The sequence below is a fragment of the Armatimonadota bacterium genome (assembly GCA_029907255.1).
In the GTDB taxonomy this organism is placed as follows: domain Bacteria; phylum Armatimonadota; class UBA5829; order DTJY01; family DTJY01; genus JAIMAU01.
In genome coordinates this window covers 1-82,587 of the sequence record JARYMF010000013.1, presented here as the reverse complement: position 1 = coordinate 82,587, position 82,587 = coordinate 1, and the positions used below count along the sequence as shown (strand labels likewise).

Sequence of the window (82,587 nt, the reverse complement as noted above, 5' to 3'; positions counted from 1 at the left end):
GCCCAGGACAGTCTACATGCGCATAATGCCGCTTCTCTGTCTCATACTCAGCATGAAATGTCGCAATCGTTATGCCCCTCGCCTTCTCCTCAGGCGCTGAGTCAATCTCATCAAAACTCTTGAACTGCGCTAGCCCCTTCGACGCTAATACCTGCGTGATCGCTGATGTTAACGTCGTCTTCCCATGGTCAACATGACCAATAGTCCCTACGTTTACATGCGGCTTCGTCCTCTCAAACCGCTGCTTCCCCATCTTTTATGCCTCCTTAAAGCACGTCTGATTTCTAATTGGACACGAACTTTGCAATAATACCAGATTAATCCAGAAAATGGAAGACTTTTGCGCTAATTATTCTAGCACACGCTTCCATCAATTATTGCTTATCCCTCTCCAGTTTAAGGAGAAGGAAAGATTTTATCAAACTCGTTTTAATCTAACTTTTGACTAATGTTTAGTGTCAGTAAGACACGCCGATGGGTCGTCCTCCGACCTTTAAAATCAATTCTTCTTCGACGTCTTTCGGCACTTCTTCGTATCGCGCAGGTTCCATTGTATAGGATGCCCTGCCTTGGGTTATTGAGCGAAGACTTGTAGCATACCCGAACATTTCGGCGAGTGGAACTTCTGCCCTAATTATCTGTGTTCCACCTGGCCCTGGCTCCATGCCTAGAATCTGTCCACGCCTTGAGTTCAAATCGCTGATTACGTCCCCCATAAAGCCTTCGGGAGTCACAACCTCAACGGCCATAATTGGTTCCTTTAGGGCAGGCTCTGCATTTTTTAGAGCAGCTTTTACTGCCATCGAGCCTGCTATCTTGAATGCTACTTCCGAAGAATCCACTTCATGGTATGAGCCACCGATTAGTGTTACCCCAACGTCAATAACTGGGTAGCCGGCTAATACACCTGATTCAAGTGCTTCTCGAACTCCTGCTTCTATTGCAGGGAAGAATTCTTTGGGTATTTCGCCACCCTTGATTTTTGTATTAAACTTTATGCCCTCGCCAGGACCTAGCGGCTCAACTCTCAATATGCAGTGTCCGTATTGGCCACGTCCTCCCGTTTGTCTTACATAGCGACCTTCGCCTTCTCCAGCATGCCTTATTGTTTCCTTGTATGCTACTTGTGGCCTGCCGTGGTTTGCCTGGACGCCAAATTCCCGAAATAGTCTATCCAATATAATTTCTAGGTGAAGTTCACCCATGCCTGATATTATGCTTTGCCCTGTTTCCTCGTCTATATGAACACGGAATGTCGGATCTTCGATGGCCAGTCTGGCAAGGGCGGTTGCCATTTTTTCTTGCTCGGCGGCTGTCTTTGGCTCAACAGCCACTGAGATTACCGGCACCGGAAATTGGATTGCCTCCAAAACGATAGGGTGATTCTGCTCGCAGAGCGTGTCACCCGTCACGGTGCTCTGCAACCCAACAACTGCCACTATATCGCCCGCACGAACTTGCTCTATATCTTCCCTATGGTTTGCGTGCATTCGCAAAATTCGCCCAATACGTTCCCTAACACCGCGAGTCGAGTTAAAGACATGAGCACCCTTCGATAAGCGTCCCGAGTACGCCCGAATGAAAGTCAGTCTTCCAACATAGGGGTCGGACATTATCTTAAACGCCAATGCGCTGAACGGCTGGCTTTCATCTGGGCTTCGGGTTTCTATTTCGCCTGTCTTTGGGTTCGTGCCTATTACTGCGTCTATATCAAGCGGCGAAGGGAGGTAATCCACAATTGCGTCCATCAAGGGTTGGATTCCCTTGTTTTTGAACGCCGCACCACAAAGCACAGGGACTATTTGCCCAGAAAGCGTGCCTTTTCGGATTGCAGCTTTGAGAGCTTCAACTGTAATCCTGCCGCCTTCTAGGTATATGTCCATAAGATTTTCGTCTACCTCAGCCAGAGCCTCAATCATAGCCTCGCGATGTTCAAGGGCATTGTTTAGCATATCGGCGGGCACGTCGGTCTCCCTTATTTGAGTTCCTAGCTCATCAAGGTAATGGATAGCCCTCATTTGTAGCAAATCAACAATGCCCTCAAATGCGGATTCGGCTCCTATGGGGAGCTGAATAGGGATTGCATTTGCTCCAAGGCGCTCGCGAATTCGAGCAACTACCCTATAGAAATCCGCCCCAAGTCTATCCATTTTGTTTACGAAGGCTATCCTCGGGACGCGATACTTATTAGCCTGCCTCCAGACTGTTTCAGACTGAGGCTGAACGCCACCCACGGCGCAGAATATTGCAATAACACCATCAAGGACCCTGAGGGACCTTTCAACTTCTACAGTGAAGTCTACATGCCCTGGTGTGTCGATTATATTAATCCTATGGTCCCGCCAGAAGCAGGTTGTTGCCGCAGATGTGATTGTGATTCCGCGCTCCTGTTCCTGCTCCATCCAGTCCATAGTGGCTGCCCCGTCATCCACTTCGCCCATTCTATGGATTCGGCCTGAGTAGAACAGGATGCGTTCTGTGGTGGTAGTCTTGCCCGCATCAATGTGCGCGGCTATTCCTATATTTCTTGTTTTCTCTAAATCGTAATCTTTCCTCAATTACTCCACCCCCAATTTGGCTGCTACCCTGGGCGATGTTGCCCAGGGAGCACCCAATGGGCAACTACCACCTGTAGTGGGCAAACGCTTTATTAGCTTCCGCCATCCTATGGGTATCTTCTTTCTTTTTAACGGATGCCCCGGTATTAGCCGCAGCATCCATAATTTCCCCTGCCAACTTTTCAATCATTGTATATCCGGGTCGCTTGCGTGCGAACGTTATAATCCACCGTATCGCAAGAGATAGACGGCGGTCGGACCTGACCTCCACAGGAACTTGATACGTGGCACCACCAACGCGCCTAGGTCTTACTTCAACCACAGGCATTACGTTCTTGACGGCTTGCTCAAGCACTTCTAGCCCACTCTTACCTGTTTTCTGTTGAATGAGATCAAGTGCTTTATACAGTATTTTTTCGCCCACGCTTTTCTTGCCCCTTGTAAAGAGCCTGTTAATAAAGCGTTGGACAAGGGTGCTGTTGTACACCGGGTCTGGTGGTATCTCACGTTTTCGTACAGGTCCTTTTCTTGGCATTAGCGTACCTCCAATTTACTTGGGCTTCTTAGTTCCGTATTTGGATCTACTACTCTTCCGATCTTTGGTGCCCGCAGCATCCAATGCACCCCGCACAACGTGGTAGCGGACACCCGGAAGGTCTTTAACACGGCCACCGCGCACAAGGACAACCGAGTGCTCCTGAAGGTTATGGCCAATCCCGGGGATGTAGGCTTTTACCTCCATCCCGTTTGTAAGCCTAACTTTTGCAATCTTACGGAGTGCTGAGTTAGGCTTTTTTGGTGTTTCAGTACGCACGCTCAAACATACCCCGCGCTTCTGAGGTGTGCCTCTTAGTGCCGGAGCCGCACTCTTCTTTTTAACTTTTTTGCGTCCTTTTCGAATAAGCTGACTGATTGTTGGCATAGGATCTCTTCCTTCTTTATTGTTTCTTTCAAAAATTGCTTACTTTTATAGGCTATTAGCCTGTGCAAAATCTCTCTACAAACAACATTGCCCCTCGCATGCGATTTGAGGGGCAATGAGACATAGACGTCCGCAGTGAACTTTATAGCTATCTATGTGAGGAGATGTTTTCCTCGCATCGCCCCCCTTATATTAATGCGGAACGACAATACAAGCACCTTAATGGAACTTGTCAACTGCCTCGCCGAGAAAGTTAGGCAAAGCAATCAATTCGTCACCGCGACTATTCTAACAAACCGATATAGTATACTAAATGGCCCGCAGTTTGTCAACAATCCGTACTGAAGTTTTCTGTGATATTTTTGTCACATTCTCGCCAAGAGCCAAGTCTGTCATTAGCAGCAGCGCCGATTATGCATTTATATAGCTGCCCCAGCCGCCTCCGCTTCACCTTCGGCTTCTCCACTAGATGACTCTCCCGATTTGGACTCTGCCGTAGCCGATTCGCCTGCAGGGAGAAACGCCTGTGCCGACAGTACCTCGCGGGCAGTGATTGCTTCTTTGCTCTCGGCTGGCTCTACTTCAATAGCACGATAGTCCGGCAAACCAGTGCCTGCTGGGATCAAACGACCGATTATTACATTCTCCTTGAGACCTACCAGGTTATCGCGCTTGCCCTTCACCGCGGCTTCTGTAAGAACTCTTGTGGTCTTTTGGAACGATGCCGCGGATAGGAAGCTATCGGTTGCAAGTGATGCTTCCGTAATGCCAAGCAACACCCAATCGGCTGTTGCCTCGGTTCCAGGCGGGTCAAGCTGTCTGACTCTAGCATTTTCGTCCTCGAATTCGAACTTGTCCACTATCTGTCCAGGCAGGAACTTTGTATCCCCAGCATCTCTGATTTTCCTCTTCCTGAGCATCTGGCGAACGATTACCTCGATATGCTTGTCATTGATGGACACACCTTGGGATTTGTAGACGTTTTGAATTTCTCTGACAAGGTAGTCCATAACACCACGTACACCTCGAAGCTCCAGGACCTTGTGTGGGTCTAGCGGGCCTTCCGTGAGTCTGTCTCCTGGTTGGAGTTCGTCGCCAATGTTGACTTCCAAATTGCCACGATATGGAACTAGGTGAGTTTTCCGTAGTGTGACTGTTTCAAACCCAAGTTCTTTGAGTCTTTTTGCAATCTTCTCGGTGATTTCGGTACCAGCGGCATATAATACTTCGCCGTCCTCACCTATAATGTCTTCCGCAAGCACTTCGCCAACAATTGCTGACAAGTTCTCAGTAGGTTGCTTTGTATGGATGACCACTCGTTTGAGACCTTTGGTCTCGATGTCGACAACCTTGCCACCTACTTCGGTAATGATTGCCTGCCCTTTTGGCTTCCGTGCTTCGAACAGCTCAACTACACGAAGCAGGCCTCGAACCTGGTCTTCGAGAACCTTCAGAACTGCTTGCACAGCACGCACACGCTCGGTCTCCATTCCCTCGATACCTTCTTCGAGTGAGATAAGACCGCGCTGAATATCGTCATGAAGCTCTCGGAGGGATTCCTGTTTCTTCTTTTTGACTTCTGCAACGCCTGTGAGGTATTTCCCAGCAACGCCGCCCGTATGGAATGTTCTCATTGTAAGCTGAGTTCCAGGTTCGCCTATGGACTGGGCTGCAATTATTCCGACGGCTACGCCAACCTCAACTGGCTTGCCGATTGCCATATCGCGCCCGTAGCATTTCGCGCAAATTCCCTGGCGAAGCTCACAGGTTAGAGGTGACCGAATACCCACTTTTTTGATGCCTAGCTTTTCGATTCTGTCGGCCATGTCATCGCTGATTTCTTCATTTACATCAACGAGCACTTCCCCTGTGTTTGGATCTATAATTGGCTCAATTGCACATCGCCCGCGAATTCGCTCTGCTAGGGTTTCGACAACATCGCCTTCTTCGATTATCTCGCTGACCCATATGCCTTGGGTTGTACCGCAGTCTTCGGCTCGGACAATCACGTCTTGCGCAACATCCACCAACCGTCTTGTCAGATAGCCGGCGTCTGCGGTTCGAAGAGCTGTGTCTGCCAAGCCTTTGCGTGCTCCGTGGGTCGAGATGAAGTACTCAAGGATTGAGAGACCCTCGTGGAAGTTCGACTTGATTGGAAGGTCTTCAATTAAGTTGCCAAATGGGTCGGACATCAATCCGCGCATACCAGAAAGCTGCGTTATCTGCCTTTGGCTACCTCGAGCACCGGAATCTGTAATCATGTATATCGGGTTAAATCGGTCGATATTTTCCAGAATAGCCTCTGCAACTTCTTCAGAAGCTTTTGTCCACAACTCCAAGACCTTCTGTTTGCGTTCTCCTTGGCTAATTAGACCCCTATGGTATTGCTGATTTGTTTTTTCGACAGCTTCTTCCGTGCGTCGTATGATTTCATCGCGTTTTGCAGGAATGTCCATATCCGTCATGGAAATTGTCACTCCTGCACGCGTAGCATATTCGAAGCCGATTGCCTTTAGATCATCAAGTAGCTGAATAGTTCTATCGGAACCATAGTGCTTGTGGCATTCGGCTACTAGGTTCTCAACAGCTTTCTTATTTAGCACCTTATCAAAGTTGTGCAGTTTTTCGGGCAGAATTTTGTTTAAAATAAGCCTGCCAGCTGTTGTTACGCGAATGCTTGAATTGCCATTCTCATCCTTGACTCGTACTTTGATTGGCGCATGCAAATCAAGGTGACCCAACTCATAAGCCAAAATGGCTTCATCTACGTTAAATACCTCTTCAGGTGGCTCTCCATCCGCCATTTGGGTTAGGTAGTAGCACCCAAGTACTATATCCTGAATTGGCGCAACGACTGGATGCCCATCAGCCGGCAGGAAAAGGTTATGACTTGAAAGCATAAGTACCCGCGCCTCAGCTTGCGCAGTAGCTGAAAGCGGTACATGCACTGCCATTTGGTCGCCGTCAAAGTCTGCGTTGAATCCATGGCAAACTAATGGATGTATCTGAATAGCCTTTCCATCCACCAACACGGGCTCGAATGCTTGTATTCCAAGCCTATGGAGTGTTGGAGCTCGGTTAAGAAGAACTGGATGTTCGCGAATGACCTCTTCAAGGGCATCCCATACCTCGGGTTTCATTCTGTCTATCATTCGCTTTGCTGTTTTGATGTTCGAAGTATATTGCTTCTCAACCAGCGTCTTCATGACGAAGGGCTTAAATAGCTCCAACGCCATTTCCTTTGGAAGACCGCATTGGTGCAGCTTTAGATGCGGACCAACTACGATGACTGACCTACCGGAATAGTCAACGCGTTTGCCAAGCAAGTTTTTGCGGAACCGCCCTTCCTTGCCTTTCAGCATATCCGAGAGCGACTTTAGAGGCCTATTGTTCGATCCCACAACCGGCCGTGCACGCCGACCGTTGTCTATCAAAGCATCCACCGCTTCTTGAAGCAGACGCTTCTCATGATTGATAATTGATTCCGGAGCGCGAATTTCGATGATTTTCTTTAGCCTATTATTTCTATTGATTATTCTCCGATAAAGGTCATTCAAGTCGGACGTAGCAAACCGCCCGCCGTCGAGCTGAACCATCGGACGTAGCTCCGGCGATATAACAGGAATCACCTCAAGGATCATCCATTCTGGCCTAGTCTTTGAGCTAATAAAAGCCTCCACAACCTCGAGCCTTTTAATTGCACGAGCCCGTTTCGGGCCTTGTGTATTCTTTATCTCTTGTCTTAACTCTCGCGCCAGCTGCTCCAAATCAATCTCTTGAAGGAGTTCCTTAATCGCCGCAGCGCCCAAGCCAGCCTTTACGACACCCGTCAAATCTTTTCCCGTTCTAGCGCTGACCATTGATAGCAATCGCTCAAGAGAACGGTATTGATCTTCGGTTATGAGTTGCCGCTTTTCAATCGTCTCGAGGAGTTTCAAAGATTGCATGAGCTCGTCAATCCGAGCGGCAGCATCTTCTTCTTCGATCCTAATTTGACTTGCGATTTCCTTCTGGCTAAGTTCGCTGTCGCCCTCTTCCTCCTCGCCTGCTGCTTTCATTTCTTTTGCGGCAGACCGGCGAATAGAAGCTATGGCTTCATCCTTAGCCTCTTTAATAGCTTCGATTTCCGCACTCACAGCCGCTCTAATCTCATCTAGCTCGCTATTGATTAGTGCTCGGTCTACATGCGTGACAATGTAAGATGCGAAATAAATGACCTTTTCAAGCGGCTTAGTCGAAATATCGAGGATTAAGCTTAGGGGACTTGGCACTCCCTTGAGGTACCAAATATGGCAAACAGGCGCCGCCAGTTCAATATGACCCATGCGTTCGCGCCTTACTTTTGACCTGGTGACCTCTACGCCACACCGGTCACAAACTATACCCTTGAATTTAACCTTTTTATAGCGACCGCAATGGCATTCCCAGTCTTTTACTGGGCCAAATATTCGCTCGCAAAACAAGCCGTCTCGCTCTGGCTTAAAAGTGCGGTAGTTTATCGTCTCTGGTTTCTTAACTTCGCCGCACGACCAGGCACGTATTTCGTCTGGTGAAGCGATTGCTATCCTTATCTTATCGAATGTGCTTACATCCGTCATTATTTGCCCTCCTCGAACTCGCTGCTAGGAGTCATTAAAGGCGCTCGGGGCCGGATTAACCCGCGGCGCGTTTCGGTAGATTCTTCTTCGCGGTCTTTGAGGTCTATCTCCCTAGACCTATCATCCTCTACAGTAACCTTGAGGCCAAGGCTCTGAAGCTCGTTGATTAGTATCTTAAATGACTCAGGAACGCCGGGCTCTAGAATGCTTTCGCCCTTTACAATGGATTCGTAGGTTTTAACGCGCCCTAGAACGTCATCCGATTTGATAGTAAGAATCTCTTGAAGCGTGTAAGCCGCACCATAAGCCTCAAGAGCCCATACTTCCATCTCACCAAATCGCTGGCCGCCGAACTGAGCTTTTCCGCCGAGCGGCTGTTGTGTTACTAGCGAGTATGGTCCAGTCGAACGCGCATGAATCTTATCGTCAACTAGGTGCGCCAGCTTCATCATATGCATATACCCCACAGTTACTGGCTGTTTGTAGCGCTCACCGCTCAAACCATCAATAAGCCATGTCTTTCCTGTGTTCTCGTCGAAGCCTTTTCGCTCCCATACTATTTTCTTAATCCGCTCAACAATTTGATTCAGATCATAATCCTCAGGAGCTGGCATCAATGTTGCTTCTCCACCGGTTTCTGCGGCCTTTTCTATCTTTGCCTTTTCAGCCTCATATATTTCGTTATCGATAACAGGAGGCGCGCATACGTAACGAGCGATGTCTTCCAACTCCTTAGCCGAAAGCTCGGCAAGACGGTCACGAATCTTCGCAAGCACCGTGTCCATGGTATCCTCAGGGGTTACCTCGACATCAAGGCGAAGTTCGGTTTTTACATAATCCGCCAGGATGGTTTGTCGAGCTTTTTCTGCATATTTCTTTAGCTCTGCAAGAATCTCGGCCTCGCTGGCACCCTGGAAAATAGGATTGATGTACGAGCCATTTGTGTTAGCCGCCACCAATCCAAGGTGAGTTTCGAGAATCTGACCGATATTCATACGCGACGGTACACCCAATGGATTTAGGACCATGTCAACTGGGGTACCATCGGGCAAGAATGGCATGTCTTCCTCTGGGACTATTTTAGATATAACTCCTTTATTTCCATGGCGCCCGGCAAGCTTGTCTCCTTCCATTATTTTTCTCTTTTGAGCAACATAGACGCGAACCAGCTGGTTGACGCCTGGCATCAACTCATCTCCGGGGAGTCTTTCCAGCTCACCGTCGCACCTGTCGCACACTGTGCGGTCCGCGCGCTTACTGAAATTGAAGACCGTCTGGCACCTTGTACATCTGTACTTGAATCGGGAGAAAACTTTGGTGTCAATAACTTTTCCCTTTTCCCCATGTGGCACGCGGAGTGATACATCTCTTGTTTCTTCAGCCTTTTTGCCAAAGATTGCGATTATCAGCCGCTCCTCTGCTGTCAGCTCTCCCTGGCCTTTGGGCGCTACTTTGCCTACAAGGATATCCTCGGCCCTGACTTCAGCGCCGATTCGTACGATGCCGTTTTCATCCAGGTCTTTGAGCATGTCTTCGCCCACGTTTGGGATATCGCGGGTGATTTCCTCAGGGCCCAGCTTGGTATCTCTAGCCTCGATTTCATATTTCTCAATATGAATAGAGGTATACGTGTCATCCTTCACAAGGCGTGAACTTACTAAGATTGCATCCTCATAGTTGTAACCGCCCCACGGAAGGAATGCGACTAAGACATTCTGGCCTAACGCTAGTTCACCGTTATCAGTACAAGGCCCATCAGCTATAACGTCGCCCTCACGCACTCGCTGACCTGGCTTTACAATTGGCTTCTGGGTAATGCAGGTGGCCTGGTTAGACCGAAGCATATTGATTAGATTATAATCGTCAATGCTTCCGTCGCGCAGTTGAATGCTTATTTGCTCTGCTGTCACTCGCTTTACGATACCAGGCCGCTTGGCGACCACAACCGCGCCGGAGTCCAGTGCTGCTCGGCGCTCAACACCAGTCTTTACAAGTGGCGCGTTGCTCCTAAGCAAAGGCACGGCCTGTCTCTGCATGTTTGAACCCATCAGCGCCCGGTTCGCATCGTCATTTTCGAGGAATGGAATCATGGCGGTAGCAACGCTGAACACTTGCATCGCTGATACGTCCATGTAATCTACCGCCTTAGCCGGCACCGTAGGATAACTGCTTTCATACCGTACAGTCAGGTGCGGCACGCTTATCCTGCCTTCCTCGTCTACCGGGGTATTTGCAGGAGCGATATGATAGTGGCTTTCCTCGTCTGCTGTAAGGTAGTGTATTTCGTCGGTAACTCTGCCATCCACAACTTTCCGATATGGCGTGCGGATGAAACCGAACTCATTTATTTTTGCGTGAATTGCAAGAGAGCCAATTAGACCAATATTCGGACCTTCTGGCGTCTCGATAGGGCAAATTCGGCCATAGTGCGAGTGATGAACGTCTCTGACTTCAAGTTTTGCACTTTGTCTACTCAACCCGCCAGGCCCAAGAGCACTAAGGCGCCGCTTGTGAGTAAGTTCGGCCAGCGGGTTTGTTTGGTCCATGAATTGTGAAAGTTGGCTACTTCCAAAGAAGCTTTTTATGCTTGCAGAGATTGGCTTCACAGATAGCACGACTTGCGGGATAATATTTTCCGCTTCCAAGCTTGTCATGCGTTCCTTTGCAACTTTCTCCATCCTGAGAAAACCCATTCGTAGCTGGGTCTGCAAGAGCTCGCCGACAGAACGAACACGTTTATTCTCTAGATGGTCAATGTCGTCTGTTGAACCTACACCTTGACTTAAACCGATTATGTACTGGATTATGCTTATTAGATCATCTTTCGTGATAGTGCGGCAGCTTAGCGGTAATCTTAGTCCTAGCTTGCGATTTAGCTTATATCGCCCCACTTTGGCTAGGTCGTACCGCCTGGTGTCAAAGAATATGGAATTGAGAAGACTTCTTGCGCTCTCAATTGTTGCTGGGTCACCAGGCCTAATCTTCTTATATATATCTAGCAACGCCTCTTCTTTGTTTCGCGTTGGGTCCTGGCTAAGCGTGCTCTCTATATAGCGATTGACCCTAAGCACAGCGATTTCTGGCAGTTTCAAATTTTCAATCTTTCGAGCAACTTCCTTCTCTATCTTCCCATATGCTTCAAGAATCAGTTTTCCGGTTTTGGGATCTACCACTTCCTCTGCAACACGCAGACCAACAAGTTGGTCCCTCGTTGGATTTTGTATTACTTCTCGTTCTGAGAAGAGGTCCACAATATCGCGTGTGGTATCGCATGGCACCGACTGCTTCTCCACCGCTATTCCTTCCGAGGGCAGTGTGGCCGACTTTATTTTTTGCATGATCTCGGCATCTATAATCGTGCCTTCGTCAGCCAACACCTCACCAGTGGCTACGTCAACAAGTTGTTTAACAAGTTTGCGTCCCTCAGCTTCCTCCGGCGGAACCATTTCCGTTGTCGGGCATGCCGCTGGGAACATATTCAATGCACGAAGGAGAGTGGTAATTGGGAACTTGCGAGTTTGAGTAATGCGCACGGTAATTACATCATTCGGATCGGTCTCAATGTCAACCCATGCGCCTTCGTTTGGGATTATTGAAGCGAAATAGAGGACGCGGCCGCTGAAATCCAACGTGTCTCTAAAGTAGACCCCAGCCGACCTCGCAAGCTGACTGACTACAACTCGCTCGGCTCCGTTGATTACAAATGTTCCCTTCTCAGTCATTAGAGGGAGGTCGCCAAGGTATACTTCAGATTCGATGACTTCCTTTGCTGCACCAGTAAGCCGAACTTTTGCCTTTATTGGTGCTTCGTAAGTCATGTCGCGGTCGCGACATTCTTCGATACTGTACTTTGGCTCCCCCAGTGTATAATCTAGGAGTTCGAGCGAAATATTACCGGTAAAGTCGTAAATTGGAGAGAAGCTCTCGAAAAGCTCCCTCAAGCCTTCTCGTAGAAACCATTCATATGAATTTCGTTGGACTTCTACGAGGTCTGGGATATCGATTTCTTTGAGGATTGCAGGAGTGCGATTGAATGAATATTGGTTCGATCTCATTTGGCCCTCCACCTTAAGACACGAACTGTTATTATAGCAGCTGAGAAATCAATTGTCAATAATTTTGGGAGATGACAAGAAAAATTTTTCAAAATAATTTTGAAAAAAATTAAATAATCGACAAAAGCCGGGAGTGTTACTTTCCTCAAAAAGGATTCTCACTCCCGGCTCAAATGAATTTTGTCTAGCTAGATTTACTTCAGCTCTACAGTTGCACCCTGTTCCTCTAGTTTGGCTTTAATCTTAAGGGCCTCTTCTTTCGGTACGCCTGTTCTAACTGTTTGTGGCGCGGACTCAACAAGGTCTTTTGCTTCCTTAAGACCTAGGTCTGTAACCTCACGTACGGCTTTGATGACCTGGATCTTCTTTTCTCCTGCGGAAGCTAAGACTACGTCAAATGTGCTCTTCTCTTCTTCAGCTGGGGCAGCCTCTGCAGCTGCTGGCGCAACTCCGGCGGCTGGCATTGCAACTGCCGCCACAGGTGCCGCTGCCGAAACTCCATACTTCTCTTGTAGGGCTTTCACTAGCTCGTTAAGCTCTAGTACGGTTAGATTGTCTATAGATTCAATGATTTCTTCAACTTTATTAGCCACTGTGCTTACCTCCTGTTGTTTTCACATTTTTTTCTTTTAAAGTTTTGCCTATGGGCAAATTGAGCGAAAATTACTACCTCTTTAAGCTTGGATTATGCTGCCTTCTTGTCGGCGACTGCCTGCAGAGTATAGACTAGGTTCGAAACGACACCTTGTAGCGTGCCAACCAAGTTTACTATAGGCGACTGCATACTTCCCAGCAATTGGGCATATAGTACGGGCTTTGCTGGTATCTTTGACAATTGCTCAATTTGGGCAGCACCATACACCTGGCCCTCAATATACCCACCTTTAATGGCAAGTGTTTTGTGCTCTTTCATGAAGTCGGTTAGGACTTTCGCCGCAGTGATTGGGTCATTGTGAATGAACGCCACTGCCGTCGGGCCTTCAAGTAATTCGTCCAAATTAATTCCTGAGGTCTGAGCCACTGCCCGCTTAAAAAGGGTGTTCTTAACTACCTTGTACTCTGCGCCCGCCTCGCGTAGCTTTCGGCGAAGGTCGGTAATCTCGCTGACATTAAGCCCGCGATAATCTGTAAGTAACAGACCGCTGGAGCTACGAATATCTTCCTCGAGCCTGCTTACCGCTTCAACCTTCTCTTGTTTTGGCAATACATATCACCTCCCTCTTGAAAAACCTCGTTTAAAAAATTAAAGGGATCGCCGTAGACTGCGGGATCCCTTAAATATCCTTATGGGCAACTTAACCTTAAAAACCCTTTGCCCTTCCCCAGCCTCGGTAGGCAGGCATATCATTGCCCTTTAAGTCATCAGACACCTACTGTCTACGGCGGTTGCCAGATTCAGCTGTCGATGTATGTTATCACAACATAACTCTTCATGTCAACATAAGATTTTAACTGCTCATGAAAATTATAGTGGGCGGCAGGATTCCACCGCCCAGTACTTTCTAGCAAGTGCATTTAATTTTAAGGAGTAACAGACCTTCTCTCAGGTTGCGCCACGCCAATCTCCGTGCTCGCCACAGGCCGCTCTGGAACAATACTTGGTGTGAGGAAAATTAGAAGCTCGACGTCGGTGTTGTTTTTAGTAACATTTCGGAATAGCGGGCCAATTATCGGAATGTCGCCAAGAAGTGGAATCTTGGTGACGTTAGTTGAATCAGATTTGCGAATAATTCCGCCGATGACTATTGTCTCACCATTTGCAACTCGCCGCGTTGTGGAGAGCGATTGCTGATTTGTAATAGGGATTTCCGTGCCGTCAGGACCTTTTACTGGGTCTCCTTGGTCTGCTACAACCGGCTGAATCCAAACCGTAATGGAATTATCACCGCGGTTTATCGTAGGCCTCACCAGAAGTTGACTGCTGATTGAAAGGAATAAAGGAACCTGCTGTGTAACAAGCTGCCCTTGACCTGGTGAGGTTATTATTGTTGTCCAATATGGTACCTGCCTGCCAACTTGGATGGTGGCGGGAACATTGTTTAAAGTAGAGATAATCGGAGCGTTTATTATTTTTGCCTTGTTTTGGAGAAGCTTAGTCCGCAACGTCGCCATTACATTGCCATTAGCATAGCCAAAGATAACATTGCCACCAGGACCAAATTGGGTTTGGAATGACGAGTTAGCCCTTTCAAGGCTCCAATCAATACCGAGGGAAGATGCTTCGGTTGTGCTTATTTCGACGAATTCTGCCTTTATGCTTACCTGCTTCGGCGGCAAATCTAACTGTCTTATCGTTGACTCTAATTCTTCTATGCCTTCATCGGTTCCCTTTACGATAAGAGAGTTGTCTAACTCATACGGCATTATAAAATCAACACCTTCAGGCCAAAGACCTGTCTGCTGAGTTGTAGTAGTTTGGCCTGGCGCCTGTCCGGGTTGCGTTTGAGTCTGCCCTGGCCTAGTGTAGGTTGGCCGACCCGGAGGTGATGGTGGTACACCTTGCGCAGCTTCCAAGCTTACACCAGGAGCTCGCCCTGCGTAATCTAAATCAGCCCTCAGCGATTCAGTTAAAGGCGGAGTCGCATCAACTGGAGGGAACGTTTTGCCGCCAGGAATGTGAACCCCAGGGACTATTTTTTCTTCGCTCTTTGGCTCTTCTGGCGGATGCTGGTATAGCCCCAACAACCACATCATGTCAACCGGCCGGACATAGTAAAGCGGAATCTTTTCTACCTTTACATTCCGCCGTTGCGGGAGAGCAGTTTCCCACGCAGCTGAACCTAAGGACTCGTTGAGTGATGGAGTGCTCGTTTGGGAGGTAGCCTGAACTGTAGCCGACGCTGGGCCACCAATAATATATGTGCCATCGGCTTCCCTCCGGTATGTACATCCAACACTTTCCACGATTCGCTTGAGTGCTGTCTCTAAGGGCATATCTTTTAGGGTTGCTGTTACCTTTGCAGTAGCCTTTTCCTGGTCGGCTATGATAATGCTCTGTTTGCTGTCCCTTGCGAGAAGCATCACCACCTTGCTAAGGTCAGCATCAATAACATCAAGGGTAATTCGTGGTCCTGTGCTCGAATCAACGATACCTTGTGCGAATAAAATGCTGTTTATCCCGAGCAACAAAACTGTTGTGACTACCAGAAGCATCCCGACGCTTTTTCTTGCTTCGGGCAGTCCGCGATTGCAATTCATAGAATTTCCTCCCCCGGTTAGTAGATAACTTGGTTTGAATTTCATTTATTTAGCGTATGCAGGTTTATAGATTTTATTGCTATAATACTCGCTCTTAAAAGGCATTGGCTCTGACAAGCAAATAATTTTAACGATAATAGCCGCCGCCGTAGCCGCCAGTGCCATAGCCACCATAGCCGTAGCCGCCATAGCCACTCATGCCATAGCTACCCATTCCGTAGCCGCCATAACCGTAGCCGCCCATGCCGTAGCTACCCATTCCCATTCCGTAGCCACCATAGCCGAAGCCGCCCATGCCGTAGCTACCCATTCCCATTCCGTAGCCGCCATAACCGTAACCACCACCATAACCGCCATATCCACCATAGCCGCCATAAGCAGCTCTAGTACCATAACTTTGAACCCCAAAGATATCGGCAAGGTCGCCGACATCTATAAAACCAATCTGCAGTTTTCTAATGTCTTTTGAAGTCGTCTGGTCGGTCTCAACTTCTGGAATCCATTCCGTCGGAGCAGTTACTTCGGTGGTTTGTTCTTTTTTGGGACCAATCATATAGATGCCATTCTCCTGGCGCATAGTCATGCCAGCGGCTCTTAGCATGGTGTTTAGCGCATTTGTGAACGGAACATCTACCAGATTTACGGTAATCAGCGTATTTTGATCCGCGCCTGCTTCGAAACCGTAGTTTTTCCCACTTCCCTGGAACAACATGTCAATTGCACTGCGAATTGGCGTATCCTGAACCCTTATAGTTACAAGCCTTTCTGTTTCGGGTTGTGCTTGCGCAAATGATGGTGCAGCCGCAATTACGGTCAAAATGGACGCTAAAATCAATAGAACTAAAATAGCTTTCATTGCTATTCACTCCTTTACTCTTTTCAAACTTGTCTTCATATTGTTGGACGACATTATTTGCTAATAAGTTCAGGACCAATAAGCACTAAAATCCAGGCGGCGGACCTTCATAGAAAGCTCCACCTCCCGGAGGCGGAGCTTCACGGTATGTTGTAGGTGGCGCACCTCCTCCAGATTGCCCGGTTCCTCCGCTTTGTCTGGCTGCTATTGATCCCGCGAGCTGCACCTTGATGGCCATTGGCACACGTGTATCCAAAGTTTTGAGTACCACGCCATCGGGTTCGATGCTCTCCACACGAACTTTCGAGCCACCTTTGGTTACAATATCTCCTGGCTGAACGATTTGCACTTCGCCTTCGGTTTCGAGAATGGCTTTCACCTTGCCATTCCATAATATACCAGCTACACGACGGAAGGGCTGAGGTGGCAATACTTCCTCTGCTTCTTCTTCCACCTTCTTAGGTTGTATGGGCCTCACTTCTGCTGGTGCAATGCGTATGCGCTGCACAGTCGGCACAAGCGCCATAAGAGCCTGAGTTTTTGTAGGTGGCCCTGTAAACGGCATAAATGGGTCTTTCCGATAAGGCAGCATTGGGGGCTGTTTTGCCTCTGCTACTGTTGCCGCCGTAGTTTCCGAAGGCGTAGGAGAAGGTTGTGGAGCACCTGGCGTTGCCTGCGTTGGTTCGGATGGCCCTCCCATTCCAGGAGGTAATGGCTCAGGAGAACCCATCTGCTGTGGGCCACTCTGCTGCGCCATTTCCATATCAGTTTCTGCAGGTGGCGCCCCTCCTATAACTCCGTATAATTTCAAGAACATGAGGGCAACAACTATTAGTAGAATTCCTGTACCTGCGGCTACTATCGGCAAATTCTTGCTATCTTGTAACCAAGCTCTTACTTTATCCATAAATAATACCTCTATCCGCCCGTCGATGTTCCTCCAGCACCAGCCATTTGAACAGGCGGTCCTGGCTCACCGTATGGGAAGATATAGACTGTCAAGCCATATTGGGCGGTCATATTTGGGCTAGGACCAGTTAACGATGCTGGGTCCACCTGCACCAATCTTCCAAAGTTCTTCCAAGACCGAATGTGGTTCATCAAAGTTTTAAAATCCCCTCGCACCTGCAAAGTACCGATTGGAATTCGTATTAGGGTTGTATTTATTGCATTTGGATCGACGGGGGCTGCTGGCACTTGAACACCGCTTACTAGTCTAACCTTGGTTTTCCTAGGCCATGATTCAATCATTGGTCCAAGAATCTCGGCTTGTTCCTTCCACAAGGCAATCATTCCTTGTGCTCGGTCCTGGAATGTAATCGGAGGCATTTTTGTTCGCAGATAGTAGTTATAGCGGGCCAATGCTATTTGGTATTTCGCTTGAGCAGCTGCGAGCTTTCGCTCTACTTGCGGACGAGTATCGGCGACAGCTTTTGCCTCATCATATCTCGTTTGCAAAGCCGCAATTTCTTGGCGCAACTTTGATATTACCAAAAAGTATATCCCTGCAGCGACCGCTATGCATGCAACTACGCCTATTATTATGACATGTATCCTTTTTAGCTTTCCTTGACCCATTTATTTTCCTCGACGACTTGAAATCCTAACTACTCTTCACCTTGAAAACCAGGAGGTGGCGCAGATTCTGCGCGTTGCAATTCTTCCGTGGTCGGTGCTCCTGGCATGGGACCCGAAGGTTGCGCAGAAGGTGGAGGTGGAGCAAAGGTTCCAGGTGCACCACCAGTAACCGGCGCACCTCCTGCTTGCGCCTCGGTAGATACTCCGGCATATTGGGGCGGTACTATGGGATTTACTAGCCTGCAAGTAACTGTAAAATCAAAGCCCTGGCCACCTCTAGTTACCCCAGACGGATATCCCGGAACTGATGATATGGTTACAGAACTGAAGATATGGCTTGCTCTGTACATATTAAGCAGATATCTTCCACAGTCACCAAGACTTCGCGCATGGGCTTCGATAGAAAGACTATCTGATGACGGTGTAATTGACCTGTAAAGGATGCGCCCATATGTATACCGTGCCAATTCCTCGTATAGATTCGGTATTGCGTCTATATATTTAAGAAGCCCATCTATGAAATCGAGTTTTTGCTGAATTGGCGGGATTTTGGCTTCTTCGGCCTCAACACGCTTTTGAAGAGCAACAACTTCGTCGCGCTTGGCTTCCATTTCCTGAACTTGCAATTGCAAGTCGGCTTTTGCTTTATTGAGGGTAAACCACCATCCAAGCATGCCGCCCAGGACCATTACAAAAGCCAAACCTGCAACGAAGGCAGCCTGACGTACTTTTCGTCTTTCGAATATATAAGGAGGTAGAAGATTAATCTTTAACACTTTACTTACTATTCTCCTATCAAATCCCTAATTGCAAGACCAACGCTTACTGGAAGAACTGCTGACACTTCCTCTAGGTAATCTTCAGACATACCTTTGGGAAAGAACGCAACATTCCTGAGAGGATTGGCTACGATTACTGGAATTGCAAGTTCATTTTCGAGAAATTTATCAATATCTTGCAGCTTTGCAGTTCCGCCACATAGCAAAATCTTTTCAGGTTGTTTTTGGAAGCGGCTAACGTAGTACTCCAACGACCGTCTGATTTCCGCCGCTAGATCTACGAGTACCGGCGCTATTGCGTCAAAAATCATTTCGTCAGAGATTGCGTCCTCTGATACTTGTAAGCTTTGTTCGCCGGCAGGAACAGGCATGGATGACTCAGGTTCAGTCGGTTGAGCCATTCCAGTCCCGGACTGTAGATCCGCAGAGAAATCGAAATTCTGCCCGGCGGGCGTAGATGACCCAGGCTCCTCTTCCGACAGGTCAAATGCCATAGACGGCGGTTTTGGCGCTGCCGGCTCCCCGAAATCAACGTCGAAATCTGGAACCGTTCCTGTTTGCTGAGCAGGTTGTTGAGTTTCCGGCTCCGATGGGCCATATCCCAATCCAGGAATGAATCCTAATGTGCTTAAATCTTCTTCCTCAGCGGTTGGAGCGCCTATGTCAACGGTAGCGTTGGTACCTCCCATGCCAGTAATGCCAAATCCCCCTGCTTCGGCGCCGGTAGCATGGATTTCTATTCTATCCATCATTACTTTGGCACGCTGCCGCTTTATACGTTCAGCCTCTTCCAGTGGTATATTCAACGTATCGCTAAGTGCCCTGGTAATAGCATCGCCTGCAATCGGAATTGTTCTTGGGAATGCAAGGATACCATCTTGGAAAACGGCCATCTCCGTGGTTTCTGCGCCCATATTGATAATAGCTACTGCACCGGCAGCCTCTCCATTTCTGGAAAGGTCCACCAACGACCTACATACAGCAAGAGGCTCAACATCTATGGCAACAGGTTCAAGTCCGGCTGCAAAAATGGCTTCCACATGGGTATTCACGACTTCCTGTTGGGCAACCGCAAGCAAGACTTCCATGTTCTGGTCGTCAGGAGGCGCTTCGGGTCTTTCAATAGGCTGAAAGTCCATAACTACCTCGCTGGCTGAAAAAGGAACATGGCGCTCTATTTCCCACTTCATTGTCTCAGCCAGCTCTTGCCTTGTCATCTTTGGCACTTCAATAATTCTAACGATTACAGAGGACTGACCTGAAACAGATGACACACATCGCTTGCATTTTATGCCGCTTTCCGATAGCAAGCGCCGAATTGCCTGCCCAAGCGTCTGAGGATCTATAACAATGTCGTTTTCTATTGTCCCAGGTGGAGTTGGGCTTATCCCTAGGGCGGTTATTTGTATACCACTTTTTCCAGGCCTTGCCTCCACCACCTTTATCAAGCTAGAACCAATATCAATCCCAACGGTGGGAGCACCACTAGACCGCTTTCCCATTCATTAACTCCATTGAAAACTAACCTGCCATTCAGTAGCTTTTGCGACGGTTTTAATCACCAAGCGTTTGAAGCCCGGCAACTGCCGTTGCGCAAACACAATGATGTTATCACTTCCTGGCAACGTTGTCAATAATTTGGACAGATGCAGTTTTAATGCTTGCATCAGTTTTCTGCAGGCATTAAAATCCACCCTTATGTCTTTAGTACTTAGCTCCATAGAATCGTGGACAAATAGTCTCGAAATATAGGTCGGTATTCCCTGAACGAGTGCTCGTCCAGAAAACCCAGATTTCGCTCGACAATGCGTTTGAATAGGTATTCTTTATCGCATAAATCTGTCCTTCGTTTACTATTTGGTCTGTTAGGTAACCGAAGGCGTTCCCTTTTGCGTCAGGTTCCTCTTGGAATGTTACTGTATGCTGCTCCGTAATATATTCCGACGACCCGGCAGGTTTGTATCTGACTTCAACTCTCTTGCCTTCTTCAATAGAAGTAAAGTAGAGACGGTTCTTTACCCAATCGGTTTCTACAGGAGTCTCGAGCGGCGGGTATGCGCCTACCACGGTCACCGATTCAACATCGGCGACGCCCTCTGGAGTTACAGCAACCTGCCTATTCAACTTAACGCTGTTCCTGAAAGCCTTGTAATACAAACCTGTTCCTTTGCCACCAGGAGCCGGACGCCTCCAGAATAGCCATAGGCGGTCCACTGGCGGACCGATATCTTCAGGATAATCAGCTTTTGGCAGAACGAACGGATTTCCTGGCCCGGGGCGATAGCGAGGGTTCGGATCGCTATCCAGAAGAACAAATGGCGAAACATCCGAAACATCATCGGTCGTTAGCCTATAACCCTTAGGCTTATAGGTGGCTAAAATTCTAGCTCCGGCCTCCGGAGTGCGCAGGAATTTAACTGTGCCTTCTTCTGGATTGATTATTACAGCACGATATAATCCTTTCAGCTTTACTTGTAAAGGATCAGAGTTATCCGAATAATCGAATATCAAAGCGTGCGTTTGTGAGTCCTGGATATACTTACCTACGTTTAGCTTCAGTTTGCCTTCTACAGGGTCAACTACCTGCACGGTAAAGCTCGTAGCGGTACTTGGAGGATCATCAGAGTCCAAGCTAGGTTTGCTCGCATCCCAGTCCACATGCCTTGAGTACCAAATCGAGGTCTTTGCGTCTCGGGTCAATTCTTCGTCCCTAATCTCAGGCAAGGTTACAATATCCATGTTCAAACTTCCGTCTCGATTAACTCTCTGCGGAACTTTATATCGGCTCAAGTAAATGTCCGAATTTTTGTGGAATGCCGAGAACCCCGAATAAACAACATCTATGACGTTTGTCGTTCGACCAGCAGTAGGCCTAAACAAGGGAACTGGCTCAGCTACAGATGTAAGCCCGCGAGGCACCGAGAGCTGGGCATCATTAGACCAATTGCTCTCAGCATTGGGACCATCGGGGTTTGGGTTTGCGTTGAAATATAATCGCCATTTGTTGTTATTTCCACCATACCAGAACGACCAGAGCCATAGTTTTGAATTTGACGGGTCGCTGCCAATTCTAGTTGCTAGCCCTCTAATACCGTACTTAGGCATTGTCCAGTCGTGCGTTGTGGTATAAATTGTTGAACTCGGACTTCCACCTACCAGCTCGGTATAGAACACCCTATGTTCAGCAACCTTTCGGTCTACACCAGCAATAGCTGTTTGATCTTTATAAGCCTGTCCTCCAAAAAAGAGCCAAGCCCTGCCGCTCATTTTGTCAACGGCAACAGACGGATTGCTAAACCTCACGCTTCCCGGCAAAAGACTGCCGCTAGCACCTTCAGGTGGCTGTGGGAAGAAATCAGCAACACCGCTGGGATTTGGGAAAGCTGCATTTGCGCTTGTTGGTGACCACCACTGCCCAGCTGCTGGCGCTGCAAAGCCCCATCTATCTCCTAGCCATGGCAGTGTAGATTGGTATAAATACCATGGGTCGGAAGCAACTGGCGTAGAAGAAGAACCTCCAGTATCCCCACCATATCTACTGCTAGACCAAAATATATGCAGGTTGCCGCTTTGCGGATCTATATATGCTGCGGGAGACATATCACCCGTGTTTATTGAGGCACCCGCGTCTATTTGCGGAAGCGTTCCAGGAGTTGTACCATCCGTTAGCCTAGCCTCGGTAACCGTCACTTTTACCTCAATTATCGGATTACCAAGTGACTCTCCCACTCTGTAGATTTCTTCTGCTTGCGGCCAGTCATGATATAAAGTAAACTTTTGCGAATATGTGCCGACTGGCTGGCCAATGGGAACCGCCACACTAAGTACCGGCAGCGTTGGAGTCAACCCCGGTCGTAATGCAAGCCAACGATCAGGAACATCGGGAATCCTCAGCACTGTTGGTGACTCGCCTACCCTCGCTTTGTGGAAGGTTCTGGTTAACGGAGGCAAATTAGGCAAAGGTGTAAACCCTGGACTTGACTGGAACCTTGGGTCTAGCGAAGAAACCACACAATCCGCCGGCAGCACATTTCCTGACCCTCCCGTAACTGGGTCTTGGACTGTATCGCTATATAAATCAAGCGAATACAGACGACTGCCAGGTGGCTCTACCTTGCGAGCCAAGCGAATGTTCATCAAATTGACATTGCCAAGATTATATACAGTAAAAGGTTTGAACCATTCGCCGAAGCCACGCTTTGGCCCATTCCAACTCAACAAACAATCACCAAGATTCTCAAGGAATGTCATCGGCAGGCCAGTATTTGGATTCACGGTAAATCCGAATCCCTGCGGCACCTTGCCAATGTCAATGGTCTTTTCTACAACTTCAACGCGCTGGTCCACAGGAACATGCACTTGTGCTTCAACTTCGCGGTATGCCTCAGCCCTTGCTCCACTAACTTGTCGCTGAATTAGTACCGATTGACCCAGTTCAGCAGGCTTATTTAGTCTGCCATCCCTGTTCGAATCAACATAGAAGTAGACTTTTCCAGTGTAACCTGAATTCCGCCACTCCAAAGCAGTAGGCGAAACACCATTTGGTACGTTCGCCGGCTGGAATCGTGGAATGGTGTATTGTATCAATACCGGATTGACCCCCACAGCCCATTCATCTGAACTGTTTTGGATAGGCAATGATGGCCAGAGGCTCACGGTTCCCTGCGTAGGATCTTCACGCGTGCTTGCCATTACGCAAGAAAGATTGCGTGAGCGGATATCAGGATAATCTAGGCTTGAGTTTATGCCAACATAAGGCGGCAGTGTATCCCACGGCAAAGGATTTACTACCCTATCTGGTCCTCCCGTCCAGGCGAGGTCCTGGCGTTCAACTCTGAACTTGTCTATTCTTTGGTTTATTCTGAAAAGCAGGCTTCTATCGCAAACATTAACGATTCTTTCCTCAGAACTCGTGCCATGGCTTACGACACCGCCTTCAACCCAAGGCATATAGCCAATAAGGTCATTGCCATTCATTGAGGTACAGGCTAGGTTTCTCCTTGTCTTGAACAAATTTGCCTGTGCCTCTACACCCACGCTTGCCGAGACACCTATGCCTGTGGTGTCATTGTACACAAGCCCTAGGGGGTTATTGATTGCCAAAATCTGCGGCACGTATTTCTTTCTATCACTCATGTCCTTGCTATGGTCCGGCACCACGGAATCGCCTGGAACGGCTTTCTTGTCATTTCCACCAGGTCTTTCCTGAACGGATACTGTTATTCGGCTGCCTGGCGACTGTGGCTTGCTGTGGGAAGAACTGTCCAATACATAGCAGTACTTAGCCCAATGTATGTATTTGCCGGTATCTTTGCTTTTAAAGCATCCTTTTGAGGACATAGTAAATGATTGCGACTGATCGCTTTCCTCCCCAGGCCCCCTGCTCTTGAAAATAACCACACAGTTGCTTTCGGTCTTTTCCTTGAAGCCATCATCGCCAAATTCCTTGCCTTCATTGACATCTTTACCCTCGGAATCCTTCGGTGGTCGGAGGTTCCAAGCTATCACATAGATTGCCTCACCCCATTCAAATGACAGTGGTCCACTCCTTGGATAACCTAGGGCAACTGTATGCAAGTTTTCAGGCAAGTCGTTTGGTGCGGTGCCCTCCTGGAGTTTGTCATAAATCTCTTTTGGAAAGATATCTACTTCTGGCTCGGCATTCTCCCCGGCCCCGCTAGTATCTTCGGGTTCGAAGTTCGGGTCAATCGTCCTGTTGAAATCCTCCAGCCCACCAGCACCACCGCCACTTCTGCTTGAGAATGCCCAAGTTGCACCGGCGGTATCGGTTACATACATCCTGCCCTCGCTTAATGCTGGCGATGATGTAACCCGACCATAAAGTGAGTATGACCAAATTTTCTTTTCAGTACCATTTCTTAGGTCAATCCCATAAATCCGATTGCTTTCGGTTCCCACAAACGCCATCGGAATATTCGATCCAGGAATAATCACGCCTGCTGGGCTTGAGTAAATAGCTTCAAATAAGTCGGGATAGCTCTCCCACTGGCCTTGCTCCACAAGTCCCAGTCCATTCTCGGCGTTGACAGCATAAAGATTTCCATCCGACGATCCAACCACCAAAATAGGGTCCACGTCTCCTGGCCGCTTGATAATAAGCGGCGACGAATAGAGAAATGCACCCTTACTCTCTTGACTGGCTGGCGGATACATCCACTGCAAGCTGCCATCAGACTTGCTAAGCGCAATTACTCTACCTGACATCTTATATTGCTTGGAGGGGTCATCAGGAGGACCCCATGTCGGACTATAACCGCCAGTGCACACATAAACATAATCACCAACAGCGGTTGTGCTTGATATTTGACCAAGAGTCTTTATTTGCTCGCCTTGAGCCGGGTCAGGCGGATACACCCAAAGAAGCTTGCCGGTTGTTGCGTTGATAGCATACACACGCCCATCGCTAGAGCCCACATAGAGAACGGTTCCGTCTAACGCTGGCGAGGCGTATATGGCTCCGATTGAACTTTTTTCAGGTGGTGGATACACCCAAACTGGTTCTGGTTCGCCTGGTTGCAGCGCATACACACGGCCGCTAGTGCTACCAATATACAGCCTTTTTGTGTCGCTAATGTCATCAACAACAGGAGACGAGAATTGGAAGCTTCCTAATTCCGAAGGAACTACTTTAATCATGTCGGCTGCGACATATCTAGGTTCCTCAAGCGATAGGCTAGTTTTGCTGGTAAGTGTTATTGAAATCCGCTCGCCCGTCTGCACAATATATTGACCGCCTAGCCTTATCCACTTTCCACCGTCGCGCTGGTCAACTATTACAGGCGGATTTTCTTTCGTGCCGACCTTTATAGTATATCTAGCATCGGAAATATATGGCTCGTCTGCAGTTGACGGTGGTATCCAAGCATAAATAGCATACGAACCCTCTGGAATATCCTCTGGGAACCATTCAAATTTGCTATCGCCATTTGCGTCCGCCATGACATGGTGGTAACCAATGCCTTGATAGCCGCCATGGAGAGCTCCCTCAACCCAACCGCCGCTACTTGAGGTGAACGCTACGTCGCTATCGTCAACAAACCATCCTGGCCCTCGCCATACACACCTCTCAGCATCAGTAAGCGGCGTGGCATCTGTTCTCAAAGCATAAATAGTGCCATCTGCTCCTGCTACAAAGGCAACTTCTTGGCCATTCAGCTTTCCAATAGCAGGCGTGCTTGAGAAACCACCTTCAATCCACGCATTTTCATCACTTGGAAACTGCCATGCGGGCCATCCACGGTCGTCTGTTTGAGTTGGAATACCTGAATCTGCTTCGGTACCAACGCCATATACAACGCCGACATCGCACCGCCCCGTTTGTGTACCAACCGAAGGCTTTAGACGAGTTTCAATGCGCGGCACAACTACGATTGGGTTTTCGTTGCTGGCAATCGGAGAAGAAAGCGCCACTCCCGTGTCCTGTTCAATCTTAACCGCATCGGCAATTACAACCGTATTTTGCGGCCTTTCTCGCTTGAATGTTTTATTGGATAACCTAATTTGGAGCGTATCGCCGCCCGCACCTAGTTTCAGCTTGAATGGCGACGTTCCTAGCGGAACCCAATTGCCACCAGAAGTCTGGTCAATAGAAAATGTGGCGACGGTTTCACCATTTATAACAACTGAATATTGAGCATCCGTTGTATGAGGAAAACCGGAGACGTATGAGGGGAACCACACATAGATATAGAACTTTACTTGGCGTGGAGCCCCAGAATCTGCCATTTCGAATGTCCATGTAGCGACTTCTCCACCGTCATTCGTCACCATAGCGTATAGGTAGTCATCCGCATAAGCATCCGGCGATTTCGCATCTGCCGATTGCCGCTGCCATTCAGGGGTCGCATTAAATCTGCCAGCTGAATCCTTATCATCAATCACATTGTTTGGTTCCCGCCATTCCTTTTCGGGATAGGGAAATATCCAAATTGGAACAGGCTTCTCATATACCAGAGAGCCATTCTCTCCCACACCTGTTCGCTTGGCATCATGGCGAAACATCGGCCACTGTCCAGCGGCAGATAGAGGATCGCCAGAAACTATGAATAAAATTGCGGTGGCAACTAAATATATAATAATCCTTGTTCTCATTTTCATTTTCACCTCCCGTCTGGGGAGCAACCTGGCCTTATTCAAACTTTGGCTTGACATAATTCTTTACTGCCTTTCGGCGCTACTTGGCTGCTGAAGTTCGTAACTTCCAGGAATAGCGCTAATAGTTCCAACAATCCCGCAGTTGCTTGGCCAGCTGGTTGGATCCAACTCTACAATTTCTCCGCTGAACCCAAACGGTCCCCCTGCCCAAGATGCCATATTTGTTATCAAAACATTGAGACTCGGCAAAATCTTTCCATGCACAGGCATCATCAAACGCCCTGTGGCTTTGAAGTAGTCTGTTGACATGCAAGCATAGATATCCTGAATAACGTCTTTGCCGCCGCTCACGGCATGGTCTATGATATAAATTCCCCTTGAATCAGTTATTAGGTCGTAATAGCGCGTATTACTGACTTTGTATCTATCAAAGCAAGTTGGATTGAACAACTGGAACTTTTTCCCGTTCACTGCCTCTATTTCCGTAACAACGGTTCTTATCAGACCGGCAGAAGGATTGGTCGCAAGGTCAGCGGCTGTCATATCAGGGCTTGGGTCAATAACGACAAGCGCGCCACCCTCACGTTCTCTACCAATCGCCTCGGGAGCAAGTGTTGGGTCGGGCAATGTTGCATCGGATGGGTCGGGCGATTGTGGCTGGTAGTTTGTAACAATTGCTATTAGGGTTGACCTTCGACCTTGTGGAAAATCCGACCACAGTTTCTTAAATCTGTAGCGTTTTCCTTGCTCGAAAGTTCGAGTTGTCCAGACAAGTTCATTCACAAATCCGACATTATCAATATACTTTGCGGCAATTTCGACAATTCGGTACTTTCCTGCATCGGCAATTAGGTAGTGATATTCTGGATAACCTGTGCTTCTGTCTCGCTGTATCCACATATAAACGTCGGTTGGCTCGTTCAACGAATCATTTGGCTTATAAGGATCCTGCGGCGTACTCTTACGAGGGTCCACAAAATCGCTAATCTGCCAAAGCACTTTTCCAGCCCGGTCTATTAGCACAACCCTGTTGTTTCCGGTATCTGCAACAACGATTCCGCCACCTACTGTTCGCCTTGCTACCGAAGGCCTGTTTAGAGGCGTGTTGACCTGGCTGTAAACATCGCCAGCTGGAGACGTGCTCCTAACGAAGCTTATCGTCGAATCACACGACCAAACGGCTGAGCCGCCTGCATCAATTTCGAGTATTCGCTTGCCGTCAGCCACAAGTGTAAGACCGTTGTGGAGAACGACCAATCCAGCTTGTGTCGCTACCGCAAGGATTCCGTTCTGCCCTGCGACAGTCGCCCATACGTTGCCCGCAACGCTGGGAGGATTTATGCCGGGCATTGCAGGAAAAACTCTGATTAACTTAACGCTCTCGGGGTCTTGGGAAACATTTGAGCATGGGCCACGGAATTTCTCATTTAGCTTGCCGACATCCAAGACAGCAATCATGCCATTCGCACAACCAACAAACAATGTGTCTCCAATCAATGCGGGCGATGAAGTTATTTCTGTTTTGCCTAATGGATTATTCGGCAGCCTTGCAAACCATCTTAGATTATTCCATGAGTCATTTGGATACCACTGGCAGGTGGAAGCTACCGAGCCTGCGCTAGGCGGAAATGCAGCATGGCACTGAGACTCTGGCGTACCACTGCCACCTGCTTCCTCGGCTATGTAGAACTTTACCACCAGGTCTTGAGAGGCGGAAAGCTCGGTCTGACTATTTCGAGGATCGCGGAAGTTGACAAATGTAATTCTTCCCCTCTCATAGTCTACTCGGTACGCGGCAGTGCCTCCGCTATCTTCAGGAGCTCCTCCTATTGGCACTGGTTCGACGCCCGGATTCAGCGTATCAAACTGATATACTTCGACTGGTCTGCGGCGGTCAATTGGGACGCCAGTATTGATTACAAAGGAGGGGTCAGCTTCGAAGGCGAGAATCATCCCCTGCCCGTCTACATTTACAGCAACATAGACTATGTCATCGCCTATCACCGGCGACCCAACGGGCAAAGCTTGACCGCCAAGAAGCTGCACTGCGCCAGGATCGCCAAGGAACCATCGCCATTTAATGACAGCCGCGCCGCGTCCGCTTTCCTGAGCAGCATAGATTGAGCCGTTTTCTGCAATATAGTACAGCACATCATTTGGCCCTGCTGCTGGGGTGGAAAGAACTCCGACACCCTCAGGACCTATTCCCGTTGGGCGACGCGTTTTTACGGTAATACGCTGGCGATACATGCCGGTGGCTAGACTGCTTGCATAATCTACCTCATAATTGGCGAATAACCCAGTTCCAGGAGGAATTTGCTTAGGAGCGCTCTCGTTGATTTCGAACTTTCCTGGCTGGTTAATTCTTATAACATTGCCTGTGACATCTTCTATTGTTCCATCGGGAAGCACATAATAGACCTGATATGAACCCGGGGTTTCTATTATGGCGGTGCTTGGTAAAGCAATTTCATAAATGCTTGTTCCTGTCCCAGTAGCTCCGACCTTTTTAAGGGGCTCGCCGAACACTTTAATTGGGAAACACTGGATGGCGCCATCGGATGTTCCTTTGATACCACGTGTCGCGAGATGAAGCACCTGGTCAACTGCTCCGGTCGCCGGATTGCGGAAATATCCAATTGTAGGCGAGTTTAAAACCTGGCCAATACCTGAGAACTGAGGCGGCCTTGGCCACACCCAGGAAATATCTCTGTTATAGTCGTGAGCATAAAGCCTGCCATCCGAACTTCCACAATATAGCACGCCATCACAAAAGGTTGGCGCGGGAATATCGTAATCGCTTGCAAAAGGAACACCGAGATTAAGGGCGTCGTGTTTCTGGCTTCCGTCGCGAGCGCAGTACCCGATAACTTTGCCCTCTTTTGTTGTCACAAACACAGCAGGGATAAAGTTACCACCCACCGAAACGTAGGCAGTCGTGGGCGAAGATGCTGGGCCAACCTGATCAAACCACACTTCATCGTAAGGTGTACCTGTCCCAAAATCGGGTTTACCATCGTCAGGATTTCCATCGTTGTCTCTATCTCGTTCTGGCATGAGATCAAACGCATGGAGTATGCCCTGGTTGTCAACGTAAAAAACCATATTGTCGAGGAAAGCTGGCGAGGAACCTGTTTCCATTGAGCCAGTCGGTGTTAGGAATTTCCATAGTATCGCCAAGTTGTTACTCATTCGCTCAAATGAATAACCTGTATGGCGAGGATTTTTATGGAAAGTAGTATGCTCCGAGCCCCAGCTTACAATATTGTAGGCGAATTTCAAGTCTTCGGTTTGGGCAAGCATCCAATTCTGTTTTGCGTATGGGCCGTTACCTACAGCGGCACTAATTGCAGTCCCCACGTTCTCACCAACAGCAACGATATGGCCGCTGCCGTATTGAGCAGCCGCCACAATTAATCTCCCTTGTGACAGAACTACGGGGGCAAAATAGTGAGGGTCTGCGGCTGATATAAAGTTCCTTCCAATCAATTCTGGACCTGGTCCGAGGTTGCTTACTTCCTCCCAGCTAAGAGTAAAAGGCATGGTAAGCAGCGGATGTGCTGGGTTGGGAACATCTGCTAATCCTGGCGAACCGCCTGTGCCAAAATCCAAATCGCGTATGAAAAAAGCATTTGTGTCACTGAATCTAGCGCCTCCACGGTCTTCGATCCAAATTACACCGCCGGCGTCAACCATTTTCCGAAGTTTTTCGATATCACGTGGCTTAAGCAAAAGGTTTGAACTGGAAGGACATGTCATAAAGAGCACGTCGAACTTTGCTAAATCAGAAAATGGAGCGTCTATCTTGACTTCCCAGTAGCAAGCCATGTCCTTTGTTACTTGGTCGCCAGCTTTATAAGCTGACCCCCATCTATTAATAATGTCTGGTGTCACTCTCGAGGGCGCCAAAGGATTGACGAACTCCCAGCCGGCTGGCTTGAGCTCGCTCCGCTGGTCCATCACATAGAATATATATGGGTCGCTTGCTCTGCTGTATTCAATATTTCCTGCATTATTGTATTTAAAGATCAAAACGCCAGCTTTGATCTCTTTTCGGCTACCTGAATATACAAAGCCAGCCGCTTGCACTACGCTGGTCAGCAATACAATGCAAACCAAAATTGCAATTATTGTTATAAACTTATATCTCATGAAAAATTCACCACCGTTTCAACCGGTGTAGCCCATGTTTTCCATTTATTCTGATTACTTCACAGCCCGTCTTGTTCCAAATATTCCATATTAAGTGGGTTCACCCATATAAAGCATTTGCGGGCTTACTGGCAACTTTGGAAGTAGTGGCAGAACTCTACCATACTCATCACGGCGAACTGGAAGCTCCTGAGTTGGGCTGATTGCTACATAAGGATATGACAGCTGATCGTCGTAAACAAAGGTTAAACCCGCCCTTTTGTCTGTTTTCCCATCCTGGTTGGGGTCGAGAGGCGGTCTATATGCATCAACAAACTCACCTGACGTTCCATGTTCAGGCGGAATCCAACCCCACTTTTCCATCCAAGCGCTTGAATCACCAATGGGCGCAGGCAAATTCTCGCTTATGGAGCCGTAGACAATTATTCTTATATCAGGTGGCTGGCCATAAAACGGCCACAGTGGATTTGTTCCAGGCGGCCTACGACCAAGCCTTCGGAAGTTTTCCTCTGTGTCCGTTGGATCAGGATTCATCCACGGACCGGGGATAATAAAGAACGACTTATTCTGCGCATATATGAGTGCTTCTATCCTTATATCTAGCGGTTGGATGAACGCTCGCGAGAGATAATAATCCTGCGTACCAGTCCCAAACGGCATACTCTGGTCGAGCTGGAAACCAATATAATTCTCCTTGCCCGGTAGCCCCCAAATCGCATAATTTGGACTCTTATTACCAGGATAGGAGATTTCCAGTGGGAATGCCGCGCACTCCCATTCATCGTATTGCTGGGTCCAATAAGTGTTTGGATTCAAAATCATATCGCCAAGAGGATAAACATATCGCAAAGGAACTAAGTTTGCACTTGGATTAAACATGTAGAACGAATAATATGGATTGGAACTTACTTCGGCTTGGCTTGGCGGATAGTTTAACAAAAGGTTTATATAGCTTGCGCCACCAGGAGCTGCTGTATGTCTCGCATAAAGCCTGACAGGAATGTTCGGATATGCCCTAGCAGGATCTGCTCCAAATGCAAAACTAAACCAGAACGACGATTTTGGAGAAACGTCAAAATGTTCTGCGCCTGGATTTGGAAGCGGGACTTCTCTTGCAGGCCCAAAAAACTGCGTCGTGTTTACGCATACATAATCTTCGGCTAGCAGAGCGATTGCGCTTTCATTGGGCTCGGCTGGATTTCGGAGAATGTTTCCATCAATGTAGATGGTTGCGCCAGATACAACGGTGAGCTGGACCTTTGGAGGAAGCACGCCTTTAATCCGTATGTTCCCCTCGGCAAATATCACGCCGTTTTCTGGATAATGCATTATAATTTGCTCGCCGGTAGCAGGAAGAGGATTGCCATCCTGGTCGCGCCATATATAGCGTGTTCTCTCATCCCTGGTTATAACAATATCTGGTCCGGTCTCAGGTTTATTATCATTATCAGCATTATCGAGGTCGTAAGGGAAAAGGGTGATAGTTACAGCAGGCGGCGTGTAATATGGGCCATTCCAATACTCTGTTCCAGGCTGAGTCCAGTTTGCCCGAAGGGTATAACCCTCGCTTTCAGTTTGGACGTCGCGAAAGTTTGCGATATAAATACCCTTGCCCCAGCCGTAATAGCCTGTATTATACCATTCGCCTTGTCTTGTCTGCCTCCACTCGCCTGAATTCCGAGTAAGCTCACGATATCTTGTTACCCTGCTTGCGGTACCTAGTGCATCTATCAAAGGTGGCTCAATCCTTGTAATGTGCCTTGGCCTCTTTTGGACGTCAGGTTCGAGCCTGCCATCTCTGTACTTTCCAATCTCAGCATTAGGATCATCTGGACTCGTATTGAAAGTCGGCGAACTGCTTTCCTCTGCCTGAACACCATTAACATAGACTGCGGTGACATCTGGTTCCGATGGCGAAGGCGGCGCGGCATGGCTTATATCGCCAGCCACTTCAACAACATCGCCTCTGCTTGCATCCAGCCAAACGTAGTTCTTGCCATGCCAGATTAAATCGCCATTTACGCGGATAGGTGCGCCATGAATAGTATTATTCACTAGCTCGCCGAAGTTTGTTGTAAACCTTGGAGTGCCTAGGGGTAATGCACCTGTCCTTCTATCTTTGTTTGTTATGAACCTGGCGTAATCGGTAATGCAAATTGCCTTATATGCAACGAGTTCAGAGCGCAACCGAGAAGGCTGTTTTGTCCAAGTAGTAGGGTCATTCTGGTCAACAATTCCCGAGCGGCCAATTGACGTTATCTTGATATACTTTGACATCGGGTCGCCACGCTTTGGCTCATAGGTTACGAGGAGGAGAAATCGTCCTTTACCATAATTAAACCTGCTGAAACCTTTTATCAGCCACTGGTAATCAGGGTCCAATGGGTTGGGTTTATCTGCCGGAGGTAAGGACTCAGGGTTTTGGCCATTTGCTATTGCTTGGACTACTTTCGGGAATGTCGGCACTGGCCGCCAGTCCGCCCCTTCCTCGCTGTAGGTTAGTTGGTGGTCCGCATATCGTATACCAACCTCGGCAAGATACTCCGCTGACAAGCTTTCGCCGCTTCTTTGTGCTCTCACCAAGTTTCGAGCAATGAGAGCAACAAATATGCCGCCAAGGAAGAGCAAAAGGAACATAATTGTCAATGCCAGTATGAGCGACTGGCCTCTTTGGTTAGCTAATGTATTTCTGCCTGGTTGATCTTTTTGCATTCGTTTACACCACCCGCTCATGAGGCAACGTTCCTAATGCGCACCTTATTTGTAAGTTCGATATTCTGTGGTTTACCTGATGCTGGGTCATACATTTTTATGCCTAACGTCACCGTTATCAAGCTCTTTGTCACATAATTTGCTCGCAATGTATCATCTGCAAGATTGTTTTGCACCTGATAAAAGACAAAGACATTGTCTTTACCCGGCGGCAATGGTACACCCGACCCTCTCTCCTGGGTCTGAAGGGAATGGAAGAAAATTGCCGCGACGCCTTCACAAGGTGTTCCATTACTTCCAATGCCATAGTCAATATCCAGCTTGTATTGGTTATAATCTGGCTCGTAGCAATATAGTGGAGTCCGACTATACAGAATTGGTTTTCCATAGTTTGGACCCGGGGTGGCGCAAGGTGCTACTACACGCTCGGACATCGGGACAACCCGTGCATTAAGTAGTATTTCTGAAACTGGGTCTGAAGTATCAGTTGGGTCATTGATTAGGAAGCGGCGGTATCGGTCGCGGTATCCCGAACTAATATAAGCCGCGTTGATATCGTCAGTGCTACCCATTTTGCTTATCGCCATTGTACCGCCCGCTTTGCTGCTGATTTGGTCATTTACTACCGGAAAGGCGAAATTCGCAGTGCCTTTAACCGGATCAATCGTGAAGGCAACCTCAGGCTTCGCTGGTTCGATTACCCCAGCGCCATATTTACTGGTGCTCTTCGTAGCTAGGTATTTTGTTATATTGAATATCAGCTTTCCATCCCTGAAGATGCCTATAAACGGATTGCCATTTCCATCGGTGCCCTGAGCTGTCTTATACAATATATGCGAGCCTGGATTCTTCGGATCTTTTCGCAACAGCATGACTTCATAGGGCAAAACCCAATGTCCATAGGTTGCTTTATAAACGGTTGGTGGTGCATCGCCAAACTCTGGAGCATCACTCTTTTCCATAGTTGGAACCATTGGGTCGTTATAGACGGCCGTTGGCATAAACTTTACCGTTGGCATAACGATTGGATTGACACCTTCGAACCTAATGTTTACTAGGTCGGTATTCTCCACCGTAACCATAGGCCTGCTTATTTGCTTCCAGCGCCTGCAGTATGGTTCATCATAGAAAAAGTTTGGATAAGACAGTCGGTCCTCCACGGGAATGCTGGGATCAAATAAGTTATCATCATAGAGACTAAACTCTGCCCGGTAAAGGACAAACATATTATCAGTACCCGGGGCTGCTGTCTTGCTCGCATAACTATTCGAATACTCTGCTGTCGGGTCTCTTAGGCCTATAAAATAGCGAACAATAAAAGTATCAGGCGCTAGTGGCTCGGCGGGCCGGATTTCCAGCAATGAGCCATCATACTTACACCGTGGCGCTGATTCGTCAAAATCGGGATTAGAAGGGTCGTGTCTTGGAAAATCCCTCGGCTGGTTATTAGGATGTTTCGGGCTAGTACAATAGCACCTCATGCGCGGAAGAACCAAATCAATTTTGGCGTAATATACCGGGACGAAAACTGTTTTTCCTGTTGCATCTTTTACCTTAAAATTGATTGGGTCTCGCGTATTGTCGAAAACATACATGGCGTCAGCCAAATCACGGCTTATCTGCTCCATGGCGATGCGCGCGTTGTCCTGGGTCCTGACCATCACTTCGGCCTGTCGAGTAAATTCAAAAGTCCTGGTAACCGGTATAAAGACCAGTCCCAGAACAATCACCGTCAAGGCAATGACGATCAGTATTTCTAAGAGCGTGAATCCCTTATTGGATTTGAGAAATCGTTTCATCTTCTCTTAGCAGCCTTCTTTTTCACCGCTTACTGCATCGCCCGCGTCAGATATGTCTGTATATCTGCCGACTTCCATTTGCCAGCTCTCAGCGCGCGGCCGGAGTCACGCCAAATAACCCTTGCGCCGAGGGTAACGCCATAGACCTTGCTTACAAATAGAATTCTCGGGTCGGAGTCTGGACCATATAAGTCCAACAATCTTTGGCGGATATCAACACTGCAGTAACCTCCGGGGCCCGTAGCCTCCGAAATGCGGAAAGTATCGCCATTCCTGGTAAGCCTTAAGCGCCCCTGCCCTTGGATGGTAGCCTCGAAGGTATAATCCACTGCTACTGCCATGCCAGCATAGCATCTGGTGAAAGTCATTACGCCATTGTTGTTTATATGGTATTGGCGGTAATCCAAGCTCAGCCTATCGCTTTTGCGGTATACATCATAGGTTTTATAAACTTGAACCGCCCAATCCCCATCTGCGCGGTAGTAGACGCGAAATGTTTTGCCGGCAAACGAAGGATGAAAGCGGATTATGCCGTCTTTATAATTAACCTGCAATGCTGGAGTTCCGTCGCTCATTTTGCTATCTTCTGTATAGTATGCGCCAGTTTCCACGTCGAGCGCTAATACATCATATGGAAGATAATTATAAGGTGGATATGCCGCCAATCCTTCATATTTTTGGCCATTCAGTTCAATGGTTTCCCCAGCCTTTTTTATAAACCGAAGGGTAAGTTTAAACTCGCAATCTGCTGGACTGTTTATGCGGTCGGGGAGTTTTCGCTCCTCACGAATAATATGCCAATCGAGAACATTATAGTCTATGTAGGCAATCAAAGGCATTTTTCCGCGTGCGGTATATTCTTCGTAGCCATATCCATATGGGTTAAAATAAATAACGCCGGCTACATAGTCTAAAACTTTGTATTCATACGGATTGTTCGGATTCCACTGAGCACCTGCATCAATCAGCTCGAACATTCGATGCAGCGAATCGCTGCCGTGGTCAATAAACATGTAACCAGGTTCTGTAGACAGCTTTGTTCCTGCTGGGCCGGGAATATCTACTGCCACAGTGTAGGGGTCAACTTGCTTGGCAGTATTGCTATTGACAATAATTTCTTGGCTAACCACCGGAACCAAGTCAGGTCTGCCATCCACCAAGGGGTCATTGTCCCAATAGGAGTAGGTAATTATAAATCGCCGGGGATAGGGAGTAGCCCGCAGATAGATAATTGCATTGTCGTAATCAATGGCATATTCACTAAGGCTTCTGAGCGTAGGAATCCCAAGCCAAACATTTCGCCGTCGCATCGGACCGCTATAAACCTTAATGGATTCTGGGCCATCCCATGCTATGGGGCTGAATCCCAGTATGTAAATCGAACCTAAGGAATCGGGGGCCGCTGGGTTTAATGGCATGGGAATCCTGGTAGCTTCGGCATAGATGTGGCGGAATTTGTTAACATCTGTGTAATAGTACATGTTAAACCCTGCTGGCCACCCATCGCTAGGTTCGACAGGGTCGCGCAAGTTGTCCGGACTAACATCAGGAAGCACGGTATAGGCGCCGGAGGTTTCATTCCAACCCCAAGGCAAGATTCCGCCAGGAAGATTGGCAGCCATACCTTTCCACCGCTCGAGCTCCTGTTGGGCAAGGCGATTTGCAAGGGTAACGTCTTCGCTGTGCTTTACGACGGCAAAACCACCTGGAAACATGCGTACTACCATGAGTATGCCGCCGAGGAATATGACTATTGCTGTCAGAACCTCGACTAGTGAAATACCTTGCTCATTTTTTAATCGCACCAGAAGCTTCATTGGCTTCACCAATCGGTCTTCCTAAAAAGAATGCGCCGGCTTCCGTCTCAATCACTACTCTTTGGTCCTGCTCTCCAACGTTCTCATGCAACAATTTACTTTATTGAGAGCATGGGCCAATTTTATTATTTCGGATGAGCCGGAGGGCGCATACTTGCCTGGCATTTTCGCGCATTTAAGCGCTATTTTTCTACCAGTTATTTGACTCCCCGAACTCGATTAATGTTCCAATTTTAAACGTGAAAGAAGGTAACTTCAACAGCCTTGCCATTTCTTTTCAAATAAATAAGGAAGCAAGCATCTGTTTTAGTTACCTTTCGGCAAACTTTAGCTTGATTTTGCTCTATTGTTTGAAGTTCCTCCAGGCGTTTTTCCAATCAATTCCCAATGAAGATGGCAGTTGTTTTACATGTCCATCCAAGAACAGCACTAAATCTTTGCTATTGGGCCTAACCCCTGTTCGCGTGACATCCCTGTGGTAGGAACACCAAGCGACGACTGTCTCAGCAGGTGGGTTTCGCCATTTTAATTGTTTTACTATATTTTCCTGAAGCTTATCATCGTCATCATCTAGCGGCCACTCGATGGAATAATGCGCCTCAGGTTTCCATCCAAGTGGTCTTGGACACTGGTAATCGTAACTGGAGTATTTATATAGAAAAACTGGCTGCGGCTCTGGGTTATTGGGGTCTGTTGCGTTGGTCTCATACCACGTTCTGCCTAATGGGTCTGGGGCGACGTCCGTTTGCTTATATTCCACACCCTCTCCGTTGACAACTGATTTTGGACAATTTAGAGCACTAGCCTCTTTGATGTATTCGGGGTATAGCGACACAGCACGGCCGGTTGCATCCATGCCAGAAGTCTTGTTTAGCGGTACAATTGCTCCATTCTCCTTATACGCCGGACCTGCAATAAAATCTGGATATCGGTGTTCGTCCATTTGAAATTGCTTTAGAGCGGTCCAAATTTGGTGAAGATTGCTCGTACACTGAGCTTTCTTTGCGCTCTCGCGTGAAGAAGCTACGACTGGAAAGATTAAGGCCGCTAGCACGCCCATGATACTAATAACTGTCAAAAGTTCTATAATTGTAAAACCGCCATGTTTTTTTAGTAGCATCTTTCATTCCTCCGTTTGCCAGAACCAAGTATCCGACCCCGCCTAGTTGCCAAGTCCACTAAAAATTAGATATGAATCCAGTATTCGCTGGCCAAAAAATATTGCTATTATTGCACCGGCAACCATCATTGGCCCAAAAGGAACATAGTCTTTTCTTGTTTTCCTGCCTGCCAAAATCAAGCCAATGCCAATCAAGCTGCCTAGCGCCACCGCAATTAGGAATGATACCATCGAAGGCCATATTCCTAAGTTTGCACCTATCGCTGCTGCTAGCTTAATATCGCCGCCGCCCATGCCTTCTTTCTTGAAGACATAATAGCTGATAACGGCGATTGCCATGAAAAATCCGCCGCAGATTATGATCGCTGCTATTGATTGTGGCACAGGTAACAGCAAATCCGTACCCGGTACTGGAATCCAATATGGTTGCCTACCCCCGATTGCCAACTCAATTCCATCATGTACCAAACCAACTACTATCCCAAAAAGGCTTAGCTGGTCTGGTATAATCCAATGTTCTAAGTCTATAAAAAAAACTGCGATTAGTGCAGCTCCAAAAAGCGCGTTCGCAAAAAAGTTCACGCTGTATCCGAACCAGATATATGTTACTGCGAAATATCCTCCCGTCAATAATTCAACCAAGAAATACCGCCAACTAATTGGCTCACCACAATAACGGCAGCGCCTATTTTGAATTAAGAAACTGAGCAAGGGGACCAGATCCCATGCACGGAGGAGTGTCTTACAAGATGGACAATGGGAACCTGGCCGGATGATTGACTCATCCCTCGGCATACGCCAGATACATACATTGAGAAAACTGCCGACCACCGTCCCATATATGAATGCAATCGCTGCACCGAGCCATTCGGGCATTGCTAATATGCTTTTCTCCTAAGCTCTACTCGCCGCCGCCTTGTGAAAGATTGCCAATAACTGTGATGAGCGGCATGAACATTGAGATAACTATGAAACCTACAGCGCCACCCAAAAATACAATCATTACAGGTTCGATGGAAGCTGTAAGGCTTTGAAGCGCGGCATCTACTTCATTTTCATAGAAGTCCGCAATCTTTCCAAGCATTTGGTCCAGCGCACCGGACTCTTCGCCGATGCTTATCATTTGGACCACCATAGGCGGGAACATTTTGCTTTTTTGAAGAGGTTCGCCAATCCTATCGCCTTCGCGAATTCTCGATCTCGCCTCTAGAATCGCATCACCGATGATTTCATTTGCCACTGTCCCTGCGACAGTTTCCATAGCCTGAAGTATCGGGACACCACTTATTAGAAGCGTTGCTAGCGTGCGCGAAAATCGCGAAAGGCATATTTTGTGATTTAGCTTTCCAAATACCGGTGCTTTAAGCTTTATTCGGTCGTAAATTCGACGTCCAACCCTGGTCTTGACAAAAAGGCGAAATGCTACGAAGAACGCAATAAGGCAACCTAGCATTATATACCATTTCGTTGTCAGAAAATGGCTGAAATTCATAAGTATTAGCGTTGTGAATGGCATTTCTTTAACGCCGAGGTCTTTAAACAGGTCCATAAATTTTGGAAGCACAAACGTGACCAAGCCGATAACAATTATGAGCGCAACAATCACGACGATTGTTGGATATGTCATTGCGGATTTAACTTTGCGGCGGAGTTCCAAATCTTTTTCCAAGAAGGTAGATAACCTCTGAAGGCTTTCTTCAAGCGCGCCGCCAACTTCGCCAGCTCGAACCAAACCGATGAATAAATTGCTGAAAACATTAGGATATTTGGACATTGCTTTTGAAAGCGTTTCTCCGCCCTGAACTTGGGCTTCAATATCAGCAATAATTCGCCGCAATTTAGGACTTTGCGTTTGTTCCGCAAGGACTGAAAGACATCTTACGAGTGAAACACCCGCATCAATCATCGTTGAAAATTGACGGCAAAAGATAGCAAGGTCGGTAAGCTTCACGCGCCCAAATCCCATCCCAGCGGACTTGGGCTTGGAAGCTTTTGTGCGTTGGACCTTCATAACCGTATAGCCGCGCTCTTGAAGCGACCGTGCTACCGCTGCCTCGCTTTCACCTTCCGATATCCCTTGCCGTATTGTGCCTGTTGCGTCTCTGATTGTGTATGCAAAGGTTGCCATCTTTTCACTCCTAAATCAGCGGTGCCCGATATTTCCTATCGTCCATTAGCGTTCCCAGGCATGGGGCCGCGTCCGGCAGTTGCTACCATTGTTTTGAATTCATCAGGATTCATCGCTCGTGATAGAGCTTCGTCATATGTTATTTGGCCGCGTTGATATAGGTCTCTTAGCGATTGGTCCATTGTCTGCATCCCAAGATTAGCACTAGTCTGTATAACCGAAGTTATCTGGTGTGCTTTATTTTCTCTAATGAGGTTTCTTATAGCCGGTGAAGCTATCATTACCTCCATTGCACAAACGCGGCCTGGCATTCCTGCTCTAGGCAACAGCTGTTGACATAGAACGGCTTCCAAGTTATTTGAAAGCATAAACCGGATTTGCTCTTGTTGCTCAGGCGGAAACACGTCTACCACACGGTCAACCGTTTGGGGCGCGTTGATTGTATGTAGTGTAGCAAGCACTAGGTGTCCTGTTTCAGCGCATGTTATTGCAGTTGATATCGTGTCCAAATCTCGCATTTCGCCAACGAGAATTACATCTGGGTCTTCGCGAAGAGCAGCTCGAAGTGCACCCGAGAACGACCGAACATCGAGGCCAAGCTCACGCTGATTAATGATGCTCATTTTGTGTTGATGCAAATACTCAATGGGATCTTCAATGGTAATGATATGCGCACTTCTCTCAGAGTTTATCTGGTTGACCATCGCCGCCAGAGTTGTGGACTTTCCTGAACCGGTCGGCCCTGTCACGAGAATCAATCCGCGAGGCTTTCTTGAAAGTTCTTCAAGTATTACTGGAAGACCCAGCTCGCGAATAGTAGGAATTCGTGTGGGAATCACCCGGAAAGCAGCTGCTACTGTGCCCTTATCGCGAAAAACGTTAACTCTAAAGCGCGAAACTTTAGCCAAAGAATACGAAAAATCAAGCTGGAGGTCGGCTTCAAACCGCTGGATTTGCTCGTCAGTTAGAATATCATACACTAGCCTCTGACTGTCCGTTGGTGTCAGCTTCTCATAATTAGTTGGCATAAGCTGGCCATCAATTCGGAGAATTGGTGGCACCCCTACTGCTAGGTGGAGGTCAGAAGCTCCGCGCTCCACCACCAATCTAAGAAGGTCATCTATATGAACTTCCTCGATTGGACGTACTTTACCAATCGGACGTTGTTGCATTTGGGCAGTTACCATGGCATCCTGTACCAATGTGTCCCCCTCACTTCTGCTTCCCTATTTATTAGGAAAGGAATTCAAGCTTTAATGACCTGCGGTGAAGACTACAGCCTTGACCTCTTCAGGAGTGGTAATCCCTTGAAGGACTTTATCTAATCCATCCTCCCGGAGTTCTTTCATTCCATTTGCTTTTGCCGCTTCGCGAATGTCGGCAAGAGGTGCTCTGCGTACGATAAGCTCGGCAATCTCATCATTTACGCACATAAGTTCGAAGATTCCAATTCTTCCTTTGAAACCGGTATGCCTACACACCTCACAGCCGCGACCACGGTAGAGTGTGATCATCTCATTCTTATCCTCTACCGGGTAACCTAGCACTCGAAGCTCGCTCGCACGCACTTGGTAGGGTTCTTTGCAGTTCTGGCAGACTTTTCTAGCAAGCCTTTGCGCCAGAACACCAATTACGGTTGCGGATATCAGGTATGGCTCAACCCCCATATCCACCATTCGGATAACGGCTGATGGGGCATTGTTGGTATGCAATGTGGATAGAACCAGGTGACCTGTAAGAGCTGCTTCAACCGCTATTTCTGCTGTTTCAAGGTCTCGCATTTCACCTACCATAATTATATCGGGGTCTTGCCGCAGAAAAGCTCTTAGAGCGGTTGCGAAAGTTAAGCCTGCTTTGACGTTGACTTGAACCTGTGATATTCCTGGAAGCTGATACTCTACAGGGTCTTCAATTGTGATTATGTTCTTTGCTACCGAGTTAATCTTATGAAGAACAGAATATTGGGTTGTAGTTTTGCCGCTACCGGTTGGACCCGTAGAAAGAACCATTCCGTTAGGTTGCACTATTAATTCTTCAAGCCTTGCAAGTGACTCCGGCGAGAAACCTAACTTGTTCAAACCAATCAATACACTGCTCTTATCGAGAATTCGGCAGACGATTTTCTCGCCATAGATGGTTGGCAAACAGCTCACACGAAGGTCATAATCTTTTCCATTTGCTCGAACGGCAATACGTCCATCTTGAGGCACCCTTCGTTCAGCGATATTCATTTCCGCCATAATCTTAAATCTTGAAATCAAGGGTGCTTGAATATATTTTGGAAGCGTCATCTCTTCATGCAGAACGCCATCCAAGCGATATCTCACGCGCACATGGCGCCTGTCGGGCTCGACATGGATATCGCTTGCTTCCTGCTGGATGGCCTGCTGTATGATTGTGTTGGCTGCCCGGATTATTGGGGCTTCCTCGGCAACCCTTGCAACTGCATCGGGGTCTTCTTCTTCGGCAACCTCGCGAGACCTATATGAGTCTATCGCATCTTGAATGCTTGCTATCCCCCCGCCAAGCGGGGCACCTGTGGCTGCAGCTGGAGTAGCACTTGCGGCGTCACTGCTTCCACCACGGTAATTGCGTTCGATAGCTTCCTCAATCGCCTGAGCAGTAGCAAGCGCCGGTTGAATCTGCAATCGCGTGACGGACCTTAGGTCGTCAAGCGCCATTATGTTGTTTGTATCCGCCATTGCTACCGTCAAGCGATTGCCATTCTTCATGACCGGCATTACCTTGTGCCGCCTGACTATATTCTCAGGCACCACATTTATAGCAGCAGGATCAATTTTCTGGGTGGTAAGGTCTACAAACGGTATGTTCAGCTGGCGTGCACGAGCCTGTAGCACCTGTTTTTCATTTGCAAAACCAAGATCCATGATTATCTGGCCAATATCCCCAGGTGCAGCTTTCTGAGCTTCTCTTGCCTGGGCAAGCTGCTCAGGTGTTATTACTTGCGCCTCCAGAAGGAGATCGCCTATATCTTTTCTCATCGTTACCATTGCTTTAGGACCTCCACCCCATGCTCGTGCATTCTAACATCCTATTCAAAATATTATACCATCCTGTCTTACTATATACAATCGGCCGCTCCGAAGATTTACTTCATTCTCTTTAATCCAGCCACCACTGCCTCCTCCATGGCCTTAATTGGTGGCTCCAAGCCAGTCCATATCCGAAATGAAATCGCTCCTTGATAAACTAGCATCTTAATACCATTCATTACCTTACATCCAACCTTGCGTGCCGCTTGTAGCAATTTCGTTTCCATTGGGTTATATATCAAATCGTATACCAACAGCCCTTTGTGCAACCATTCCGAAGGAACCGGCTGCTCATCGGTATGCGGAAACATCCCGACAGAAGTGCAGTTGACCAGAAAGTTTGCTCCCTCCACTGCGTGCCGTGCTTCCTCGCTTTCTATTTGCACTGCGTGAATTGGATGCTCACCCAACTTCGCTTTAAGCGCCTCAACCATTTCAATTGCTCGACTAAGCGTGCGATTTGCAACAGTCACTTGGCAACCTCGAACAGCCAACGCATTAACTATTGCCCTTGCTGAACCACCAGCGCCTAGCACGACAACCTTTTTGCCAACCACCTCAGCAGCCATCTGACCCAGCGATTCGATAAAACCTTGCCCATCTGTGCTGTAGCCTCTGAGTAATCCCTCAGAGTTATGCACTGTATTTACAGAAGATATCTGCTGGGCTTCGGGACTGACCCAATCAAGGAATCGAATTACTGATTCCTTGTGTGGGATTGTTACATTCACGCCGACTATCTGCAACGCGCGGATACCTCGAACCGCGGCTTCCAAATTGTCAGGGTGCACGTTAAACGGGACGTAGACAAAGTCTAGCCCAAGCTCTTGGAAAGCTGCATTATGCATTGCAGGAGACAAGCTGTGACGCACGGGATATCCGAAAACGCCAACAACTTTTGTCTCGCCGCTCAACAGTCCTTTCAACTTTCCATCTTCCCTTTTCTGACGCTCTAGATTACTCAAATGTTCCCGTCTACGAAGGCTTTGCACCATCTTTGATGGCAAGCATTCCGCGCCTTTCAAAAAACCTTAAAAGCATTCTCTCGAAAAACCTGCTGATTATTGTTGCTATGAATTCATGTTTGGAAAGGGGCCTTACTAGAATGGTATATAGTCCTAGCCTTTCACCACCCAAAATATCGGTAAAAACCTGGTCACCCACTACAACTGCATGTTCAGGCTCTACACCAAGAAGTCTTAGTGCCTCTCTAAAACCTCCGCGCCGAGGCTTTAATACCCTATTCACATATGGCAAATTCATTTCTTTCGCAAGGCGCTTAAGCCGATTGGGAAACCGTGTATTCGAGACTATGCAAACCTTGAATCCATATTCCTTTGCCTTTTGAAGCCAATCGTGAGTTGCTTTGGGAACTTCGCTTTTCCTCCAGGGCACCAATGTATTATCTAAATCAACGAGTATCGCTGAAAAACCGCGATTTCGTAATGCTTGTAAGTCTATCTGGCTCACTGAAGATAAATACTCATCAGGGCAAAGAAGCTTAAGGAGCTTATTCACCTACCAGTCCCTCCACGCGCAATTTGTTTTGCACGGTTGTGTTCTTCTAAAGTTCGGCTGAAGATATGCGAACCATCTCGTTTGGCTACATAATAAAGATAATCCACATTTGCGGGATGGAGTGCTGCTTTGATAGAAGCAAGGCCAGGGTTTGCAATCGGACCAGGCGGGAGTCCCGGATACCGATAAGTATTATATGGGGAATCTATTCCCAGGTCTCTATAAAATAGGCGGCTCTTGTGCCTTCCAAGGGCGTATAGAATAGTGGCATCGCATTCCAAATGCATCCCTTTCGAAAGTCTGTTTCGAAGAACTGCGGATATTAGCGGCCTATCTTTTGAAATGCGTGCTTCACGCTCAATGAGCGAAGCTAAGATAACAATCTCGTGAAGGTTCATGCCGCTTGCAGCAATTTCAGGCATCAGGTCCGCTATTCTTTTTCCAAAATTATCGAGCATCTCTTGAATTATAGATTCCTCTGAGCTGCCAATGGAAATCAGATAGGTATCTGGGAATAAGTAGCCCTCTAAGTCATCTCCTGGATGTGGGAAGCTTGTAGTAAAAGCTGACCCTCTGGTTCGTGCTAAGCTATAGAATCTATCCATATTTGCCAAGCCTTCTGCATGAAGACGCTCGGCAATCTGCGAAGTAGTAAACCCTTCTGGAAACGTAACCCACTTTGCGCTAACATCGCCCGCGACGATTTTCTTCAGAATTTTGCTGGGGGTCATGGCAGGACTGAGCTCGTACGCACCGGGCTTGAGACTTTCGCTTTTGTGCTGCCAAAGTGCAAGCAAAATAAAACCAGAGGGGCTGCGGATAACACCCGATTTTGCCAGCAAATGTGCAATTTTTTTGGTAGAGGAACCATTGGGTATCAATACCATTATTTTGCGGTCGCGACCTGCTGGCGTCCATACCCCCCAACTAAGCCAAAGCAAAGCCCCTAACGCCACGATTGCCAGAAGGAATGCTGCCAAAAAGCCAATACGTCTAAGATTGCTCACTATTGCGGACCTCGCGCCTTTTACGATTGAGATAGGATTGAAGCATCACCGCCGCTGCTAGTTTGTCAACAACCGCTTTGCGATTTTCACGCGACTGGTCTGCTTCGACGAGTATCCGTTCCACTTCAACAGTCGTCAGCCGTTCGTCCCAAAGTTCAACTGGAACTTTGACATGTGGCTTGAGTGCTTCGACAAACTCCTTAGCCTTTTCTGCCTGGACTCCAACCGTACCTGCCAACATTAGGGGCAATCCAACGACGATAACGCCGACTTGATAAGCTTCTGCCAGCTTTTTAATCTCGGCAATGTCTTTCTTAACGCTTGTGCTTCGCCGTATTACAGTTAATGGCGTTGCCACCATTCCAAGCTCATCGCTTATGGCAACGCCGATTGTTTTATCACCCACATCTAAACCCATATACCGCATGTCTTTAATTGCAAGCACAAAAAAGTTATGGGGCGCTACTCTCTGCTTTCTTTTTCACAAGCTCCCTAGCTTTCTCAAGTGCTTCGTCAAGTTTGCCGACATCACGCCCGCCAGCCTGCGCAAAATCTGGGCGTCCTCCACCACCTCCGCCTGCAACCTTTGCCACCTCACGTATTATATCGCCGGCATTGAAACCTTTTTTCACAAGGTCGGCGGTGACTTTACTGACAAAAATTACTTTCCCATCTGCCGGGGCACCTAGCACAACAACAGCAGATTTTAGTTTATTTGCCAAGCCATCTGCCAACGTGCTCAGTGCCTCAGCATCGCCTTCAACTCTTGCCGCGATGAGCTTTATACCGTTCACATCAACGGCTCTCGAGGCAAGCTCTTCTGCGCCGCCCGAAACAATTCGACGCTGGAGATCACTAATTCGCTTTTCTGCAGTTTTCAAATTCTCCACGAGCCTGCGCACAGCATCAGGGACATCTGTCGGAGCTGTCCTCAGAATTTCCGCCGCGGCATTGAGAAGCGCCTCGCGTTCATTTAGGTATGCAAGCGCAGCAAGCCCAGTCATTGCCTCGATTCTTCGAAGACCTGCACCAACGCTACTCTCGCTGACGATTTTAAATATCCCAACTTGACTAGTGTTTGACACATGAGTTCCGCCACAAAGTTCCAGACTTACGTCGCCAATCCTTACCACTCTTACCTGGCCGCCATATTTCTCGGTAAATAGAGCCATTGCCCCGTCCTCCTTCGCCTGTTCAAGAGTGGTCTGGTAAATTTCGACAGGAAGGCTATTATATATCTCGGTATTTACAATACTTTCTACCCGCGCTAATTCCTCAGGCGAAAGTGGCGAGGGGTGCGTAAAGTCAAACCTCAGTCGTTCGGGGTCAACCGACGAACCAGACTGGACAACATGTTCGCCGAGCACTACTCTAAGCGCCTTATGGAGCAAGTGAGTTGCTGTATGGTTGCGCATAGTCGCCATTCTTCGCACACTGTCTACCGCAGCCGTTACTCTCTCCCCACGGCTCAATTTTCCAGAGGTAACCCTGCCAGAATGTACAATAAGCGAACCAGCTCGGTATGTATGCTCTACAGCGACTTCTGCGCCTTCTTTTGTTGTAATAATGCCTTTATCGCCTACTTGTCCTCCAGACTCGGCGTAGAAAGGTGTTCGGTCCAACACAAGTTCAATTTCATCATTCTGGGAAGCAGAATCAACAAGTTCTCCATTTTTCAGAATGCCAACTATTTTCGATTCTGAAATTAGCATATCATAGCCAACAAACTCCGTCTCAGGCTCTTCTTTTTCTATTTCAGCAAGTGTCATGAGGCTTGCAGCGAATAGTTCAGAGGGAATTTCGCTTCCTTCTCTGGCTTTTCTGCGCTGTTCCTCCATCGCCTCATTGAAGCCTTGGATATCTACGCGCAGTCCGTGTTCGGCGGCAATCTCTTCTGTAAGCTCCAAAGGGAATCCGTAAGTATCATAGAGAACAAACGCCTCCATTCCTGGAAGCACTTTCTCTGCACCACCACTGCCCTTGAGTACAGCCTCTATTGCCTCCTCCAACTTCTGCATCCCTTGGTTTAAAGTGCGCAGGAATTTTTCCTCATCAGCTCTTATAGTCCTGCATACGTGCCCTTCCCGTTCCACCAGCTCTGGGTAAGGGTCTTTCATAACCTCAACCACAACAGGTGCAATTCGGTCTAGGAATGGTTCCTGGAGGCCAAGCAATCTGCCTTTTAATACTGCCCTGCGGATAATTCGCCGCAAAACATATCCTCTTCCTACGTTCGACGGAAGAACACCATCCGCAATTGCAAAAACCATCGCCCGGATATGGTCGGCAATAACGCGGAAGGCTATGTCAGCATCTGATTCCTTTGCTTGGTACTTCGCCCCACTTACCTCTTCAATGCTTTTGATAATTGGGAAAAACAAATCGGTCTCGAAGTTTGTAGGCGTGCCTTGGAGAATTGCTGTAACACGTTCGAGCCCAAGACCCGTATCGATGTTTTTTTGGGGCAGCGGCGTTAGCGTACCATCTTCTTCGCGATTGTATTGCATAAAAACAAGATTCCAAACCTCGCTAAACCTTGCACAATCGCAAGAAGGGTCGCAATTTGGTCGCTTGCAGCCAACGTCTGCACCATAGTCAAAGAATATCTCAGAGCACGGCCCACATGGGCCATTTGGACCTTCGGTTGGTGCATTTGGAGGCCAATAGTTCTTTCCAGCCCCTAGACGAACAATGCGCTCATTCGGAACACCAACTATTTTCTCCCAGATTTCATATGCCTCGTCGTCGTTCTCATAAACACTAACCCAAAGGTCGTTTGGGGAGAAACCAAGAACTTTCGTAAGAAACTCCCATGCCCAAGCAATTGCCTCTTTTTTGAAATAGTCGCCAAACGAGAAGTTGCCCATCATTTCAAAAAAAGTATGGTGGAATGGTGTTGTTCCTACTACTTCCAAGTCTCCAGTTCGCAGACATTTCTGAGCGGTAGTTATACGACTCCTCGGAGGCTTGCGTGCGCCAATAAAATATGGCTTGAACTGAACCATCCCAGCGCTGGTAAATAGCAAGGTGGGATCATCGGGCACGAGAGAATCACTTGGGTATATAAGGTGTCCTCGTTCCTCAAAGAATTTAAGATATTTTGTCCTCAGCTCACTACTTAACATGTCGGAGTATGCTCCATGAAATATAGTGTATCCTCTAGACTTTTAATTCCCGTAGTTGCGCCTAATGCCATAACGCAAGTGGCGCCAACAGCATTCGCAAACCTACCTGTTTTTTCCAAATCCCAACCACTTAAGATGCCGGTAAGGAAACCTGCCGCAAAGCAGTCACCTGCCCCGCATGCATCTACTGCCACCACGTCAAACCGCGGTATGTAAAGCTCAACATCCTTTGAGCGTATGTAGCAACCTTCCTCACCCATTTTGAGAGCCACAATTTTCACTCCATGATCCATTAGCACTGCCGCAACATCAGGCGGATTGTGCTTGCCAGTTACCATGCGTGCTTCCTCTATACTTGGAACTGCTATGTCAACATATGGAAGGCATGGTTCGATTAGACTCATCCATCGGCCCTTCGAATCCCATGCGGTGTCAAGACTGGTTGTAAGCCCCATTTGCTTTGCTTTCCTCAAAACCCTTGCTGTTGGCTCTCCATCGAACGCCGGCATCAAAAATGACCCTGCAATATGCAATATCTTTGCACCCTTTAGCAAGTCAAAATTAACATCTTGTTCGGTCAATGTTGCGTTTGCTCCAAGGTAATGAATGAAGCTTCGCTCACCATCTGGGTGAACCATGACCATCGTTGCCGAAGTTGCCGTCTCGGGGTCGCGAACAACCCCCCTGGCGTCTATGCCCGCGCGTTCTAGAACCCCTATCAAAAAGTCACCAAAACCGTCGTCTCCGACTTTGCCAATTACTCCGGTCTCCACTCCTATTTTGGAAAGTGCTATCGCTGTGCTTGATGCACATCCGCCGCTGTGAAGCTCCATTCGGTCGACTAAAACAAGTTTTCCCCGCTCGGGATACTCGGTAACCGGTTTCCCAATGACATCTGCAACCAATATTCCAATACAAACAACTTCCGACATTGCAATGTTCCTTTCAGAGCAATTTTCTTTGAAATTTGAACAATGATTATGCCGGGTGTGGATTAAAACACCCACAAACTGGTTATTTTAATTGCCTCTCCCTAGTCAGGGAGTCTCCAAACATCATCTGTAACTGGTTGGGGCTCAGGCTCAGGCGGCAAAATTCCGTATTTTATGAAAAGCGCTCTTGCAGCCCGGGTTGCGAATATTCCTACCATACCAGCATATAAAAGAGGTAACCCTACCAATGTGACGATGCATAGGCAAGTAAGCATGATTATAGCAAGGAATATAACAGTCGTAAAGCCCAGATTGTCGAGCATTAACAGAAATCCTCTCTTTAGAATCTTTAGCGTACCCGGATTCTGTTCGATTAACAAGGGATAATGGTAAATCATACTCATTATCCATGCCAACAAGAGATAAAAAAAGAAAACAGAAACCAATTTCAAAGGCATGGTTAGAGTCAGATAAAACCAGATATTGCCAACCAATAATACCGTGATTACTATTTCTGATGTACCAAGCTTCCACGCAGGGATTAAGAAGTGTTTAAAACCAAGAAAAAGGTCAAGTATTGAAGGGTCGTCCCTTGCGGCGATTTTCCGTGCCACCGTCAGCACACCGGCAGTTATTGGTGATAGCAATAATATGCATAACACAATAAACAACAAAACATGAACCAGCGTGGTTAGTGGAAGCTTGGCTGTTGATAATATTGCGATTACAATCCCAAACCATAGAAAGCTGCAAAATAGAACAAGCCCTAGGTAATCGTATGAATCTGCGAATGATTTCTTTAGTGTTTTTCCAATACTCGGCATATTATTTCACTAATCGGGAATAATCAATACTTTTATCGCATCGCCAGTGCGTGCTGTTTGGATTGCCATTGCGGCTTTTTCTTGTCCAAAGCGATGAGTTATAAGCGGCATAACATCCACTTGCTTAGATGCCAGGAGCTCAACTGCTCGTGAATGTGTAAACGGATTGACGAATGACCCACGAATTGTTAGCTCCTTATAATAAATCTGATATGGCGATATTTCGACCAGCCGGTCGGGACTCACCATGCCGAACTGAAGGACCGTTCCTCCACGGCGTGCCAAATCAATCGCTAGTACAGCTGTCTCGGGCATACCGGCAGCTTCAATAACTACGTCAGCGCCAACGCCCGTCACCTCGCCAACCTCTGCTGCTACATTACGCGTCCTTGGGTCAACTTGAACATCGGAACCAAACCTTGCCGCTAGGTGTCGCTTTCTCTCGTCAGGCTCACTCACAATTATGTGCTTCGCACCGGCTATTTTGGCAAGCTGAACCATTAGCAAACCGATAAACCCAGCACCCAATATAACTACATTATACCCTGGCTCAATTTTTGCTTGGTCGATGCCGTGGATGCAACATGCGAGTGGCTCAACCATTGCCGCTTCTTCTATGCTAAGGCTTGCAGGAACCTTATAGCATTGAACTGCAGGAACAGAGCAATACTCAGCAAACCCGCCATCCAAGTTCACGCCAACGGCGGTGAGGTTTTTGCACAGATGGATTTCGCCCCTTCGGCAGAAAAAGCAAGTATTGTCAACGATATTTGGGTCAATGGTCACGCGGTCGCCAGCCTTTACATTATCAACCTTACTTCCAACAGCTACAACTTCGCCGGCAAATTCATGGCCAGGCACGACCGGAAACTTGACAATATGTTCGCCACGAAGAATATGAATATCTGTGCCACATATACCACATGCGCCCACCTTAACCAAGGCGTCATAGTCACCTATCTCCGGAAGAGGACGCTCAGTAACATACAAATCATTTGGAGCGTTGAAAACCACCGCTTTCATTGCTAGCTCCTTCCTTGCCGTCAAGGTTTTACATGCCGCCTGTCATACCGGGTGGCGCCGTCTCCATTGCACGCACCCTGTGTTCCAGTTCTTGAATCGCTCCCATAATAAAATCATAGCTCATAAGAAACTCGTTTTTTTCTATTTGCTTTTTTGCCTGAGCGGCTAGCCGAACATACGCCTCAATATCAGGAACGCTAGTACGTGCTTTTTCAATTAGTTTTTCAAGTTCTTGTAACGCTCCAACAACAACCTCCAGAGGGAGAAACTGCTCAGGTGGTATGCCGTCCACGATAACTGGCTCTTCACTCAAAAGAATAGCGACTCTACCTTTAGAAGGATTTAGCGTAGTCTTTTCACCTATTAAGGTAGTCAATGTGATGGGCTGAGGAGTAGCTATGGTAATAGTTCTTGAACCTTTAGTTGACCAAATATAGAGCCCCATGCCACTGACTCCTGCTAGCACGTATCCACCATATGCCTCGCCCAAATTGAGTTTATGTCCAGCGGCGAGCGAAGGAATCCACCATACTCCGCTGTTAAATCGCTTTATGCCGATTCCCCCATAATCCTTTGGGTAGAAGGCAACACGAGGCCTGTAGCTAGCAAACTGCTTATCCGATATGCTAAGATTCCCGTATTCTGCAAGCCAGAATAGCAAATCTGCACTGCCAATTTTAGCCTCTGCGGGTATCTGAGAAAGGAAAAAGCCCTTGGACCCAAGGCTTCTTAGTGTATTGAGCTCTGCAAAAAGCTCCTCCTTCTTCTGGTAGACTGTTTCTCCAGGCGCGGCTGGGCTTATGCGAGAAAGAATCCAAATATTCCGCATTGAATTTTCTGCAAGAGAAAGCACCTCGGCCGCACGCTGATTCGTTGTGCGATTGTCAAATGGCTTGGGCACCACCAAGCCATCATAGCCTGCTGGGTCTGAGTTTTGAAACATCGGCTGAAGGGCATTTCCGGTAAAAACGACTGGGACATCCGCCACAAGCCTCTTCAAAGCATCAGCCACCGAGTTCATATACCCTCGAACCGAGGTCTCGCGAAACTCCAAGAAGTCCTGCCAGATAGTAGACCTCGTGGGATCAACCTTGTACCTCTTGTTGGTAGAAGGATCGTATACCTCACCTACACCCCTGCCCTGCCTCCAAAGAGGAATAAGGCGAGCCGCTTCCGTGTAGGTTTTAATTACATAATCCGTCAATGCCCATTGCGTACTGAGAGTCTGCGTGTTGTTATATTTGCGGGAGAGCCAGGAAGAATACTCGATTCTAAAGCTGGGTGATGCTGGAAACATACTCTCAGTATCGCCAACAGGTGCCAGCCGCTCGGTGAATGGATCAACAAAGAAGCGAAGACCTGGTCCAAATTTCAGCTGCGAAAGATATGCCACTAAATGGTCCCGGTGCTTGTCATACGAAGCCCAAAGGTCAGGCAATCCCCATTCAGGGGAGCTTTGCCGAATCTTTCTCAGCGGATAGATGAGAAGCACTTGAGTAACAGCCGGCATCTCTTCTACGGAAATTCGCACTTCGTCTACCGCGACAGTTGCCTGACCTTGACGGTTTACTTCTCCAGTGATGGCATTGCAAAGTACGTAAAACGCCATCTGAGTGTCAGGGATGCTCTTGATAACCTCGCCCCTTGCTTGTATGCCATCCTCACGATATTTTGTAGGCGCAATCACCCAACCCACAAGCGAAGAATATGGCGAATCGTTGAGTTCAATTCCATAATGCATTCCATTAGTCTCAAGAAGATCTATAATCCTTTGGAATGCTGAAGGTGGAATTGAATTCAATGCTTTTTCAGGTTTGATGATTACGTCTGAGATACCAGCAAGCTTGAGCGCACCAATCTCCGCCTCATCGGCCGCCAGGTTTTCTTCAGTTTGCGCATCGGTGAGGTATTTTGGCGTAAATTCAACGCCAAAAGGAATATAAGAGTTACCATCCCACACTAATGTATGGGTGTCATTCACATACCATTGATGCTTACCGCCATCACGGTCTGTAAACGTGCCTCCCCATGCTGAAATTCCAAGAAAAAGAAAGATTAAAATTCCGTAAAATGCTTTGGAATGCATTATGTTGCTCCCAAAATTGGTATCCTCTTTGTATACGACTTCCACTCAAACAGTGTTCCTCTGCGTGTTCGATACTTAGGTGTCTGCAAGCCGTCTAACAATGCTCCAAAGCAAAACACCGAAAATCCCGCTACATTCTTTCTGGAGCGGAGACCCCCATCAAACCCAAAACGTTTGCTAAAACAACCCTGGTTGCATCCACTAGAACTAGTCGCGCAGCTGTTAGAGCGTTATCATCGCTTACTACTCGGCAGTCTGTGTAAAAACTGTGAAAGATTGCAGCTAAATCTTGTGCATACCTAGTCAACCTATGAGGTTCGCGCAATTGCCCTGCTTGAAGCACTAAATCGGGAAATTCGGCTAGCTTCTTCATCAAATCAACTTCGGATTCATGAGTAAGCAGCGACAAATCAGCTTTATCAGCGGCAGGAACCTCGATATTGTTTTCCTTTGCTAAGCGAAGGATGCTCATAATTCGCGCGTGGGCATATTGTACATAGTAAACCGGGTTTTCCGCGGATTGTTCCTTCGCTAGTTTGAGGTCGAAATCCAGTGTGCTATCAGCGCTTCTCATAAGGAAAAAGAACCTGCTTGCGTCTTTCCCAACGTCATCAAGAAGCTCTGAAAGGAGCACAACGTCACCCGCCCGTTTTGACATCATAACCATTTCGCCTCCTGAAAAGAGGCGTACCGCCTGGTAGATGATAATCTCAACTTTATCCGGATCGTATCCCAAAGCCGCAATTGCCGCTTTTGTTCGTGTTACATAGCCGTGATGGTCTGGACCCCACACGTCAATGATGTGTTGGAACCCTCGCTCAAATTTATCCGCATGGTAAGCTGCATCTGAAGCAATATATGTAGGCTGGCCATTACTTCGGACTAACGTTCGGTCCTTATCGTCACCGAAGGCAGTTGACTTCAACCAGATTGCACCAGCTTTTTTGTAGGCATAACCTTTTTCGAGAAGCTTCTCAACTGCTCTCATGACTTTGCTACTCTCATGAAGTGTACGCTCAGAGAACCAGACATCGAACTTTATGCCAAATCTCTCTAAATCCGCCTTTTGGATGCTGAGCATTTCCTGCTCAGCCAAGTCGGTAAGAACTTTGATTCTTTCATCTTCGGGCAAAGAGAGAAACTTGTCACCGTGTTTTTTAACTATATCTTTGGCAATATCTATAACATATTCCCCATGATATCCGTCTTCCGGCATTGGCCAATCATACCCTAACACTTGCATATATCTAGCATGTACCGACTTACCGAAATTTTGCATCTGCGTACTGGTTGGCGCATCATTAATATACGACTCGCGGGTTACATCGTAACCAAGAGCCTCTAGCAAATTTGCAATTACATCACCGATTGTCCCGCCCCTTGCATGTGCCACCGTGATAGGCCCATTCGGATTTGCACTCACATACTCTACTTGTACTTTCTCTCCCTGCCCGATGTTGGCTCTGCCATATGAATCGCCCTCAGCACTAACTCGGCGCAGGACATCGTAAAGCCATACCGGACTTAGATAGAAATTGATATAACCTGCCCCTGCAACCTCAACCTTCTCAATCAAACCATTGAGGTCGCCAATACGCCCAACAATGCGTGCTGCTACCTCACGTGGGCTAAGGCCTACCTCGCTCGCCAAAACCATTGCAATATTTGTCGTGAAATCACCGAATGCTTTGTTTTTAGGAGGTTCTAAAGTTATGTCAGGGAGTTTTTCAAACGCTAGCTCGCCTGCCTTTTTTGCTTCTTGAAGTGCTTTTTCTATAGCTTGCGCAAGTTTATTCTTTACCATTGCTCCATTCCACTTCGATAATCTAAGTATTTTGTGACATTATAGTCATTATTCACACAAGCATGCATTCAGTTTGTCGAGAATTTCCTGCACATCCATATTGTGCATAAGCGCACCTTGCTCGATAGTTTCAGCTTCGGCTGCCATACACGCAAAACAGCCCATGCCATGCGCATTTAATATTTCCACTGCCCGCGGACATATCTCAAGCACCTCAGCTATTGTCATATCCTTCGTTATTTTGCCTTTTTTAACCATCAGGAATCCTCCGTTCAAATTAAAATACCCCTGGGAGAATCTCGTGCAGCAATGGGTCTAATGTTGTTACCGCTGCAACGCCGAGCATTACCTGGGGCATACCAGTATTCCAAATCCTTCTCCATCCCGTCACATAATAGCCCGGATTGCTGCGATATCGTTCCAACAATTCTTTCCCTGCTCGAATCCCGCTTGCTAGTTGCTTTTCGGTTGGCGGTTTTGTGGTCACGTAATATTGAAAATAACTACCTATCACCTTCCACGATGTCACCAATATTAAAACTGCAATAATAGTTGCTACCTCTATGGAAAATAGCTTCCCAAGTATCAAGAACAAGGTGGCCGCAGCTACTATGTTCGTTCCACACCTAGGATGCACCCTCGGCTGTGCCTGCACATGTTCAGGGGTCAAAGCTTCCCCATTTTCGATGGCATGAACAACCTGATGCTCGGCAGCGTGATAACCAGACAGCGGAGCCAGCCTTAGTAATATTAGAAACACGGGCGCAAAAGACCCTATTACTATGCTTTTTAGCATTGCCATTAAAGGCGTCGTCTGAGGTACTGGTGAGACAAGTACTGACCAAAACGGCAACCCTGAGGTTTTTTCCAATAGCCATGCTAAAACGGATACTATCCCAATGGCTAAATAATTTAGAAGCATAAGCGAGACTCCTGACAAGAAGAGTCCAATGTCCCCCGCTCCAGCTCTAACATGGCCAGTCGTTAGATACACGCCCAAAGGTGTAGCCATTCCCGCCACCGTTGGTGGTCGGATTGAAAGCGAAAGCGCACTTGCCACATCTGATGCGGTGATTACACCAAGATATATGCCATGCTCATCCAAAATGGGAAGTGCGTCCACGCCGTGTTCCCTCATCACCTCAGAAGCTTGACCAATGCTCATGTATCTGTTCGCGCATATGACCTTCTGAGACATTATTCTTGAGACCGGATGCTCAGCAGTTTCCTTTGCATTACCCTCGCTAAGGACCTCTAACAGCTTAGAAATCGACAACACTCCCACTATTAGACCATTGCTAACAACCGGCAACATAGAAAGCCCTGAGGTGCGCAAAAGTTCGGCTGCCCGGCCGATTGTGTCGCCCGGAGAAAGCGGCTTAATCCTTCGAATAATGCTTAAAATTGGCGCGTCACGCATGATACAATGGGTCTTGCCAAACCTTACTTGGTTGTGTTATTATGTCAGAGTGTTTTCCGGCAAAGTACTAGGAGGTTTCACACCCATGTCGAAAGTTTGCGAAATCTGCGGAAAAGGTCCGCAGTTCGGACAAAATATCCGCCATAAACACTCTGGATCGTGGGCTCTTCGCGCTCCGAAGACAAAGCGCAGATGGCTCCCAAATCTGCAATCTGCAAAAGTTATGGTCAACGGTGCGCCGAAGACCATCCGAGTTTGCACAAAATGCCTAAAAGCTGGCAAAGTGCAGAGAGCCGTCTAACCGATTTGCAATATGCTTTGGCCGCAAACGCGAAGCGCATGAATCCAAAGGCGAAAAGCTTAACACTAATGGCACGAACACACAGCAAAACCACCGTTCGTGCCATTTTCCTTGCTAGCTTGAGCCCCATCCATCCAAGTTACACCGGATGCGACAGCATATTATACTACACAGTTCCTTGTTTTAGCAATCCAAGCGGCAAGCTCATCAGCTGAATTTAGAACCGAAGCTCCGTTCTCGATAAGTTTTCCAAACATCTCCGCCGCTCTGCCATTAGAGAAATCACGTTCAGAAAAGCCTTCTAATCGCCCAATCACCGCAACAGGTTTCCCAGCCTCAAGAGCTTGCAATGCACACTGTAAGTTTGCCAAATTTCCAGTGCCAAATGGAGCTTCCGCAACAACCACTGCGTCGGAACGCAAAATGAAGTCAATATTCGCACTTTTCGCTTTCTCCGAAATCGGTGAGAAAGGCGACTCCTCGACATATTCGATTCCCAACGTTTCTGCTGCCTCTTGATCGGTATCGCCAATGTTGACAACCCCAGCTGTAACCTCACAACCCATCTCAAGAAGATTAGCGAATATCGTGGCGCCGCTACCACCACCGCAAATTACATGAACTTTGTACCCTTGTAATCCAACTGCTTCGGCAGCAAGTTTAGATGCGATCCCTCTGCTGCTAATCGAAAGCACATATGGACGCCCTGACGTTGGATGCCTGCGCACCCAAACAGGGGTCCCATATACCTTCTGAACGTTCGATGCCGTAATAACCTCCTCGGGCGTGCCGTCAACATACAGCTTTCCAGCACTCAACATCAGCAACCGATTGCAAAACTCCGCAGCTAAGTTGAGATCATGCAAAACAACAATAATTGTCTTTCCATACTCGACATTCTCACGTTTGAGCAGATGAAGTATCTCAACTTGGTAGTTAATATCGAGATGAGCGGTTGGTTCGTCAAGAAATAGAATATCGGTGTTTTGAGCAAGCGCTCGGGCTATCATAACTCTTTGTCGTTCGCCGCCGCTTAACTCTTCTATTCTGCGATTGGCTAGACGGAGTAGATTCGTGCGTTTTAGCGCCTCTCTTGCAATTTCAAGATCGTCGCGGTCTTCGAATTCAAGCCTTCCGAGATACGGGGCACGGCCCATAAGAACAATTTCAAGCACTGTAAAGTCAAAGGTTACCAAAATTTCTTGGGGAACAACAGCAATACGCAAAGCTAAAGAACGGCTTGGAATCTGTGATACCTCTTTGCCTTCGAACTTAACTGACCCAGCGGCCGGCGGAAGAATCCCGGTCATCGCTCGAAGAAGAGTAGACTTTCCAGAGCCGTTTGGCCCTATGATTCCCAGGAATTCCCCTTTGTTTACTTTAAAGGAAATGTCATCTAGAACCGGAACTGAATTATAGGAGATTCTTAGCCTGTCAAGCTCAAAAAGGCTCTGCATCCCGCGGGTACTCATACTAAAAAGATTGCAATCATTATACCAAAAACCTAGATAGTATTGGGGAACTTTGTGAGTCTAAAAGTTATGCAGCTTTAAGTTGCTGATTTTGCAACATTGCCGAAGCAAAGCTTTCCTTAGTAGCTACCATGCTTATCTCTTCGGTATTCGAATCAATGGGCTTACTTTCAACCTGTCGAAATCCGCATTTCTCATAACATCGCATGGCACGCTTATTAAACGCAAATACCCGAAGTGCCACACTTTCAAGACCAAGCTCGGAAAATGCATAATTTAAAAGCGTCTTTATAACATCGCTGCCATAACCACGATTCCAATACGACTTGTCGCCGATGAGGATTGTAAGCTTTGCAGACTTCTTTGATTTGTCAATATTGTGGAGATCTACATCACCAATATGCCTGCCATAAATAGTATCAATGGCAAACACAAGCGCAGAAGGGTCTGATTCAAGGATGCTGCGCCACCGCTGGGCATCTGCAAGATATAACTGTCGGCTAGGTTCGCACCCCATTAGCAATTTATATGTTTCGGGGTCGTTTAGCCACTTGACGCGCCTTTCCAAATCATCATCGCGGAGTGGCCGAAGTTTGGCTTTCTTCCCGACAAGAGTAGGACCAACCATTGGAATGCCTTCCTCACCGCAACTGAAAATGTTTTTGCAATTTTATTATTTCACAAGAAATTGAACCAAAAACCCAGTTTGAAAACTTTGGACTAGAAAGCCCTGAATTTCTGGTACTTCATAGACAGCTACAAAAGCATTACTTAATCTCAAAGTAATCCAAGCACATTGCTTCACGAACTTCAGCCATAGTTTTGGCACCTTCCTCACGGGCACGCTTGGTTCCAGTAATTAGGATATCGTCAATTAGCTTTGGATTTGCTTCATACTTTGCTCGGCGCTCGCGCATTGGGTCGAGAAGTGCATTTATTGCTTTTGCAAGGCGCTTTTTGCACTCCACACAACCAATCCCTGCTGTTTCGCACTCTTTCTTGAGCTCCTTTATAAATCCAGGGTTGAAGACTTTGTGATATGCAAATACTGTGCATACGTTTGGATGTCCAGGGTCGCTTCTGCGCATTCTAGCAGGGTCTGTGACCGCCATGTTGACCTTTTTCTCTACTTCCTCTGGGCTATCCGAAAGATAAATACAATTCCCCAAGCTCTTACTCATCTTCGCATTGCCATCAAGCCCAACAAGCCGTCCAACCTCACCTACAAGCGCCTCAGGCTCGACAAGCACTGGTTTGTAAAGCTCATTAAACCTACGAACTATTTTGCGTGCAAATTCGATATGAGGAACTTGGTCTGCGCCCACTGGAACAAGATTTGCCTTGCAGAATGTGATATCCGCCGCCTGACTCACCGGATAGCCTAAGAAGCCATAGGTCATATCCTTATAGCCGTATTGCTTTGCTTCTGTCTTGATAGTTGGATTATGTCGAAGAACATTTACAGTAACAAACATTGAGTAGAATATAGTAAGCTCTGCAATCTCCGGCACCAGTGACTGAACAAAAATTGTTGTTTTCTCTGGATCAATGCCAGCCGCCAGGTAATCCTGAGTAACTTGGCGCACATCGGCCGGAAGTTTCTCTGGATGCTCAAAGTTCGTGGTCAGCGCTTGCACATCAGCGATAATAATAAATGTTTCATACTCATCTTGAAGCTTGACTCGATTGGCTAGCGAACCCACGTAATGTCCAAGGTGTAATGGTCCTGTGGGTCGGTCGCCTGTAAGTATTCTTCCTTTCATAAAAACCTCCAGAATTCGAGACTCCGCAAGTTATTTCGCCACACTCAAAAAGGCCGGAAAGCTTCTTATCTCGCTTCCGGCCCTTTTTTACATTGCAAAACAGCCGTGAGCGAGCCCAAGCAGCTTGCCCACGGCCGTAAACTTAGACTGCATTTCTTCAGTCCAGCTTGGCAAATGGACAAGCTGCATGCGTCCATCGCCAAGCCCATATTACATACTTTTCAAATTCCTTTCGCATCCTTAGTTTTTATTTACCATAGACTAGTTAAAATCGTCAAGGATTGTTGATTTACTATTTCTTGCGACCTAGTAGCTTAATCCATGGCCAAAAGGATATAAACCTGGAATGGTAACAGGAAGCACACCACTTGGATTGACATCGCCGAAGATCACATCAGCAGCCGCCTGGAAACCGCAATTTCTGTAGTTATATGCTGCAACATAAGCTTTCACACCGGGGAAACTTGCCAACTCATAAGGTTCTCGAAGCCCCACCACGACAACTGGTTTTCCCATTGATACAAGTTGGTTTACCAGCGTCGCCTGGCCTGAATTGGAAGAAAGCTGAGCCCTTGAGGTACCGACTATTACCACATTTGCGGACACTGCAGCATTCTTAACATTGTTCCGCTCCGATGAAGTTGGATTCGCTGATATCGGAATTGATTGGATATTTGAATGTTTTTGACTCATTATCGCAGCGAATCGAGTGGCGGCATCGGTCGTTGTCTCTGACGACTGCACAGTTACAAGAAGTATTTTCTGGGAGGGTGAAAGATTCAAAGGGAGATAGCCATCTAAATTCTGAACTAAAGTGACTCCCGCTCTTGCCGCAATTAATTCAGCATTTCTGTGGTCGGGATTGCCCACAATATCATCAGCCATGCTTGCGTCAACATAAGGATTGTCGAAAACGCCGGACCGATACTTCAAACGAAGAATCCTGGTAACCGCTTGGTCAATCCGAGATAATGAAATCTGTCCATTTAGCACTGCTGATTTGATGGCGTTGAAAGCCGCATCTAGATCTGGTGGAAGAGACAGCATATCCACGCCTGCTTGAACTGCCATTACCGCTGCTTGCTCGACCGTATAATTAGAGGTAATTCCTGCCATACCCATTGAGTCAGTCATAACCACACCATCAAACCCAATGTTAGTGCGGAGGTAACCTTCAATCACTTGAGGCGACAAGGTAGCAGGATGATTAGGGTCTAAGCAAGTAACAACTATATGTGCAGTCATTATGGCATCAAGGCCCCTGTTTACCAAATCTCTAAAAGGTTTTCCATGTATGGTGTCCAGAGTCTCGAAATCATAAGTTACAATCGGCAGGCCGGTATGCGAATCAACGGCGGTGTCGCCATGCCCTGGAAAATGCTTTCCTGTCGCAAGCACTCCCTGGCTATGTAATCCTTCCATATAAGCTATTCCGAGGTCCGAAACCAATTGCGCCTGTTCGCCAAATGAGCGAACCCCAATTACAGGATTCAGCGGGTTATTGTTCACATCCAAAACTGGCGCTAGATCCATATTCGCCCCAATGGCTTTTATCTCTGCTCCGAAGACACTGCCAGTCAAAAACGACATTTGGGCAGAACGAGATGCCCCAAGAGCCATGTTGCCCGGAAATTCAGCGCCGCCGGTTATTCTTGTAACCCTGCCGCCTTCTTGGTCAAGTGAAAGAAGCAGAGGGATGCCTCGACCATCTGGTCCAATGGCACATTCTTGCAAGTCATTGCTGAGCGTAGCAGCCTGAACTGGGTCATTTAGGTTGCCATTATATTGAAAATAAACTACCCCGCCAATGTGCTTACTCTGAATTATCTGGCGTTCCGACTCGTCTAACGTTGGGCCATCTATTCGAATTTGAAATAGTTGGCCAATTTTTTCGTCCAACGTCATGAGCGCAAGTCTAGCAGCCGAGCGTGTCTCATGGCACACAATGTCGCTTTGCCTACGAACCTTAACGGCACGAATCATCATGCCGTCTTCCTTTTCAGCAGTGACGACTCCTGTAACCCTAACAAACTTCCAATCCTTGTCAACATTAACACCATCAGAAGCAATAATCTTGACTTCGGTGCCGGGTGAGTCACTAATTTTAAACCAACGCGCAGGGTTATTGTAATCATATGCTGTGACCGTCCCCCAAATTGTTACCAGCAAGCCGATATTATTTAAATTGGCATCGCCAGCTATACCTTGCTGAAGACCGCAATCTCCTCCAGTCACTGCTCTTGCATTCATTCCAACGGGTTTAACTACATACGCACCCCCTGAGCGCTGTGGATATTCTGGGTAGGCAAAAATATACCGCTCTCCCGTCAAGGGGTCTGTCTCAATTGTACCTGATACATCAATCAGCTCATTCTCGGAGAATATCTTGTCCGTATTTATTCTAATTCCCTGACTTCTATCAATAGCTTCGGCATATATACATCCCGGGAAGCTAGCGGTTACAGCAATGTTGGAGAACGAAACTTTGCTGCCGTCGGGAAGACTACTCTTTGCCTCCAAAAGCGTAATCTCAGCCAAGCAGATTGAATGAAGAATAAACAAAGCAATTATGCAATACAGAAGGGAAAGCGCCTGATAGGATTTCATGCTTTACCTTTACAATTTTTATTGAGGCAATTCGCTTGGGGTTAATTCTATTATACACAAAACTGCCAAAATGTCAAGCACTGGCAAAATTATGGCTTGCCTGATTAATCTATACTTCCTATTGGATACTCCCCATACCGCCAAGCGGCGTCATAGCAAGCCACGACGTTCTGCGGCGGTACGTTTGCCTGGACGTTGTGGATTTGTGTAAAGACAAAACCGCCTCCTGGCGCGAATATCTCAATGCGCTCTTTCACGTGTCGTTCGATTTCTTCTGGAGTGGCGTTTGGAAGAACTGACTGCGTATCGCATCCTCCACCCCAAAACGTAAGCTTATCTCCAAATTCCTTTTTTAGCCTGCGAGGATCCATCCCTGCTGCCGAAGTCTGAACCGGGTTTAGCACTTCAACACCTTCTTCAACCAAGTCACCCATAATCTCCCAGCATGAACCGCATGCATGCAAGAAAACGTGAACATCTGAATGCTCTCGAACATACCAATATTGCTTAGCATGCCTTGGCTTGACCACTCGACGGTAGAGGTCAGGCGAAAGCATTGTAGCAATTTGTGTCCCAAGATCGTCGCCCATTTGAATCAGCTGGATGTAACCGCCAAGCATTTCTAGGTAGATTTGCAAATTTTCCATGTAAACCTCAACCATCTTATCCAGTGCGTACTCAACAAGCGCAGTATTTAAAGCAATTTCAGTCATGAACCGCTCCCATCCGAAAGCGTTCTGTCCTCCTTCCAAGATATTGCCGCCAAATCCAAGCATAATCGCATAGTCTGTGTTTTCATAGAGCCATTTTGCACGCTCTTGCATCCTGAGAAGGTCTTTCGGCTCGACAGGTTTCATTTCAAATAGTCGGTCTACATCGGCAAATGTATGTGCGTCTGCCAGTGGATTGAAGCATGGCTCGAAATAAAGGCATCCGTCGGGCATTCGCATCTGTACTCGGCCAAGGGAGTCCTTAACAACCAGGCAATCTCCTTCGCGAATAGGATTAAAATCAACAGGCACTTTTGCAGGCGAACCATCAGGCAGCGTCCAATCCTTCCACTCTTCTTCAAAACGACCCAGGGTATTGTTTAGGTCAATCACATCAACATGGAACCGCTCAAGTATTGGAGGCTCGGGAAGAGCTAACTGTTGCATGGTATCATAGACTCGCGTTTCACCACCTGTAATTCCCAGGTATGCTTTAAGCTTGTTGTATGCTATTGCCATTATGCCTGTCGATCGCATGCCTCCAAAATCAATTGGCACGCGGTCAGGTTCTTTATGGGCTAATGTGGTTAGAACTCTTTCTCGCGAAGTCATGCTGTTTCTTCCTTTCTCAGCGCGGTAAACCAGATGAAGGCATGGTTGCAACACGTATATTCTTCGGACATTCGGTTGGGAACAAATCATCCGAAAGCAGAGAATTAGCGATAAAACCTAGGAATTGATACGTTCTCCGGTTTTCCGATGCACCCGTACTTACTCCATCTGCAATCTCTTTGATCTCAGTTCGACGAAGCAGTAGGTCCGACTTCCCAATGTAGAAGCGGCGGACCTCCGCTGGTAAAGTTCGCGTGCCAGCAACCTTTGAGGGTAGCTTTGCCTCCAGAAGGTAAACATCGGCGCTACCAACCTTAGTTTCCCTTAACAATTGCAAAGAAGAATACTCCCTACCATCCCCAGGTACAAGGTCAAGATACCTAGCTAATAAGTGCGAAGGAATCTTGTTTCTCGCTCCTGGGCGCGAACGAAAACATATCTCTTGTTCAGGCACATAGAAAAGATGAACACTGCCGTTTATAACTTCCGTGAGCGGTGAATCTCCATCGCGCTTGTACAATAGCTTATCTGGCTTGACATACCTAAGTTCCACACTAGCAGTACCGGTTTTTTCTTTTATCCCTTCGACTGCACCACTGGGTTCGATGGGCTGGGCCCCGAAATGGTGCTCGCTTTGACGCCAGGATACAGCAGCGCTGCTGAAAGAATCATAAAACTCAAGCGTACGGTCGAACAATTCCTGAGCCGTTGGGCGCCTAACAAATGGCTTAAACTTCGCTGTTCCAAGTGAGAATTCGTTAACTGGCTTTATCGGCGCTTTAGGAAACCTAGGCTTGCCACAACCTGCAAAAATCAGCACACCTGATGCTAGAAGGCACCAGAATATAACCCAAATCCATTTACGGCTATTTGTCATAATCAATCTCCTTTTCCCTAGGCCCCTCAACTTCCTTCCTTAATCCACGTAGATTATCTGTCATCAGCACGACTTGTCGCCGACACCTCTTAGAGCACAAACTGTTCCAAATAGCGCTTGGAGAATAGCAAACCAGGATATTTGAGGTCAGTCAGCCACCTGCCTGAATGTTGCTCGATATTCACATCGCCTTGATAATTGTGGTAATAGAGAATTGCAAAAATTGCGCCCCAATTTGTCTGGTCCATACCTGGATTGGGGTCAGGGAAACGCTTTCCGCCTATAATTAGTGAGCCCTTCGCATGAACATGGTATACCCTGTTGCCCCAATCTCGCAGCTCCGCCAAATAGTCACGATTGTCGCCAATTGCATGCGATGGATCATATTTAATCCCTAGGTCGGGCAGCGCCGGCATAATGATTTCCCATGAGTCAGGCGCGACTGCGAAATTGCCCCAATGGCAATTGTAAAGTGCTACCCTAACGCCCTTGCTTTTGCCATACTCAATCAACTCGCCCAGAAAGTCAATGGCACGCTTGCAATTCTCCTGAAGCGAGCGATTTTCTTCATGTCCCCCGCCAGTCACAAAAAGAGGCGAACCAATTTCAGAACAAAAGTCAATGCAGGTCTTGGCGTCTGCAAGATGTTTAGCGCGCTCAGTCGGATCATCAGCGATATAATTCCGACCGAACAGTCCAATCATGTTAAACTCTACTCCATACTTCTTCACATAGCCCTTCAACTCGCTTGCCTTTTTTGTAAATTCAACATCTACATTGCCATTGTATTCGACGCATTTGAATTCGTTTTCGGCTGCAAATTTAAAATCCTGCTCGCTTAAATCACAAATAAACCCTATACGCATTGCTAATCCTCCTTTTAACTTATAAACTGCTTTATTGTGCTCCGAAGATGAGACCTTTGTCAACCTAAAAAGTAAGCCCATGGAAAAATCCATGGGCTTATCTACTAGCTTAAAATAACATTTTGCGTTATTGTCGCGGTTGGGGCGGAGGGGGTGGCGGAGGCATGGGCCCTGGAATAGGTTGACGACCATCACGCGGGCCATCATCTCGACGCCTACGCCAGTCCTCGAATCTCCGACGCATCTCCTCTCGCTGCTCGGGCGTTAAGTTTTCAAACATCATATGTCGAATCTCGTGCATAACTTGACCTCTCTGCTCGGGTGTCATCTGAGCGAAATAACTCCAGACTTCCTGAGCAGCAGCTCGGGGGTCGGAAGGCGGCATCATTACACTTATGCTCTGGACTTGCTTTGGTCCCTCCTGAGCTTTCTTTGCCGCTTCGGCACTTGCGCTGGACTCCCCACGCACCAAATATACCGGTTTAAGTTTCAAATCTGCCGCCATACTGTTAACCTTTTCTGCTTCGAGCTTAACTCCCGCGGCAAATATGGTTGCACTTTGTGAAGCCGAGTCTTCCAAAATTAACGAGTTATTACCGAGAGCCTTCAACGCATCCAGCAGATTAATAAGCTTTGTTGCATCTAGCTTACTAGTATCAGAACCTGCGCTTGTATAGGTTTTTACCCAGGTCAGTTTGTTCAGCTTACAGATTGTGGCTAACGCCTGTTCAGGCTGAACATCATTAAGGCTACAGGTCACCTTCCCTTTGATATTTGGGTCCACTACGATTGTGATCTGAGCCTTTTGAGCCAGCGAACTCAGCGCTTGACTTATGTCCATATCAGCAAAGTCAATCGAGATAGTTGATTGCGCCGGTGTCTGCTGTGGCTCTTCAGCAGCGAATGCCATTCCAAGGGACATTGCAATTAATAGAAGAAGCAATGAATATCGCATTTTTACACAACCTCCTCAGCGTTTCAACGCCTAGTTCGTATATTAGACGCATTTTTATTTGTCCAAGTTCACAATAATTTTTACCCTCAAAAATAAATTTTCCTTGCCAGGGAAAGGCTACCCTATATGGCATTCAAACAAGCAAGTTAAACTTAGAAACATTGGAATTATTATAGAGGCTACTCCAACCTCTTGCTAGCAATATTTACCCTTGACCTAAGGAGCCAGAAACGGCTTTGTCTGCTATGAATAACCTCGGCTGGCGCACGCTTCACGAAAAACGCGGTAATTGACGTCGTATAGTTCGACTTTCTTTGGCTCAGGCTCCACTGCCTCACCCACCTTAACCATGGCGCTCACTGCCAACTCAAGGCTTTCGAATAAAGTTTTGGAGGCAGCAATTACTGCGGCACCGACAGCACACTCGGTGAGCTTTGGACGAACGATTCGGCGGTTTAGAATGTTAGCACGAACCTGCATCCATTCAACACTTTTTGCTCCGCCGCCTGTCGTGTAAATAGTCTCGCCAATCTCTGCGCCGAGTTCATCAAATACCTCCAGGCACCAGCGCTCGACAAAGCCAACCCCTTCGAGATACGCTGCGTAAAGGTCGCGGCTATCCCTAGGCTGTCCTAAGATAAATCCCTCCGCGTCGGGATTTACAAACGGGAAGCGCTCCCCTTTGCGAACTAACGGGTAAACTACTAAGGCGGTTGGTGCATATTGAGGCACGTAAGCATCTAATTCATCAAGATTTTTGCCGCTAAAAAGTTTTTCCAAGCATTCCGCGCCAACATTGCTTGCTCCACCGGGCAGCCAATACCCCTCTGGATGGACATGGCAGTAAATTCGTCCGAGAGGGTCTTTTACTAGTTCTTTTGAAACCCCTTTAAGAACCATCGTGGTGCCTATGGTCGTATCCCAATCACCAACTTTGACCGCACCAGATGCTAGGAACCCGGCCGTGCCATCTGTTACCCCTGCAACCACTGGAATTCCGCTTGGAATGCCAGTTTCGCGTGCAGCTTTCTCCGTAACTTGGCCTATGACCAAACCAGGGGTTACAATTTGGGGGAGTTTCTCAATGGGGATGCAAAGAGATTCCTCAATAAAAGCAGGCCAGCGACGATCAATAAGGTCATAGCCCGTCTTAAGCGCGTTGGAGGTATCGGACATATGGAAATTGCCCGTAAGTTTGCTAACAAGGAAATCAACTGCGTGGGCAAATACCGATGTCTGCTCGAATATTTCGGGCTGGTTCTTTTTTATCCACAAAATCTTTGGAAGAGCAAAGGCTGATGAAAACTTATATCCCAGCTTTTCAACTAGGACCTTACCAGCAGAATTACACTCTTCCGCTTCTGTAACAGACCGAGCGTCGTTATACATAATTGCGGGTCGAAGCGGCTCACCCTTGCGGTCAAGTGGGAGAATCGTGCCCGAGGTCGAGTCAACTGCGATAGCTTTAATTCCTCGAGGATCGCGACCACATAGTTTTAATTCATCGGTCACCTTTCGGAGACATGCAACCGCAGCATTCCACCACTCATGAGGATGCTGTTCTGACCAACCAGGCGGAAGCAACTCAAGGTGTGCAGACGTAGCAAATGATTGGGATGCCTGCGCCAGCACCTCGCCTCCAGCATCCAACACTAAAGCTCTTGCGCCCTGAGTCCCCACGTCCAAGCCAAGAACGTACATTTTTATCCACCAAGGCGCTTTTTGACAAAACTTAATGGATTTCCTTCAAATTTAAAAATTGGGCGCTTTGTAATGCAAAAAGCCTAGAGAATCTGCAAATTAACCTTCGATATCTCGGCTTTCTATTCTCGAGAATCGGCAACCTTGCTAAAATCTTTATACCGCCGTGCGCCGGCAAATCTTTTCGAGTAATAAGGGTTACTCAGATAGTCAACCCTAACGCCTCGTTTTCGGCCAGCCGCATGGATGAACTGTCCATTGCCAATCCAAATGCCGACATGGGTTAGGGGTCCACGTGTATTAAAAAAGACAAGGTCGCCAGGCAGCAAATCTTCTTTTTTTACAGGCTTGCCAAGCTTAAACTGCATTTTTGCATTATGAGGTAGATCAATACCCTCTTTTAGGTATAGCATTCGCGTCAGACCCGAGCAATCAATACCATCCCTTGAAGTGCCACCCCATTTATAGCGTCCTCCAACGTAGGAGAATGCTCTGCTTATTAGGTTTCTCGTCCCAGCTATGACTCGAGATACAAAGTTCGCATCTTTATTGTCATTACGTTTTGCTGATGATTCCTTATTCGCATTTGGGTGGTCTTTTTTATCGGATGAACTGCTAAATATTGGATCAAGGATAATGTGGAGTTCTTGTGCGGTAAGATCTCGCCCCTCGATAGGCACTTGAAGCTTTTGTTCTTCATTTGTTTGAGGATTCTCTACGGCTTGATTCGAACTAGAGGACTTTGTTTTTTGACCTATGGGCTCTGCAAAAACATAATTTAAAAAAGTAAGAATCATGCAGATAATTCCAGTAGTTACTACTGTTGCCTTTCTGGCGCTTCTCAATTTCTCACTCTCCTGACCTGATATGAGATTTGCCGCCTGCCGTCAAATACAACCGGCATAATCACACCACTAAAAGGGGAAGTAAACATCTAGAGGGTCAGGGCAAACAAATATAAAAAGCCACGATTGGGGAACGTGGCTCAACGCAACTACCTACGAAAGGCTTGCAAGAGAAGACCAACCTTACAATTTATTTTCTCTTCACAACGCCTACGGAGTTAGCTGACGGGCTCGGGCTGAAGAGTTACCCTACGCATATGCGATGCGCCCCAACCACAAAAAGCGGTTCCCCCGTTCTCCTGACGGAAATTCGGCGACTTTATTTTGTTTTCAAACGAACTGCTGGCAGACTATTCGCTGCCAACACTAGCCGTGAGTATAACACAGCGCAAAACGCATGTCAAGAGTAAAATTGCTTTGCCAAACAAATTAAAACAATGAGGGGCCACCTCCAGCCAAGCACAATAATTTTTGCTATTGGCGACCCCTCGTTAAAATTCAGAATTACCACAAGAACCGTTTTAGCTATTTTAACGGCGAATAGCTGGTTCCTCTGTACGATCCTTGGACTCAGCTGGAAGCCTTGTAACCCTGCTAGTAGCCGGCGGAATCCAATCAGGAGCCTTGTAAACATGTGCAAACCATGCATAATCGGCAGTTTGCGTCCAAACTGGGTCTGCATATTCTTCGCGATATTCCTTTGCAAATCGATCCAAGAACGGCTTAATCTCCGGACCCAGCAGGGCATCACCACCCTCTTCACTTGGACGCGCCCCCGTGACTTTAACAACTCTCTCAGCTTCGTCAGGGTGGTCCATGAATCGGCAAGGTGTGAGTGGGTTTCGCTGATGCTTCAGACCTTTGCGAATTTCGGAGAAGAGAGGAGAGCGAAGTGCTTCGAGAAGGCTTGTATTGCGAATATTATGGGTTGTAAACTTAAAGAAGACGCAAGGCTCAATGTCGCCGCGGTTGTTTATGTGCAGGTACCGACCGCCAGCAATGCAGCCTTTCGAAATCGGACCAGAATTCCAGAAATCAGCAATGAAGAGTCCCTTCTCGCGAAGCATATCCCAAGTAAACTGACGGATGCGGTCTCTTTGCCACGGGGTTACTACAAGCGAGGTATCCGGATTCTTACCCACTGGAACGTACATAAAATACCAGCCGTACAAGCATCCCTTTTTCATAAGATGGTCAATGAACCTTGGGTTGGTTGCAACTTCAAAATTCTTGCTGGTATACGTGAGCGAGAAACCAAAAAGCACGCCCGCCTCACGTAGCTTATCCATTGCTGCCATAACTTTGGCATAGACTCCTTTACCCCGCCTTGCGTCGGTTTCTTCTTCCCAACCTTCAAGGCTGATAGCAGGCGAAAGGTTACCGAGTTCTATAAAATCGGCGACCTTCTCATCGTTGATTAGCGTTCCGTTTGTGTACATCATGAACGCCTGGTCCTTGTGTTTTGCGCAAATTGCCTTTATGGTTGGCCAAATTGCAGGGTGCATTGGCTCCCCGCCGGTAAATACAATAAATGTTGTGCCAAAAGACTTCAGCTCGGTAACCAATTTATCTATTGTATCGAAATCGAGCCGCTCATTTTCTCCCTTAGTGACTGCGCTCGCATAACATCCGACACATTGCAGGTTACATTCCTTAAGTGGAGAGATAACCGCCAAGCACGGCGGCTCGAAACCCTCTCTCTTTGCGAACTCAGCCCTTGTTTCTCCCTTTATCCACCAAGGAATCCACAAAGCGTTGAATAAAGACATTAGGAATTTTGGATGAACTTCGGAAACTACACGGCGCGCAAGGCGAATCGCCGGATGGTTTTTCCTAAAAGCCTCATTTAGCTGTCTAAGCTGCTCCCGCTGCCACTCTTCATATGGAATGTACTGAGCAATTGAGGTAAGGAGCGCTAGACCTTTCTCAAGCCGGCCTATGGCTTCGAGTCGGGGAAGAATCTTAACTAGCAGGAGTGTGATTAGCCGAGCTAATCTCTGCCTAGCAATGCGACGGTATTTGCCCAATGTGCATACCTCCTTTACCAAACGTCACCATCGCTGAAATCCATTCCAGCAACGGCCTAAGACTAGCTCAAGAGTGTCAGCATTGGCATTCGAGATTATATTCCAAACATAGCCACCTGTCAAGCAACCGGCTAATTCATATGTTGTTCTCGGCTTATGCTCCCCTATTTGATTGGAAGAAGACACCCTTCGGTATTCTTACTCAATCTTTGGTTACAGCCATTTGCCGCACTCTCCGGATTAGAGTATACCTACAAGACGTCACTAATTAAGCAGGTGAGGCAAATTCGACTTAGGCTCGCATTCGTAATTTGTGAAAAAGCAGCTGAATGTACAAAGGGGAAAAACGCGGATAAGTACCCAAAACCTATTTTAGAGGCAGCAGCTTTTTTAGGCGGATAATCTCGTCGCGCACCTCAGCGGCATGTTCAAAATCAAGGGCTTTTGCTGCCCGACGCATTTCTTTTTCCAAATCCGCAAGGACTAGCATTATCTCATCAATTGAGGCATTGTCAGAGATGTGTGGTTTTATTTTGTAATAAGCCTTTTGTTCCGCTACCTTCTTAGCCTCTATTACGTCACGCACTGCTTTAACTACCGAAGCGGGAGTAATCCCATGCTTTTCGTTATACTCAATTTGAAGCTTTCGGCGGCGTTCTGTCTCCTCGACTGCGCGATGCATCGAACCAGTTACGTCGTCGGCGTACATAATTACTTTTCCATGGATATTTCTCGCCGCACGGCCGATTGTTTGAATCAGCGAAGTTTCAGACCGAAGAAATCCCTCTTTGTCTGCGTCCAAAATTGCAACTAAACTCACTTCTGGAAGGTCAAGACCCTCGCGAAGAAGATTGATTCCAACCACCACATCGTAGACGCCAAGGCGAAGATCACGCAATATCTCGTTGCGGTCGAGTGTATGAATCTCCGAGTGGAGATAGTGAACCTTAATATCCAAATCCAGCAGGTAATCAGTCAAATCCTCCGCCATTTTCTTGGTTAAGGTAGTTACAAGAACACGTTGCCCCTTGGATGCGCGCTCCTTAATCTCATGCACTAGGTCATCAATTTGCCCTTGTGTCGGACGTATTTCAACTTCAGGGTCAACCAAGCCAGTTGGCCGAATTATTTGCTCCACAATTTGCTCGCTATGCTCCCTCTCATAAGGCCCAGGAGTTGCCGAGACAAAGATGACTTGATTGACACGATCAATGAATTCTTCAAAACGAAGCGGCCGGTTGTCCAACGAGGATGGGAGTCGGAATCCAAATTCGACGAGCGTTTCCTTTCGCGAGCGGTCGCCCTCATACATACCATGAAGTTGTGGAATAGTCTGATGGGACTCATCAATGAAGATAAGATAATCATCAGGGAAATAGTCAAGCAAACATGCGGGCGGCTCTCCAGGTTTTCTGCCATCTAGGATACGAGAATAGTTCTCGATTCCGGAACAATAGCCTACTTCCCGCATCATCTCCATGTCGTACCTAGTGCGCTGCTCAATTCGCTGTGCTTCGAGCAACTTTCCCTGCCTTTTGAAATATTTAATGCGCTCCTGGAGCTCAGCCTCAATCTCGGCAAGAGCACGCTCTAGCACATCAGCAGGCGTGACAAAATGCGTTGCCGGATATACAGTAATCCGTTCCTCCCTGCTTAATAACTCACCAGTAAGTGGGTCGAGAATGGAAATTCTCTCGATGGTGTCGCCGAAAAATTCAACCCTTATCACCACTTCCTCGTCCGCAGGTTGAATCTCGAGGATGTCACCCCTTACTCTAAACGTCGCTCTTTGTGGCGCGATATCATTTCGGGAGAACTGCATTTCTATAAGCTTTCGCAGCACTTCCTCGCGGTCGTATGTTTCGCCCTCTTTTAAAGCCAATATTGTCCGCTTATACTCAGAGGGTGAACCCAGCCCGTATATGCAGGAAACACTTGCCACGACTATGACATCTCGACGCTCAAGAACGGCCTGCGTCGCAGAGTGGCGCAACCGGTCAATTTCGTCATTGATAGAAGAATCTTTTTCAATATACGTATCTGTTTCTGGAATATAAGCTTCGGGTTGATAGTAATCATAATAGCTGACAAAGTATTCGACAGCGTTATGAGGAAAGAACTCCCGAAACTCACTGCAGAGCTGAGCAGCAAGTGTTTTATTATGGGCAATCACCAGCGTGGGTCTCTGCACTTGCTGAATAACGTTCGCCATCGTAAACGTCTTTCCAGACCCCGTGACGCCTAGAAGCGTCTGGAAGCGATATCCTGCGTTCAACCCTTCTGTCAACTGGCGGATTGCCTTAGGTTGATCGCCCTTTGGTTCATATTCGCATACTAATTTAAATTCGCCCATATCTTCTTCGGTACAATAAGTAGAATAGCTTAAATGATTTTGCTTTGTTCGCACATATGTTCGTGATTTTTCGATTTGCGTCTTTATAATTATACTTCAAAATGCGCCGGTGCCCAACTCGAAAAGTATTTTATGCTGTGATTTCGACCAAACAGCCATCACTTCTTGATTGCCGATGCGCTTCCCAAGTGCAACTTCAAAATCATTATAAGTATTTGACACCCATGTCGTACCGTTGAAAGAAGGAAACTCATTCAGAGTAGATCTGAGTCCAATTCGCCAATCTTCATTGAGCCTATAACTTAGACTACCAAACATAGTAAGCGAATTAGTATCAAGCCCTTTTATAGCATAAATAGAAGCGTTCCACTTCCGCATATCACCAACAATCCACGAAGCCATTAGGCTCTGTTTGTCTAGAAGCTGGCTGGAATACCCTGCTCTTTCTGCGAATCTGTAGCTCAACATGAATCGGTTGTTGCGGGATATATTCCAATTCAATGAGCCATAAGCATTTATGCTCATGCCAGATAAACTAGATGCGCCAAAGACATAACCAATGCCAACCGAAGTTCGAAAATCTAAGTCACGGGAAAACTTGATAGGCGATGAAGTAATGTTTCCACGAAGGGTTTCTGAAAACCCATCATTTTTTTCATCGCCTATCTCTGTATATCTGAGAAAAGAAGAAATATTGAATTTAAAAGGTGAATTGCCAATCTGCTTTGGCCGCGTTTGAACAGCAAACTGTCCCATCCAAAAAGGCGTTGCGCCTGGCGACCTACGCGTATCTATATTTATGCCGAAGCTAAGATTATCCAACCTTTTGTTCAGATTTAGTGATCCCCAGAAATCTCTGTGAGCAGGATAGTCTAGGTAGATTGATGCATCTGTTTGATTATCAAAGCGCTGGGTGTGAGTGAAATGTGCGCCCCAATCGCTGCCTGTAATTTGACTTATTACCAAACTTCCTTCGCCATGGTCTGTGAAGTACCTTTGCCGCATATCGATGAACCACCCTGGCGGCCGTCCATACCAGCCCCATCCCATCGGCTGACCATGCCGAAGAAGCAGAGCCCCGCTTGCATTTGGGCTCAGCATATAATATAGAGGCACATTTAGCGCGAGCCCTGAGTTGGTATATCCAACGTATTGGTCACTATCTGGCTGGTAGCCGGTTAGCGAAAGGACATAAAGCGGCAGGGAAAACATTCGCTTTCCATCAACGTAAAGGCTAGCTCGCCTAAATTGAATTTTATCATTAGGAAAAACAGTAGCCTCCTTCGCCTTTACGAGGATTCCAGCACTCGAAAGATCAGCAAAGTTGAAACGCTGGGGTGAATATTCGGGGCTATCGCCGAAGGGAACGCCTTGATTTGGGTCGCCTCTCAAGTCCACAGCGCGCAGTCCACCTTTGCTTGTTGCCAGGATTACGGCTTGCTCTATCATTAAATCTGTTGCGAAAAGTTCACATTCTGTCGTTCCCTTATCCGTACTTATCTTTATTGGCTTGCCTAAAGCTCCACGGGCTACAATTTTGTTTTCTTCGAGGTTTATCTGAACCGCATCGGCTTCCATGCGAATTATTTTGCTCTGGAGACGTACGTTACCAATCGCCTCAAGAACTTTGTGGTCAGCGCTATATGCAACGTAATCGGCGATGTCAATGGTAATATATCTCCGATTCTGGGGCACTTGTTCTTCTTCGCCAAAGGTTACGCTCGTCTGAGCTGCTGCACGGCCCTCAATCCACGTAGCCGTTATAATGCATGTGCCTTGAATTTCGGAGGCAATGAGTTTTGCCCTTGCAACTCCAGCCGATGTTTGCGCACTCTCATCAATCACTCCGAGAGTTGCTGTGAAACGAATTTCAGTTCCGTCTGGTGCAAGGGCTCCGTCCGAATCTCGAACCTCCGCATTAACAGTTGCAATACTCTTACCATCCGCCGGAACAACAACTGGATTAACTCTTAGAATAATAGTACCCATTGTTCCGCCGAGTGTGGGAAGCGGGAGCATTATGAATAGGTACAAGAAGGCAAGTGTAAGTGTTTTTGTGCGCATTGCGGTGTAATGCTAAAACATTTTGAGATAGCTGTCAATGTGTAAGCATAAAAGATATTTTCGCGGTTAAAAAGGCCCGCGCTGTCATTCAGTCACGGGCCTGATTGGCATATTTTAGGCGAGTTGTTTTTACCTAGCCTCCTCCGCCAAGAAGTAATCCCAATAGCAAAGCGCCAAGCATTGCCGGAAGCATGTTATCTTTTCTGTTGGTCTCAGCAGCAATTGAATTTTCCTGCTCCGTCATTGTGACCCCAAAATCAGCTCTCGTAAGACCCCGCTCTTTTTCAAAGAATTTATCCACGATGTCTGATACCGCCTGGATGCATAGAGCTTCCTCGGTTCTGCTTGCAGTTTCGGAATCTGCTTTTGCAACTGCTGTTGCCTGCACTACCTTCTTTGGAGTTTGAGCCGCGATATCCAAATACTCTAACTTAGCCTCAATCTCGACGCTTGCTTTGCTTGTATCATAGCGGTACTTTGTCAGCGACACGAGCACGGCTCCTCCGATTCCCATTTCGCTACAGACTTTGTATGCCTTCGCCTCTCCGGTGGCATCTGCCTCAAATATATCTGCTGTTTTTTCATCGAGCCTCTGCTCGCGTATCATGCGCTGAACAGAAACATTTTTAATATCATACGCTACTACCCGAATGCCAGGTTGTTCATTCAATCGTTCTTTAATAAGAATGAACAAGTCGGCCGCACAACGACTAGCCCCTCCGTTAGATTTAACTGCCACTGGAAATAGCATGACTGTCGTTGTCAGCCTGCTTTCCGGCTCAGCACCACTGCAATACCCTGTGCCGAAAAGGGATAATGCTATACACGTAATACACAGCAAGCAAATCCTTGCCACAAATAATTTCCTGCCCACGGTCATATACGCTCCTGTCATATGACATCAAATATCCTTATAGCGATTAGAACGGTGGAGGTGGTGGCAATTCATCCCCTCCGCCAGCAGAACCACCTCCGCCACCTCCGCCGCCACTTCCGAGGAGCAAACCTACGCCTAAAGAAAGCAGCAACATCGGCAGCCATGAATTCTTCTTGCTTTTTCCGTTTGTCTTAGCTACAGCTGCTGGCTTGGAAGTCGTTTCAGCATGATATTCTTGCCCGGTTATGCCAGAAACAAGTTTTTCGCTTAACTCTTTCACCGCCTCAGCTGTTATACTTTTCTGGGTTGCTGTGGAATCACCGGCAGACCTTGCCCTTATGCCAGTAGCAGTCAGGGTGTCTACTTTTTTGCCAGTCTTGAGATCATACCACTCTAGGGTAGCAGTCACTCTTGCCTGTCCTTTTGCCGCGTCCCACACGCACTCATCTAGCGAGCCAACAACCGCGACATCGGCTGACAACAATCTGGCTAAATCAAGCGCGCGATTTATGCTAGCTTGGTCGCTAAAGAAAGGACCCTCAAAACTCAGCTTTTTCTCTGGTTGAGAAACGACGAGTCGTTGTATCGCCGGCAGACGGGTGGAAAAAGGCAGAACGATATATTTCGGACTGCTTTCCAAGCCATGATTTAATAGCATGCTGAGTTCTTCAGCAACTTTAATATTCTCGTTGTCTACAACATCCAGCGGGAACGTCACTACCGTCTGTGTATAAATCTCCGACTTCCCGGCTGCAAGAGCACCGCTTGCTAAATAAGGAATACTTAGCAAAACAACCAATAACCATGCTAAAATTCTAGCTGCTCTAAATCTATGCATCACTTGTACTCTTCCTCTCTCCTAACACGGCTGGATTCCCAACCACTTGTTACTTTCCAACAATTATGCGGAATGGCCTGCCTCCAAGAGCCGCTCTCGCTGGCAGTATGAAGGAACTATCGCTCTTCATATCAACAGATTTACCTGAAAGCTCGTCAACGAGAGTCAAGCTTATATTGTCTGGAACGTTCTCAATACCAGGCCATGTGAGTTCGATATCTCCGCCACCCTGGTCTGTTGCCACAACAAATCGCCACGACTTGCCGGTAATCTCGCCAGACTTCAAGTCAATCGCGTACATACCGCCATTGTCATCGGTAAAGTAGACATCCACGAATCCCTCAAAGTAAGCAGGGCTCTCTACTCGCAATGTCGATTTAGCCATACCAAAGTAGTTTTGCTCATCTACAAGATCATCAAGCTTGGCTACGAGGTTCACTTCCCAAATCGGGGCACTGGCTCCTGCCGAAATAGCCTCTTTAATAGCCTGAGTTTCTACGCTCATTCCATCACTAGGTGGCGGCGGGAAGTCGTTGCCAGAGAACCGAAGCTGACAATTCTTAAACGCACGAATCCAATAACCATGCCATGGCTTCAGCGTTCTTTCAGCCCCTGACCTTGTGGCATGAACTAATCTATACTGTCTTGTGGCTGCGTCATAACCCCAACCGTAGTCTCTTACCCAACCTCTACTTGCTGCAGTTACTAGGTCAACGGGTTCGCTACCGTTGTAGGAAACGCGCAGGTCAGCCCAGTTTACTTCATTTATATATGGACAACCTATTTGGTTCCATCCAGGTTTAAGCTCAACCGTCACTGTCGATGTATTCAAAGAACCCTTAGGAGCAATTACCTTGGGCACATCCGTCTTGATCCAATAACCGCGCCCTTGGAATATTCCTGGGAAGTCAAAGTCGGTTCTATATCTCGGCAGTAACGAATAGATTTTGTAATTCCCAATCGTTGGGTCATATGCTGCAACCGCATATGGTGGGTCACTGCCAAACGTGGTATTGACGAAGCTATTGTTTGGCCTCATCGGAATCGAGATTAGGTCAAGACCAGTCACTGTATATGATGGACCAAGCACTGTGACTGATATTTCTGGCGAACTTGTCTCTTTGTAGTCGCCTGAACCAGCCCACGTTGCTTTCAACTTCCAAGTTCCTGTAGCACTTGGCGTCCATGACTTCGAATAACGCCCATCCGAACCAGTATTTACATACATGGTTACCAGATCGCCATCCGGCTCTGTAAGCGTTATCGTAAGCTTTACAGACATTGCCGGCGTAATCTTGCCGCTTATGGTTGTTGCTTCTCCAACCGCGGGCGAATCACCGCATTGGATGGTGATACTTGCTGTCGGGCGTTCTTTAACCACAGGCCCAGTGTAATGGTCTGTTGGAGGCTCAGGATTAACTGCTTCGTCAAGCCAGTCGGAAGCCTTGAAGAAGAATGTATGGTTAGTGCCCGCAGACAGTCCTGACTGCAAATAAGTATATGTCACACCCAAGGTGTAGTCATTCTGACCTGGGACCTTAGTCATCAAATGAGCGTGTGCTTCATCGGTTCCGTCAATGTATACCTTAACATATTCAGGGTCTTCGCCCAATGGGTCGAGATACTTAACGGTATACGTATAAGTAGAGTCATCAAAGCCCGTCGCCGGCTCAACCTTGCCTCCAACTAGTTGAGGTGGTAGATTTGCATGCACTCGCGGTCCAATCTTTTCCGGCGTTGGCGTTGCATCTTCTATACCATCCGACGCGGTGAAGTAGTACTTGTGCTCTACGCCTACAGCGAGCATATTCCTTATCGAGTATACATAGCGGACGCCATTGACATAGTCCGTACCAGAAGCTGGGTCTGGATACCCCTTAATCTCAATCCGTTCGCCATCAATATAAAGCCCAAGCGTGAACGGCGGCTGTCCATCGGGGTCTTTATATATTACGCTGTAGGTATACTCGCGGCCAGCGTTGTGCTCGATTGGCGTCACCTTCGGTTCGAGGAGCACGGGCTTGCGGTTGACAACATACGTATAGTATCCAGTCGCCGGGAGGCGGGTTACCAACCACCCATCGCTAGCCTCGAAGTAGTACCTATGAATGCCGCCAGTCGTCACGGTCACTGGCGCCGTCATTACAACCCCAGTTACCCAATCACTCAAACCAGTTGGCAACAGGTCTATTGAGTGCACATTATCTATTACAACGCGAACATAGCCCTGTGCCTCTGGACGACGGGTTGGTGGGTCGCCATTATCGTCTCTATATGTAACGGTCGCCGTAAACTCGTCAGTAGCTTTGCCAATCTGTGGCAGAATACTTCCGTCGGAGAGAACCGGGGCAACGTTACCAGGAGGCGCAGATTGGATAACTATGGGACCAGAAATGTCACTTTCTGTTATTGGGAATCGCACAACCGTTTGTCTCGTTTTGTTATTCTGCCCAATTACCTCTGTAGTAATGCTCTTAAACCGGGCTACATAACTGCCGGCACCAAGGCCAGGTATTCGATACTCGTACACAACACCGTCAGTATAGTTGTTATCAGCCGGGTCTTGCTTCTGAAGCTGTAACTTGCCTATGCTGAATGTGTCATCCACCTGCAGCCCTGATCCCGTCAAGTCCTGGATTAATGTCAGCGTATCCTCGGTATTGGACAGAATTGTGAACGCAGTACCTGAAAGCTGGCCACTCGTTATCTGGAGCGGCAAACCTTTGAATTCATCAACAGTCCAACCCGGAGACTGACCGTCAATTGTCACTGCGGTGATGGTATTCGCGCCTAGTGCAGCTACTTTGGCATTGTGCTCAATTTCACGAGCCTCAAGGCTCGTGGTAGCTTTGTTCACATAGACAACAGGGTAGCCAGCATCCGGCGGTTCGTTATTCAAGTCAGTATAAGTGACGCTGTAGTTGACCCACTGGGCTGGGCTAATACCTGTTACGGGATTTGGATACACGGTTCCAAGTGTAAGAGTCGGCGGATCGTTCACATATGGACCAATTATCTGAGTAAGTCCAAGGATTGGACTATCGGACGAACGTGAGCCGCTTGCATCATACACTGCATATCCTGCTCCGTCGGACGCTTCGAAGTAGTATCTGTGGACACCTGGCGAAAGCTTCATTGTCGTCTGGTATGTTACGCCAATCTTGTAGTTCGGCGTCCCAACGAACACAGGAGAAAGGTCATATGGCACGTCATCAACCTTTACCCTAACAAACGAAGGCATCTGCCCTTGCGGTCCATCTTGGTCCGAATATACCACCGAGAACCGAAATGTAGTTTGGCTTGTGCCAGGGTTAGGGGAAACTTGCCCTGCAGTCAATCTTGGGGGGGTGTTCAACCCAACCGAGGTTGGGCCAGGAACACCAAACCAATACTGCATTTTAATTGTTGTGGCACTTGTGTATAGCTTGATTACGCCATTCTCGAAGTCCGAATTTTCAATATCGTAGCTTAAGGGTTTATTCGAAGCGTCATAAACCAAAGGATATTCATACAATGGCCAGTTCTCGCTGTCGTAATATTGGTCTCTAACTCCCCCACCTGTTGGCACTCCTGCTACTAGCGGTTTGTGAGCTGTGAAGAAAGTATCCGTTGGCGTTGGTGATGTGAGGGTCTCCATCGGATTCCAAATTGTATGAGCGCTTGTACTGCCGGTAGATGGGTCATAAACAGCTGGATCTATACCGTCTGCAGCTACCATACAATAGTAATAACTGACTGCCGTGGGATCGCCGCCCAACCGTGTAAGGAAGCTGTAGTCTTTCCCATCGGTATATACTACATCCGATGGATCGGTAGGCAACATTGCGTGGCCACCATCCCATGTAATCGTTCCATCCGCATGCACCGTTCCAATATAGACTATTACATAGGTTGGCGGTTGATTATCCGCGTCTGTATAGCGGACCGAGTATCTCCACAATGTTGCTGAATTTGCTGTTCCGTCTGTTGATTCAACTTTGCCTAACGAGAGAATTGGCTTAGTGTTCGGTTTTATAAATGGTCCGTCTATCCAGTTTGGCACATCTCCGGACCGAGGTGGATACCAAACCTTTTCACCGTATATTCTTTCATTGGGGTCTGTTACTATTCCCCAGTCATCGACAAACTCAAAATAGAATTTCCGCTGGCCAGGCTGCAAGACGTGTTCCAAATTTGCAGAATCAAACTTGTAAACTACGCCGTCATCGTATTTATTGTCACTTTTGTCAAGTTTCTCCATGACGACCCTTACAGCGCCACCGTTTTCTAGGGTTCCGCCATCACGCAATTGAATAATGAGATGCGCCTGATATGGCCTTTGGTTGTCGGCGTCCCTATAGGTTACAGTCCAACGGAAATTATCTCCGGCGGTGCCGATTTTTGGCTCTACCTTTGCATCTAAAAGCTCAGGCCTATGGTTGATATATGGTCCCCAAATCCAGTCATTGCCACCTCTAACAGGCCACTTTACTCTCTTTTTCCCATCCGTAGCTGTGAAGTAGCAGACGTGCGGGCCAGCTTCAAGCGAAATAGGCGAAGG

53 protein-coding genes and 1 riboswitch are annotated in these 82,587 nt (G+C 47.4%); of the genes, 1 reads left to right on the top strand and 52 read right to left on the bottom strand.

Translation table 11 applies throughout. The features are described from left to right. The 36 genes from QHH26_11575 to QHH26_11400 form a co-directional block, all read right to left on the bottom strand. On the bottom strand, window positions 1-253 hold a 253-nt coding region (locus tag QHH26_11575; protein ID MDH7482595.1), incomplete at its 3' end, for a GTP-binding protein. Between the two features lie 205 nt (window positions 254-458). Further along, window positions 459-2,558, bottom strand: a complete 2,100-nt coding sequence (gene fusA, locus QHH26_11570; protein MDH7482594.1) for an elongation factor G — start codon at window positions 2,556-2,558, stop codon at window positions 459-461. Between the two features lie 64 nt (window positions 2,559-2,622). Continuing rightward, window positions 2,623-3,093, bottom strand: a complete 471-nt coding sequence (gene rpsG, locus QHH26_11565; protein MDH7482593.1) for a 30S ribosomal protein S7 — start codon at window positions 3,091-3,093, stop codon at window positions 2,623-2,625. Window positions 3,094-3,108: 15 nt separating this feature from the next. Continuing rightward, window positions 3,109-3,480: a 30S ribosomal protein S12 gene (rpsL, locus tag QHH26_11560; protein MDH7482592.1), complete on the bottom strand. Its 372-nt coding sequence runs from the start codon at window positions 3,478-3,480 to the stop codon at window positions 3,109-3,111. Between the two features lie 419 nt (window positions 3,481-3,899). Beyond that, on the bottom strand, window positions 3,900-8,078 hold the full coding sequence (rpoC, locus tag QHH26_11555; protein MDH7482591.1) for a DNA-directed RNA polymerase subunit beta': 4,179 nt from the start codon (window positions 8,076-8,078) through the stop codon (window positions 3,900-3,902). Then, complete coding sequence (rpoB, locus tag QHH26_11550) at window positions 8,078-12,133, bottom strand: DNA-directed RNA polymerase subunit beta (protein ID MDH7482590.1); 4,056 nt, start codon at window positions 12,131-12,133, stop codon at window positions 8,078-8,080. The genes rpoC and rpoB overlap by 1 nt, the downstream gene beginning before the upstream one ends. A gap of 194 nt (window positions 12,134-12,327) precedes the next feature. Continuing rightward, entirely contained in the window at window positions 12,328-12,726 is a 399-nt protein-coding gene (rplL, locus tag QHH26_11545; GenBank protein MDH7482589.1) for a 50S ribosomal protein L7/L12, read from the bottom strand. 92 nt (window positions 12,727-12,818) lie between these two features. Further along, window positions 12,819-13,337, bottom strand: coding sequence for a 50S ribosomal protein L10 (rplJ, locus tag QHH26_11540; GenBank protein ID MDH7482588.1), 519 nt, complete (start codon window positions 13,335-13,337; stop codon window positions 12,819-12,821). 317 nt (window positions 13,338-13,654) lie between these two features. Continuing rightward, window positions 13,655-15,331: a hypothetical protein gene (locus QHH26_11535; GenBank protein MDH7482587.1), complete on the bottom strand. Its 1,677-nt coding sequence runs from the start codon at window positions 15,329-15,331 to the stop codon at window positions 13,655-13,657. Between the two features lie 127 nt (window positions 15,332-15,458). After that, window positions 15,459-16,187: a hypothetical protein gene (locus QHH26_11530; protein MDH7482586.1), complete on the bottom strand. Its 729-nt coding sequence runs from the start codon at window positions 16,185-16,187 to the stop codon at window positions 15,459-15,461. Window positions 16,188-16,272: 85 nt separating this feature from the next. Beyond that, complete coding sequence (locus QHH26_11525) at window positions 16,273-17,094, bottom strand: hypothetical protein (GenBank protein ID MDH7482585.1); 822 nt, start codon at window positions 17,092-17,094, stop codon at window positions 16,273-16,275. Window positions 17,095-17,105: 11 nt separating this feature from the next. Continuing rightward, complete coding sequence (locus tag QHH26_11520) at window positions 17,106-17,765, bottom strand: hypothetical protein (protein MDH7482584.1); 660 nt, start codon at window positions 17,763-17,765, stop codon at window positions 17,106-17,108. Window positions 17,766-17,794: 29 nt separating this feature from the next. Further along, entirely contained in the window at window positions 17,795-18,541 is a 747-nt protein-coding gene (locus QHH26_11515) for a hypothetical protein (GenBank protein MDH7482583.1), read from the bottom strand. 8 nt (window positions 18,542-18,549) lie between these two features. Continuing rightward, a complete protein-coding gene (gene pilM / locus QHH26_11510) occupies window positions 18,550-20,046 on the bottom strand; it encodes a type IV pilus assembly protein PilM (protein MDH7482582.1) in 1,497 nt (498 codons plus the stop codon). A 202-nt stretch (window positions 20,047-20,248) separates the two neighbouring features. Beyond that, window positions 20,249-26,662 (bottom strand): PQQ-binding-like beta-propeller repeat protein, encoded by a 6,414-nt coding sequence (locus QHH26_11505; GenBank protein ID MDH7482581.1) that lies wholly within the window; start codon window positions 26,660-26,662, stop codon window positions 20,249-20,251. Between the two features lie 60 nt (window positions 26,663-26,722). Then, window positions 26,723-30,811 carry a hypothetical protein gene (locus tag QHH26_11500; protein ID MDH7482580.1) on the bottom strand — a complete coding sequence of 1,363 codons (4,089 nt, stop codon included), beginning with the start codon at window positions 30,809-30,811 and terminating at the stop codon, window positions 26,723-26,725. Window positions 30,812-30,901: 90 nt separating this feature from the next. After that, window positions 30,902-33,523 carry a hypothetical protein gene (locus tag QHH26_11495; GenBank protein ID MDH7482579.1) on the bottom strand — a complete coding sequence of 874 codons (2,622 nt, stop codon included), beginning with the start codon at window positions 33,521-33,523 and terminating at the stop codon, window positions 30,902-30,904. A gap of 17 nt (window positions 33,524-33,540) precedes the next feature. Continuing rightward, window positions 33,541-35,322 carry a type II secretion system protein gene (locus QHH26_11490; GenBank protein MDH7482578.1) on the bottom strand — a complete coding sequence of 594 codons (1,782 nt, stop codon included), beginning with the start codon at window positions 35,320-35,322 and terminating at the stop codon, window positions 33,541-33,543. Between the two features lie 29 nt (window positions 35,323-35,351). Next, on the bottom strand, window positions 35,352-37,139 hold the full coding sequence (locus QHH26_11485) for a hypothetical protein (protein ID MDH7482577.1): 1,788 nt from the start codon (window positions 37,137-37,139) through the stop codon (window positions 35,352-35,354). A gap of 343 nt (window positions 37,140-37,482) precedes the next feature. Then, window positions 37,483-38,259, bottom strand: coding sequence for a type II secretion system protein (locus QHH26_11480; protein MDH7482576.1), 777 nt, complete (start codon window positions 38,257-38,259; stop codon window positions 37,483-37,485). A 42-nt stretch (window positions 38,260-38,301) separates the two neighbouring features. Further along, a complete protein-coding gene (locus QHH26_11475; protein ID MDH7482575.1) occupies window positions 38,302-39,135 on the bottom strand; it encodes a prepilin peptidase in 834 nt (277 codons plus the stop codon). 25 nt (window positions 39,136-39,160) lie between these two features. Continuing rightward, window positions 39,161-40,387, bottom strand: a complete 1,227-nt coding sequence (locus QHH26_11470; GenBank protein MDH7482574.1) for a type II secretion system F family protein — start codon at window positions 40,385-40,387, stop codon at window positions 39,161-39,163. 35 nt (window positions 40,388-40,422) lie between these two features. Next, window positions 40,423-41,559, bottom strand: a complete 1,137-nt coding sequence (locus QHH26_11465) for a type IV pilus twitching motility protein PilT (protein ID MDH7482573.1) — start codon at window positions 41,557-41,559, stop codon at window positions 40,423-40,425. Between the two features lie 81 nt (window positions 41,560-41,640). Beyond that, window positions 41,641-43,398 (bottom strand): ATPase, T2SS/T4P/T4SS family, encoded by a 1,758-nt coding sequence (locus QHH26_11460; protein ID MDH7482572.1) that lies wholly within the window; start codon window positions 43,396-43,398, stop codon window positions 41,641-41,643. A gap of 98 nt (window positions 43,399-43,496) precedes the next feature. Then, complete coding sequence (locus QHH26_11455; protein ID MDH7482571.1) at window positions 43,497-44,405, bottom strand: shikimate dehydrogenase; 909 nt, start codon at window positions 44,403-44,405, stop codon at window positions 43,497-43,499. A gap of 10 nt (window positions 44,406-44,415) precedes the next feature. Beyond that, window positions 44,416-44,958 (bottom strand): YqeG family HAD IIIA-type phosphatase, encoded by a 543-nt coding sequence (locus tag QHH26_11450; protein ID MDH7482570.1) that lies wholly within the window; start codon window positions 44,956-44,958, stop codon window positions 44,416-44,418. Next, window positions 44,955-45,965 (bottom strand): endolytic transglycosylase MltG, encoded by a 1,011-nt coding sequence (gene mltG, locus QHH26_11445; protein ID MDH7482569.1) that lies wholly within the window; start codon window positions 45,963-45,965, stop codon window positions 44,955-44,957. The genes QHH26_11450 and mltG overlap by 4 nt, the downstream gene beginning before the upstream one ends. Further along, on the bottom strand, window positions 45,952-46,392 hold the full coding sequence (gene ruvX, locus QHH26_11440) for a Holliday junction resolvase RuvX (protein ID MDH7482568.1): 441 nt from the start codon (window positions 46,390-46,392) through the stop codon (window positions 45,952-45,954). The genes mltG and ruvX overlap by 14 nt, the downstream gene beginning before the upstream one ends. Window positions 46,393-46,417: 25 nt before the next feature. Next, window positions 46,418-49,090 carry an alanine--tRNA ligase gene (alaS, locus tag QHH26_11435; GenBank protein MDH7482567.1) on the bottom strand — a complete coding sequence of 891 codons (2,673 nt, stop codon included), beginning with the start codon at window positions 49,088-49,090 and terminating at the stop codon, window positions 46,418-46,420. Next, complete coding sequence (locus QHH26_11430) at window positions 49,084-50,022, bottom strand: sugar kinase (protein MDH7482566.1); 939 nt, start codon at window positions 50,020-50,022, stop codon at window positions 49,084-49,086. Before QHH26_11430 ends, alaS begins: the two co-directional genes overlap by 7 nt. Window positions 50,023-50,123: 101 nt before the next feature. Then, a complete protein-coding gene (locus tag QHH26_11425; protein MDH7482565.1) occupies window positions 50,124-50,846 on the bottom strand; it encodes a hypothetical protein in 723 nt (240 codons plus the stop codon). A 9-nt stretch (window positions 50,847-50,855) separates the two neighbouring features. Next, window positions 50,856-51,869, bottom strand: coding sequence for a zinc-dependent alcohol dehydrogenase family protein (locus QHH26_11420; GenBank protein MDH7482564.1), 1,014 nt, complete (start codon window positions 51,867-51,869; stop codon window positions 50,856-50,858). Window positions 51,870-51,897: 28 nt separating this feature from the next. Beyond that, on the bottom strand, window positions 51,898-53,955 hold the full coding sequence (locus tag QHH26_11415; protein ID MDH7482563.1) for a hypothetical protein: 2,058 nt from the start codon (window positions 53,953-53,955) through the stop codon (window positions 51,898-51,900). 130 nt (window positions 53,956-54,085) lie between these two features. Beyond that, complete coding sequence (argS, locus tag QHH26_11410) at window positions 54,086-55,759, bottom strand: arginine--tRNA ligase (protein ID MDH7482562.1); 1,674 nt, start codon at window positions 55,757-55,759, stop codon at window positions 54,086-54,088. 48 nt (window positions 55,760-55,807) lie between these two features. Further along, entirely contained in the window at window positions 55,808-56,017 is a 210-nt protein-coding gene (locus QHH26_11405; protein ID MDH7482561.1) for a DUF1858 domain-containing protein, read from the bottom strand. Window positions 56,018-56,036: 19 nt separating this feature from the next. After that, entirely contained in the window at window positions 56,037-57,179 is a 1,143-nt protein-coding gene (locus QHH26_11400; GenBank protein ID MDH7482560.1) for a DUF1385 domain-containing protein, read from the bottom strand. Window positions 57,180-57,264: 85 nt separating this feature from the next. On the opposite strand from QHH26_11400, the gene rpmB reads away from it, so the two are divergent. Next, window positions 57,265-57,480, top strand: a complete 216-nt coding sequence (gene rpmB, locus QHH26_11395; GenBank protein ID MDH7482559.1) for a 50S ribosomal protein L28 — start codon at window positions 57,265-57,267, stop codon at window positions 57,478-57,480. 161 nt (window positions 57,481-57,641) lie between these two features. Here the strand turns inward: rpmB and QHH26_11390 are convergent, their stop codons facing one another. The 16 genes from QHH26_11390 to QHH26_11315 all read right to left on the bottom strand — a co-directional run. Next, a complete protein-coding gene (locus QHH26_11390; GenBank protein MDH7482558.1) occupies window positions 57,642-58,937 on the bottom strand; it encodes a heme ABC transporter ATP-binding protein in 1,296 nt (431 codons plus the stop codon). Between the two features lie 82 nt (window positions 58,938-59,019). Continuing rightward, window positions 59,020-59,580 carry a GNAT family protein gene (locus tag QHH26_11385; GenBank protein MDH7482557.1) on the bottom strand — a complete coding sequence of 187 codons (561 nt, stop codon included), beginning with the start codon at window positions 59,578-59,580 and terminating at the stop codon, window positions 59,020-59,022. A 139-nt stretch (window positions 59,581-59,719) separates the two neighbouring features. Further along, window positions 59,720-60,715 (bottom strand): tryptophan--tRNA ligase, encoded by a 996-nt coding sequence (trpS, locus tag QHH26_11380; protein MDH7482556.1) that lies wholly within the window; start codon window positions 60,713-60,715, stop codon window positions 59,720-59,722. 306 nt (window positions 60,716-61,021) lie between these two features. Next, on the bottom strand, window positions 61,022-63,322 hold the full coding sequence (locus tag QHH26_11375) for a glycoside hydrolase family 3 protein (protein MDH7482555.1): 2,301 nt from the start codon (window positions 63,320-63,322) through the stop codon (window positions 61,022-61,024). Window positions 63,323-63,426: 104 nt separating this feature from the next. After that, window positions 63,427-64,644: a uroporphyrinogen decarboxylase family protein gene (locus tag QHH26_11370; protein MDH7482554.1), complete on the bottom strand. Its 1,218-nt coding sequence runs from the start codon at window positions 64,642-64,644 to the stop codon at window positions 63,427-63,429. A 16-nt stretch (window positions 64,645-64,660) separates the two neighbouring features. Further along, window positions 64,661-65,521 carry a hypothetical protein gene (locus tag QHH26_11365; GenBank protein MDH7482553.1) on the bottom strand — a complete coding sequence of 287 codons (861 nt, stop codon included), beginning with the start codon at window positions 65,519-65,521 and terminating at the stop codon, window positions 64,661-64,663. A gap of 89 nt (window positions 65,522-65,610) precedes the next feature. Continuing rightward, window positions 65,611-66,387, bottom strand: a complete 777-nt coding sequence (locus QHH26_11360) for a sugar phosphate isomerase/epimerase (GenBank protein MDH7482552.1) — start codon at window positions 66,385-66,387, stop codon at window positions 65,611-65,613. Between the two features lie 127 nt (window positions 66,388-66,514). Then, on the bottom strand, window positions 66,515-67,342 hold the full coding sequence (locus tag QHH26_11355) for a hypothetical protein (protein MDH7482551.1): 828 nt from the start codon (window positions 67,340-67,342) through the stop codon (window positions 66,515-66,517). A gap of 243 nt (window positions 67,343-67,585) precedes the next feature. Further along, window positions 67,586-69,043: an FGGY family carbohydrate kinase gene (locus tag QHH26_11350; protein ID MDH7482550.1), complete on the bottom strand. Its 1,458-nt coding sequence runs from the start codon at window positions 69,041-69,043 to the stop codon at window positions 67,586-67,588. Between the two features lie 122 nt (window positions 69,044-69,165). Beyond that, a complete protein-coding gene (locus QHH26_11345; GenBank protein MDH7482549.1) occupies window positions 69,166-69,888 on the bottom strand; it encodes a C40 family peptidase in 723 nt (240 codons plus the stop codon). Between the two features lie 192 nt (window positions 69,889-70,080). After that, window positions 70,081-70,214, bottom strand: a riboswitch (cyclic di-AMP (ydaO/yuaA leader). A gap of 204 nt (window positions 70,215-70,418) precedes the next feature. Then, window positions 70,419-71,915: a radical SAM protein gene (locus QHH26_11340; GenBank protein MDH7482548.1), complete on the bottom strand. Its 1,497-nt coding sequence runs from the start codon at window positions 71,913-71,915 to the stop codon at window positions 70,419-70,421. A 367-nt stretch (window positions 71,916-72,282) separates the two neighbouring features. Beyond that, a complete protein-coding gene (uvrB, locus tag QHH26_11335) occupies window positions 72,283-74,268 on the bottom strand; it encodes an excinuclease ABC subunit UvrB (GenBank protein ID MDH7482547.1) in 1,986 nt (661 codons plus the stop codon). A gap of 96 nt (window positions 74,269-74,364) precedes the next feature. After that, a complete protein-coding gene (locus QHH26_11330) occupies window positions 74,365-76,332 on the bottom strand; it encodes an invasin domain 3-containing protein (protein ID MDH7482546.1) in 1,968 nt (655 codons plus the stop codon). Window positions 76,333-76,465: 133 nt separating this feature from the next. After that, window positions 76,466-77,206 (bottom strand): hypothetical protein, encoded by a 741-nt coding sequence (locus QHH26_11325; protein MDH7482545.1) that lies wholly within the window; start codon window positions 77,204-77,206, stop codon window positions 76,466-76,468. Between the two features lie 46 nt (window positions 77,207-77,252). Then, on the bottom strand, window positions 77,253-78,047 hold the full coding sequence (locus QHH26_11320) for a hypothetical protein (protein ID MDH7482544.1): 795 nt from the start codon (window positions 78,045-78,047) through the stop codon (window positions 77,253-77,255). 49 nt (window positions 78,048-78,096) lie between these two features. Further along, the coding region (locus tag QHH26_11315) for a hypothetical protein (protein ID MDH7482543.1) at window positions 78,097-82,587 on the bottom strand (4,491 nt) is incomplete at its 5' end.

What these genes read in the sequence shown, in the direction of transcription:
- rpsG (MDH7482593.1), bottom strand. Translation starts at nt 3,093, where the DNA reads ATGCCAAGAAAAGGACCTGTACGAAAACGTGAGATACCACCAGACCCG.
- rpsL (MDH7482592.1), bottom strand. Translation starts at nt 3,480, where the DNA reads ATGCCAACAATCAGTCAGCTTATTCGAAAAGGACGCAAAAAAGTTAAA.
- rpoC (MDH7482591.1), bottom strand. Translation starts at nt 8,078, where the DNA reads ATGACGGATGTAAGCACATTCGATAAGATAAGGATAGCAATCGCTTCA.
- rpoB (MDH7482590.1), bottom strand. Translation starts at nt 12,133, where the DNA reads ATGAGATCGAACCAATATTCATTCAATCGCACTCCTGCAATCCTCAAA.
- QHH26_11535 (MDH7482587.1), bottom strand. Translation starts at nt 15,331, where the DNA reads ATGAATTGCAATCGCGGACTGCCCGAAGCAAGAAAAAGCGTCGGGATG.
- QHH26_11530 (MDH7482586.1), bottom strand. Translation starts at nt 16,187, where the DNA reads ATGAAAGCTATTTTAGTTCTATTGATTTTAGCGTCCATTTTGACCGTA.
- QHH26_11525 (MDH7482585.1), bottom strand. Translation starts at nt 17,094, where the DNA reads ATGGATAAAGTAAGAGCTTGGTTACAAGATAGCAAGAATTTGCCGATA.
- QHH26_11520 (MDH7482584.1), bottom strand. Translation starts at nt 17,765, where the DNA reads ATGGGTCAAGGAAAGCTAAAAAGGATACATGTCATAATAATAGGCGTA.
- pilM (MDH7482582.1), bottom strand. Translation starts at nt 20,046, where the DNA reads ATGGGAAAGCGGTCTAGTGGTGCTCCCACCGTTGGGATTGATATTGGT.
- QHH26_11505 (MDH7482581.1), bottom strand. Translation starts at nt 26,662, where the DNA reads ATGAAAATGAGAACAAGGATTATTATATATTTAGTTGCCACCGCAATT.
- QHH26_11500 (MDH7482580.1), bottom strand. Translation starts at nt 30,811, where the DNA reads ATGAGATATAAGTTTATAACAATAATTGCAATTTTGGTTTGCATTGTA.
- QHH26_11495 (MDH7482579.1), bottom strand. Translation starts at nt 33,523, where the DNA reads ATGCAAAAAGATCAACCAGGCAGAAATACATTAGCTAACCAAAGAGGC.
- QHH26_11490 (MDH7482578.1), bottom strand. Translation starts at nt 35,322, where the DNA reads ATGAAACGATTTCTCAAATCCAATAAGGGATTCACGCTCTTAGAAATA.
- QHH26_11485 (MDH7482577.1), bottom strand. Translation starts at nt 37,139, where the DNA reads ATGAAGCTTCTGGTGCGATTAAAAAATGAGCAAGGTATTTCACTAGTC.
- QHH26_11480 (MDH7482576.1), bottom strand. Translation starts at nt 38,259, where the DNA reads ATGCTACTAAAAAAACATGGCGGTTTTACAATTATAGAACTTTTGACA.
- QHH26_11475 (MDH7482575.1), bottom strand. Translation starts at nt 39,135, where the DNA reads ATGCCCGAATGGCTCGGTGCAGCGATTGCATTCATATATGGGACGGTG.
- QHH26_11470 (MDH7482574.1), bottom strand. Translation starts at nt 40,387, where the DNA reads ATGGCAACCTTTGCATACACAATCAGAGACGCAACAGGCACAATACGG.
- QHH26_11465 (MDH7482573.1), bottom strand. Translation starts at nt 41,559, where the DNA reads ATGCAACAACGTCCGATTGGTAAAGTACGTCCAATCGAGGAAGTTCAT.
- QHH26_11460 (MDH7482572.1), bottom strand. Translation starts at nt 43,398, where the DNA reads ATGGTAACGATGAGAAAAGATATAGGCGATCTCCTTCTGGAGGCGCAA.
- ruvX (MDH7482568.1), bottom strand. Translation starts at nt 46,392, where the DNA reads ATGCGGTATATGGGTTTAGATGTGGGTGATAAAACAATCGGCGTTGCC.
- alaS (MDH7482567.1), bottom strand. Translation starts at nt 49,090, where the DNA reads ATGTTAAGTAGTGAGCTGAGGACAAAATATCTTAAATTCTTTGAGGAA.
- QHH26_11430 (MDH7482566.1), bottom strand. Translation starts at nt 50,022, where the DNA reads ATGTCGGAAGTTGTTTGTATTGGAATATTGGTTGCAGATGTCATTGGG.
- QHH26_11425 (MDH7482565.1), bottom strand. Translation starts at nt 50,846, where the DNA reads ATGCCGAGTATTGGAAAAACACTAAAGAAATCATTCGCAGATTCATAC.
- QHH26_11420 (MDH7482564.1), bottom strand. Translation starts at nt 51,869, where the DNA reads ATGAAAGCGGTGGTTTTCAACGCTCCAAATGATTTGTATGTTACTGAG.
- QHH26_11415 (MDH7482563.1), bottom strand. Translation starts at nt 53,955, where the DNA reads ATGCATTCCAAAGCATTTTACGGAATTTTAATCTTTCTTTTTCTTGGA.
- argS (MDH7482562.1), bottom strand. Translation starts at nt 55,759, where the DNA reads ATGGTAAAGAATAAACTTGCGCAAGCTATAGAAAAAGCACTTCAAGAA.
- QHH26_11405 (MDH7482561.1), bottom strand. Translation starts at nt 56,017, where the DNA reads ATGGTTAAAAAAGGCAAAATAACGAAGGATATGACAATAGCTGAGGTG.
- QHH26_11400 (MDH7482560.1), bottom strand. Translation starts at nt 57,179, where the DNA reads ATGCGTGACGCGCCAATTTTAAGCATTATTCGAAGGATTAAGCCGCTT.
- rpmB (MDH7482559.1), top strand. Translation starts at nt 57,265, where the DNA reads ATGTCGAAAGTTTGCGAAATCTGCGGAAAAGGTCCGCAGTTCGGACAA.
- QHH26_11390 (MDH7482558.1), bottom strand. Translation starts at nt 58,937, where the DNA reads ATGCAGAGCCTTTTTGAGCTTGACAGGCTAAGAATCTCCTATAATTCA.
- QHH26_11385 (MDH7482557.1), bottom strand. Translation starts at nt 59,580, where the DNA reads ATGGTTGGTCCTACTCTTGTCGGGAAGAAAGCCAAACTTCGGCCACTC.
- trpS (MDH7482556.1), bottom strand. Translation starts at nt 60,715, where the DNA reads ATGAAAGGAAGAATACTTACAGGCGACCGACCCACAGGACCATTACAC.
- QHH26_11375 (MDH7482555.1), bottom strand. Translation starts at nt 63,322, where the DNA reads ATGAAATCCTATCAGGCGCTTTCCCTTCTGTATTGCATAATTGCTTTG.
- QHH26_11370 (MDH7482554.1), bottom strand. Translation starts at nt 64,644, where the DNA reads ATGACTTCGCGAGAAAGAGTTCTAACCACATTAGCCCATAAAGAACCT.
- QHH26_11365 (MDH7482553.1), bottom strand. Translation starts at nt 65,521, where the DNA reads ATGACAAATAGCCGTAAATGGATTTGGGTTATATTCTGGTGCCTTCTA.
- QHH26_11360 (MDH7482552.1), bottom strand. Translation starts at nt 66,387, where the DNA reads ATGCGTATAGGGTTTATTTGTGATTTAAGCGAGCAGGATTTTAAATTT.
- QHH26_11355 (MDH7482551.1), bottom strand. Translation starts at nt 67,342, where the DNA reads ATGCGATATTCATTGCTTCTTCTATTAATTGCAATGTCCCTTGGAATG.
- QHH26_11350 (MDH7482550.1), bottom strand. Translation starts at nt 69,043, where the DNA reads ATGTACGTTCTTGGCTTGGACGTGGGGACTCAGGGCGCAAGAGCTTTA.
- uvrB (MDH7482547.1), bottom strand. Translation starts at nt 74,268, where the DNA reads ATGGGCGAATTTAAATTAGTATGCGAATATGAACCAAAGGGCGATCAA.
- QHH26_11330 (MDH7482546.1), bottom strand. Translation starts at nt 76,332, where the DNA reads ATGCGCACAAAAACACTTACACTTGCCTTCTTGTACCTATTCATAATG.
- QHH26_11320 (MDH7482544.1), bottom strand. Translation starts at nt 78,047, where the DNA reads ATGCATAGATTTAGAGCAGCTAGAATTTTAGCATGGTTATTGGTTGTT.